At 36.8% G+C, this 109,117-nt stretch carries 96 protein-coding genes and 1 pseudogene; 42 read left to right on the top strand and 55 right to left on the bottom strand.

The features are described 5' to 3' along the window. From ACINWC743_RS19070 to tsaE, 5 genes are all read right to left on the bottom strand, one after another. On the bottom strand, window positions 1–488 hold a 488-nt coding region (locus tag ACINWC743_RS19070), incomplete at its 3' end, for a phage late control D family protein (RefSeq protein WP_009586568.1). A 560-nt stretch (window positions 489–1,048) separates the two neighbouring features. After that, window positions 1,049–1,564, bottom strand: a complete 516-nt coding sequence (hfq, locus tag ACINWC743_RS19065) for an RNA chaperone Hfq (protein ID WP_009586608.1) — start codon at window positions 1,562–1,564, stop codon at window positions 1,049–1,051. A gap of 91 nt (window positions 1,565–1,655) precedes the next feature. Continuing rightward, window positions 1,656–2,600, bottom strand: coding sequence for a tRNA (adenosine(37)-N6)-dimethylallyltransferase MiaA (gene miaA, locus ACINWC743_RS19060; RefSeq protein WP_004831018.1), 945 nt, complete (start codon window positions 2,598–2,600; stop codon window positions 1,656–1,658). Between the two features lie 6 nt (window positions 2,601–2,606). Beyond that, entirely contained in the window at window positions 2,607–4,643 is a 2,037-nt protein-coding gene (mutL, locus tag ACINWC743_RS19055; RefSeq protein ID WP_009586599.1) for a DNA mismatch repair endonuclease MutL, read from the bottom strand. Between the two features lie 65 nt (window positions 4,644–4,708). Next, window positions 4,709–5,173, bottom strand: a complete 465-nt coding sequence (gene tsaE / locus ACINWC743_RS19050) for a tRNA (adenosine(37)-N6)-threonylcarbamoyltransferase complex ATPase subunit type 1 TsaE (RefSeq protein WP_009586546.1) — start codon at window positions 5,171–5,173, stop codon at window positions 4,709–4,711. A 144-nt stretch (window positions 5,174–5,317) separates the two neighbouring features. Between tsaE and ACINWC743_RS19045 the strand changes: the two genes are divergently transcribed. The 3 genes from ACINWC743_RS19045 (at window position 5,318) to ACINWC743_RS19035 (ending at window position 7,194) form a co-directional block, all read left to right on the top strand. After that, window positions 5,318–6,235 carry a pseudouridine synthase gene (locus ACINWC743_RS19045; RefSeq protein ID WP_035301452.1) on the top strand — a complete coding sequence of 306 codons (918 nt, stop codon included), beginning with the start codon at window positions 5,318–5,320 and terminating at the stop codon, window positions 6,233–6,235. A 107-nt stretch (window positions 6,236–6,342) separates the two neighbouring features. After that, window positions 6,343–6,654: a type II toxin-antitoxin system RelB/DinJ family antitoxin gene (locus ACINWC743_RS19040; protein WP_004831022.1), complete on the top strand. Its 312-nt coding sequence runs from the start codon at window positions 6,343–6,345 to the stop codon at window positions 6,652–6,654. A 96-nt stretch (window positions 6,655–6,750) separates the two neighbouring features. Then, window positions 6,751–7,194, top strand: coding sequence for a GNAT family N-acetyltransferase (locus tag ACINWC743_RS19035; RefSeq protein WP_004831023.1), 444 nt, complete (start codon window positions 6,751–6,753; stop codon window positions 7,192–7,194). Between the two features lie 395 nt (window positions 7,195–7,589). Here ACINWC743_RS19035 and ACINWC743_RS19030 read toward each other — a convergent pair whose 3' ends face one another. Together ACINWC743_RS19030 and ACINWC743_RS19025 are read right to left on the bottom strand one after the other, a co-directional pair. After that, window positions 7,590–8,312, bottom strand: a complete 723-nt coding sequence (locus ACINWC743_RS19030; RefSeq protein WP_009586590.1) for a pseudouridine synthase — start codon at window positions 8,310–8,312, stop codon at window positions 7,590–7,592. A gap of 104 nt (window positions 8,313–8,416) precedes the next feature. Beyond that, window positions 8,417–9,325 (bottom strand): NAD(P)/FAD-dependent oxidoreductase, encoded by a 909-nt coding sequence (locus tag ACINWC743_RS19025; protein WP_009586598.1) that lies wholly within the window; start codon window positions 9,323–9,325, stop codon window positions 8,417–8,419. A 103-nt stretch (window positions 9,326–9,428) separates the two neighbouring features. On the opposite strand from ACINWC743_RS19025, the gene ACINWC743_RS19020 reads away from it, so the two are divergent. The 3 genes from ACINWC743_RS19020 to ACINWC743_RS19010 all read left to right on the top strand — a co-directional run bounded on the left by ACINWC743_RS19020 (window position 9,429) and on the right by ACINWC743_RS19010 (window position 11,842). Continuing rightward, window positions 9,429–9,887: an Rrf2 family transcriptional regulator gene (locus tag ACINWC743_RS19020; RefSeq protein WP_009586557.1), complete on the top strand. Its 459-nt coding sequence runs from the start codon at window positions 9,429–9,431 to the stop codon at window positions 9,885–9,887. A 109-nt stretch (window positions 9,888–9,996) separates the two neighbouring features. Next, the gene (locus ACINWC743_RS19015) at window positions 9,997–10,455 is read left to right on the top strand and encodes a DUF441 domain-containing protein (protein ID WP_009586554.1); all 459 of its coding nucleotides are present in this window, start codon (window positions 9,997–9,999) and stop codon (window positions 10,453–10,455) included. A 478-nt stretch (window positions 10,456–10,933) separates the two neighbouring features. After that, window positions 10,934–11,842, top strand: a complete 909-nt coding sequence (locus ACINWC743_RS19010) for an alpha/beta hydrolase (RefSeq protein WP_009586545.1) — start codon at window positions 10,934–10,936, stop codon at window positions 11,840–11,842. 40 nt (window positions 11,843–11,882) lie between these two features. Here ACINWC743_RS19010 and ACINWC743_RS19005 read toward each other — a convergent pair whose 3' ends face one another. The 4 genes from ACINWC743_RS19005 to ACINWC743_RS18990 form a co-directional block, all read right to left on the bottom strand. Then, window positions 11,883–12,896, bottom strand: a complete 1,014-nt coding sequence (locus tag ACINWC743_RS19005) for a sensor domain-containing diguanylate cyclase (protein ID WP_009586550.1) — start codon at window positions 12,894–12,896, stop codon at window positions 11,883–11,885. A 462-nt stretch (window positions 12,897–13,358) separates the two neighbouring features. Next, window positions 13,359–14,045 (bottom strand): tetratricopeptide repeat protein, encoded by a 687-nt coding sequence (locus tag ACINWC743_RS19000; protein ID WP_227561080.1) that lies wholly within the window; start codon window positions 14,043–14,045, stop codon window positions 13,359–13,361. A 535-nt stretch (window positions 14,046–14,580) separates the two neighbouring features. Then, the gene (locus ACINWC743_RS18995) at window positions 14,581–15,612 is read right to left on the bottom strand and encodes a hypothetical protein (RefSeq protein WP_009586547.1); all 1,032 of its coding nucleotides are present in this window, start codon (window positions 15,610–15,612) and stop codon (window positions 14,581–14,583) included. Between the two features lie 74 nt (window positions 15,613–15,686). Beyond that, entirely contained in the window at window positions 15,687–16,670 is a 984-nt protein-coding gene (locus tag ACINWC743_RS18990) for an ion transporter (protein WP_004831032.1), read from the bottom strand. A gap of 461 nt (window positions 16,671–17,131) precedes the next feature. Between ACINWC743_RS18990 and ACINWC743_RS18985 the strand changes: the two genes are divergently transcribed. After that, window positions 17,132–17,617 carry an Lrp/AsnC family transcriptional regulator gene (locus ACINWC743_RS18985; protein WP_004831033.1) on the top strand — a complete coding sequence of 162 codons (486 nt, stop codon included), beginning with the start codon at window positions 17,132–17,134 and terminating at the stop codon, window positions 17,615–17,617. 320 nt (window positions 17,618–17,937) lie between these two features. Then, entirely contained in the window at window positions 17,938–19,581 is a 1,644-nt protein-coding gene (gene mqo, locus ACINWC743_RS18980; RefSeq protein ID WP_005029317.1) for a malate dehydrogenase (quinone), read from the top strand. Between the two features lie 338 nt (window positions 19,582–19,919). Here the strand turns inward: mqo and ACINWC743_RS18975 are convergent, their stop codons facing one another. Beyond that, the gene (locus ACINWC743_RS18975) at window positions 19,920–20,255 is read right to left on the bottom strand and encodes a helix-turn-helix domain-containing protein (RefSeq protein WP_004831035.1); all 336 of its coding nucleotides are present in this window, start codon (window positions 20,253–20,255) and stop codon (window positions 19,920–19,922) included. 41 nt (window positions 20,256–20,296) lie between these two features. Between ACINWC743_RS18975 and ACINWC743_RS18970 the strand changes: the two genes are divergently transcribed. Continuing rightward, a complete protein-coding gene (locus ACINWC743_RS18970; RefSeq protein ID WP_227510913.1) occupies window positions 20,297–20,812 on the top strand; it encodes a hypothetical protein in 516 nt (171 codons plus the stop codon). 122 nt (window positions 20,813–20,934) lie between these two features. Here the strand turns inward: ACINWC743_RS18970 and ACINWC743_RS18965 are convergent, their stop codons facing one another. The 6 genes from ACINWC743_RS18965 to ACINWC743_RS18940 all read right to left on the bottom strand — a co-directional run bounded on the left by ACINWC743_RS18965 (window position 20,935) and on the right by ACINWC743_RS18940 (window position 27,531). Next, window positions 20,935–21,435 carry a hypothetical protein gene (locus tag ACINWC743_RS18965; protein ID WP_009586579.1) on the bottom strand — a complete coding sequence of 167 codons (501 nt, stop codon included), beginning with the start codon at window positions 21,433–21,435 and terminating at the stop codon, window positions 20,935–20,937. A gap of 163 nt (window positions 21,436–21,598) precedes the next feature. Next, complete coding sequence (locus ACINWC743_RS18960; protein ID WP_009586573.1) at window positions 21,599–24,238, bottom strand: bifunctional aconitate hydratase 2/2-methylisocitrate dehydratase; 2,640 nt, start codon at window positions 24,236–24,238, stop codon at window positions 21,599–21,601. A 357-nt stretch (window positions 24,239–24,595) separates the two neighbouring features. Further along, window positions 24,596–24,865 carry a hypothetical protein gene (locus ACINWC743_RS18955; RefSeq protein ID WP_004831040.1) on the bottom strand — a complete coding sequence of 90 codons (270 nt, stop codon included), beginning with the start codon at window positions 24,863–24,865 and terminating at the stop codon, window positions 24,596–24,598. Window positions 24,866–25,032: 167 nt separating this feature from the next. Then, entirely contained in the window at window positions 25,033–26,253 is a 1,221-nt protein-coding gene (locus tag ACINWC743_RS18950; RefSeq protein WP_227510914.1) for an SEL1-like repeat protein, read from the bottom strand. 69 nt (window positions 26,254–26,322) lie between these two features. Then, the gene (locus tag ACINWC743_RS18945) at window positions 26,323–26,697 is read right to left on the bottom strand and encodes a hypothetical protein (protein WP_004831043.1); all 375 of its coding nucleotides are present in this window, start codon (window positions 26,695–26,697) and stop codon (window positions 26,323–26,325) included. 69 nt (window positions 26,698–26,766) lie between these two features. Further along, complete coding sequence (locus ACINWC743_RS18940; protein ID WP_009586566.1) at window positions 26,767–27,531, bottom strand: glutathione S-transferase family protein; 765 nt, start codon at window positions 27,529–27,531, stop codon at window positions 26,767–26,769. Between the two features lie 397 nt (window positions 27,532–27,928). Between ACINWC743_RS18940 and ACINWC743_RS18935 the strand changes: the two genes are divergently transcribed. The 8 genes from ACINWC743_RS18935 to ychF all read left to right on the top strand — a co-directional run bounded on the left by ACINWC743_RS18935 (window position 27,929) and on the right by ychF (window position 36,690). Beyond that, entirely contained in the window at window positions 27,929–29,134 is a 1,206-nt protein-coding gene (locus ACINWC743_RS18935) for an SfnB family sulfur acquisition oxidoreductase (protein ID WP_009586596.1), read from the top strand. Window positions 29,135–29,168: 34 nt separating this feature from the next. Continuing rightward, window positions 29,169–30,401 carry an SfnB family sulfur acquisition oxidoreductase gene (locus tag ACINWC743_RS18930; protein WP_009586567.1) on the top strand — a complete coding sequence of 411 codons (1,233 nt, stop codon included), beginning with the start codon at window positions 29,169–29,171 and terminating at the stop codon, window positions 30,399–30,401. Then, window positions 30,401–31,834, top strand: a complete 1,434-nt coding sequence (locus ACINWC743_RS18925) for an LLM class flavin-dependent oxidoreductase (RefSeq protein ID WP_009586612.1) — start codon at window positions 30,401–30,403, stop codon at window positions 31,832–31,834. Before ACINWC743_RS18930 ends, ACINWC743_RS18925 begins: the two co-directional genes overlap by 1 nt. Before the next feature lie 39 nt (window positions 31,835–31,873). Next, a complete protein-coding gene (locus tag ACINWC743_RS18920; RefSeq protein WP_009586595.1) occupies window positions 31,874–32,755 on the top strand; it encodes a MetQ/NlpA family ABC transporter substrate-binding protein in 882 nt (293 codons plus the stop codon). 10 nt (window positions 32,756–32,765) lie between these two features. Further along, complete coding sequence (locus tag ACINWC743_RS18915) at window positions 32,766–33,602, top strand: MetQ/NlpA family ABC transporter substrate-binding protein (RefSeq protein WP_009586578.1); 837 nt, start codon at window positions 32,766–32,768, stop codon at window positions 33,600–33,602. Window positions 33,603–33,613: 11 nt separating this feature from the next. Then, the gene (locus ACINWC743_RS18910) at window positions 33,614–34,684 is read left to right on the top strand and encodes a methionine ABC transporter ATP-binding protein (RefSeq protein ID WP_009586614.1); all 1,071 of its coding nucleotides are present in this window, start codon (window positions 33,614–33,616) and stop codon (window positions 34,682–34,684) included. Further along, window positions 34,665–35,324 (top strand): methionine ABC transporter permease, encoded by a 660-nt coding sequence (locus ACINWC743_RS18905; protein ID WP_004831051.1) that lies wholly within the window; start codon window positions 34,665–34,667, stop codon window positions 35,322–35,324. Before ACINWC743_RS18910 ends, ACINWC743_RS18905 begins: the two co-directional genes overlap by 20 nt. A gap of 274 nt (window positions 35,325–35,598) precedes the next feature. Then, entirely contained in the window at window positions 35,599–36,690 is a 1,092-nt protein-coding gene (gene ychF, locus ACINWC743_RS18900) for a redox-regulated ATPase YchF (protein ID WP_004831052.1), read from the top strand. Window positions 36,691–37,392: 702 nt separating this feature from the next. On the opposite strand, the gene ACINWC743_RS18890 is transcribed toward ychF, so the two are convergent. The 6 genes from ACINWC743_RS18890 to ACINWC743_RS18865 all read right to left on the bottom strand — a co-directional run bounded on the left by ACINWC743_RS18890 (window position 37,393) and on the right by ACINWC743_RS18865 (window position 44,455). Continuing rightward, the gene (locus tag ACINWC743_RS18890; protein WP_009586604.1) at window positions 37,393–37,821 is read right to left on the bottom strand and encodes a hypothetical protein; all 429 of its coding nucleotides are present in this window, start codon (window positions 37,819–37,821) and stop codon (window positions 37,393–37,395) included. Then, window positions 37,818–38,153: a hypothetical protein gene (locus tag ACINWC743_RS18885; RefSeq protein ID WP_035301444.1), complete on the bottom strand. Its 336-nt coding sequence runs from the start codon at window positions 38,151–38,153 to the stop codon at window positions 37,818–37,820. The genes ACINWC743_RS18890 and ACINWC743_RS18885 overlap by 4 nt, the downstream gene beginning before the upstream one ends. A 137-nt stretch (window positions 38,154–38,290) precedes the next feature. Continuing rightward, entirely contained in the window at window positions 38,291–38,716 is a 426-nt protein-coding gene (locus ACINWC743_RS24375) for a hypothetical protein (protein ID WP_035301443.1), read from the bottom strand. Between the two features lie 8 nt (window positions 38,717–38,724). Next, window positions 38,725–40,122 (bottom strand): hypothetical protein, encoded by a 1,398-nt coding sequence (locus ACINWC743_RS18875; RefSeq protein ID WP_009586615.1) that lies wholly within the window; start codon window positions 40,120–40,122, stop codon window positions 38,725–38,727. A 9-nt stretch (window positions 40,123–40,131) separates the two neighbouring features. Further along, window positions 40,132–42,900, bottom strand: a complete 2,769-nt coding sequence (locus ACINWC743_RS18870) for a type VI secretion system Vgr family protein (protein ID WP_009586580.1) — start codon at window positions 42,898–42,900, stop codon at window positions 40,132–40,134. Window positions 42,901–43,216: 316 nt separating this feature from the next. After that, on the bottom strand, window positions 43,217–44,455 hold the full coding sequence (locus ACINWC743_RS18865) for a hypothetical protein (protein ID WP_009586584.1): 1,239 nt from the start codon (window positions 44,453–44,455) through the stop codon (window positions 43,217–43,219). Window positions 44,456–44,735: 280 nt separating this feature from the next. Between ACINWC743_RS18865 and ACINWC743_RS18860 the strand changes: the two genes are divergently transcribed. Further along, window positions 44,736–45,347 carry a superoxide dismutase gene (locus tag ACINWC743_RS18860; protein ID WP_009586589.1) on the top strand — a complete coding sequence of 204 codons (612 nt, stop codon included), beginning with the start codon at window positions 44,736–44,738 and terminating at the stop codon, window positions 45,345–45,347. Between the two features lie 198 nt (window positions 45,348–45,545). On the opposite strand, the gene ACINWC743_RS18855 is transcribed toward ACINWC743_RS18860, so the two are convergent. Beyond that, window positions 45,546–46,088, bottom strand: coding sequence for a DUF962 domain-containing protein (locus tag ACINWC743_RS18855; RefSeq protein WP_009586556.1), 543 nt, complete (start codon window positions 46,086–46,088; stop codon window positions 45,546–45,548). A 329-nt stretch (window positions 46,089–46,417) separates the two neighbouring features. On the opposite strand from ACINWC743_RS18855, the gene ACINWC743_RS18850 reads away from it, so the two are divergent. Together ACINWC743_RS18850 and ACINWC743_RS18845 are read left to right on the top strand one after the other, a co-directional pair. After that, window positions 46,418–47,125, top strand: a complete 708-nt coding sequence (locus tag ACINWC743_RS18850) for a Crp/Fnr family transcriptional regulator (RefSeq protein ID WP_009586577.1) — start codon at window positions 46,418–46,420, stop codon at window positions 47,123–47,125. A 163-nt stretch (window positions 47,126–47,288) separates the two neighbouring features. After that, entirely contained in the window at window positions 47,289–47,687 is a 399-nt protein-coding gene (locus tag ACINWC743_RS18845; RefSeq protein ID WP_009586610.1) for a hypothetical protein, read from the top strand. 67 nt (window positions 47,688–47,754) lie between these two features. On the opposite strand, the gene ACINWC743_RS18840 is transcribed toward ACINWC743_RS18845, so the two are convergent. Then, window positions 47,755–48,237, bottom strand: a complete 483-nt coding sequence (locus tag ACINWC743_RS18840; protein WP_009586564.1) for a hypothetical protein — start codon at window positions 48,235–48,237, stop codon at window positions 47,755–47,757. Between the two features lie 103 nt (window positions 48,238–48,340). Between ACINWC743_RS18840 and ACINWC743_RS18835 the strand changes: the two genes are divergently transcribed. The 6 genes from ACINWC743_RS18835 (at window position 48,341) to dapC (ending at window position 55,707) form a co-directional block, all read left to right on the top strand. Then, window positions 48,341–49,078, top strand: coding sequence for an AzlC family ABC transporter permease (locus ACINWC743_RS18835; RefSeq protein ID WP_009586563.1), 738 nt, complete (start codon window positions 48,341–48,343; stop codon window positions 49,076–49,078). Between the two features lies 1 nt (window position 49,079). Beyond that, window positions 49,080–49,415, top strand: a complete 336-nt coding sequence (gene ygaH, locus ACINWC743_RS18830; protein WP_009586591.1) for an L-valine transporter subunit YgaH — start codon at window positions 49,080–49,082, stop codon at window positions 49,413–49,415. Window positions 49,416–49,929: 514 nt separating this feature from the next. After that, complete coding sequence (locus ACINWC743_RS18825; protein ID WP_009586611.1) at window positions 49,930–50,445, top strand: metal-dependent hydrolase; 516 nt, start codon at window positions 49,930–49,932, stop codon at window positions 50,443–50,445. Window positions 50,446–50,607: 162 nt separating this feature from the next. Further along, window positions 50,608–51,816: a formate-dependent phosphoribosylglycinamide formyltransferase gene (purT, locus tag ACINWC743_RS18820; RefSeq protein WP_004831068.1), complete on the top strand. Its 1,209-nt coding sequence runs from the start codon at window positions 50,608–50,610 to the stop codon at window positions 51,814–51,816. Between the two features lie 26 nt (window positions 51,817–51,842). Next, a complete protein-coding gene (gene glnD / locus ACINWC743_RS18815) occupies window positions 51,843–54,509 on the top strand; it encodes a [protein-PII] uridylyltransferase (RefSeq protein WP_004831069.1) in 2,667 nt (888 codons plus the stop codon). Between the two features lie 28 nt (window positions 54,510–54,537). After that, window positions 54,538–55,707, top strand: a complete 1,170-nt coding sequence (dapC, locus tag ACINWC743_RS18810; protein WP_009586548.1) for a succinyldiaminopimelate transaminase — start codon at window positions 54,538–54,540, stop codon at window positions 55,705–55,707. A gap of 46 nt (window positions 55,708–55,753) precedes the next feature. On the opposite strand, the gene ACINWC743_RS18805 is transcribed toward dapC, so the two are convergent. Continuing rightward, window positions 55,754–57,973 carry a TonB-dependent receptor gene (locus tag ACINWC743_RS18805; RefSeq protein WP_009586562.1) on the bottom strand — a complete coding sequence of 740 codons (2,220 nt, stop codon included), beginning with the start codon at window positions 57,971–57,973 and terminating at the stop codon, window positions 55,754–55,756. 430 nt (window positions 57,974–58,403) lie between these two features. On the opposite strand from ACINWC743_RS18805, the gene ACINWC743_RS18800 reads away from it, so the two are divergent. Continuing rightward, complete coding sequence (locus tag ACINWC743_RS18800) at window positions 58,404–59,579, top strand: efflux RND transporter periplasmic adaptor subunit (protein WP_009586565.1); 1,176 nt, start codon at window positions 58,404–58,406, stop codon at window positions 59,577–59,579. Window position 59,580: 1 nt separating this feature from the next. Then, complete coding sequence (locus tag ACINWC743_RS18795; protein WP_005029386.1) at window positions 59,581–62,739, top strand: efflux RND transporter permease subunit; 3,159 nt, start codon at window positions 59,581–59,583, stop codon at window positions 62,737–62,739. A gap of 75 nt (window positions 62,740–62,814) precedes the next feature. Here the strand turns inward: ACINWC743_RS18795 and ACINWC743_RS18790 are convergent, their stop codons facing one another. The 4 genes from ACINWC743_RS18790 to msrB form a co-directional block, all read right to left on the bottom strand. Continuing rightward, the gene (locus ACINWC743_RS18790) at window positions 62,815–63,435 is read right to left on the bottom strand and encodes a LysE family translocator (RefSeq protein WP_009586585.1); all 621 of its coding nucleotides are present in this window, start codon (window positions 63,433–63,435) and stop codon (window positions 62,815–62,817) included. 73 nt (window positions 63,436–63,508) lie between these two features. Then, window positions 63,509–64,357 carry an AraC family transcriptional regulator gene (locus tag ACINWC743_RS18785; RefSeq protein ID WP_193786311.1) on the bottom strand — a complete coding sequence of 283 codons (849 nt, stop codon included), beginning with the start codon at window positions 64,355–64,357 and terminating at the stop codon, window positions 63,509–63,511. Window positions 64,358–64,389: 32 nt separating this feature from the next. Next, window positions 64,390–64,872, bottom strand: coding sequence for a glutathione peroxidase (locus ACINWC743_RS18780; protein WP_004831079.1), 483 nt, complete (start codon window positions 64,870–64,872; stop codon window positions 64,390–64,392). Continuing rightward, entirely contained in the window at window positions 64,869–65,288 is a 420-nt protein-coding gene (gene msrB / locus ACINWC743_RS18775) for a peptide-methionine (R)-S-oxide reductase MsrB (protein WP_004831080.1), read from the bottom strand. The genes ACINWC743_RS18780 and msrB overlap by 4 nt, the downstream gene beginning before the upstream one ends. Window positions 65,289–65,439: 151 nt before the next feature. Between msrB and ACINWC743_RS18770 the strand changes: the two genes are divergently transcribed. From ACINWC743_RS18770 to ACINWC743_RS18755, 4 genes are all read left to right on the top strand, one after another. Continuing rightward, complete coding sequence (locus ACINWC743_RS18770) at window positions 65,440–66,675, top strand: pyridoxal phosphate-dependent aminotransferase (RefSeq protein WP_004831081.1); 1,236 nt, start codon at window positions 65,440–65,442, stop codon at window positions 66,673–66,675. Between the two features lie 303 nt (window positions 66,676–66,978). After that, window positions 66,979–68,037, top strand: coding sequence for an asparaginase (locus tag ACINWC743_RS18765; RefSeq protein WP_009586593.1), 1,059 nt, complete (start codon window positions 66,979–66,981; stop codon window positions 68,035–68,037). Window positions 68,038–68,155: 118 nt separating this feature from the next. Further along, the gene (locus ACINWC743_RS18760) at window positions 68,156–68,695 is read left to right on the top strand and encodes a hypothetical protein (RefSeq protein ID WP_005029394.1); all 540 of its coding nucleotides are present in this window, start codon (window positions 68,156–68,158) and stop codon (window positions 68,693–68,695) included. 333 nt (window positions 68,696–69,028) lie between these two features. After that, on the top strand, window positions 69,029–70,129 hold the full coding sequence (locus ACINWC743_RS18755; RefSeq protein WP_009586569.1) for a DUF6670 family protein: 1,101 nt from the start codon (window positions 69,029–69,031) through the stop codon (window positions 70,127–70,129). Between the two features lie 571 nt (window positions 70,130–70,700). Here ACINWC743_RS18755 and tsaD read toward each other — a convergent pair. Beyond that, window positions 70,701–71,726 (bottom strand): tRNA (adenosine(37)-N6)-threonylcarbamoyltransferase complex transferase subunit TsaD, encoded by a 1,026-nt coding sequence (gene tsaD / locus ACINWC743_RS18750; protein ID WP_009586551.1) that lies wholly within the window; start codon window positions 71,724–71,726, stop codon window positions 70,701–70,703. A 145-nt stretch (window positions 71,727–71,871) separates the two neighbouring features. Between tsaD and rpsU the strand changes: the two genes are divergently transcribed. Together rpsU and ACINWC743_RS18740 are read left to right on the top strand one after the other, a co-directional pair. Beyond that, complete coding sequence (gene rpsU / locus ACINWC743_RS18745) at window positions 71,872–72,087, top strand: 30S ribosomal protein S21 (protein WP_001136722.1); 216 nt, start codon at window positions 71,872–71,874, stop codon at window positions 72,085–72,087. Window positions 72,088–72,126: 39 nt separating this feature from the next. Beyond that, window positions 72,127–72,573, top strand: coding sequence for a GatB/YqeY domain-containing protein (locus ACINWC743_RS18740; RefSeq protein WP_009586561.1), 447 nt, complete (start codon window positions 72,127–72,129; stop codon window positions 72,571–72,573). A 706-nt stretch (window positions 72,574–73,279) separates the two neighbouring features. Here ACINWC743_RS18740 and ACINWC743_RS18735 read toward each other — a convergent pair. The 5 genes from ACINWC743_RS18735 to ACINWC743_RS18715 all read right to left on the bottom strand — a co-directional run bounded on the left by ACINWC743_RS18735 (window position 73,280) and on the right by ACINWC743_RS18715 (window position 77,359). After that, window positions 73,280–73,639, bottom strand: a complete 360-nt coding sequence (locus ACINWC743_RS18735) for a hypothetical protein (protein ID WP_009586582.1) — start codon at window positions 73,637–73,639, stop codon at window positions 73,280–73,282. A 109-nt stretch (window positions 73,640–73,748) separates the two neighbouring features. Then, window positions 73,749–75,191: a M48 family metalloprotease gene (locus tag ACINWC743_RS18730; protein WP_009586575.1), complete on the bottom strand. Its 1,443-nt coding sequence runs from the start codon at window positions 75,189–75,191 to the stop codon at window positions 73,749–73,751. A 96-nt stretch (window positions 75,192–75,287) separates the two neighbouring features. Beyond that, on the bottom strand, window positions 75,288–76,256 hold the full coding sequence (locus tag ACINWC743_RS18725; RefSeq protein ID WP_009586587.1) for a 2-hydroxyacid dehydrogenase: 969 nt from the start codon (window positions 76,254–76,256) through the stop codon (window positions 75,288–75,290). A 48-nt stretch (window positions 76,257–76,304) separates the two neighbouring features. Beyond that, window positions 76,305–77,021: a hypothetical protein gene (locus ACINWC743_RS18720; protein ID WP_009586572.1), complete on the bottom strand. Its 717-nt coding sequence runs from the start codon at window positions 77,019–77,021 to the stop codon at window positions 76,305–76,307. A gap of 125 nt (window positions 77,022–77,146) precedes the next feature. Then, the gene (locus ACINWC743_RS18715; protein WP_004831094.1) at window positions 77,147–77,359 is read right to left on the bottom strand and encodes a hypothetical protein; all 213 of its coding nucleotides are present in this window, start codon (window positions 77,357–77,359) and stop codon (window positions 77,147–77,149) included. Between the two features lie 681 nt (window positions 77,360–78,040). Here ACINWC743_RS18715 and ACINWC743_RS18710 point away from each other — a divergent pair. Then, window positions 78,041–79,669, top strand: coding sequence for a long-chain-fatty-acid--CoA ligase (locus ACINWC743_RS18710; protein ID WP_009586601.1), 1,629 nt, complete (start codon window positions 78,041–78,043; stop codon window positions 79,667–79,669). Between the two features lie 107 nt (window positions 79,670–79,776). Here ACINWC743_RS18710 and ACINWC743_RS18705 read toward each other — a convergent pair whose 3' ends face one another. Continuing rightward, on the bottom strand, window positions 79,777–81,633 hold the full coding sequence (locus ACINWC743_RS18705; protein ID WP_009586600.1) for a M48 family metalloprotease: 1,857 nt from the start codon (window positions 81,631–81,633) through the stop codon (window positions 79,777–79,779). 462 nt (window positions 81,634–82,095) lie between these two features. Between ACINWC743_RS18705 and ACINWC743_RS18700 the strand changes: the two genes are divergently transcribed. After that, a complete protein-coding gene (locus ACINWC743_RS18700; protein WP_228129118.1) occupies window positions 82,096–82,665 on the top strand; it encodes a hypothetical protein in 570 nt (189 codons plus the stop codon). A gap of 182 nt (window positions 82,666–82,847) precedes the next feature. On the opposite strand, the gene ACINWC743_RS18695 is transcribed toward ACINWC743_RS18700, so the two are convergent. Both ACINWC743_RS18695 and ACINWC743_RS18690 read right to left on the bottom strand, forming a co-directional pair. Beyond that, entirely contained in the window at window positions 82,848–87,389 is a 4,542-nt protein-coding gene (locus ACINWC743_RS18695) for a translocation/assembly module TamB domain-containing protein (protein ID WP_009586605.1), read from the bottom strand. Between the two features lie 35 nt (window positions 87,390–87,424). Beyond that, a complete protein-coding gene (locus tag ACINWC743_RS18690; RefSeq protein WP_035301451.1) occupies window positions 87,425–90,151 on the bottom strand; it encodes an autotransporter assembly complex protein TamA in 2,727 nt (908 codons plus the stop codon). Between the two features lie 175 nt (window positions 90,152–90,326). On the opposite strand from ACINWC743_RS18690, the gene ACINWC743_RS18685 reads away from it, so the two are divergent. Both ACINWC743_RS18685 and coq7 read left to right on the top strand, forming a co-directional pair. Then, the gene (locus ACINWC743_RS18685) at window positions 90,327–91,646 is read left to right on the top strand and encodes an MFS transporter (protein WP_009586570.1); all 1,320 of its coding nucleotides are present in this window, start codon (window positions 90,327–90,329) and stop codon (window positions 91,644–91,646) included. Between the two features lies 1 nt (window position 91,647). Beyond that, entirely contained in the window at window positions 91,648–92,283 is a 636-nt protein-coding gene (gene coq7, locus ACINWC743_RS18680) for a 2-polyprenyl-3-methyl-6-methoxy-1,4-benzoquinone monooxygenase (RefSeq protein WP_004831102.1), read from the top strand. A gap of 122 nt (window positions 92,284–92,405) precedes the next feature. On the opposite strand, the gene ACINWC743_RS18675 is transcribed toward coq7, so the two are convergent. From ACINWC743_RS18675 to ACINWC743_RS18655, 5 genes are all read right to left on the bottom strand, one after another. Next, window positions 92,406–92,927, bottom strand: a complete 522-nt coding sequence (locus tag ACINWC743_RS18675; protein WP_004831103.1) for a hypothetical protein — start codon at window positions 92,925–92,927, stop codon at window positions 92,406–92,408. A gap of 11 nt (window positions 92,928–92,938) precedes the next feature. Continuing rightward, window positions 92,939–93,376 carry a 2-amino-4-hydroxy-6-hydroxymethyldihydropteridine diphosphokinase gene (locus tag ACINWC743_RS18670; protein WP_005029423.1) on the bottom strand — a complete coding sequence of 146 codons (438 nt, stop codon included), beginning with the start codon at window positions 93,374–93,376 and terminating at the stop codon, window positions 92,939–92,941. Further along, window positions 93,333–93,713, bottom strand: a complete 381-nt coding sequence (folB, locus tag ACINWC743_RS18665; RefSeq protein WP_009586560.1) for a dihydroneopterin aldolase — start codon at window positions 93,711–93,713, stop codon at window positions 93,333–93,335. The genes ACINWC743_RS18670 and folB overlap by 44 nt, the downstream gene beginning before the upstream one ends. Before the next feature lie 102 nt (window positions 93,714–93,815). Beyond that, window positions 93,816–95,114, bottom strand: a complete 1,299-nt coding sequence (locus ACINWC743_RS18660) for an ABC1 kinase family protein (protein WP_005029427.1) — start codon at window positions 95,112–95,114, stop codon at window positions 93,816–93,818. Between the two features lie 39 nt (window positions 95,115–95,153). Continuing rightward, window positions 95,154–95,936, bottom strand: a complete 783-nt coding sequence (locus ACINWC743_RS18655) for a HesA/MoeB/ThiF family protein (protein WP_009586594.1) — start codon at window positions 95,934–95,936, stop codon at window positions 95,154–95,156. A gap of 249 nt (window positions 95,937–96,185) precedes the next feature. Between ACINWC743_RS18655 and ACINWC743_RS18650 the strand changes: the two genes are divergently transcribed. Further along, window positions 96,186–96,659, top strand: a complete 474-nt coding sequence (locus ACINWC743_RS18650; RefSeq protein ID WP_004831109.1) for an Lrp/AsnC family transcriptional regulator — start codon at window positions 96,186–96,188, stop codon at window positions 96,657–96,659. 645 nt (window positions 96,660–97,304) lie between these two features. Here the strand turns inward: ACINWC743_RS18650 and ACINWC743_RS18640 are convergent. Next, a complete protein-coding gene (locus ACINWC743_RS18640) occupies window positions 97,305–98,054 on the bottom strand; it encodes a YebC/PmpR family DNA-binding transcriptional regulator (protein WP_004831110.1) in 750 nt (249 codons plus the stop codon). Between the two features lie 106 nt (window positions 98,055–98,160). Continuing rightward, a complete protein-coding gene (locus tag ACINWC743_RS18635; RefSeq protein ID WP_005029431.1) occupies window positions 98,161–98,724 on the bottom strand; it encodes a 1-acyl-sn-glycerol-3-phosphate acyltransferase in 564 nt (187 codons plus the stop codon). Window positions 98,725–99,593: 869 nt separating this feature from the next. On the opposite strand from ACINWC743_RS18635, the gene ACINWC743_RS18630 reads away from it, so the two are divergent. Both ACINWC743_RS18630 and ACINWC743_RS18625 read left to right on the top strand, forming a co-directional pair. Continuing rightward, window positions 99,594–100,700 carry an OmpW/AlkL family protein gene (locus tag ACINWC743_RS18630; RefSeq protein ID WP_009586574.1) on the top strand — a complete coding sequence of 369 codons (1,107 nt, stop codon included), beginning with the start codon at window positions 99,594–99,596 and terminating at the stop codon, window positions 100,698–100,700. Window positions 100,701–101,156: 456 nt separating this feature from the next. After that, window positions 101,157–101,687, top strand: a complete 531-nt coding sequence (locus ACINWC743_RS18625; RefSeq protein ID WP_004831114.1) for a porin family protein — start codon at window positions 101,157–101,159, stop codon at window positions 101,685–101,687. A 305-nt stretch (window positions 101,688–101,992) separates the two neighbouring features. Here ACINWC743_RS18625 and ACINWC743_RS18620 read toward each other — a convergent pair whose 3' ends face one another. Next, entirely contained in the window at window positions 101,993–102,577 is a 585-nt protein-coding gene (locus ACINWC743_RS18620) for a TetR/AcrR family transcriptional regulator (RefSeq protein ID WP_009586607.1), read from the bottom strand. Window positions 102,578–102,712: 135 nt separating this feature from the next. On the opposite strand from ACINWC743_RS18620, the gene ACINWC743_RS18615 reads away from it, so the two are divergent. Then, window positions 102,713–103,912, top strand: a complete 1,200-nt coding sequence (locus ACINWC743_RS18615) for an MFS transporter (RefSeq protein WP_009586581.1) — start codon at window positions 102,713–102,715, stop codon at window positions 103,910–103,912. 278 nt (window positions 103,913–104,190) lie between these two features. Here the strand turns inward: ACINWC743_RS18615 and ACINWC743_RS18610 are convergent, their stop codons facing one another. The 7 genes and pseudogenes from ACINWC743_RS18610 to ACINWC743_RS24950 all read right to left on the bottom strand — a co-directional run. Continuing rightward, window positions 104,191–104,781, bottom strand: coding sequence for a hypothetical protein (locus tag ACINWC743_RS18610; RefSeq protein WP_035301441.1), 591 nt, complete (start codon window positions 104,779–104,781; stop codon window positions 104,191–104,193). 648 nt (window positions 104,782–105,429) lie between these two features. Continuing rightward, window positions 105,430–105,630, bottom strand: coding sequence for a hypothetical protein (locus ACINWC743_RS18605; RefSeq protein ID WP_009586544.1), 201 nt, complete (start codon window positions 105,628–105,630; stop codon window positions 105,430–105,432). Between the two features lie 254 nt (window positions 105,631–105,884). Next, window positions 105,885–106,332 (bottom strand): annotated as a pseudogene (locus ACINWC743_RS24030) (RHS repeat domain-containing protein); the annotation flags it as partial. A 33-nt stretch (window positions 106,333–106,365) separates the two neighbouring features. Beyond that, complete coding sequence (locus tag ACINWC743_RS18595; RefSeq protein WP_009586541.1) at window positions 106,366–106,833, bottom strand: hypothetical protein; 468 nt, start codon at window positions 106,831–106,833, stop codon at window positions 106,366–106,368. Between the two features lie 146 nt (window positions 106,834–106,979). Next, window positions 106,980–107,546: a sel1 repeat family protein gene (locus ACINWC743_RS18590; protein WP_009586613.1), complete on the bottom strand. Its 567-nt coding sequence runs from the start codon at window positions 107,544–107,546 to the stop codon at window positions 106,980–106,982. A 469-nt stretch (window positions 107,547–108,015) separates the two neighbouring features. Next, window positions 108,016–108,285, bottom strand: coding sequence for a hypothetical protein (locus ACINWC743_RS18580; protein ID WP_009586549.1), 270 nt, complete (start codon window positions 108,283–108,285; stop codon window positions 108,016–108,018). 8 nt (window positions 108,286–108,293) lie between these two features. Further along, the coding region (locus ACINWC743_RS24950) for an RHS repeat domain-containing protein (protein ID WP_009586552.1) at window positions 108,294–109,117 on the bottom strand (824 nt) is incomplete at its 5' end.

Below are 109,117 nucleotides of genomic sequence, written 5' to 3'. Positions count from 1 at the left end.
TAGTCTTTGGTTAGACCACTTTTATCCAAAGTTAAACTTGAAGCAAACAGTGGAGATCTGTCTCGCCATTCATTAAATATAACTTCGACTGCCTGTAAAGCAGACATATTCATAAATACGCGTGAGTTTCTACGCTGTTTCCAAAGTGCGGTTGGGTCTTCTACTGTTAAGCGATAAATCGTCAACGCACCATCAGAGGCACCCACCTCAGCTTTGGTGACAATTCCTGAAATACGATTGATTTCGTAGCGATCATTGACCACATCAATGGCTACACGACAGCCAATAAAGCGTTTTAATGCAATATCGTTCAGCGTAGATAGACAAATCAGTTGTAAGTTAATCCCATCATTGATGGCATGTATCCCATCAACGCGTTGTAAAAATACCACTTGATTAAGTTCAGTATTTGAAAAAGACACATGGATAGCACGCTTTTGGGCAGTAAGACCCAATTTTTCCAAAGCAAAATAAATATTATTAAACATGAGTTATTGTGTAGTTGTTCTAAATTAAAAAATACTCTACAAAAAAGATCATATTTTGTCCATATTTAATTTAATCTAAATAATTTTCTATATCACCTTGTGTTTCAGGTTTTTTTATAAGTTTATAAGAATAGTACACTTGAAAGTAATTAAACTGCATTCTTTCACAGCAAACAAGGCAACGCTTTATTTTTACTCAGATATCTTCGCTCAACATGATGACTTTCATGCCGCTTCACGATAAAAAAGATGATCAATCATTTAAAAGTGCAAATAAATAAATGACCAAAATCTTCTAATACTTTATATAAAAAATATAAAGTTCATAGGCTATTAAGGATCAGAATATTTAACTATTTCTAAATTTATTATGATGAAATGATTATTAAAATCTACATTTTAGTACAATCATGAGCCAAAATTTAATTTACAGCCCCTAATAGTAATCGCTAAATAAAAAACCGCAAAATGATTAATATTCAATCATATTGCGGTTTTTTAATGCATCAAGAGACTGTTAAAACAGTCTCTTTTTCACAATCAATTTCTACATTTAGAAATTAACGATTGTTTTCATCTTCTTGTGAATCTTCAAATTTACCTTCGCCGCCAAAGTCAGAACCTTGACCACCAAAGCCACCTTGACCGCCGAAGCCACCTTGACCACCAAAGCCACCTTGTTGACCACCGAAGCCACCTTGACCGCCGAAGCCACCTTGACCGCCGAAGCCACCTTGACCACCGAAGCCACCTTGACCACCGAAGCCACCTTGGCTACCGAAACCACCAGCTTGACCACCGAAGCCACCAGCTTGACCACCGAAACCACCAGCAGCGCCTTGAGCACCAGCAGGAGCAGCACCAGCAGGACGTGGATTACGTGCAGGTACAACAGTAGAAATCGCATGCTTATAAACCATTTGGCTTACAGTGTTTTTCAACAAAACAACATACTGGTCAAAAGATTCAATGTGACCTTGTAATTTGATACCGTTTACAAGAAAGATAGAAACCGGAATACGTTCTTTACGGAGAGAATTTAAGAACGGATCTTGTAAAGTTTGACCTTTAGACATTTTATACTCCAAAAAAAATTTAAAATCAGCGCAAAAACTGCCTTTATTTTTCAATTAAAATTTATAAAAAAGGCAGTTGTTAAATTTTGCTTTATCCGTATAAGTTTCGCAAGTCTTCTTGAGCTTGCTTTATCGTGAAATAAGTTTGAAAAGAGTGTAATTCTTGCAAAGAACGTAACCAAGTGTATTGACGTTTGGCTAATTGTCGTGTCGCAAATAGCGCTTTATCCTTCATTTCTTGCATTTTTTCTTGACTCAAATCACTGTTTTTTAAAAAATCTATCGCTTGACGGTAACCAACCGAGCGTGCTGAGGGTAAATTTTCATCGAGATCGTATTTTTTCATAAGGTATTCGACTTCATTCAAAAAACCGATTTCCCACATTTTTTCCAATCGCAACTCGATCCGTTTATGTAATTCTACCCTGTCAGGGACTAAAGCATAATTATGAAAATTGTAACGATAAGGTTGCTTTTTAGGCTGTTCTGCCTGTAATTGTGTAATTGGACGACCTGTGATTTTGTAAACTTCTAAAGCACGAATAATTCGTTGTTTATCACTGACCTTAAACTTTTCACCTGCCAGCGTATCTACTGATTTTAATTCATCATAGACTGCCTGCCAGCCCTCAGTTTCGCCTTTTAACTCAATCGCAGCGCGAATCTCATAATCAGCACTCGGTAGGTTACTGGAAAGACCTTCAAGCAATGCCTTGAAGTAAAGCATTGTTCCACCCACCAAGATGGGTGTTTTCCCTTTTGCATGAATATCATCAATCAAACGACTTGCATCTTCAACAAACTCTGCCGCAGAATAAACTTCTAATGGTGTAATAATATCAATTAAATGATGCGGATAACGCTCCTGTTCCGCTTTTGTTGGCTTAGCTGTTCCAATGTCCATCTCTTGATAAACCAGTGCAGAATCCACAGAAATTAACTCATAATTCCCCTGTTCATATAATTCACATGCCAAAGCGGTTTTTCCACTTGCAGTTGGTCCCATTAAATTGATGACGGGCAATTGATTCGACATGTAAAACTACTCTCCTCGAGCAAATAATTTATCCAGTTGTGAAAGTGGAAATGCACGCCATGTTGGTCGACCATGATTACATTGGCTGGCAAATTCTGTTTGTTCCATCTGACGCAATAAAGCATTCATTTCTGACAGGCTTAGCATGCGGTGTGCTCTCACTGCACCATGACAAGCCATACCTGCCAAAATTTGATCTCGCTTTTGTTGAAGTGCTTGTGCTTCATCGTTCGGATCAAGATCATTCAGCAATTCAGGAACTAAAGCACCAAAGTCAGCTTTATGTAAAATTGCAGGTACGCCACGGACAATGACCTGATCATCCCCATACTGATCTATTTCCAAACCTAAACGCTCAAGTTGAGGTTTTAAATCATCAACGCGTGTGGCTTGCATACGTGTAATTGAGATAACTTTAGGAATAAGCAATTGTTGAGAAGTCCAAAACTCAGGTTTGTCCCATGCAGATTTCATCTGTTGTAAAAGAATACGTTCATGCGCAGCATGCATATCCACAATAATCAATCCTTCAGTATTTTGCGCAAGGATATAAATACCGTGCAATTGTGCAATAGCAATACCTAAAGGATATTCATCAACCTGTGGTTGATTAGACTTATTGACAATTTGCTGTACAGACTGATCATAAGAGGCTTGATCTGTGAGTGGTTGATCCAATTCGGCAATATCACTATTTTCACGGAGCGGTGCCAAATAGCTCTTTAAGGCATTATTGAGCTGCTGTGAGCCATGATACTGCTGTTGGGGCTGATTTGCAGCATAATGTACAGTTTGCGGTTGTGTATGACTAAAATCTGTTAAACCATCATTTTGTAAAATCCGAGAATCTGAATTACTTAGGCTATTTTCATACTCCTGCTGTTGATTGACATTCTCTGATACTGAGCGATCACGATGAAGTTGAAACTGCTCTTGATAACGCGGTTGAGGTTGTTGCCAATGATTTTGTTGAGATTCCTCTTGTTTCATTGCCGAAGCTAATTCTGCTGTCGCTGTTTGAAATTTTGACAGGGTTTCTTTAGCAAAATGGCGTACAAACTCGTGCACTTCACGCTGATTTAAAAAACGAATTTCATGTTTCGTAGGATGGACATTGACATCGATATTTTCAGGGTCAACTTCTAAAAAAAGCAAATATGCAGCATGTTGATGTCCGTGGAGAATACCATCGTATGCCATGCGTAACGCGTGTGAAATGGTTTTATCTTTAACAATGCGTCCATTCACATAAACATATTGCAAATCCGCTTGGGCACGAGCATCTGATGGATGTCCCAACCAACCTGATAAACGCATACTAATACTATCAGCATCAATCCAATAAGCATTTTCAGTAAATTGACGCCCTAATAATTGCTGTACACGTTGAAATCGTAACTCGCCACTGTCGGCAATAGGTAAATTCAAACGAATATTATCGTTATGTTCCAACACAAAACGTATATCAAAATGAGTCAATGCCATACGGCGGACAATTTCTTCGATATGTCCAAATTCAGTTCCTGGCTTTTTTAAGAATTTGCGGCGTGCCGGTACATTAAAAAATAAATCCTGAATACGAATATGTGTGCCTTGTTGCGCTGCAACTGCCTGTATATCCTGATGATCAAACGCCGTACCATTTACTTCAAGCTGATAGCCAACACCTGAATCATCTTGGCTGCTGGTTAAGGTTAACCGAGAAACAGCAGCAATCGATGCCAGTGCTTCACCACGAAAACCTAAACTTACTATTGCGTGTAAATCTTCAGCAGACTGAATTTTACTGGTTGCGTGTCGTGTTACGGAAAGCGCCAAATCCTCAGGATGAATGCCTCGCCCATTGTCAATAATTTCAATGAGCGTACTCCCCCCATTAGCAACACGAACAATCAATTCAGTCGCACCGGCATCAATTGAGTTTTCAACTAACTCTTTAACCACAGAAGATGGGCGTTCGATTACCTCGCCTGCTGCAATTTGGTTCGCCAATGCTGGATTTAAAGTTTGGATACGTCTTAAACTGATATCTTCATGTTGCATTCAATTCACCTGATCATTAAATGAATCTAAAAACGAAATTTTTTTATAGTTAGAATTTAACTGAATTAAAAGTGCATTAATTCTTGAACCAACTGAGAAGATGTACTTTCTATGCTCACTTCACGCACAGTTTCATCTGCTCCTTTTAAGATCGTAATGACATGATCAGCTTTTGGAATTTCATCTCCGCCTTTCGAAGGCCACTCAAATAAGAATAATGCATCTGTTTGGTCTAAATAATCACGTATTCCCATCAATTCTAATTCATAAGGATCATTTAAACGATACAAATCAAAATGAAATACATCCTTAGCTTGAATGCTATAAGGCTCCACCAATGTATAGGTTGGACTTTTAACTGCACCTTGATGCCCTAAGCTTTGCAACCAATAGCGCGTTAATGTTGTTTTACCCGCGCCAAGATCACCGATGAGATAAATTACGCCTTTTGCAATATGTTGCGCCAGTATTTGCGCTAACTTTTGAGTGTCTTGTTCATTGCTTAGACTTAATTTAGAGGAATACTGCATAACGCTCACAACATGATTCAAACCAGACAATATGATAGCATTGCACGACTTTAAAACCTATGTTGCATTGTTGAGAAATCATGTTTTGACCTGTTCTAGCTGACTTCAATAGCAATTGCAATCTTAATGACATCCAGTATCACCATGAAACAATATACTTCTCTTTCTGACTTTCAACCACCAATGAGGGATGGTGTAACAGCATCTAAAGTATATTTACCTCAATTAGAAAAATCCCCGCAAAGTCTATTTATATTTTTGTGCGAGCACTTTCCACATATTACTGCCAATGAATGGAGGCAGCGTTTTGATGATCAGTTAATTTTGGATATGCAAGGTCAAACCCTCAGTATAGAGCATCCTTATATCGAAAATACTCATATTTATTATTATCGTTTTCTCAACCATGAAATTCAGGTGCCATTTCAGGAAAAAATTCTTTATGAAAATGATGATCTACTGGTGGTTGATAAACCCCACTTTCTAACCATTAGCCCATCAGGACAATATATTCAAGAGACCCTTTTAGTTCGCTTAAAAAAAACCACCAATAATGCAGACTTGACACCTATACATCGTTTAGACCGTGAAACAGCTGGAGTCGTGTTATTCTCCAAGCGTCCACAAACTCGTGGTATTTACCAGCAAATGTTTGCTGATCGTCAGGTAAAAAAGACCTACCATGCCATTGCCGCTTATAACCCAAACCTCAGCTTCCCATGTCAGGTTGTATTAAGAATGGAGAAAGGTGAACCTTTCTATACCATGAAAGTAACCGAAGGCATAACCAACTCACAAACTGAAATTCATCTTATTGAACATGATCAGGTATGGGCTAAATATTTATTAAAACCAATTACAGGAAAGCAGCACCAACTACGTGTACATCTCAATTGGCTGAATTTGCCCATCAAAAATGATCCATTTTATCCAACTGTATTGCATAAAGATCCTCATGATTTCTCACAACCTTTACAACTTTTAGCCCAGAAAATTGAGTTTATTGATCCGATTACAATGCAAGCGTTATGTTTTTGTTCTGCCTATGAATTGACACTGTAATGTTGACGTAATGACAAATATAGGACTTTTTGATGATTAGAGATTGAAATTACGCAAGCTTTGATTAAAATAGGCATTCAAACTTAAATTTTGTTTGGTTAACATTCATGAGAAAAACCGAAGTTTATCAAGTACGCCTTGATTCACAAGAAAAAAAACTTGCTTTTGCCGTTTTTAAACAATTAGGCATCACCCCTGCTCAAGCAGTTCGACTTTTTTTTAAACAAGTCGTAATCACCAAATCTATTCCATTTGCAATTGAAAACCAAAATATCAATATGGACCAGATATTAAAATTAAGAAAACTCAAGCAAGAACAACAGAATGGACAAACAAGTACTGCTGTTGACTTAAGTGATGATGACGAAGATTTGTTTGCAGAGTTAAATGCGATCTTGGGGGAAAGTGACAAAAATTAACAGTGTCGCAATTTTAAACAATTCATTTACTTTAATTTTCTATTTTTTAGTTATGCTCTTTTGCAAAGATAAAAAATCATTGCAAGGAGTATATAAATGATCGTGAGACGCGCGACCAAAGAAGATTTAGATCAACTTGCTGTTTTATTTGATGAATATCGCCAATTTTATGGTGCATCTTCCAATCTTAAACAATCTCTTGATTTTCTTAAACAACGTTTTGAGAATAAGGAAAGTGTCATCTTTATTCATGTAAAAGATGATGTTTTTACAGGTTTTGTTCTACTTTATCAGGGTTTTACATCTGTATCCTGTTCTAAATACTATATTTTAGATGATGTATATGTCACTCCGGTTTATCGCAGACAAGGTTCTGCCAAACAGCTGATTGATACAGCCATTCTATTTGCAAGACATGAAGATGCTCAGCGTATTAGTTTAGAAACACAAAAAAACAATTACCATTCCCATCAGTTGTACGAACAAATGGGTTTTGTCAAAGATAACGAGTTTCAAACCTATCATTGTTTCTTGAAGTAATTCTGTTTCTTGCAAGCGTTTTAGTTTTAACACTAAAAGTGTAAATTTTGATTATTAACGGTGATAGATTGTCAAATGAAGTGCATTAAAGCTTTCATTGCCACAGTTTATATCTCAAAAGTTTAAATAGATTTGTGTATGCTATTGTACTCTCGAGATGTAAATAAAGCAGTGCTTTGTTTTTGCTCATATATCCCACTCAACATGGCGACATCCATGTCGCCTCACGCTACACCGAACATCGATGATTCAAAAGTCCAAAATAAATGAATCACCAATACGCTCATTAGGCATGAATGATTGAAATCAAATTGCTTGTATGAATAATCAGGTGGTTTGAGCATAGTCTATCTAAAACTAATCATCAGTGAAGCCTCAGACTTTGCTAACTATGATTAAACTTCAGATAAATCCTCTGATTTATTTTTTGCAGCCACCACTTGAGCTTCATTTAGATATAGCCATTCTCCTTCAGGCAAATCATTCAGTACCAATTGTCCTACTTGGGCACGATGTAAACGCTCAACTTTGTTGCCTACCGCAGCAAGCATTCGTTTCACTTGATGATAAACACCTTGATGTACAGTTATTTTTAACGCATGTTCAGCAAGGCGTTGTACATCTGTTGCTGCAAAAAGCCCTTTTTCATTACGCAGTTCAACGCCTTGTTCAAGTTGTTGAATTTGCTCATCCGTGATCGGATCAGCAGTTTGTATTTGATAAACTTTAGGCACATGCTTTTTAGGATGCGTCAAGGCTTGTAAAAACTGACCATCATCAGTGAATAGTAATAAACCTGTGGTATCCTGATCTAAGCGCCCTACACTTTGTAGACCACGATTCATCAATACATCATCAAACAGATCAAAAACACTGAAATGATGAGTAGATTGATGTGAACATTCATAATTCTGCGGTTTATTTAAAGCGATATAAACTTGTTCTCGATATTGAAATGTTTGCTGATACACCGAAAATTCTAAATGATCTAAATCAAGTTTAAACTTTGGATCAGTAATAACCTCGTTTTGAATTTGAATTGCACCATTCTTGATTAATTGCTGGCAATGCTTTCTAGAACCAAAACCTTGTGATTGCAACATTTTTTCCAAAAACATAAATTAATACCTTAAAAATTCACGACACAGTTTAAAGTATCGTGAATCGAAACCCAATCGAGATTCGTATTTTATCAGCATGATCACTTCATCATGCATAGACACTAGCCACCAAATACAAATGATTTATGTACTGCTACCCCAGCCATTGCACCATCAGCAACAGAGAATGCAACAGAACCACCTGAACGTGTGATGTCCCCACATGCGTAAATGTTTTTTAAATTGGTCTGCTTTGTAGCATTGGTTAAGATTGCTTCACTATATTCATTACGGTCTATATCCAAACCTAGATTTCTAATCCAAGGTGAATTAATTCTCATAAAAGTAGAGACAAATAATCCATTCAATTGAGTTTGGTCACCATTTTCAAATTTCAAATCACAGTGATTTTCGATCTTGGCGATTTTACGAGTATCTAACTTCACATGGCGTTGATTTAATTGCTCCAAAATTGCAGGCTCGATTGTATCAATTGAAACTGCAGCATTGAGGAATAATGTTGTATTGCCCCAATCAGGCAGCATTAAAGCCATATGAAGAGAATGCGAACCAGAATATAACATCCCGAGTTGACCAAGATTTAATTCATAGCCGTCACAGTATGGACAATGGAATACACTCTTTCCCCAACGCTCAGTCAAGCCTTCTATTTCAGGTAAATCATCTTTCACACCTGCTGCAATAATCAATTTTTCAGCTTGAATCAGGTCGCGCTTATTATTTTCATCTTCTGTAAAAACCTCATAATGATCATTCATTGCCTGTACGTCGATCACAGATGCATTCAACCAACTAATGCTTGAATATTTTCCTAACTGTTGCTTTGCTTCCGCAATGATTGCAGAAGGCTCCTGTCCATCTCGGGTCAGAAAATTATGCGAATGCGCCGCAAACCGATTTCTACGTAAACCCGCATCTACCACCAATACTTTTTTTCTAGCTCTTGCTAAAGGTAAAGCCGCAGATAAACCTGCAAAACTTCCACCAATGATCATCACGTCATATTTCATTTTAAATTCCTATATGTAACTTTTAAAGTTACTATATTGCCTTATTTTTAAAATTGCAACTTTTGATGTTACAATTAATACTAAATTAAGGAGTGTGCATATCATGCGCAAAGACAGTAAACTTTCCCGGATGTTGCATGTGCTATTACATATGGCACGTGAAAAAAAACCATTCACATCCGAACAGATTGCAGTAATGCTCGACACCAATCCTGTTGTGGTTAGACGTACTATGTCGGGTTTAAAAAAAGCGGGATTTGTACATGCAGATAAAGGACCCGGCGGTGGTTGGACATTAATCCAAAATTTAAATGAAATTTCGTTATATGATATTTATCAGGCTGTCGGTGAACCCACCATTTTTGCCATGGGGAATGAGCAAGAAACGCCCAACTGTCTTGTTGAACGTGTGGTAAACACTGCTTTAAATCAAGCAATGCTTGAAGCACAAAACATTTTAATACAGCAACTTAAATCGACAAATTTAGCAAAACTTGCGCAAGATTTTGAGCACGAATGGAACTTATTGGAGAATAAACCTTTCAATATTTCAGCGCACTGATTTGCTTTTGTTGAGAATTTTAATACGAATAAATAGATCTCTTCACGCCTTACCTGCGTTGTTTTTAGTATAATGCGCTGTTGGAATGAATTGTAAATGATGAATATTAATGAGCCTTTCTAGTCTAGATCTAAATTTAATCGTGCTTCTTGTTTTATTGGCTTGTGGTATTTTCAGTCACAATACAGCAGTGACTATCGCTGCTGGCGTATTAATTGTCTTTCGAATCACACCATTAAGTGAGTTTTTTCCTTTATTACAAACTCACGGTCTGGAGGTCGGAATTATCATTTTAACAATTGGTGTTCTTACCCCGATTGCCAGTGGGAAAATTCCAGGCGATGTCATCCTAAAATCATTTATGCACTGGAAATCGCTGATTGCAATTGCAATTGGATTATTGGTCGCATGGTTAGGTGGTCGCGGAGTTTCCTTAATGACCAGCCAACCCAATGTTGTAGCAGGTTTATTGATTGGTACAGTAGCTGGAGTAGCATTACTGAGAGGTGTTCCTGTGGGTCCACTGATTGCAGCTGGCATCTTATCGTTATTGATTGGTAAATCTTAAAAATCTTCAAACAAAAAATTCTGAAAAGTTTAAGCCGCCCATCATTGCCAGATATAGATTAAAAATCATGCTGATGGGTAACTGTGTAATGTAGAGTAATCAATAGAACTGATTTTTTGCTACAAAGCATGTTCAATTGGTCAAGTTTTAACTTTTACTTCATTAATAAAATAATGACCCTCTGATTTTACTTGGATAAATCATAAAATTAAAATCTGACAAACTGCAAAAAATAATAAAAATATCAAATAAAATTAACAATATAATCAAATATCACATATTATCAACAGTACAAAAATTCATTCTAATCGTTGAGTTTTCTTCCACCAAATCATGCATTTTATTCGGTAATATTAAAGAAATTATCGATCTCTCTAGCTAAACCTATTTAGAGCGGAAAAATTATTCTTAAATAACGAGATTCTTTTACCTTAAAAATTTTTAAGTAATTTAAACTCAAGGCAGGGCTATATTGAACATGACAAAAATTACAAAAGAAATCTTAGAACAACCTTCAAATACCCAAATTGTAAAAATACATAAATATTTAGAATCAAGTATCCTTGATTATCGTGGTGATACTTTATTTAGCCGTATCTATCCCCTACTTGGAAAAGAAAGCATTATCTTATTGCATGGCGGACCGGGTTTTCCAAGTGACCTTACAGAAGTTGTAGAATATTTTAAGCACCAGTTTCAAATCATTGTATTTCATCAAAGAGGTACAAGAAAATCCCCGTGTATAAGCGGAGATTACTCATTAGAGGCATATCTCAATGATATTGAAACAGTACGTAAATTTTATAAAATTGATAAGTTTCACTTATGGGGACATTCTTGGGGTGGACTTTACGCTCAAGTCTATACAGAAAAATATCCCGATCATTTACTCAGTCTGTTTTTATGTAACCCGGGATCTGGAACAAACACACAGTGGCAGCAAACTGAAAACGAAGTGATGCAATTCAATAAATCCAAGGTCAGTTCTTGGCAATGGACAAAAATGGGAATATATGGTTTTTTAGGAATGCTCGGTTTTGATAAAGCTTATCAACATCTCTTTAAACAAGTCATGAAAAACTATCATGCAGACTTTATCTCAACAGAAAATATTGAACAGACCGAAGATTTTTCCTTATTAAAAGCAAAACCCATCAATAAAACCAGAGCTGAAATTATCAAATACCCACAGCTCAAAGGTTTAACTCAAGCTGATTTTAAAATTACCATCCTATATGGTGATCAGGACATATACACCAACAGCAAACATTTTGTAATTGATCGTTACCCGACAGCAACTGTCTTTAATATTGTAAATTCTGGTCATTTACCTTGGTTACATCATTCCCAAGCCTATAAAGATATTTTGAGTAGTCACTATCAATAGTCTCATGGAAACTCTCAGAGATTAAAATAGAGATTCACACTTATACATTCAAATTGATCACTTTACGGGCACGTTTATGTTCGTACATTTTAAGATCAGCGAACTCGATCAACTTATTCAGTTCCAATGCATCTTCAGGAAAAAACGCCAATCCGACGCTTGCCCCCATATTCAGTCTAACATTTTCAAATACAAACGGTAGTCCACATGCCTCTACAATACGATTCATCACTTTCTTTGCTAAATCTTGATCACCTAAGCTACTTAAGATTACCGCAAATTCATCACCACCTAAACGTGCCACTAAATCATCTTGCCGAGTAATACTTACAATACGCTTCCCTATTTCCTTTAACGCTTCATCACCTAAACGATGACCATATTGATCATTGATTGGCTTTAATCCATCCATATCAATCATCAATATTCCCAAAAGTTTTTGAGTACGTTTTGCTTTTTCTACCCCTTGTCTTAAACAGTCCAGAAACAAAGCACGATTAGCCAACCCAGTTAAAGTATCTTGCGTTGCTAATTTATATAATTCTTGCGCACCAAATTTCGAAGCATGATACATTGCCGCGGCAATCAACTCCGACATCAGTGTCAATAAATTGATATCGGCGTCTTTAAATGCATTTACACGTTCTGAATAGATTTTTAAAACACCTATCGGTTCATCAGAATGAATCAATGGAACCACAGCCATTGAACGTAAACCAACTCGTCTACATGCCTCTCGATCAACACGCTCATCTACTTCACTGTCTTTACAATAAAGTGTGCGATTTTGAGCTATACACAACCCAGAAAGGCTAGAATCCATTTTTAAACGTAGACCCAGAAATGCAGTTGCACCATTCGATACAGCACGGTAAACCATATCCCCATGCTCAGCGAGTTCTACAATTGCCCCTTTGGCTTGAGTAATCAGTTGAACTTGTTCAGCCACCAATGTCATTACTGCATTGATGTCTAAACCCAATTTAGCAATTGCCGTCTGTGTTTGAATGACCGAAAGCAATTGCTTGGCTGTTGGTTGTTTCGTTTTAGACATACATCATCCTAGACGAGTTATACAATACAAGAAGAAATACACAGTGATCGCAATACTTCATCAATCATATTTTTCATTTTTGATTAACTGAAAAATATGAACGAAATACAATGAAGATGCATTAAAACTTTGAAACACATCTTATGATGATTCATATTTAAAGTATATTACTGTGCTCACTAAATTCATGATGAAATACTCAATTTAACCTGTGCTATTGAGCTGTGTCAGCGTTTGATTGGCAATCATCCGTTATATCAACGTATAATTTAAAATAATGTAATTTCCTTAATATTATCTGAATACTTTTTAATCAAAAGCACCAATAAATACTCAATCTGTGCCGGATCATTCAGGATAAACCGTCAAATTTCTTTTAAGATGAAATAAGTTTTAAATATTCAAAGAATAATAAACAAAATGATTGAGCATGAGGATGCCTTTATCATCCAAAGCATTGAGCTATTGCTTGTACATTAAATCGAGATATTCTGAGGCTTTAGTTTGACCTTGCTTTGCTGCCGCTTTAAGCCAGTAAATTGCTGTCTGTTTATCTTCGGAAATTCCGAAATTCCCCATAAGCATCATGCCAGTTAAATATTGTCCATCTCTATCACCATTCTCGGCACTTTTTTTAAACCATTTATAAGCTTCTGCATAATTGCGCTTATCACCATCACCTTTGAAGTAAATAGAACCCAGCCGATTGAAAACCTTTGTATTTCCTTTTTCTGCGAGTATTAAATAATAAGGTTCTGCAGAAGCAATATCTTCTCGTTCGAAATAATAATATTGCGCTAATGCATAAATATCTTCATCATTTCCCTTATTGGCAAGTTGCTTGAGTAACTGCTCGATATATTTTTCATCGCGCGGAATAAGATGACGATAATACAACTTGAGTAGATTTCTTTGAGCGTCAGTAACATCTCTTTCGGCAGCAATTTTGAACCATTTTGCGGATTCAAGATAATCTTGTTTGACACCTTTTCCATAAAAATAAATTAAACCTAAATTATGATTCGCCGAACGATGACCCAAGGCTGAAGCCTTTTTATATAGTTCTATTGCCTTTGGTAGGTCCTGTTCAACACCTTGACCAGTCTGCGTTAAATATCCCAAATCAAAAAGTGCTTGTTTTTGGTTCAATGCCGCTTTCTGTTGTATCTCTGTCACATTGATTTCAAGATCAGCTGAATATACAACATTGCTCAATAACATCAGTTTTAAAATTGAAATATATATAAATTTTCTTATTTCCACTCGTACAAACGCATCTCTATGTAAGAGTAAAATATGTTAAACAAAAATAAGCGATATTCAAATACTATGAATTGTCTTTTTCCCAAAGTGCAGTTTTACAAACGTTCATACTAAAAGCACAACGATAGATATCGCCACAATCCACTTCAATATGAACTGTCTCTGATCATTTTATAAAAAAGTCCATCAAAGCCGACATTTATCAATTCAATAAAACAAGTTAAAAACAAACTTTGAATCAAAAATTTGCATTGTATCTCGTCCGGTTGACCCCTTTATGTTTTTGGTTGAAATAGAGCAATGTAAGGTTGTTAAGTGTCTATCAAACTATTTTATGTTTCCCACACACCATTATTTGATTTTGCTTCTACAGCCCCAGAGGTTGAAGCGTTATATCGTCAATGAATAAGCTTGAATCCTATTACTCAGGACAGCTGTTCACCATTGTATTCTTTAAGGATTCAGGTATTTGTTCAATTCCAAATGCACTATATAGGCGGTTTATACGCGCTCGATTGCCCTTAAAAGAGCACATTAGCTCAGCAACCTGAGTGATTCGGCTAAATGAAGGATAACGTTCTAACGCAAGTATTGAACCACGTTCAACTCGATCCCAGTCAATGCTGTTACGCTCTAGATTAAATGGGTTTCCTCGATCAATAGCCGTAAAAACGATTAGATAATAATACATATCCTGATTTGGACCAGAATTTAAACGCTGGATGTCACCGATCACCTCATTAATCATTCCAGGATAGCCACCGAGCCATTTCTGATCATTAATCGCGATATAGGTATTATAAATCGGACGATATGAAGGAAATTTTGCAATACCTTCTTTATATGTTGCATAAGCCTCTTTGGCTGCATCAAAATTTTGGTATGATTTTAATAAAGCAACATAATAAAAAGGATCTTTGGAGGCAATCTCTTTATGTTCTTGTAAAAAAGAGATTCGTTGCATTTGTAATTTTATAAAAATTTCAAGGTCATCTTGAGAGACTTCATGGATATAATTTCCACCTCTATAGACCCATGATTTCGCACCCAATAGATAGGCTTTAAACAGATATGGTACTGGTGATTTAGGCGTTGCCTTTAGCCACTCATCAGCAAGTTGCTGTTGTTGTTCCCAAACTGACTCATCCCGTGTTCTATATCTTTCTGTTATTTCAGCAAGTTTCTCTAAATATATGGTATGTCTATTCTTACCATTTAAAAAAATTGCTTCCGACTTTAATTCTTTGGAAATAAGACGATCAAGCGCTTTAAAGTCTTTTTTCGCAAGCAACAACATTATTTCTTCTTTAATAGCCAATGCTTCACTATAACTATCACCACGAATAATGGTCATTTTTCCAAGTTTTTTATAATCTTGTTCAGTTACATCTGCATAAACAGAACTATTAAAATGGACCACAGCAAGTGCAGCTAATAAAATTTTTTTAATCATTGGTAAAATTAATAAGAATCAAGTATAAAAATTTTACCGATATAAATCATATTTTACAACAGCTTGACTCAACATTACTCAGGTAACTTATGTCCGCAATGTGGGCAAAAACAGTATTTATTCTTTTCTCTTTCCGCCTCTTCTTCTTTTCTTTCACGAATGAGTTGTAAAACAATGTCACGGGTTTGATCAATAGATAGACCAACTTCTCGGCGAATATTGTCTATTTTTTCTTCATCATGGATAATATCAATCTCACAACTTTGCAATAAATCTCTGAATTTTAATTCTAATTGCTGTTTTCTTAACTCAAGTTCATTGGCTAAACCATTTGCCAAAATACCTGCTGGTAAAGCCGCTAAACCAACGCCAAGAATCGTGATCATTGCGCCCAAAAAACGTCCCAGTGGCGTAATAGGTGTGACATCACCATAACCCACTGTTGTTAATGTTACGACTGCCCACCACATTGAGGCAGGAATAGAACTAAATACTTCTGGCTGTGCTCGTCCTTCCACAACATAGATGCCTGCTGCCGCCATCACGATCATGATCACTAAAATAAAAATGACGGCTTGAAAAGAGCCTTTTTCACGTTCAATTACACGCAACAGAATTTGTAGTGAAATAAAATAACGAGTGAGTTTTAACAAACGCAATAAACGTAAAATCCGCAGGAATCTCAAGTCGATATGTACAAAGAAATTGATATATGCAGGCAAGATTGCCAGCAAATCAATAATTGCGGCCCCACTTGTTACGTAATTCCAGCGAGCTTTCCATTCAGATTCAAAAGGTTCTTTTTCGGCAATACTCCAAAAACGTAAAACATATTCAACCGTAAAAACCACTATGGATATATCTTCAAAAGTATCAAAATAAAGTTGGTACGCTTTATACACATCGTTAATGGACTCTAAAAGTACAGCAATCACATTTCCAATAATCAGAAAAATGAGCGAAAAATTGATCGCACGACTAAACCATGTTTCATAATCTTCATTGTGTAGATTGTCATAAACAAATTTTCTGAGGGTGTACCAAGCTGTGAAGCGCATCAATTGTTCTTTATTTTAAAGATGACTCATTTTAATACGGATTGGCTGAATTGCACATCATCATGCCCTGAGCTTTACAAATTTACAGCTTGAACTCAGCAATAAAGCTTTATTAAAGACATAAATATATTTTCATTATTTCATAAATTTTTATTATATAATCACAGAAATTGACGCACTAGATTCAATATAGCGACATAAATATATAATCTTTGAGAAGTCTATAAAGTCTTTTTTAAGCTGACAAATAAGCGGCGGACAGTATCGTTAAAGGCACCCTTCCTCTAAAGATACTATCCGCCAAATCAAAGCCAGTCTCCCAAATGTCTTTGATTTAATAAGTTTATTTTAGCGCTATGTTGAATAGAATGTTTTCCGTATTTTATATAAATCTTTAATTTTTTCGGAATGATTTTTCAAATATCTTTATTTTTTCGAAAATATTTTCTGTGGTACAGCTTATGAATGATAGCCAATACACCTTAGACCGAATTGATCGCAAAATTTTATCGGCACTTCGTCAAGATGGGCGTTTAACTATCGCTCAACTGTCCGAACTTGTAGGACTTTCCTCTTCTCCATGTTGGACACGCGTTAAACGTCTTGAGTCTTTAAATGTGATTGAAGGCTATACTGCAACAATCAATGCCAAGGCAATTGGGATTAACGAACTCTTTTTTATCGAAATCACCTTAGAACGTCATGATGATGAAATTTTAGAACAATTTAGTGATGCGCTCAGTCAAATGCCAGAAGTGGTTGAAGCACATTTGGTGACAGGAGATTATGATTATTTGGTCAAAGTCGCGGTCAAGAATGCCGAACATTACGAACGTTTTTTACGTAAAAACTTATACTCAATGAAAGGCATTCGTCATACCCGATCTATTTTTGCTTTACGTCCATTAAAATTAGAAAATAAAGCAGACCTGATGCTGATTGAATAGCGAAATTTTAAAGAAGAGTTTTAAAAAATGAGCGATCAAAAACTCTTCTTTGTTCGTTTATTTTTCACACTATTTTAATAAATAAAAAGACTAACACCTACAAAAAATAATACTTTAGTCTAAGGATTTTTCGTATAAATATCACACAAATTTACTATTCAAAATTTAATCTGTTTATTTTTTACTCACATCTTTACAAATTTAAAAACAAATTATTTCATATATTTAAATCGTTTACGCAAAAAAACATTACACAAACTAACATTTATGTAACTTTTCTACATTACAATATTATTAAAACTTGATGAAACAGGAAATATATGAAGAGATTTTTTAAATACCTACTGATTGTCATCGGAGTTGTATTTGTTATTGGACTGATCTTTTTATTCAGACCAATTAGCTCTAAAAAAGTGACTACAGCAGCTGATGAACCTGTTGTTGATGTGGTACTTGTCGGTGGCGGTATTATGAGTGCGACATTGGGGACATACCTCAATGAAGTTGAACCTGATTGGACAGTCCAAATGTATGAAAGATTGGATCAAGTGGGTCAAGAAAGTTCTGCAGGATTTAATAATGCAGGTACTGGACACTCAGGCTTTATGGAAATGAACTATACCCCTGAAAAAGACGGTAAAGTTGACATTAAAAAAGCCATTGATACTGCATCACAATTTGAAGTAAGTAAGCAATTCTGGTCATATCAAGTCAAAAATGGTGTCTTGGGTCAACCATCTAGCTTCATTAATCCTGTTCCTCATATTGCCTTTGTTTGGGGCGATAGCGTGAACTACATGAAGAAGCGCTACGATGCAATGCGTCAAAGTCCAATGTTTGAAGGATTAAAATATACTGAGAATCCTGATGAAATCAAACAATGGGCGCCTTTAGTCATGCAAGGTCGTGATGCAAATCAAAAAGTTGCAGCGACACGTATGGATGTGGGTTCAGATGTCAACTATGGTTCAATCACCACACAATTAGTTGATCATTTGAAGAAGCAACCAAACTTCAAGCTTGAAACATCAACTGAAGTAACTGGCATCAGTCAAAATGAAGATAAGACTTGGACTGTATCGTTTAAGAACTTAAAAACTAATCAAGCAAGCCACGTTAAAACTCGCCATGTATTTATTGGTGCGGGTGGTGCTGCAATCAGATTATTGCAGATGACAGGTCTTGAAGAAACCAAGCAATATGCTGGCTTCCCGATCGGTGGTATCTTCTTAATGACAGATAATCCTGCTGTTACTGCGCAACATACTGCAAAAGTATATGGTAAGCCTGAGTTAGGTGCGCCGCCAATGTCTGTTCCACACATTGATACTCGTTATGTTGATGGTAAAAAGTATGTGTTGTTTGGTCCATTTGCCACATATTCAAACAAGTTCCTTAAAAATGGTTCTCAGTTTGATTTGATTGATGCGACCAACAAAAACAATGTCATTCCAATGGCAACCATTGGTGTTGAAAATCTAGACTTAGTGAAGTACTTGGTGAGTCAAGTTGCGATGTCTAAGCAAGATCAGTTCAATGAATTGAAAAAGTATTATCCTGATGCAAAAATTGAAGATTGGAACCTAAGCCAAGCAGGTCAACGTGTTCAAATCATCAAAAAAGCACCGGGCAAACCAGCTACCCTTCAGTTTGGTACTGAAATCTTTAGCTCTAAAGACGGTTCAATCACTGCGTTACTTGGTGCTTCTCCAGGTGCATCAACTTCACCATATATTATGTTGAGTTTGATGGAAAAAGCTTTCCCTGAGCAAGTAAAAGGTAAATGGAATCCTAAGTTGCATGAGATTGTAAAATCTTATCAACAGGATTTAAACAGCAACCCTGCTCTACTGGATCAAGTACGTACTTATACCAGCGCTACTTTGGGTTTAAATTATACACCTACGCGTAAAGCTGCTAATGATGCGACCACAGCAACTCCTGCAGTTGCAAATGCACATTAATTTGCGTTGATTAAAAAGATGAGCTTAGGCTCATCTTTTTTTATGGCTGAATGATTCATTTTGTGTTTTAATATATACAGTATGAGATGAGCCTTATATGAGTATAGCGCGAGCTATACGACTAGCCCCTGAAAAATGGGGCTTTTTAATGCCTACTCAAAAACTTTCTGATTAAGCAAATGGTTATTAAAGAAAATTAAACTATACCCGATTGATTAATTTATAAAAAATGAGCAAAAACTTTATTTATTTTCACTGAATCAAATTGATTTAAAACAGATCATTATAATTTTAGAATAATAAAAATTTGAATGTAATAATTTACTTATAAAAATAGACTACGAGGATTTATTTTGAATCAAACTATATATCAGTTGTTTTAAGTTATCTTGAATATCTTTGGGTAATTGTATAAATAAAGCATCGATAGGCATCTTATCCCAATTTTCTGAGACATTCTCTTGCTCATCTAAACTCTCAGCCAATAAGAATAGCTGTGCGACAGAACAATTAAAAGCTTCCGCAAGGTACTGGAGTATTGCAGGACTGTACCCTTGATTGCCATTCTCAAGATTGGAAATGTTACTTTTTGAAGTATTGGAAAAATCGGCTAATTGCTGTTGAGTCCAGCCCTTCCGTTTTCGCAAATAACGTATTGCATGACCTATATCCATTCCTTGATATTAGCTTAACAAAGTATCCTAAGCGTATTGCAATGCAATATATTGTGCATCAAAAGTATTGTTTTACAAAACAAGAGTTTTGCAATACAATACACACTCATTCACTAAAATTTAGAAAAATGATGAAGCATTCAAATATTGTTAAAAATATTTCTACAGATTTAGCCGATGTTATTATTATCATTCGAACAGCACTTGAAAATTATTTATTTGATTTAAATATAAAAGTAGTGAATAAAGAAGAGTTTTATTATTTTTGCACAGCATTATTATTTACCATTTGTTCAAATAGTATCAGTGATACGAATAAGCAATTTGTATTAACTCAATTTGAAAATCCAGAATATGCAGATATTAAGATTGATTATTATTCTCAATATTTCAATCCAAATGCAACCTTATTTATAGATGATCAACAGATCTACCCTATGCTATTGGCATTTTTTGACTCTATCAATACTGATTTTGACCCACTGAATATTAATTCGATTATTGTTATTTTGAATTTTAAAAAGATGATGATGAATATTATAAAAAAGTATAGTTAACGATTTTCATTCGAATCGATGAAACTGATTATTTCATATTTGAAATAGAATATTTGATATCTCAAATAGTTATAGATTAATTATAATAAGGTACATTTTACACTTAATATTTTAAAAAAATTTTATACCCCAAAATGTAAAACATATAATTGTCCATTTGAATCAATGACTTTTTTAAAACATTCAGCTATTTTTTTAAATTGATCGATAATATCATCTCGTTGATAGGTTAATTTTTCTTGTTTTAAACTATTTCTGACAATTCGACATTCCTTACTTTCACTAAACGGATCTTCATCATCTGCAAGTTGATAAGAATAACCACCATTTAGTTTTAAAGTTTCTGGTGAGAGTTTAAGAATATCCACGATATGTACAAATAAATCATATGCTTGTTGAGCCCCATCAATGTCAATAATAGTTACACCATAAAGATTTAATCCCATATGTCTTATTTCCATCGATGGATTATAAGCAGGTATCCATTGTAAAAAATCATAAAAATACAGAATAAGATCATCATGAATTGAAACATCATAAGGTACTTTATTTATTACATTCATATAATCTTGATATGTATATATTTCTTTATTTGAAACAACAAAATCGTGAACTAGAGCCATTTTTCACCTTTTTATACAAGATTTATGCAATTTTTTTAATCTCATTGTCTAAACTGTTCTTCTCATTCTATTTAAGTCAATCATATCTATAAGCGCTTATATAAACTAAGGGCTGATTAATCAGCCCTTAGTTTTAACTCAATTTAATTTATTTTTCAATAGATTAGCTTAATTGAGCAGCAGCAATTTTCTTAGTATCAATGTCTTTAGCAGCATCTGTATACTCGCCCATCTTATCGAAGTTCAAGTATTGATAGATGTCAGCAGACATGCTGTCGATTTGAGCAGCATATTGTTGATACTCTTCTGGAGAAGGTAATTTACCAAGCACCGCAGCAACAGATGCAAGCTCAGCAGAAGCTAAGTAAACATTTGCGCCTTGACCTAAACGGTTCGGGAAGTTACGTGTAGAAGTCGATACACAAGTCGTGTTCGGAGCTACACGTGCTTGGTTACCCATACATAATGAACAACCAGGCATTTCAGTACGCGCACCAGCTTTACCATAGATGTTATAGAAACCTTCTTCCATCAATTGATGCTCGTCCATACGTGTTGGTGGAGCCAACCATAAACGAGTAGACAATGAACCGCCAGGTACTTTATCAAGTAATTTACCAGCAGCACGGAAGTGACCAATGTTAGTCATACACGAACCAACGAATACTTCGTCAATCTTAACACCTTGAACGTCAGAAAGAAGTTTAGCGTCATCTGGATCGTTCGGACAGCAAAGAACTGGTTCTTTAATGTCAGCAAGATCAATTTCATACACTTTCGTATATTCAGCATCAGCATCAGCTTTAAGAAGTGATGGATTCGCTAACCATTTTTCCATGTTCTCAACACGGCGCGCCATAGTACGTGCATCGCCATAACCTTGAGAAATCATCCACTTCAACATCGTGATGTTAGAGTTCAAGTATTCAGCAACTTTCGCTTCAGAAAGCGTGATTGAACAACCAGCAGCAGAACGTTCAGCAGAAGCATCAGAAAGTTCGAATGCTTGTTCTACGGTTAAGTCAGTTTCCATTTCTGTTAAGTCGATTTCTAAGATACGACCAGAGAAAATGTTTTTCTTACCTTTTTTCTCTACAGTTAAGTCACCAGCTTGGATTGCATAGTAAGGAATCGCATGTACAAGGTCACGTAGCGTGATACCAGGTTGCATTTTACCTTTGAACTTAACAAGCACTGATTCAGGCATATCAAGTGGCATAACACCCGTTGCAGCAGCAAAAGCGACTAGACCAGAACCTGCAGGGAAAGAAATACCGATTGGGAAACGAGTATGTGAGTCACCACCAGTACCAACAGTATCTGGAAGAAGCATACGGTTTAACCAAGAGTGAATAATACCGTCACCTGGGCGTAAAGAAACACCACCACGGTTCATGATGAAATCAGGAAGCGTGTGTTGCATTTGAACGTCAACTGGTTTTGGATATGCCGCAGTGTGACAGAAAGATTGCATGACGAGGTCAGCAGAGAAACCTAGGCAAGCCAAGTCTTTCAATTCGTCACGTGTCATCGGACCTGTTGTATCTTGAGAACCAACAGTAGTCATCTTAGGTTCACAGTAAGTACCTGGGCGAACACCTTGACCTTCAGGAAGACCACAAGCGCGACCAACCATTTTTTGAGCTTGAGTAAAGCCTTTACCTGTATTCTCAGGTTGAACTGGAGTACGGAATAAAGTTGAAGGAGCAAGACCGAGAGCTTCACGTGCTTTCGCAGTCAAACCACGCCCCACGATCAAGTTGATACGACCACCAGCACGTACTTCGTCTAGAAGAACTGGCGTTTTCAACTCAGATTCAGCAATTTGCTCACCCGCTTTGAACGCAGTAACTTTTGCAGCAGAATGATCAATCTTAAGAACGATTTCATCGCCCATGTTCATGTTAGCAACATCAATTTCTACAGGTAATGCACCAGCATCTTCCATAGTGTTGAAGAAAATTGGTGCAATTTTAGAACCTAAGCAGTAACCACCGTCTTTTTTGTTCGGGATGTGAGCAATGTCATCACCAAAGAACCAAAGCACAGAGTTTGTAGCAGACTTACGAGAAGAACCTGTACCGACAACATCACCAACATAAGCAACTTGATTGCCTTTCGCAATAAGTTCTTTAATTTGGTTGAGTGGACCAACTTCACCCGGAACTTCTGGGTTAATACCATCACGAACGTTTTTCAACATTGCATTGGCATGTAATGGAATATCTGGACGGCTCCAAGCATCTTGCGCTGGAGACAAATCATCAGTATTTGTTTCGCCAGTAACTTTGAAAACAGTCAGTTTGATTTCTTCAGGAACATCTTTACGGCTAGTAAACCACTCAGCATCAGCCCAAGATTGCATCACTGCTTTCGCATTTACGTTACCCGCTTTCGCTTTATCAGCAACGTCATGGAATGCATCAAATACAAGAAGTGTTTTCTTCAATGCTTCTGCAGCTAATTCAGCAAGTGCTGCATCATCAAGCAATTCAACCAAAGGAGCTACGTTGTAACCACCAAGCATAGTACCTAGTAAGTAAACCGCGCGTTCTTTAGAAACTAATGGAGAAGTCGTTTCACCTTTAGCCACAGCAGTTAAGAATGCTGCTTTTACATAGGCTGCTTGGTCAACACCTGCTGGAACACGGTTTTCAAGCAAATCTACTAAAAATGCTTCTTCGCCTGCTGGTGGATTTTTTAATAATTCAACCAAGTCAGCAGTTTGAGCATCGTCAAGTGGCTTCGGTGGGACTCCGAGTGCGGCACGTTCTGCAACGTGTTGGCGGTAAGCTTCTAGCACGGTGTTATTCCTCTTTTTAAAAATTTACCTGTGAATTCCTGCTTATAAAAGCTTCACAGGCAATATGGACTGTCAAATTTTACTAAAAATCAAGCCAAAAGTTAATGCAAAGAGCGTATTAATTCGTGATGCCCATTATTTTATAAATAAATACTCATCACTTTTCTGCGCAGTTGAGTCTGTATTCGCATCGATTTTGCATTTAACGCTATTTTTTAGAACAGGCACAAAAAATTATAAAAAAATAATTTTGTAAAATACTGACTTGAAAAAGTCTTTTACATTCACTTGAGCTTGTTTCATACATAAAAAAGGCAACTGATGTTGCCTTTTTTTGCAGCTTAAGTACATTCCACCTTAGTGGACTGTTGTACTGTTTGTATATTTTTGAAATTCTGTTCGACAGCCTTCGAATTTCATCTGAACCTCATCCTCATGCAACATGACATGATCAGCACAAGCAAAAGAAATTTTGACTTGATATAATTTTGCTTGTTCATCGATAAGGTCTTGGAAAAAAACTTGATCGCCTAAACTCAGTACATAATGGCTTCCACTAATCACAGCCACACCTTGTTCATCTTCTAAGAGCAAATCGGCATTATGCAAATATGCAACAACTTCCATGGCACACTCCTCGACTTTTTTTGTTTTCTATTTCTATATTTTATATATGCTTTTCAATTTTTATGCTAATCATTTTTTGTGACGAGCTGTGTGAAATACAACCATATTTCTGATAACTCAAGCTAAAAAAGACCGTCATTAGACGGTCTATATAAAGTCTGGCTAAATTAAGATATAGGACACTCAAAAGCATGCATATATTGACCATTCACCATCCGTGATTCTAATTTACACAAGTCATATTCTTTCATGGTATCTAGATCCAGCATATAACCCGCTTTTTGAGCTTTGAGCATCGCTTCTAATGCTTTGTTTTCATCTCTTTTTACACCTTTACCACGATAGTAAGCATCGCCCAAAAATAAATTAGCGCTCATATCTCCAGCTTGTTCAGCTTTGGAAAAATAATCAAAGGCTTTTTTAGCATCTTTTTTGACATATTCGCCTTTAGCATAAATCAGTCCCAAATTAATCGCCGACTGCACGCTACCACGTTCACTTGCTTGATCCAACATTTGGATACCCTTTTGAACGTCTCTTTTAGTACCTACAGCTTGATAATACATCCAACCAAGATTACCCAATGCGTCCACATCGTTACGTTGTGCAGCTCGCTCATTCCATTTAAAAGCCAATTCAGGGTTTTGTTCAACATATTCATTCTCAGAGCCATATAAACCACCAAGAATAGCTTGTGCTTTAACATCGCCCTGTTCTGCGGAAAGTGTCAGAAAATTAATACCTGCTTTAATATTTTGTGGAACAACATCTCCCTTATATAGCATTTCCCCGTACATTTGTTGGGCAATCGCCAATCCACCTTCCGCAGATTTTTTTAAATACACAATTGCTTTATCTGTATCTTGTTGTACCCCTATACCTTGTGCATAGGCTGAAGCTAAATTAAAAGCACCAGTAGTGTCACCATGGTCAGCAGCATAAGTCAATAATTCTGCAGCTTTCTTCTCATCTTTAGCAACAGCATCACCACGCGCATATAATGTAGCAAGATTGACATAAGCAAATATTTCACCTTTATCCTTGGCTTTATTTAAAAACGCTACTGCTTTTTGGTTGTCTTGAGTTACACCATCACCTTTGTAATATAACCAGCCCATCGCATTCAAAGCCAAAGGATAATCCTGTTGAACAGCTTGATTGAGATAGCGTAGTGCTAGGGCTGGATCTTGTTTTTTATAAAACAAAAAAAGTTGGTATTGCGCCTTGGCTTGCCCCTTGTCTGCTTGCGTTTTTAGTTGTGCAATATCAGGCTTGATTGCTTGAACTTGTTTTGTCACGGTTTTGCTTTCTTCAGCTTGACTCATGACTGAAAAAGCCAAGAAAAATGAAAGTAAAGAAATTTTTGATATAGATCGTTTATTAGACATGATTAAACTCAGTGTTCATTGACTATAATTATTAGAAAGGATGTAATTTAAATGATAAAAAACCGTTCCTTAGAACGGTTTATAATCTGGCATTTTTTTCGGGTCATGTGGTGTATTGACACATTGTTCATACGCTTCATTTTTAAATTTTGCTTGGATTGCATCTTTATCTGCTTTTAATTCAGCATCAGGCAATGCATAAACTTTTTCCAAATACTCTAGTACAAAACCTTTCGTGGTTGGATCAGTCACTTTATTGGCATATTCAAGTGCTTCTTTCTTGGTAATACCATTTTGACGATCTAAAGTAATTGAACGTGCTGCATTACCAATACTGGTGCAATAACCTTTCCAAATTTCTTCAGGCGTTGCAGGTTTTTTTTCAGCACAACCGACCATCAATAAAACAGTGCTTAGCGCACCCAAAATTATGAATTTCTGCATTAAAAAATCTCCAATTCATGACTATGATACTGAATTTTTCAATAAATTGGAGGCTTTATTCATTTGAAATTACATTCCACGCCAATCTACACGTGCATTGCGTTCAGTGGCATAAATTCTTTTCACATACTGACCAAGCGGTAATTCAAGTAAATATTGGCTAAATTCTACAAACTCTTGAGAAATATGCTCAGCATACTCCTTTTCCCATGGTGTTGAATCGAGCTCTAATAAAGGCGCTAACATGGCACATACTGAAATATCAGCCAAACTAAAACGATCGCCAACAAAATAGCGACAACCATTTTCAATCAAAGTTTTATTTAAACTGGCTATGGTCAAGTCAAGATTATATTTAGACTCTTCAACCTTTTCTTGATCAAGTTGATAACTTTTAGAAACCAAGGTTTTGAGTATAGGTTTTGAAATCTTTTCAAACTGACGTAAATAGCCTTTTTCTCCAATCATAATTTCTAAAGGCTCATCACCTTCTGCCAATGCATGAGCCAATCCCCAACGGCGCACGTGTATACCCAATTCATTGGCAATTTGATCAATTTCCAGCGTTTCAGCCCGCCATTTAGGGTCAATACGAATTAAGCGATGTTCAGGGTACATTTCATCAAGATACAAGGCGATTTGCGTAGAGCCAGCAATAAACTGTTCACCATCTTTTAAAATGGGTAATTTATTTTGTCCGGTTTTTAACTGTGCAAAAGCACGATGTACGCCTGGTATTAAATTCTGCGCAACAAAATCCAATTCTTTATGATCGAGCAACCAACGTGCTTTTTCACAGTAATGTGAGAGTGGGAATTGGTACAACGTACGCATGTAATCTCCAAATTATTTTTTTAATTAAAGGCTTAGCCAATCTAAAACGATAGGATTCAATCCTGAGCAATTCTCTGTACTTTAGACACTCATTGCTTGAATTACAATGTACTTTTTACATCAATCGCTCGTCATATGACCCAATGCTTATTCAACGGTTATATCTGTTTCTTTAGTCTTTATTCAGCTTTTGAATAAAGACACAGGAATAGATTAAAAAACAATCTTACAAATCACAGATTAAATCTTCTATTTCAATGACTTATATTATCTTATTTTTTAAAATACTATGCTATTTTTCTATTTAAGATAATTTTTCATAAATTAAGCAGAATACTTCGTTTAATTTTTCTCACAATATTGCTTAGCGTTTTGGTATCTATAGAAAGGTGCCGATATGTCTAGTTTGAATTCTTCTACCTCAGCCACAGTGATCCAAAATGATCAACAGGCGATTAATGCAGCTTACCAAGTTGCTGATTTTGCTTTGGTAGAACGAAATATACGTGATCAACAACGAATTTTACCTGTTGATGTCATCCAAGAATTAAGCCACAAAGGATTAGGTGGTATCCGTATTGCAAAAAAATACGGTGGTGCTCAAGTTTCTAATAAAACGCTGGCACATGTTTTCCGCATTTTATCTAAGGCAGATGCCAGTGTTGGTCAGATCCCCCAGAACCAATTTGGTTTGTTAAATGCTATCGAAAACATTGCCAGTGAATCACAAAAACAATTTATTTATGCTGAGATTTTAAAAGGTAAACGTCTTGCCAACGGTGGTCCTGAACGCAACAGCAAAGATACCAAAACGATAGAAACGCGCTTAGATCAGGTAAATGGTCAATATATTTTGAATGGCGAGAAATTTTATTCAACAGGTTCATCATTTGCAGATTGGCTCGCAATACGTGCAATCCATCCATTGGGACATACTGTTCTCACCATTATCAATGCCCAAGCTCAAGGTGTCGAAATAGCAAATGATTGGGATGGTTTTGGTCAACGCACCACTGCAAGTGGTACTGTCCGTTTAAAAAATGTGGTGGTCAGCCCTGAACTAATCATGGATGAAAAGCCACTTGCGGATGCCTCAAAGTATCGTGGTGCTTACTCTCAACTGATTCAAGTCGCCATAGATGTGGGAATTGCTGAAGCAGCTTTTGCCGATACATTGTCTGCAATCCATAAAGCTCGTCCAATCGTAGATGCAAATGTCGAAAAAGCCAGTTTTGAAGCTTATACATTACAAGAAGTCGGCAAACTCAATATTTTACTGGATGCAGCCATTTTACTCTTAGACGAAGCTGCCGAATATTTAGATCAGTTAGATGCCCAAGACATCGTCACACCAGAACAAGCCAGTAAAGCATCCATTGTTGTGGCTGAGGCAAAAGTATATGCCAATGATGCTGCATTACAGATTTCTGAAAAACTTCTTGAATTGGGCGGTAGCCGTTCTAGTTTATCTATTCATAACCTTGATCAACATTGGCGAAATGCTCGTGTACATACCTTACATGACCCTGTTCGTTGGAAATTACATGCCATCGGCAACTACTACTTAAATGGCACACAAGATCAACGGCATGCTTGGATTTAAGTGGTAATTCAAAACATTCATTCAGGGGAAATATATGAGCACTTATCAAAATATCAGTAAAACATTAGATCATCCAAATCACGCATTCGCCAAAGCACATATCATTAAAAATGATGCAGAAGCCTTAGAGATTGCAGAAAAACTAAGCCAACAATTTAAGCAAGATGCGATTATACGTGACGCTGAACGCCTCTTACCTTTTGAAGAAATTGAGGCTTTCAGTCAGTCAGGATTGTGGGCAATCACTGTGCCAAAACAATATGGGGGAGCTGAGGTATCCAGCCATACTGTTGCCAAAGTCATTGCTTTGTTCAGTGGTGTGGATGGCTCTATCGGTCAAATTCCACAAAACCATTTTTATGCTTTAGAAGTATTACGCAATACAGGTACAGCACAACAACAACAAAAGCTTTATCAGGAAGTGCTTGAAGGTGCTCGCTTTGGTAATGCTTTGGCAGAATTTAAAACCAAAACGGCAGCACAAAAACATACCCAAATCAGTCAAACTGAACATGGCTATGTGGTCAATGGTGAAAAATTTTATTGCACTGGTAGCCTTTTTGCACATCGTATCCCGACATTGGTAAGAGATGCTGAGGATCGAGAATATCTGGCTTTTATTTCAGCTGATGCTCAAGGTTTACAACGAATCAATGATTGGTCTGGTTTTGGGCAAAAAACAACGGGCAGTGGCACGGTCAAATTTAATCAAGTTTTTGTTGAATCTGAAAATGTTATTCGTTTTGACACTGCCTTCTCAGAACCAACCTTAGTTGGTCCATTTGCGCAAATCATGCATGCAGCGATAGAGACTGGGATTGCTCGTGCAGCATTTGAAGAAACCATTGAGCGTATAAAAAAAGCACGTGCGTGGATTGATGCCAATGTAGAACGTGCCGATCAAGATCCTCTAACGATTTTCGAATTAGGACGTATAGCTGCTGATGTACGTGCAAGTGAAGTTTTATTGAAACAAGCGGCTCAATCGATTGACCAAGCCAAGCCTCATCCCACAGAAGAAAACATTGCCAAAGCATCGATTGATGTTGCAAAAGTCCGAGCACATAGTAGTGAAACCGCTTTAAAGGCATCCTCAAAATTAATTGAACTTGCAGGAAGTCGTGGAAGCCAACGTGCAGATGGTTTAGATCGATATTGGCGCAACGCACGTGTACATACTTTACATGATGCATCACGTTGGAAATATTTCTTTATTGGAAACTATGTACTCAACAACATCCTTCCACCACGTAGAGGGACATTGTAATGACAAATGCATCTCAAAAAGTAGCCAATAAAAAGAAAATCTTACTGAATGCCTTCGATATGAACAGTGTTGGTCATATTAATCATGGTTTGTGGACGCATCCTCGTGATGAATCACATCGTTTTAATGAGCTGAATTACTGGACAGACCTTGCCAAAATATTGGAACAAGGATTATTCGATGGCTTATTTATTGCTGATATTACAGGGGTCTATGATGTGTATCAGAATGGAATAGATTTAACCTTAAAAGAATCTATTCAATTGCCAAGTCATGATCCTTCTACCCTGATTTCTGCAATGGCAGCAGTGACTCAAAATCTAGGTTTTGGCGTCACCGTGAATTTAAGTTATGAAACGCCTTACCAATTTGCACGGCGTTTCGCTAGTTTAGATCATCTCACACAAGGTCGTATTGGCTGGAATATTGTGACCGGTTATTTAGACAGTGCTGAGCGTTTAATTGGGCAAAAAGGTCTAAAAGATCATGACTTACGTTATGAACAAGCTGAAGAGTTTTTAGAGCTGTGCTATAAGTTTTGGGAAGGCTCTTGGGAAAATGATGCCATACAGAAAGACAAGCAAAAGCGTATTTTTACCGATCCCAAAAAAGTACATCAGATCAATCATCATGGTCGCTTTTATCAAAGTCAGGGCGTATTTCAAGTTTCACCTTCTCCACAACGTACTCCTGTCCTGTTCCAAGCGGGTGCTTCTCCGCGTGGGCTAGCGTTCTCGACTAGACATGCTGAATGTGTATTTATTGGTGGTGATCAACCTGCAAAGATCAAACAGCAAGTGGATAAAATTCGTGAATTGGCAATACAACAAGGGCGTGATCCGCAAGACATTAAAATCTTTGTCGGCATTACTGTTGTCACTGCGGAGACAGATCAACTGGCACAACAAAAGTTAGCTGAATATGCCAGTTATGCAAGCCCCGAAGCAGGTCTAGCACATTACTCCAGCTCAGTCGGCATTGACCTTTCACAATATGCAGATGATGAAGCCATTCCTTATCGTCAAACCAACAGTATTGCTTCAGTCAACAATAAGTTTAAAGAAAATAAGATCACACCAAATGATCTTAAAGCACAACACCAATTGGGTGGGCGTTATCCATTGATTGTCGGAAGTGGCGAAACCATTGCAAAAAAACTGATTCAACTCCTAGATGAAACAGGAGTTGATGGATTTAACCTCACCCGTACTGTTGCACCAGAATCCCATCAAGACTTTATCAAATGGGTCATTCCACAACTGCAACAACGTGGTCGGTTTAAAACACAATATGAGAATGGCACTTTACGCGACAAAATCTTTAAACAGGGTGATTATTTAAATCAACAACATCCTGCTTCTGCTTTTCGATGTCAAAACTCAAAACATAACAACAGCATCGAAATAGACAACCTACATCCACAAACTGTCTAAACATCATTGATTTAAATTATTGACTTTAAGGGGTGTCACATGACACAAACAAACTTGCCAACCAATGGCAATCCATCTCCAAGAAACACGACCAAGAATAAATTTATTTTACTCGGCGTGATTGTTATTGCGGTGATTGCAGGACTTTTTTATTGGAACCAACATAAAAAAACAGGTTCAGCAGAAATCACGATCGGTATTAGTCCACCATTCGCTAAGCCCTTGCTCGTTGCAGCAGAAGAAGCAAAGAAACAAGGTATTCGCATTAAGCTGGTTGAATTTTCCGACTGGAATACACCCAATATCACCTTGAATCATGGCGATATAGATGCGAACTACTTCCAGCATCAGCCATTTCTAAGCAATGCGTTAAAAGAAACGGGCTTTAAACTCAAGCCGATTGCAACAGGTGTGGCAACGCATGTTGGTTTATATTCTAAAAAATATGATTCCTTGGCGGCAGTACCTAACAATGCAAGTGTGGTTATCCCCAATGACCCTGTAAACCAAGGTCGTGCCCTATTACTTTTACAGCAAGCCAAGCTGATTAGCTTAAAAGATCCAAATAATCATTTATCCAACTTACAAGACATTACGGCGAATCCAAAGAATTTTAAATTTATTGAAGTTGAAGGACCGCAGACTGCACGTGCGGTAGATGATGCAGATTTGGTATTTAGTTATCCGCTCTATTTACGTTTGGCAAAAACCATCGATCCCAATAAAGCATTATTACTTGATGATAATACCAATACTCGTTATGCAATTTTGTTTGTGGTCAAAGATGACTATGAACAACAACATCCTGACAAGGCAAAACAACTCAAAGAATTCATTAAGATTTATCAAACTTCTGACAAAGTCAAACAAGCTTTAAACGATGATATTGGTGAAAACTTATGGTTCGCAGGTTGGAAATAAGGAAACGTTCATGTCTCAAATTTCCAAACTTAGTCATAAAAATCTATGGATTGGTCTTGCTGTTGTGGTCATTATATTCGGACTATTTGGCTATCGATATGTACAAAATCAGCAAAAAGAAAATGTTTTAACTATTGGTATCAGTCCTCCCTATGCAGAACTACTCCAAACAGTTGCCAATGAGGTCGAGAAAGATGGCATTCATGTCAAACTGGTTGAATTCTCAGATTGGCAAGCGCCCAATGTTGCGGTTCAAAACCGTGACATTGATGCTAACTTTTTTCAGCAAAGCGTCTTTTTAAAAAATGCGATTAAACAAACCAACTATGACTTACATGCTTTTGGTACTGGAAGCGGGAGTCATGTTGGTCTGTACTCGAAACAGTACAAGTCTTTAGATGCCTTGCCACAGCATGCGCGTGTAGTGATTCCTAGTGATCCCGTAAATTCTGCACGTGCCTTAATTCTGCTCCATCGTGCTGGGCTGATTCAGATCAAAGATATCAATAACGAACTTTCAACTTTACAGGATATTGTTTCAAACCCTAAGCAATTGAAGTTTATAGAAGTTGAAGGTCCTCAAACAGCATTAGCATACGATGATGCGGACCTCATCTTTGGTTTTCCCCATTACCTCAATATGGCAAAAAAAGCAGACCCACATAGCGCACTGTTTTTAGATCCGATTGATAAAAAATACGCCATCCTTTTTGTAACACGTCGTGACTATCAAGATAAAAACCAAAAGTTAGAGAAATTTATTCAAGCTTTCCAAAACTCACAGCAAGTTCGAGATATTTTAGATAAAGATTTCGGCAAAGATATGTGGTTTGCAGGCTGGAAATAAGGAGCATAAAAATGGTGAGTTTCGGTTCACAGGTTGACTTTTCAGTCCCTCATATCAAAATCCGTGATTTAAATAAGTTTTATGCAGGGCAAGACCAAAAAATTCATGCACTGAAAAATATCAATCTAGATATTCCTCAAGGCAAAATTTTCGGCATCATCGGCAAAAGTGGTGCAGGTAAGTCTTCTTTACTTCGAACATTGAATGGTCTGGAAAGTATTTCTGAAGGAAGCATCCATATCCATCAACAGAATTTGGCTGAATTGAGCCATGCAGAATTGATTCAAACACGTCAAAGAATTGGCATGATCTTTCAACATTTTAATTTAATGTCCGCGAAGACTGTTTGGGACAATGTGGCATTGCCCTTGAAAATCGCCCAAGTCGATAAAGCCGAAATCGAAACACGCGTCAACGAAGTTTTAGCGCTGGTTGGATTAAGCAATAAAGCCTATAACTACCCTTCACAATTATCTGGTGGTCAAAAACAACGTGTTGGCATCGCCCGTGCATTGGTGCATCATCCTGAAATTTTACTTTGTGATGAAGCAACATCCGCACTTGATCCTGAAAGCACTTCAGTTGTGCTGTCTTTATTGAAAAAAATCAATCATGAATTGGGGATCACCATTGTTTTAATTACCCATGAAATGCAAGTGATTCGTGAAATTTGCGATCAAGTGGTGGTGATTGAACATGGAGAAATCGTTGAATCAGGTCAAGTCTGGTCTGTGTTCTCTAAGCCTGAGCAAAAAATTACCCAAGAATTGTTAAACTTAGAGCAACTTGATTTACCTTTTGGTCTTGTTGATGAACCTCAATCCGATTCAACACATAGTATTTTAAAACTACGCTACGAAACAGATCCTAAAAACTCTCCTGATCTGCTGCAAGTTTTTCAAGCATTTGAAGCATCTGTTCATTTATATCAAAGCCATATCGACAGTATCCAAAATCACTTGATTGGTACATTGATTGTAGGTACTACGCAAATCGATCTAGACCTTGCCGCATTGCAAGAAAAACTAAAACTTCATATTGCACAAATAGAGGTACTGGGCTATGCAAGACCAACTCATTGATTTATTGATCACAGGGACAATTGACACGCTACTAATGGTGGGTGTTTCTGCTTTTATTGCCTTTTTAATTGGATTGCCTCTCGCAGTTGTGTTAGTGAATACATCGGAGCAAGGGATTTATCCCTCTAAAAAGATCAACCATGCTTTAGGCACAGTGATCAATATTACTCGCTCTGTTCCCTTTCTTATTTTGATGGTTGCACTTATTCCTTTAACCCGTTGGATTGTTGGAACAAGTTATGGGGTATGGGCTGCTGTTGTTCCATTGACGTTGGCGGCAACTCCATTTTTTGCTCGTATCGCTGAAGTAAGTTTGCGTGAGGTTGATCAAGGCTTAATTGAAGCAGCACAAGCGATGGGCTGTAACCGTAAACAGATCGTTTGGCATGTGCTTTTACCTGAAGCATTACCTGGAATCGTAGCAGGCTTTACGGTTACGATTGTCACCATGATTAACTCGTCAGCCATTGCAGGTGCAATTGGTGCAGGTGGTTTGGGTGATATTGCATACCGCTATGGTTATCAGCGTTTTGATATGCAAATGATGTTTGCTGTGATCGTGGTTTTAGTTGCCTTGGTGATGCTTGTTCAGGCATTTGGTGACAGTCTGGCAAATCAATTGGATAAACGGAAAATTTAAACGAATGATTGATCATTTTTGAAACTATGCTGGTTGTATATGGCGTGTAGAGGTACAACTGTACCTCTGATTCGATTGAACATAAATTCATTGCATCTATACGTTGATAAGCTGATTGTTTTGCTCAATAAAAACTCGATTTATAATTAAAAAACGACCACAGCTATAAATAGACATGATCTGTTTAAAAACTTATAGCGCGTAGACCTGACTTTGTCATGGCTTTCATGTAAAATCACTGGCAATTTTTATACTACACTTTGTGAGTCTTTTCATGGGTTTTAATTGCGGTATTGTCGGCTTGCCGAACGTGGGTAAATCTACTCTTTTCAATGCATTGACTAAAGCTGCTATTGCTGCGGAAAACTTCCCATTTTGTACGATTGAACCGAATACAGGTATTGTTCCAGTACCAGATCCACGTTTAGACAAATTAACTGCCATTGTAAAACCGCAACGTGTCATTCCAACAACAATGGAATTCGTTGATATTGCAGGCTTGGTTGCAGGTGCGTCTAAAGGTGAAGGTTTAGGTAACCAATTTCTTGCAAACATCCGTGAAACTGATGCGATTGCACACGTTGTTCGTTGTTTTGAAGATGAAAACGTCATCCATGTAAATGGTAAAATTGATCCATTAGATGATATTGCAACCATCAATACTGAACTTGCTCTTGCTGACTTGGAAACCGTCACTAAAGCAGTTACCCGTTTAGCAAAATCAGCAAAAGGTGGCGACAAAGAAGCTGTTGCAACTAAAGCGGTGCTCGACAAAATCTTACCATTGCTTGATGAAGGTAAACCTGCACGTGCTGCTGATTTAGATGATGATGAGCGTAAGCTTGTTCGTGGTTTTGGTTTAATGACTTTAAAACCAACCATGTATATTGCAAACGTTGCAGAAGATGGGTTTGAAAACAATCCACATCTTGAAGCTGTGAAAAAGTTAGCTGCTGAAGAAAATGCAATTGTTGTTCCACTTTGCAACCAAATCGAAGCTGAAATTTCACTTTTAGATGATGAAGATCGTGCAGAATTTCTTGAAGCCTTAGGCATGGAAGAACCAGGTCTTAACGTGGTGATCCGTGCGGGTTATAGCTTATTGGGCTTACAAACTTACTTCACCGCTGGTGTACAAGAAGTTCGTGCTTGGACTGTAAAAGTGGGTGCAACTGCTCCTCAAGCGGCTGGTGTAATTCACACTGACTTTGAAAAAGGCTTCATCCGTGCAGAATGTATTGCTTATGATGACTTCATTCAATTCAATGGTGAAAATGGTGCAAAAGAAGCAGGTAAATGGCGTCTAGAAGGTAAAACATACATCGTTCAAGATGGCGATGTATTGCACTTCCGTTTTAATGTTTAAAACACTTTAGTACCTTGATTAAACAGGTTGAAGCTATCTTCAACCTGTTTTTTATTGATTCAAATTTGATCATATCATGCAATAACCATAGTCAAATCGACTAAATTTTCATAATTCTTTCAAAAAAAACTTAAAACCATATAATTCAAGGTTAAATTACTCCTGATTTTAATTAAAAAAATTTATCCAATGAATATGCTATACCTAAAAAAATTATTGAAATAAAAACTGAAAAATAAATAATATATTGAATATAGAAAAATTTAGGATATTTCAGCAACATTTCATTTAATTGATTTTTATCAACTGGATAATAAAATTCTTTTCCATAAAGTTTTTTGAATTTAACATTCTTTTTTATATTTAATGTTTCCCTCCAAAAAACAATTGGAAACAAACTAATAAAAAAACAATTAAATGGCTTCAATGGTAGTCTAAAATATTTTTCATCATAAAAAATAATTCTACAAATTCCTTTTAAGTTATAAGAAATATAAATATATTGTATTATATAAAAAAGAAAAAAGAGAAATAGAAAGAAAAAATAAAGTACAGAATAAGTGAACACCCTGTTTTCAATAAACAAATTTATGAATTGACTCATTTATTATTACTCAATATGTCATAGATAAATCCTGAAAATTTTCCTGAGCCTTCGCTACCTCCCCAACTAAGTAAAACTACAACAATTTTAAAATTTCCTTAATAAACAAAAAAGAATTTATTCAAAAAAACACCTACAAACATAAAAATAAAAGCAAAAAAAATAAAAATGAATATTAAGTATTGGATTTGAAAAAATCTTGGATATTTTTCAAGAAGTTGAATAAGTTGATTTTTTTCAATTTTAAAATAATACTCTTTTCCATAAAGCTTACTAAATATTATTCCTTTCTTTATACTTAAAGTTTCACACCAAAAAACTAAAGGTAAGCAACTTAAAAAATAAAAATCAAATGGTTCCAATGGAACTTTATACGCTTTACTATCATTAAATATGATTTCACAAAGCCCCTTTAAATTCTTACTTATATAGAAATATTGGATAATAAATAGAATAAAAAAAATGGCAAGAAAAATAAATCCACTAAAGATAAGTAAAATATCTATTCTCGATATTAGATTTTTCATTCTTTTTTTCTCTCATTTAAGTAGTCATATCCTACTTCTGCACCCATTCCAAATACCTCACCACCTGCCCATCCAAGTAAAGCAGAAGCCCCTGCTGCTACACCGAGTACAATTAGTGACGTACCACCAGATGCAACGGTTATCACAATAAAACCACCTAATGCAGCACCTCCCATACTCCCAACAATTTTAGACGTTTCAACCACTGTCGTTCTGGTTTTTTCTTCTGGTTTGGCATTGGCAATCGTATTACTGGCATTATAAACATCCAATGCCAGGAATAAATAACCTCCACCCTTTGCAGCTTTACTCATTTTTCCAAATTCACTCATTTTTTTAACATATTCTCTCACTCCTCCCTATTATTCCTCGTGAATTGAAAAATCTGAGTTAATTTAAGTTCATTTCATAAAAAATTTATATATAACACACCTTAAAATCAATATTAACAAATCAGAATAATCTATATTCAACTAAAAAATTTTTCTTGCACATAGGCTATTCCACCAAATAAAATAAAAAATATGCTTGAAAAATAAATAATATATTGAATATAGAAAAATTTAGGGTATCTCAGCAACATTTCATTTAATTGATTTTCATCAACTGGATAGTAAAATTCTTTTCCATAAAGTTTTTTAAATTTAACATTTTTTTTTATATTTAATATTTCCCTCCAAAAAACAATTGGAAATAAACTAATAAAAAAACAATTAAATGGTTCCAACGGTAATCTAAAATACTCTTCATCATAAAAAATAATTCTGCATATTCCTTTGATATTATAAGATATATATATATATTGAAATATTGAAAATATTAAAAACATAGCCATTGAAAGAGCACTAAAAAATATCAGTGGCATAGTCTCTATAAATAATAAAAATTTATTCATTTGCTTAATTAATCATCAAAAAAATCATAAATCTTTCCGCTAATCCATCCACTGACTTCGCCACCTCCCCAACCAAGTAAAGCTGATGCTCCAGCAGCTACACCGAGCACAATCAGAGATGTTCCTCCTGATGCTACAGTTATAACAATAAAAGCTCCTGCGGCTCCTCCCGTTAAGCCTCCAACGATTTTAGATGTTTCAACCACTGTCGTTCTGGTTTTTTCTTCTGGCTTGGCATTGGCAATCGTATTACTGGCATTATAAACATCCAAAGCCAAGAATAAATGACCTCCCCCCTTTACAACTTTACTCATTTTTCCAAGTTCACTCATTTTTTTAACATATTCTCTCATTCCTCCCTTATAGGTGGTTCCTCGTGCCAGACTAGATTGATTGATCATTCGTCGCATATTGTTGGTCTGAATAGATTGATCCCATTTAAATATTCTTTTTGCCGACTCTCTATTTAACTCCTCATAGAGATAAGCATACTTCTGTCTAAAGGCTTTAAAATTTTTAGGGTTGGCTAAACTCGAACCTTTGGCTCTTTCTTCCGCCATTTTTAATGCCAATTCTCCATGTATTTTATTCATTCTTTGAGCAACGCCATCTGAAAAACTTAATGCACCATCAATTCCTCCTTTTGCGATTGCCCCCCACGCCACTCCACTGTCATTTGAAGTATTTTCAAATTTTTGCACTAAAGGATGATCGTTGTTTTTAAAAATATCTTGCTGAGTGATCTCAGTTCGACTGTCATTGAACGCATCATAAAAAAACTCATAGTTTTGTGCGAAGAACGTCGCATCAAAATCTTTATCTTTTTTCATTTGTTCTAAGTTATTTTGAGCTTCTTGCGCATCTTTTTTGTACTGCGTAAGCTCCTTTGCTGTCGTCGAGTTGGATAAAATAATCACTTGTCCTGGGTTTAACAATACAATCGCAGCCATATTCGCGATATGCGGATTATTGGCTCTTAACGTATCCCAGTCTGATGCAATTAATGGTTTTTTAAAAACTCTTTTTGACCAATCCAGCATCGTTTCTGTTTTTTTAATCAGGTACCATGCAACTTCACCATCATTCAGATAAATTTCCTTTATATTTTCTTTAACATTCTTGGTGATCTCTGATGTGATTTTGATGGTATATGTACTGTGTGTTTCTTGGTTAGGATAAGCTTTTGCTGCAATTTTCTGAAGAATTTCCCCACGTAAATACACCTCATAAATCAGCGTAGTATTTGAATTATATATTTCAGTCCATCCTGTTAATCCTTGTTCATCAAAGCGCCCTTCAAAGATGGTTTTGTTCTTGGTATGGTTATTTGTGACAACAAATTTATACGTCAAATCTTTTAACTTTAAAGGTTCTTGTACGGTTAATTTCAAACGACTATAAAACATCTTCTTATCCTAATCCTTACTGATTTCTTCTTGTGCATCTTCTATGTCTTTCACCATAACTCTCGCAACAATTGTTTGCGAAGTTGGTGCTGTTTTTAGCTTCATCAATCCTTTTTGATCAGTAACACCACTGTAAACATTGCCATCCTCATCAATAACAATATATTTCTTATCTGAAAGCGCTTGATCGTCTTTATTTTTCACTTGGTATTGAAGAATGTATGGATTATTAAGATCTGGCAGAGCAAATTGCGTATTCTCAATTTTCGTCCCATCCTTAAATTTATGCTGACCAGCATTGACCTCAAATAAACGATCTGTTTCGCCTAAAATTCCTGCACCATTGAGTGTAAGCTTTGAAGATCCTCCCTTAATTTGAACCTCTTTCGGACTACTGATTTCAATTTTGTCGTCAGTCGATGCGATTGTAATCCCCAGTTTGGCAAATATATCAAGCGCATTGGATTGTGCATGAATGTTGAATTTACCTTGTGCAGCGATGAAATTAATCCCATTCATGACAGCAAATAAACTAATTCTATTTTGTGCATGTGCGATTAAGTTTTTTTGAGTGCTGAGGTGGATATTATCTTGTGCAAGACTATTGATTTGACCATCAGCAGATAAATAAATATCTTGTGCAGTCGATAAACCAATTCCTGTAGGTGAAGTCAACAACATCACATTTTGATTAAATTGAGCAATATCTGTTCGAATTTGCTTAGCAAACTGCTTGAGATTGTTTAATAGTTCAACTTCATCTGTTTTTTGATTTTTGGCTAAATTATTCAGTGTTTGAACAGACTGTTCGGCACTATTCAATTGATTTTTAGCTTCATCTGCATGCAAATGCTGACCAGAAGCTTGTGATTGAGGATAGGTGGAAAGTAATAAGCCATCTCCTGCTCTAATCGCACCCCACTGATCAGTCCTTAACTCAAAACCCTCTCCACGACCTTCACTTTCTGCGCTTTCTTTAGGGTGACTTAAATTGCCTAAATTCAGTTGACTCGCGCCATGACTCGATTGTAATTGTGTGCTTATTTGAGTAGTCGTATCATCAAACCTGAGTTGCCCAAAGCCCTCCCCAGCGACCTCTTTTGAGCGGATACCACTGAGCTTTTTGGTGTCAGGTAGTTTGCCTTTAATATCGAACTGGGTTGGATTTCGATGTCCTTCATGAATCCGTCCAGTAATAAACGGTCGATCAAGGTTTCCCTCAAAGAAATCTACCGCGACAATCTCTCCGACACGCGGGAGAAATCTTGCGCCATAACCTTCACCCGCCCAAGGGGTAAGCACATCCACCCATGCAGAGTCCGTGTCATTATCATTAGCTCCTGCACCGCCATCATGGGCATGGTCTTCTATTCGGGTAAACAAGAAACGAATTTTTATTCGTCCCCATTCATCGACATAGATTTCTTCACCATCCCCCACCACAATGGCACGTAGAACATATGCAGTGGGGCGATGTGTTAATGGATGATATTCAGGCACAACTGCAATATGCCGTCGTACCAAAGTTAATTCGTTGCCTTGACGCTCTTGTTGACGGTCTTTAGTCGTTTGCCAGTGACTCAGGGTGAGGAGTTTTTCAATTTGATCTTGAATGTCTTTGGGAAAATTGTTCTGATTATAAAAATGCTTACTTAATATCAGCATCTCATTGTTTTCGCTATGATTTCTATCCAGCTCTGGATGACCTATTAACTTAAACCAATAGCCGACCTGTATATCACGCACACTACTCTGTGCCTTAAAATATTTGGCTTGCAAAGCTTGGTATTGATTTAGTTGGGTACTCAACTTCTCTAGTTGATGATTGCCTGATGTTGTGGCTTGATCTTCACCTTTAAGATCACGAATCCAAGCAGGAGAAATACTCCACGCTTGTTCTAAACTTAAACTTTCATTGTCTCTATTTGCACTGTGTTTATGTGCACTCAGAATAGAACCACTGCCATCTTCCTGCACTAAACTGTCTGCTTGCCAACGTTGTACATGGATTGCTGTTGACTGTAAATTGCGTTCAGCAATCAAACTGGTAATACTGTCATAAGCTTCAGTCGCATTTGATCGATGATAGCGAATGTTGCGACGTTCAAGTGCCTTAAACTGATCATTGTGGTCAATTAATCTAAGTTTTTGTGGTTCAATACTTTGATTGTTGTTTAAAGCAATAAAATCAGATTCATCAATCAGCCAATTGATTGATTCCTCACGTAAAATCCGAGTCAAATATGTGTGATCAGATTCGTTAAGTTGCATAGAAAACGGTCGTACATCATAGCTCTTGCTGAGACCACTCAGGTCCAGCTTTAAACTGGATGCAAATAAAGCACTTTTGGCTCTCCATTCATTGAAAATTATTTCAAAAATTTCAGGAACACTTTTATCTAAAAACACCCGACTATTATGACGCTTATGCCATAAGCTTGTTGCGTCTTGCAGGGTCAAACGATAAAGCGTAAAAGCCCCATCTGATTGTCCCTGACTCGCCCCAGTAATCATCCCTGTAGTTCTAAATAACTTGCCTGAATCTGTGACTTGATCTACAGAGACTTGGCAACCGATAAACTGTTTAAGTTCAATAAACGGATTGAGAGACAGACAAATCAGTTCTGCTGACAATCCTTCATTGATGGCATGAAAACCATCAATTCGTTGTAACATCACTTGTGCACTGAGTTCCAAGTTTGAAAATTGAACACTAATTGCGCGTTTTTGTGTCCCATATCCCATTTTATCAAGAATAGTAAAAATATTATTCAACATTATTATGACCTTATTTTTAATGTAGAAAAACTTAACACAAAATTTAAATATACTCAAATAATAATGATAGTTATTATTGATTATCGTTGTTGGTGCACAAAAACACCCATTTAAACTATTGATTTAAATAATAAAAAAACTAAAAAAACAAAATTTTATGTTTTAAACATATGTACTTAATTATTATAATTAAGTACATAGTGGTCGCTGCTTTGCAGCCACTTTAGAGAATATAAAAACGATATATCAAAAATTGGAAATCATTTGTGGTACAAGCCCTAGCGTTGTTTGATTAAGCCCCTAATTGTCTCTCATTTTATTTTAGTTCGATTAAAAGTTTTCGATACTTTTGAATTCTATGTTTCCCAATGCCATATTTTTTTTGAAGTTGATCCACCGTTAAATTTTCTAAATCATTTTGGTGCTCTAGCACCCATGCTTTTATTTGATCCTTGAGTGAAATATTGAGACATTTTCGAAGAATCTCTCTATTTCTGACAATATATCCTTCTTTCCGATTCAGTATTTTAGCAATTTCAGAAATCGACAAATGCAAAGAAAGTAATACCTCTTGATTCTCTAAACGCCAAGCCTGAACTAGATCGTTATGATGTGGGATATTGAGCAGTTTTTTCAGCTTTCCTCTTCTTCTATAAACCTGACTAGTTTCGATGCTTAATCTTTTTGCAGTTTCTTCTTTGCTTAGTTTTGAATGAAATAAAATCTCTTGATTTGCCAGCAACCATTCGCGATTTTGATCTTGTACTTTTTGTATTTTTAAAATTTCTCTTAGTCTGGCTTTCGCTCTTAAAATTTGCCCATTGGTCTTTTGAAATTGCTCAGCCAGTTCTGCAACTGTTTTGCCCGAATTTAATAATTCGTCTTGGTGATCTAACAACCATTGATATTTATCCTGCTTGTTTTGCTGGAATTGTGCTGAAAAAGTTAACTCTCCAAGTTCTTGACGAATACGATTATAGGTTTTTGTTGCGATAAAAGGACTAACATTAAACTTTAAAGTTATCTCTTCTATATCCATTTCTGTCATTTGCGCTTTATTCTTTTGGAACCATTGTTCTTGCAGATCATCTGCTGAAGTTTTTCTCATTTTTTTGTTTTTAGGTATATCAATTAACTCTGACAACCATTCTTTATGTTGGTAAACTTGATTCCGATTTAAACCATACTTCTCTTTGAGTGTTTGATGACTGTCATATAAAAGCTCATCTTTATGCTCAAGGATCCATTGATCATTTCGATATATAAACTTGTTTTGAATAGCAAGCTTTCTTCTGAATTTAGCAACAATACCGTTATTTAAACCAAGTTGCTGTTCACTCTCCGTAATCGAATGTACTTTAAGAAATTCTGCAATTTCAGGGCTTAGAATATGTGAAAACACACCACCAATGCCATCTCTAGGTGTCAACGAGTATGGCCAGCCTCGATAAATCATAATACCAGAAATAGACTTCCGCTCTTCATACACATCCCAATCTTCATTTTCCCAATCTTTAATGGTTTTTATTGGATAAAGTTTATACTTTTTAGTCATCTCTACTATCGTTACAATATGGATTTAACCACTCTTTTTATCAATATTTACTTAACAATAAAAGACTTTTATTTAAAAAATTTTAAACTTTTAGCAACTTTCACATTTTTCATGATTGTAACTTCCCATTCCACTTTTTGAATTTTTTGCCTATTGCTTTGTTCGTATTTTGAAAATAAGCCCGCAATAATCGAGTATTGTTGGTTGCACTTTTTTAAATCCTATATAATAATGATAATTATTAACATTCGCATTATATTTAACCAAACAGGATTGTTTCATGGCTTATTCTCTTCCACAATTGCCTTATGCTTATGATGCACTTGAACCCAATATTGATACTCAAACAATGGAAATCCACCATACCAAGCATCATCAAACCTATATCAATAATATTAATGCAGCGATCGAAGGCACAGAATGGGAAAAGTTATCTGTAGAAGCATTGGTTTCAAAAGTAAAAGAAGTCCCTGCTGAGTTAAAAAACAATGTCATTAATAATGCAGGTGGTCATGCCAATCATTCATTATTCTGGACAGTGATGAGCCCACAAGGTGGTGGTGAACCGATCAAAGAAATTGCTGAGGCGATTGAAAAAGATATTGGTGGTTTTGAAAAATTCAAAGAAGCATTTACCAAAGCAGCGTTAACACGATTTGGTAGTGGTTGGGCATGGTTAAGCGTCACGCCTGAAAAAAAAGTGATTGTTGAAAGCAGTGCGAACCAAGACTCTCCACTGATGAATGGCAATATTCCAGTGTTAGGGCTTGATGTGTGGGAGCATGCCTACTATTTAAAATACCAGAATCGTCGTCCTGAATATATTGCAGCATTTTTCAATGTCGTCAATTGGGAAGAAGTGAATCGTCGTTATTTAGAAGCGATTAAATGAAATACTATATAGATCCAATGCTCATGCCAATGCCTCATAATTCAGTAATTAAAAAAATAAAATTCTATATTGGCTGCGCCATACTTTTTTTTGGTTTGGTGATCTTAATCAAAGATTATCTTGTATAAAAATTTATCTACTTCCCTCTTTCAGTGAATCACTCACTCAAAGAGGGTTGATTTAACTCACATGCTGAGTTTATTTTGCATGGAGTGTCTGTAATGATTTTTGATCCATTGCACTCCGTTGTTTTCTCGCTTCTGCCAACATTTTGGTTTGCAGGTCTTTACGAAAACCAAGCAAAAACACAAATTCAGCAAGTACAAATAATGGACCAATCGCTAAACCTACAAGATCATCCACAAAAGCTGGTTTTTTCTTTTCATAAAAATGCCCAATGAACTGGAACACCCATCCCACCACAAAGCTACCAATACTAATCACAAGCCATGTACTCATATTCAATTGAGCAATTTTATAGGCAAATGGATAGGCAATCGCGTAAATCAGTAACATCAAAAAGCCCAAAGACTTATCAAGCCTTAAATAATAGATCACACTTAAGATCAACAGCACTAAAGCCAATGTGATTTCAAAACCAGATAACATCACGCCTGCTCTTGCAGTTAAACACATGATGGAAAATACGATCATTGGAATACCAATAAAATGAGTTAACACATTTTTTTGATCCAAATGATAAGCTGCGTATTGGCTAAGCAATTGTTCTAATCGAGTCATTTTCAGCGTCCTTGTTTATTACTTTTATCCACTATATAAAATCTTGCAAATAAAAGTTGTCGGCTAGCTGACAAATGAATAGTTTTTAGTATGATGGCAAAACAACGATGCGTAAGCGTTGTGATTTAATATCTCCATCTAGAACAGAGCAAATGGATTGGAATTTTTACGATGCTGATATATGCAAAATCATGTGATTGAGTCATAGCAATGACCATGATGCACGATATGACTGACTTGATCACTAAAACTGTGATGATTGGTCCAATATGGTGTGATACAACTGAAATATCATATAAACGCGCAGCAGAATCAAAAAAGGAACTTTTGTGCTGAACTTAACAGATCTTGAATTATTAAATAAAAACATCTGGTACGCTCAATTACCTACACCATTCCAGCAATTTATCCAACAACATGCGAATTATCAAACATTTGAACGAGATCAAGCAATTTTTAGATCTGGAGATACGTTTAATGGCATTTATGCTGTTTTAGATGGTCGGGTGCGTTTAGGTTATATCGACATTGAAGGTAATGAATCTGTTGCTGCAATCGTAGAACCAATCATGTGGTTTGGAGAAATATCTTTAGTAGACCAGCAGCCACGTTCACATGATGCAATTGCTGTTGGAAAATGTCTGATTTTGCATATCCCTAGCTTGATTATGAACGACTTTCTAGTTCAACATCCCCAATACTGGTTCCATATCGCACAACTCACCTGCCAAAAACTTCGCTTCGCATTTTTAGAACTGATTTCGATTCAAACACAGCATATACAACAACGTTTGGCGCAACGTTTAATGTTTATTTTGAATGGTTATGGAAACCATGCATACATTGAAAAGAACACCATCCATTTGTCTCAAGATCAATTGGCTCTCATGTTGAAATGTTCAAGACAAACCATCAATCAAGAATTACACTTACTGGAACAACAAGGTATTCTAAAAATTGCTTTTAAAAAAATAGAAATTTTAGATATCAATCAGTTACACGCTATTGCCCATTCAATGAATGAATCTTCACATTAAAATAACTGCGCGGTATTTTTCAGTTAAGATTAAAACAAGCTTAAATAGCTGGAATATATAATCATTTTATAAATAAAATATACAATTTGTGTATTCTACTTATGAAAAAATAGATTTATATTTTATTCAGGCGCTAATGCCATCTCAATAAAAGTTGAAATAAATGAAAAAAATCACAACTCTTCTCACGGCGGGTCTATTCACAGTGCTTAGCGCTTCTGCTTTTGCATGTCCTAAAGGTACAACACTAGTCGGTGGGACTGGTCCGAATCATAAAGGCGGAAAATGTGTAGCTGCCAACCCTGCAGCACAAACTGCATCTAAAGCATCGTCTACTGCAACGAAAGCAAAAGCAGATACCACCAAAGCAGTTGAAGCAAAACCCAAAGATACCAAAGCTGCGGTAAAAACTGAAACTGCTGCAACCAAGGCAAAAGCAGAAACTGCTACAAAAGTGAAGACTGATGCAGCAGCGAAGGCAAAAGCTGATACAGCTGCAAAAGCGGCAGCGACTAAAGACAAAGCCGTTAAAACCGCGTCAACCAATCCTTTAAAACCTTAATTGTCCCAAAGCAATTCAGTTAATCAATAATAATGGCGCTTCATCTGCGCCATTTTTACATACTTGATTAAAAAATATTATTATTCGCTTTGGTATTTCCTAAACTAGGATTATCAATTGCATCTTTACACTGTGCTTTATCGCGCTCATATTGCACCTGATTTTTCTGCATTTCACCATCTTTCTCAAGCGTCGAACGTGCCCAATTGTCTAAGCTGGTCATGGCTTTACGACATAAAGCATATTTTCCTTCAGTCACAGAATCAGTCATTTTGACATTGATTCGCCAATCCGTACTCAACTTACGAATCGGTTTTCGCACATTGTCCTCTATTAGATTTAATTGTTTTCGATAAACATAAGGTTCAACTTGGTTAATTAACGCCCAAGCTGCATGAGCATATGTGGTTGCGTCATTGGTAAGTTTTGGCGCAGCTTTGATTTCGACCTTTTGCTGAGGTTCAGAAGATGAATTACCACATGCTTGTAAACCTAAAACACCTAAAATCAAGGTCATACTCAATAATAATTTCGACTGATTTGCGAACATAAAGTCACGCCTAAATAAACATTTCACTCCTATGCTAGTAAATTCAGGTAGAATACTCAATCTTGATTTTACCTTTTGTTTTACTCTGGTTTTTAGGTGTCCTGTGTCCGAGCACAATCATCCAGTCCAAATCGCTGGCTTTTGGCAAGGCGCGAAAGATAGCCAAGCCATTATTTTTACCTACCTTCCTGTTTCTTTTGCCTTTGGCGTATCGGCAACTCAATTCGGGTTTAGTGCGTGGGAAGCACTCTTTTTGTCATGCTCCATGTATGCTGGTGCAAGTCAGTTTCTGGTGGTGGCATTATTAGGGAGTGGTACATCCATATGGATGACCGCACTCACCGTAATTGCCTTAGATATTCGTCATGTGCTTTATGGTCCAGCCTTACAAAACCTCATTCAAGATCGTTTAAACTTAAAAAAGACCGCAGTTTGGGCTTGGGGACTAACGGATGAAGTATTTGCCGCAGGTATGATCAAACTGTCGCAACGTCGTCAAGAGTGGTCAGAATCATGGATGTTAGGACTCAGCCTATTTAGCTGGATGTCATGGGCACTTGGTTCATTTTTAGGTGGATTATTTGCTGATCAAGTCACGCATTTGCCTCAGTTCTTACAAGCGGCATTAGACTTCCTACTGCCTGCTTTGTTCTTGAGCTTTTTATTGGCCGCTTTTGAAAGAAAGCATACTTTTGTGGTTTTTGTCTCTTTAGTCGTTTCGGCTATGGCGTGTTATTTTATCAATATGTCAGCAGCAATTTTTATCGGTATTGCATCAGGTATTTTGGCGGGATTATTTAAATATTACATTTTAAAACAAAAAGATGAAGTGAGCATTTAACATGGACTTACATATTATTCTGGTCGGTATTTTGGTGGGTATTGCAAACTTTGCCTCTCGCTTTGGTCCCTTTTATTTATTGCAAAAAAGCCAGCAACACCAACAGTCACGTGGCTCAACATGGCTAAAAATAGCATTGGGCAGTATTGGTATTGCAGCGATCAGCTCAATGTTGATTGTTGCAACTCTTCCCCCGTTAATTGAAACGCCCAATAAGAGTTTTGCGATGTTCATCGGTTTTGTGGTACTGACAGGGTTGTACTTTAAATTTAAACGAATCGTTTTAGCGACGCTTATTGCAGCACTCGCCTATGGTTTGGTCTATACCTATGTTTAACATTCATCATGCTAAACCTCCTTCAAAAATCACCATTTAAATGATGAAATCATTTCATTGAATGGAGAGGTGTTTTTAAAATAAAGAATCTTTTTGACCAACAATTTGGGAATTCTTAATTTTCATCACATTGTTTAAAGCACATTATAAAAACACATTAGGCTTCCTGCTGTAGTCAAAAAATGAGCATTCAATACTTTTAAATATTGATAAAATATAAATGTGGTCTTTATACGGTAACACGAGATGGATGTTGCGATTGTCGAATGGAGGATATAAAAAAAAACAAGGCACTACTTTGTTTGCAGTGCAAGAATACGGTTAAAAAATGAGGTGAGCAAAGTGAAGCATCGCCTAAGTAAAACAAATAATTTAAACTTAAGATGTTAAGCGTGGCATTACAAACTTGATCTTTTTACATATCATTTCTATGTTATGGTAAATGTTTCATGATTGATAAAACTTAACCACATTTAAAAAATCATCCTAAAGCTTATTTCGCAAGATTTTTATTATGTTCATTGCACACTTACCTTCGGGTTATATTCTTGCCCGACTTCTTCATCAAAAATTCAAACAAACTAAAATCAGCCACAAAGCATTCTTTAGCATCATTATGCTTGGCGCTATCTTCCCAGATATAGATCTATTTTATTTTTATTTGTTTGACCACCGTTCTGTGCATCACCACAAATATTTTTTACATTGGTTTTCTTTTTGGATTCCAATTTTTGTTATTGCTTTAATTTATTTAGTGAAAACAAAATACAACTCTAAAATCGCATGGATGTTCAGCCTTTTTGCATCTGCCGCACTATTACATATTTTCTTAGATACTTTTGTCGGTGATGTTTGGCTATTTGCCCCTTTTATTGACCAGCCCTACGTCTTCTTTGAAGTTAGCGCACGTTATCAACCGTGGTGGCTCAACTTTATTTTTCATTGGTCTTTTTTTGTTGAAATTCTCATTTGTATCATTGCATTGATACTTTTTATTCAAAAAAGGAAAAAATTAAAAAAATCAATTTAGCCATTTTTTTTATGCGAAGCCTTGGAACACTTAAAAAAGTAGCGGCTTAACTTATATAAAAAAATCTGTTAGACAATATCATTATTTTATGTGAATCAACCCTGAACAGATGCCTGACTTCTGCTATGCTAACAATCCATAAGACAAGCATGGAAGAATCGCATGAGCGTGACTATTGGTACCCCACTTCAATCATCTGCGTATAAAGTTTTATTGTTGGGTTCAGGTGAACTGGGTAAAGAAGTGGTGATTTCATTACAACGACTTGGTGTAGAAGTCCATGCGGCAGACCGCTACGAAAATGCACCTGCCATGCAAGTTGCTCATTTTTCTTATGCCTTAAATATGGCAGATGCAAATGAACTTAAAGCTTTAATCGAAAGAGTTAAGCCTCATCTGATTGTTCCAGAAATTGAAGCGATTGCCACACAAGTCTTGGTGGAAATTGAACAACAAAATATTGCCACTGTCATTCCTTCTGCTCAAGCAGTAAATCTGACCATGAATCGTGAAGGAATTCGACGTTTGGCAGCGGAAGAATTAGGCTTACCTACTTCTGCTTATCGTTTTGCAAATACTTTAGAAAGTTTCCGTTCTGCTTGTGATGATATTGGTTATCCAAACTTTGTAAAACCAGTGATGTCTTCTTCTGGTAAAGGACAATCTCGAGTAAAAGAATATGCTGAAGTCGATGCTGCTTGGGAATATGCACAAACAGGTGGTCGTGTAAACCAGGGCACAGTGATTGTCGAATCTCAAATTGACTTTGATTTTGAAATTACTTTACTTACTGTACGTGCGAAAAACCCTGAAACGGGCGAAATTGAGACCTCCTTTTGCGACCCGATTGGGCATCGTCAAGATGCAGGAGACTATGTAGAAAGCTGGCAACCTCAAATCATGACTGAAGCCGCTTTAAATGAAGCAAAACGTATTGCCAATAAAGTCACTGTAGCCTTAGGCGGTTGTGGTATTTTTGGGGTAGAACTGTTTGTAAAAGGCGATAAAGTATGGTTTAGTGAGGTGTCACCTCGCCCACACGATACTGGTTTAGTTACACTTGCATCTCAATTCCAAAGTGAATTTGAATTGCATGCTCGTGCTATTTTAGGTTTGCCTGTCAATACCGAACGCCATAGTGTTGCCGCAAGTGCTGTCATCTATGCAGGTACCGATGCGAATAATCTTTCATTCTCTGGCTTAAATCTTGCTTTGCAAAACCCTGCTACAGATCTACGTCTTTTTGGTAAACCTGAAGGATTTAAACGTCGTCGTATGGGCGTTGCAACTGCCCGTGCCGAAACGACAGACCAAGCACGTGAACTTGCACAAGAAGCAGCATCAAAAGTGACTGTTCATTTAAACAAATAGCCTATAAATTTGCGGACAAAATATCCATGATCAACACCTCTCCTCTGTTGGAATATGTAAGCGACAACAACGACATTAAAGCAATCAATCAATGGCGTAGTGATGTCGAACAACAGTTAAATGAGGCTTATGATCATGGAACAACCATACGTGAAATCGTTCGTGCTCGTTCAAATGTCGTAGATGAAGCCCTGATGTTTTTATGGAAACATTCGGGTTTAGATCAAACAGATTTAGGTTTGTTTGCTGTAGGTGGGTATGGTCGACGTGAGATGTTGCCCTACTCTGATGTAGACATCATGATTTTGTCGGAGGAAGACCTTTCCCCTGAACAAGAGCAGATCGTCACACAGTTTATTTCAACATTATGGGATGTGGGCAATTTCAAACCAGGTATCAGTGTACGTACCATACGCAGTTGCTTTGAACAAGCCACGACTGATCTGACTGTAGCCACTTCTCTTATTGAAGCGCGCTTAATTATTGGTAATCAGCATTTAGCAAGATGGCCACGTCGAGTTGTTTCTCAGACTTGGACTGACAAAACGTTCTTTGATGCAAAAATGGCTGAACAAGCGCACCGCTATGCACAGCACAACAACACAGAAAGTAACTTAGAACCCGATATCAAAAATGCGCCGGGTGGTATTCGAGACATCAATCAAATTGGGTGGATTGCAAAACGCCATTTTCGCGTAAATCGTATTTACGATTTGGTTCATTTAGGTTTTATTTCTGAATTTGAGTTAGGCGTACTTGAAGAGGCTGAAAATTTTCTATGGGAAATTCGCCACCACTTGCACCGTTTAACCAAGCGTGATGAAAACCGTTTATTATTTGATTATCAGCGTGATATTGCGGCTAAATTTGGCTATACACGAGAGGATGCCCATCACCCAAACTATCCGATTGAACAGTTCATGAAACGTTACTATCGGACAGCTCAACAGGTTTCCACTTTAAATGAAATGTTATTGGCCTATTTCAATGAGTCAGTAATTACACCACGCTTACCAGACTATGAGCGTAAAATTGAAAATATTAACGAACACTTCAAGCTGGTGGATGGCAAACTTGCGGTCCAACAACATAAAACATTCTCAGAAAATCCAAGTGCTATTTTAGAAATTTTCTATATCTTGGCAAATCGTCCTGAAATTGAAGGCATTCGTGCACGTACTTTACGTCTGTTGACTTTAGCCGCAAAACGAATTGATCAGGCTTTCCGAGATAATCCAAATCATCAAGCTTTGTTTATGGCAATTATTCGCTCACCCTATCGCTTATATGAAACGATGGTGGCGATGAAACGTTATGGTGTATTGGGCAATTATATTCCTGCATTTGGGCAAATTATGGGGCTAATGCAATATGATTTATTCCATATTTATACCGTCGATGCACATACGTTACTGTTAATCCGTAATTTAAATCGCTTTAAAGAGCCAGAGTTTGCCAAAGATTACCCTGTTGTAAGTTCAGTTTTTCAGCGTTTAGTCCGCCGTGATATCGTTTTCCTTGCTGCAATATTCCATGATATTGCCAAAGGACGTGGCGGTGACCACAGTGAACTGGGTGCTGAAGATGCGATTGAATTCTGTTTGGCACATGGATTTACCGAGCGTGAATGTAATTTGGTGGCTTGGCTGATCCAAAATCATTTATTGATGTCGATGACTGCACAGAAAAAAGATATTTCTGACCCCGATGTAGTTAAAGAGTTTGCCGAGAAACTCGGGGATATGGAGCATTTAGATTATCTATACACACTGACTGTTGCCGATATCAATGCAACCAATCCAAAACTTTGGAACACTTGGCGCTCTTCTTTAATGCGTCAACTGTATACACATGCGCGTGATGTGATTCGTTCAGGCTTAGGTCGTCCAGTGGACTACCAAATGCTGATTGAGGATACTAAATTTTCAGCAAGTGAAGTATTGGTGGATGAATTCCCACTCGATCAAGTGGAAAAAGTTTGGCAAGAGTTGGGAGACGAGTACTTTCTCAAAGAATCAGCAGATGAAATTGCATGGCATACCCGCGCCATTTTGCAGCACGGCGACAACCCTGCACCATTAGTGCTCATGCGTGCGCATCGAAAAGCAGCACAAGATGCTGTTCAAATCTTTATTTATACTCAAGATCAACCTAACTTGTTTGCAACCACTGTTGCTATTTTAGATCGTATGAATCTTGATGTTCAAGATGCGCGTATTATCACTGCAACCAAAGCGTTTAGTTTAGATACATATGTGGTTCTAGATCGTTTTGGTACTTTATTAACTGATCCAGAACGTGAAAACACGGTCAAACAGGCTTTAATTAAAGCCTTATCTGAATCAGATAAATACCCCGGTCTAATGCAGCGTCGCATTCCACGCCAACTTCGTCATTTTGATATTGAAAATACGGTTGATGTAACACTCAATGAAGCGTTACAGCAAAACATGGTTGAAATTTCAACTCTCGACCAACCCGGTTTACTTGCACGTGTTGGTGGTTTATTTATGATGCAAGGTTTAGATATCCATTCAGCTCGAATTGCTACACTTGGCGAAAAAGCAGAAGATATTTTCTTCGTCACTAAAAAAGATGGCACTCCTCTTACAGAAACAGAAGCAGAAGTCTTTACCGCAAAATTAAAAGCGGCACTGGATGAAGCATCAAATCAAATCTGTGGGCAACATTAATCTTTAATTCTATTGTGGTAATTGTTTCATGAACGCTAGTTTGTCTTTATTACATCCCTATCCATTTGAAAAGTTAGCGCAACTTTTTCAGGATGTAAAACCCGCAGATTTACCTTTGATTCCACTTTCTATTGGTGAGCCGAAGCATCCTGCACCTGAGTTTGTGAAGCAAGCAATCATTGATAATTTTCAGCATCTTTCAACTTATCCCAATAGTAAAGGTTTAGTTGAACTACGTGAAAGTATTGCACAATGGTTGAGTCGTCGCTTTCATCTCAACAGTATCAGTGCTGAAGATCATGTAATTCCTGTAACAGGCACCCGTGAAGGGATTTTTTCCTTTGTCCAAGCGTTGATTAATCGTGATGATGCACCTTATGTGGTGATGCCGAATCCGTTTTATCAAATTTATGAAGGTGCAACACTTTTAGCAGGTGCTCAGCCCTACTTTATCAACTGTACCGAAGAAAATGGTTATCTCGGTGATTTCGATGCTGTCCCTGCTGAAGTTTGGGAAAAAACCGCACTCTTGTTTGTTTGCACACCTGGCAATCCTACTGGTGCAGTCCTTTCAAAAGAGCAATTTAAAAAGCTGATTGCGCTTTCTGATCAATATGGTTTTGTGATTGCCTCTGATGAATGTTATTCAGAGTTGTGGTTTGATGAAGCACCTACTGGCTTACTGGAAGTTTGTGCTGAGTTAGGACGCGATGATTATAAAAACTGCATTGTATTCCATTCGCTATCTAAGCGTTCTAATTTACCGGGTATGCGTTCAGGCTTTGTGGCTGGCGATGCGGCATTACTCAAACCTTATTTAAAATTCCGTACTTATCACGGCGCTGCAATGCCTGTTCAACATCAATTGGCTTCGATTGTTGCTTGGAACGATGAGTCACATGTTGAAGAAAACCGTCAGTTATATCGGGCAAAATTTGAGTTGTTCCAAAATGAATTAGGTCATCTTTTACCTTTACAAAAACCAGACGCTGGTTTTTATTACTGGTTAAAGGTCGATCATGATGAAAACTTTGCCAAGATGCTCATGGAAAAAGCCAATATTAAAGTTTTACCTGGTCGTTATCTATCACGTGATACTGCACAAGGTAATCCGGGTGAAGGTCATGTCCGTATGGCGCTGGTTGCAGATATCGCACAATGCGAACAAGTAATACAACGTTTAAAAGCAATTTTGTAGAGCACAATAAAAATGCCCCAATCATGGGGCATTTTTATGATTGTTATTAAAAATCAAAAGCAGCACTTAGCATGAATGTTCGAGGTTGCCCGGCAACCAAATACCCATTGTTGGTATTTGACGTACTGTTGATGTTGTCATATAAGCCAACAGATGACCAATAATTTTTATCAAACACATTATTCACACGGAAGTTAAACGTAGTCGGAGTTTGACCCAGTTTAGTTTTATATGTTGCACCAAGATCAAGCGTTGTCCAATCACCTACTTTCAATTTATTGTCTAGACTCGCATAAGTAGACCCTGTATAAGTTACTTGAGCATTCAAAGACACATCTTGGACTGTTGGCAACTTCCAATCAGCACCAACATTTGCCTGAAATTCAGCAACACCTACCTCTTTTTTATTGTCATAGTTTGCGTTGCCTGTATTCTTTTGTTTTGCATCAATCCACGTTGCACCACCCAATACTTTTAAAGCCTCAGTTAATTGACCATATGTATTAAGCTCTACACCACGGTGTACATATTTACCCGAATCACTGAAAACACCATTTTCAATTACAGCACGTTGTTTATCAATATCAAATAAACTTAAGCTAGCTCCAAACTGATCATTTTCGTATTTTGCACCAATCTCTTTTTGTTTAGCAACAAATGGTTTAAGTGTTGTCGTTTCTTGAGTTGTGGTATTGGTATTACTTAAACCTTTGGATAGTGATTCAATATAGTTCCCATATATAGACACTTCAGGAAGAATTTTATAACTCAAGCCTAAAGCAGGGGTAAATTTGCTTTCATCATACTCACCCGACTTAGTTGAAGTGCCATAGTTATAATTCTCTTGCATAATGGTTTGATAACGCCCGCCAAGCATTACGGTTAATTTATCATCCAATGCTTTTAAATTATCACCCACTGCAATACTTCTTAGGCGAGTACGTGTCGTAAGATTAGGACGATCTAAGTTATTTCCAACCAATGCGCCAGATGAGTAATTAGGTTGATCATATTGAATAGGTTGATAAATATTATTCGCAAGCGTGTTCAAATAGTCCATTACATATGCATTTCGTGTATTTTGTTGAAATGCAGAAGCTGACAGCACTAAATTATGTTCAATTGCATCTGTGTTTACTTGGCTACGAAGACCGACTTCACCCGTGTTCACCATATCAACTCGTGCATTGTCAAATCGATAAATAGTACCTTGTCCAGTAGATTGATTGGTTAAGGTCATATTTGCCAGACTGTTTTGCTCTTCTCCATGGCGAAAACCATATGCAGCATATGCTGTCAAATGATCAGCCAAATCATATTCAGCACGATAACTTCCAAACACATCTTCTTCATTCGAATAAGTCCATTTTTGTGCAAAATTATCTGTACCATCTATAGCTTTTGGTATTTCTGTAATCGCACTTCCTAAAGTAAGGTTTGGACGAGTAGCTTTTAAACGGTTATTCACATAGCCCATATCACCAGAAAGACGTAAACGATCACCGCGATAATCCAGACCAATTGAGGCTAAACCTAAAGATGCTTCTTCATTATCTACAGCTGTATCACCGCCATGATATGCTGTATTTAAACGTACACCGAACTGTTGATCTTCACCAAAACGACGTGAAATATCGTTCGCAATATAACCACCATTAAAGTCTGTACCCACAGTGACACGATTAAGTGGCTCATTACTTGCACGTTTTGGTAGTAAATTGATTGCACCACCAATTCCGCCATTACTTGGCATCGCACCATTTAAAAATGATGAAGCGCCTTTTAACACTTCAACACGTTCAAAAAGTTCAGAAGGAATGTATTGTCGTGGTAAAATCGAATACAAACCATTATACGCAGTATCATCAGAACCTAGATTAAAGCCACGAATGTAATAATTCTCTTGAAAATTACCAAAACCTCGACCAACACGCACGCTCGGATCTGCTTTTAAAACGTCTCCAACACTTTTAGCTTGACGTTCTTGGATATATTGGTTGGTATAACTAGTGAGATTAAAAGGAGTATCTATATTCTTTTGATTACCAAAAATTCCCAGTTTACCACCAGATGCAACCTGTCCACCTGCAAACTCAGGCATTAAACCCTCTGCCGATGCATCTGCACTCGCCACCACAGTAATCGTACTCAACTGACGAGCATTCTGCCCAGTTTGTTGAGCGGCTGCTTCTTGTTGTTCAGCATGAGCCATGGCAGTACTTGTGACGATAGCCATCATCACGATTAAGGGTTTAACTTTTTGCATAAGATACTCAAGAATGATCAGTCTAAATAATGCCGCAATATTAAATGATAATGACTATTACTTAAACTCACTTTCTCATTTCATTCGCTAGTTTTTTTAATTAAAACTCTATTTATCATGGTATTTATTTATTAAAAAAAATGATAAATCAAACACCTTCATGTAGTATTTGTAAAAAATTATGCAATATTTGATTATTTTCATATTAAAAACATAGAAATAATTTCAACATAGTAAAATGCAGCTTCACGTTCTTTTATCAAACTTTAAATATCCTAATCCCGAGTATGTTCAAGATAAAAAAATACACATTTAAATTTGAAAAATATCACAGATACAACCCACTCAAAGCTTGACCAAACCTAGATCGTTTAGAGATACTGCACTATCTTTACCTATTTAAAAAACTAAAATGAAATCGCATGACCCAATGCAAATAAAACGCATAAATTCAAAAATCTGGATCGTTGTTGCAGTGAGTGTTATTGTTTTAGTGGTGATTTTCTTTGCATGGAAATCTTCAAGTAAAAAACAAGTTTCTTCACAAAATATTGATACACCCTCGTCGAATACCAAACCCTCTCTCACCGTTACAGTGGTACAGCCTGAGCTTCAAAATTGGAAACAAAACTTTACCGCCAATGGAAATATTGCTGCTTGGCAAGAAGTCGTCATCGGTAGTGAACTGTCTGGACAGCGCATAACCAAAGTCAATGTCAATGTTGGTGATTCAGTTCAACGTGGGCAAGTACTTGCTGAAATCAATAGCGAAAGTATTCGTGCTGAACTAGCTACAGCAAAAGCCAATTATGCTGAAGCAAAAGCCGTACTTGCAGATGCAATTCTCAATAATCAACGTATCCAACAACTTAAAAATACTGGCGCAATTTCTCAACAGGAAGCTACTCAATATCTGACTTCACGGAATACAGCTCAAGCTCGTCTAGATGCTGCGAAGGCACAAATTGATAGCAATCAACTCCGCTTAACACAAACCCAAGTCATTGCTCCTGATCACGGCGTAATCTCTGCACGTACTGCGACTGTGGGTTCTTTAGCACAAACTGGTCAAGAGTTGTTTCGCTTAATTCGTGATAATCGTTTGGAATGGCGCGCTGAAGTTACCTCCACTGATTTATATAAACTAGCGAAAGGTATGACAGCCCAAATTACCTCGCCTGATCCTTCTCGATCTGCTGTTCAAGGGACAGTAAGAATGATTGCACCTGTGATCGACCCACAAACACGCTATGGTTTGGTCTATGTCGATATTCCAACCACTGACGCAGTTCGTATGGGCATGTTTGTAAAGGGCGAATTTGATTTAGGTCAAAAACCCGCTTTAACTGTACCGCAAACCGCTGTTTTGTTACGTGATGGTTTCTCTTATGTATTCATAGTGAATAAAGATAATCGTGTCTCTCAACAAAAAGTCAGCATTGGTAGACGTTTGAATGATCGAGTAGAAATTCTTGATTTACCTGCCAATACTCGAATTGTAGCCTCAGGAACAGGTTTCTTGGCAGATGGGGATTTGGTCAAACTGGGTCAAACCATTCCAGATACCCCGTTAACAAAACAACTTGTGGCTCCACAGGAGAAATAATATGAATTTCTCCGCTTGGTCAATTAAAAATCCAATTCCTGGCATTTTACTTTTCATTATGCTCGGACTAGCGGGTTTAATGTGTTTTCATTGGATGAAAATACAACAATTCCCTGATATTGAGTTGCCGATGGTCACTGTTACGGCGGCTTTACCTGGTGCTGCTCCACCTCAACTTGAAACAGAAGTGGCACGTAAAATTGAAAATTCAATTGCTACTCTACAAGGGCTTAAAAATCAATATACCAATATTCAAGATGGTGTGGTGGTCATTACAGCCGAGTTTCAACTAGAAAAACCGTTGCAAGAAGCTGTCGATGATGTCCGTAATGCAGTGTCACAAGTACGTTCAGATTTACCAGCGGATTTACGTGACCCCATTGTCAGTAAAATCAATTTATCTGGCTCACCGATCCTGACCTATACCATTCAATCTCCTCGAATGGATGAAGAAACACTGTCTTGGTTTGTCGATTACGACATTGCCCGTGCCATGTTAAAAGTCAAAGGGGTTGGCGCTGTTTCTCGGGTTGGAGGTGTTACCCGTCAAGTTGAAGTTGAACTCGACCCTGAAAAACTTTTAGCACTTAACGCGACAGCAACAGACATTACCCGTCAATTAAGACTGATTCAGCAAGAAGCTTCAGGTGGTCAAACCAAAATCGGAGGCAGTGAACAGTCCATTCGTACCATTGCAACCGTTAAAACAGCTGCTGAAATTGGTACTATGGATATCGCACTGAGCGATGGCAGACATATCCGTCTTGATCAGGTTGCTACTGTACGTGATGGCATTGCTGAACGACGTTCTGCAGCTTTATTAAATGGTCATCCTGTTATTGGATTCGAAATTACACGGAGTAAAGGTGCAAGTGAGGTTGAGGTTGAAACAGGCGTCAAAGTAGCGTTGGATCAATTAAAAAAAGCTCATCCAGATATCAAAATCACCGAAGCATTTAACTTTGTAAATCCTGTGGTCGATAACTATAAAGGCTCGATGTCGCTCTTGTATGAGGGTGCAATTCTCGCCATTTTAGTGGTCTGGCTGTTTTTACGGGATTGGCGAGCAACCATCATTGCCGCAACAGCACTGCCCTTGTCGATCTTACCTGCTTTGATCGGGATGTACTATCTCGGTTTCACCTTAAATACTGTCACGCTTTTAGCAATGTCATTGGTCGTCGGTATTTTAGTCGATGATGCTATTGTTGAAATTGAAAATATCATCCGGCATCTCAGGATGGGTAAAACACCCTATGAAGCCGCAATGGAAGCCGCAGATGAAATTGGTTTAGCCGTCATTGCCACAACATTTACTCTGATTGCAGTATTTTTACCGACAGCATTTATGAGTGGTATTGCAGGTAAATTCTTTGTTCAATTTGGTTGGACTGCTTCATTGGCAATTTTTGCCTCACTTTTAGTGGCGCGTTTGCTCACGCCGATGATGTCAGCGTATATTCTCAAACCGTGGATCGGTAAAATAGAAACGCCACAGGTACAAGAAAATCAAATACAACATCCCAATGATCATGGGGATCTTGAGTTAGCACATGATCGTGCAAAAGATGGTCGTGTCATGCGAGCGTATATGCGAATGGTCACATGGTGTTTAAACCACCGTTGGATCACATTGGGCAGCGCTATTTTATTTTTTGTCGGCTCAATAATGCTGATTCCACTCTTACCAACGGGTTTTGTGCCACCGCCAGATACTGGACAAACCCAAGTACGAGTAGAGTTACCACCTGGCTCTCAGTTTCCTGATAGTTTGAAAGCAGCTGAATATGCACGCAATTTAATCAAAGATCATCCTGAAATTAAAAGTGTATACACCACAATTGGTGGTGGATCTTCAGGAACCGATCCATTTGCTGGTGGCGCTTCCAGTGAACCGAGAAAAGCCACCTTAACCATTCAAGTCACCGACCGCTCAGACCGCTCTGTCAGCTTACAAAAAATTGAAAATGATATACGCCAACGCTTGGCACCACTTCCAGGCGCACGTATTCAAGTCGGTATTGCAGGTAATAACAGTCAATATCAAATTGCACTTTCAGGGGATGATCCTGATGTTCTCATCAGCACAGCACGTCAAGTCGAACGTGAGATTCGCACCATACCTAATATTGGCAGTATTACATCAAGTGCTGCACTAATTCGTCCAGAATTAGTGATTCGTCCTGATTTTGCAAAAGCAGCGGATTTAGGCGTCACCACTCAAAATATTGCTGAAACTGTTCGTATTGCCACTGCGGGTGATTTTGATCAGAACTTGGCAAAATTAAATCTGTCACAACGGCAAATTCCCATTGTGATCAAACTGCCTTTATCTGCACGCCAAGATCAAGACTTGATTAAGCGCTTGATGATTACAGGCAGTAAAGGTCCTGTGATGTTAGGGACGATTGCTCAGGTTAATATTGAAAGTGGACCTTCACAAATCGACCGCTTTAATCGATTGCGCAATATCAATTTTAATATCGAACTCAATGATCAACCTTTAGGTGATGTTGCCAATGCAGTAGATCAACTTCCAACCATTAAAAACTTGCCACCTTCAGTAAAGCGTACCAACCTTGGTGATGCGGATGTGATGCAACAGCTATTTGAGAGCTTTGGTCTCGCCATGTTGACGGGTGTACTCTGTATCTACGTGGTGTTGGTATTATTGTTTAAAGACTTCTTACAACCCATCACCATTTTGGTTGCTTTACCTTTATCTCTGGGGGGTGCATTTGTATTGCTGCTTTTGGCAAAGAGCAGTTTTTCCATGCCAAGTCTGATCGGCTTGATTATGTTGATGGGTATTGCCAGTAAGAACTCAATCTTGTTGGTGGATTATGCCATTATCGCACGGAGTGAACGACAATATTCCCGTATCAATGCACTGCTCGATGCCTGTCATAAACGTGCGCGACCTATTATTATGACGACTTTAGCCATGGGTGCAGGAATGTTGCCAATTGCATTGGGTATTGGTACTGATCCAAGCTTTAGAGCGCCAATGGCAATTTCTGTGATTGGAGGGCTGATCACCAGTACTTTCCTCTCCTTACTGGTTATTCCTGTGGTATATACCTTTATTGATGACATTCACAATATATTGTTTAGACGCAATAAAACCACTAAACCATCAGAAGCTCCACTTTCACAGTGAAGGCTAAATATTAGGAAAAACGGGTAAATCAAAAAATAATGCCGATCTAAAGCAAAATTTAGATCGGCATTTCAATCAGCTAAACAACAACATCCCAGCAAATACGGCAAAACTTAACCCCGACAAATAATATATCGCTTTTATTTTCGATTGAAACCAATGCAACGCCTTTTTTTGGCTCATCAGATGAATCAACCATAAATTCCAAAATAATACGACACAGACCATCCATAAACTCACCAAGCATAATTGCCATGTTGTATAGGGTCGATAGATCACTAAAATGATTGTGCCGTAAAATAGAATATTTTTAGGATTTAAAACACTGGAGTGAATGCCATAAAACAAAGATTTTAGTTTTTTAGGGACTTTCTGCACACTACTACTTACTTGAGTATCATGAGTAAAATCAGCATGCCATGCATATGTAAAGCAGCGATAGGATAAATAGCTTAAATAAATTATCCCACCCCATTTCACCACATCTAAAATAGCATGATGAAGTTGTCCCAGTATAAACAGTGAAATAAACACAAAGCCGATCACCATGATATTACCAACGACAATACCAAGACATACACATTTTGCCGCGTGTCGCCCTTCTCTAAATAAAGTGGTTAAAATCAGAAAAAAATCAGGTCCGGGAGAAAGTAAAGCAATAAAATGTGTGACTGCAACAATTAAAAACAGGTCCATTAGCCGATTCCAAAAAATATTTAAATCAGCTTAGATATTTTTGGACCCGCTAATCTTGTAAAAAATTGCGCAATTATGCACTCAAAAATTGGGTCTGAAACTGTTTAGGTGTTATACCTGTATGGGATTTAAAGACATGGTGAAAATGGCTTTGATCGTTAAAGCCCAAGGCATGTGCAGTCTGAACGATTGTTTGACCCGACTTTAAAAGATGTCTGGCAGTATTTATTTTCTGATTAAGTTGGTAAGCATGTGGTGTAAGACCAAAATTATTTTTAAATAAGCGAATAATCGCATAACGGCTAATTCCCACAGCTTGACTTAATTCATCCAAAGAAAGAATGTGCTGACTTCGTTCAATTAAAGCAATCATTCTACTCAAATACTTTTGAAAATAATCGGATTGCTTTAAAAGATCCAACTCAAAATGTGACAGTAAAATTTCAGACAAGACTTCAACTAACTTTTGTTGCTTGAATGAAATGGATGAAGATGAATCAAACAATACCTCATTGAGTTGAGTGAACGACTGATAGGCATCTGAATGATGGATAATCTGAGGTTTTAATACCGGAACATGCTGAGGATAAAGTTGCTCAATATCCTCAACCAATTCTGAAAAGAGTTGAACAACCCAATGTGCATCCAAATGCATCATTTGATAACTCCAAACCTCATTTTCCAGTGGGTTACAGGAGTGCTCAATTTCTGCAGGAATAATGACCAAGCTACCTGCTTGTATTTGTTGATCCTGAGCAAAGTAACTGCTAAATCGACTGATACCACAATCCACAGCACCAATTGAAAATGTCGGATGACTATGGGATTTATAACAAATTCGACTCTGACATGCCCTACGTGTTTCAACATAGGGCATTTGTGGATCACTCCAAAATTCAACAGTTGTATCTGAGTACTTCATCTTAGCAATTTGACTGAGATACAGATGTTTGATTATTCAGCCAAGGCTTTTTCAATGTCTTGCTCAATATCTTCAGGTTTGGTTGTAGGCGCGTAACGGTTGATCACTTCTCCTTTTTTGTTGATCAAGAATTTCGTAAAATTCCATTTAATGCCATTCCCCAAAATACCTTTACTGTTATTGGTTAAATAACGGAAAATCACATGTGCTTCTGGTCCTTTGACATTGACTTTGGCAAACATAGGAAATGAAACACCGTAGTTACGCTGGCAGTAGCTGCCAATTTGTTCATTGGTACCCGGATCTTGTCCACCAAATTGGTTGCAAGGAAACCCTAGAACCTCAAGTCCTTGATCTTTATATTTTTCATAAAGTTTTTCTAATCCTGCAAACTGTGGAGTGAAACCACATTTACTCGCAGTATTGACAATCAATAAAACTTTTCCTTGGTAATCTGAAAAAGATTTATTTTCACCCTCTAACAACTCAGCCTCGAACTGATAAATGTTGGTCATGGATACGTTTCCTCGTCGCCTTTTTCTTGTGATTTTAGTTCTAAAGAAGCGGAATTCACGCAATAGCGTAAGCCCGTCGGTTGTGGTCCATCTTCAAACACATGTCCCAAATGTGCGTCGCAATGATGGCATATAATTTCGACACGATCCATCCCATGAGAGTGATCATCTTGTTCTTCTATAACACTATTATTAATCGGTTTAAAAAAACTCGGCCATCCGCAACCACTGTCATATTTTGTGTCAGAGGTGAATAATTCTGTACCACAGCATCGACAAACATAGGTTCCATGCTGTTTAGTATTCCAATATTTACCTGTAAAAGGAGCCTCTGTGCCCTTTTGTCGGGTAATTTTAAATTCCTCTGGTGATAACTCTCTTTGCCATTCTCGGTCTGTTTTATTGAGTTTTCCCATCATTAAACTCCTTTAAATCTTTGACATTCAATGTCATGCTTCAGTACTTCCATATTTACGCTAGAGCTTGGAAAATTTCTAGCTAAATTTCAACATAGATTGTGATATTTCAGTAATCTATATTTTTAACTCAAAATAATTGGATAAGATTATGTCCGTTTTAGGTAACACAACCCCACGCGAAATCAAAAAATCGTCAAAGTTAGAGCATGTTTGCTACGACATTCGTGGACCAGTGTTACGAGCGGCCAATGAGATGGAAGAAGCCGGTCATAAAATTATTAAGCTCAATATTGGGAATCCCGCCCCGTTTGGCTTTGAAGCCCCTCAAGAAATTATCAATGATGTGGCTTTAAATTTACCGAATGCAGTCGGCTATACAGATTCCAAAGGTATTTTCCCGGCACGTAAGGCAATTTGTCAGTATTACCAGCAAAAAGGAATTTTGGATTTACATGTCAAAGATGTGTATATCGGAAATGGCGTATCTGAACTGATTGTTATGGCAATGCAAGGCTTATTGGATGATGGCGACGAAATGCTGGTTCCTATGCCTGATTATCCATTATGGACTGCTGCGGTAAATCTTTCGGGCGGTACTGCAATTCATTATAAGTGTGATGATCAAAACTATTGGTACCCAGACATTGCCGACATGGAAAGTAAAATCACACCAAATACTCGTGGTATTGTGGTCATTAACCCTAATAATCCAACAGGCTCGGTGTATCCACGTCATGTTTTAGAACAGATTGTTGCACTGGCTAAAAAATATGATCTGATTTTATTTGCAGACGAGATTTACGACAAAATCGTCTATGACGGTATCGAACACGTTTCTGTAGCTGCACTTGCAGGTAATCAGTTATGTATTTCTTTCAATGGTCTGTCTAAAGCATACCGTATCGCAGGTTACCGTTCAGGTTGGATGGCGATTACCGGTGATAAATCACGTGCTGCAGATTATATTGAAGGTTTAGACATGCTTGCGTCAATGCGTTTGTGTGCCAACCATCAAGCACAATATGCGATTCAAACAGCGTTAGGAGGTTATCAGTCGATTAATGACTTGATTCGTCCAGGTGGTCGTTTGTACGAACAACGTAATATCGCATGGGAAATGTTGAACGACATTCCAGGGGTATCTTGTGTTAAACCTGAAGGCGCAATGTACTGCTTCCCTAAACTTGATCCAGAAATTTATCCTATCGAAGATGATGAAAAATTCATGTTAGATTTCTTAAAAGCTGAAAAAGTTTTATTGGTACAAGGCACAGGTTTTAACTGGCCTACGCCTGATCATTTCCGCGTAGTTTTCCTCCCAGCTGAAAATGAGCTTCGTGAAGCAATGAACCGTTTAAGCCGTTTCTTGGCAAAAATGCGTTAATTTTCACCGATCCCAAGCATACCGAAAGGCATTCATTTTTGAATGCCTTTTTTACTTCTCAACCTTCAGTATGCCCTCAAACAACACTATTGACGGTATATTGCACAATATATTCATCGAATGCTGAAAAATCATCCTGATCGTGACTTTATCTCATTTTAAGAGTATGTAACTATAAATTTGAATGATTATTTAGAAACTTGCATTTTTAAATAAGTATGGGCAACACTCCAGTATTTATATAGATTTAAAACTGGCATAAAAAATGCTTAAGACCAGAACAAAGACTGAAAAGGAAGACTTATGAAAAAGACGGTTACTGCGCTTGCGCTTGCAATTGGCATGATTTTGCCCTTTAGTAGCTATGCAAAAAACAATGTCGTTGTTGTTGCAACAGGTGGAACAATCGCTGGAGCAGGTGCAAGCTCGACCAACAGTGCAACCTATACTGCGGCAAAGGTTCCTGTGGATGATTTACTCAATGCTGTTCCACAGATCCAAAACCTTGCCAATGTGACTGGTGTACAAGCTTTGCAGGTCGCTTCTGAAAGTATAACCGACAAAGAGCTGTTAACTATTGCGCGTAAAGTCAATGAATTGGTTAAAAAACCTGATGTGAATGGTGTGGTCATTACACATGGTACAGATACATTAGAAGAAACAGCTTATTTTCTTAGTCTCACAGTTCATACAGATAAGCCGATTGTCGTGGTTGGCTCTATGCGTCCACCTTCAGCACTTTCTGCTGATGGACCTTTGAACCTTTATAGTGCTGTCGCATTGGCTGCTTCAGACACTGCCAAAGGAAAAGGCGTCTTTGTGCTGATGAATGATGATATTTTTGCAGCACGCGATGTCACTAAAGCCATCAATATCCATACTGATGCATTTGCAAGCCAATGGGGTGCTTTAGGCACACTGGTTGAAGGAAAGCCATATTGGTTCAGAAATGTTGCTAAGCGTTTTAACAATAGTTCTGAATTTAATATTGAAAGTATTCAAGGTGATACACTCCCACTTGTACAGATCGTTTATGGTTCTGGCAATATGCTTCCAGACGCATATTTGGCTTATGCAAAAGCTGGCGCTAAAGCAATTATTCATGCGGGAACAGGAAATGGTTCTGTTGCGAATTATATTGTGCCGACATTGAATCAACTTCAACAACAAGGCGTGCAAATCATTCGTTCTTCACGTGTTCCACAAGGCTTTATCTTGCGTAATGCTGAGCAACCAGATGATAAATACGGTTGGGTTGTAGCACATGATTTAAACCCACAAAAAGCCAAACTTCTAGCGGCATTAGCACTCACAAAAACCAAAGATCCTAAAGAAATCCAGCGTATGTTCTGGGAATATTAATGCTTTAGGGTAAATACTTGCCACATATTGAACTGTATCGATAATATGTGGCATTTTTTATGATGGTCGTTAAAAATAAATATTGAGCAAAAACCACAACATCATTTTGGTGCAAATAATGAAAATACAGCTGATAACACTTCTCATACTTTCAGGTTGTTGCCTTTCTAGCGCTTCTGCCAATGTCCCTTTTAAAAAAGTATCTGAGTGTGATAGTGATTATTTTAATGGCGATTATTGCGCTAAAGCCAATATCGCAAAATATAAAACAGCACTTAAAAACATGAAGGCTAATTTTGATAAAAAATATATCCTATTAAATACTGGAACTTCTGACTCATTAGAAATGATTGCATTAGATACCCAAACTGGTATTGCCTACCCACTCAATTATCAATTTACGGGTTGGGAAGATAACCAAGGCAATGTTAAAAAGAAACCATCCTATACATTTTCCTTAAATGATCCAAAATTATGTTTGATGGGCTCGCAGTTTGATGGTGATCATCCTGGTACGCATGAAACCTATAGTAATATTCGAAACTGTTTTAGCATCAAAAAAGAACGCTCATTTACATCTTTTGATTCTACCTATACCGACAAAGTTCAATATCAATATGATGATAAAAAAAAGACATGGATTCCTTATCCAGATTAATCCGCTCTGCTGAGTAATTTAACACGCGCTATACGTTGCTTTGTCCAATTCATACAATTCGCCAAGATCAAGTATTTCTATTACAAGTTCTTGGCTTTTTTGACTCAATCGCTCCACATTATATGTTCCTAATTAAGCGTTAGTTTTGATTAATTTGGTTTTTATCAACTTTTTATATTGTCTTTGTTCTTTTTTGCTTTTGTTGTCATTTTAAATTGTCAGACAAAATAAATCCGTGATGTCCTGTAAAGCATAGAACTTGTCCTAAACTCCAATTCTGAGCCTATGTTATTCCTCCTAGGATAAAAAATGACAGAATTTTAGTGAAATACAATGAACAAAATACTCCCTAAATTTTCATTTTTGAGCAAGTTTTCTGGAAGGAGTTTACTTTTAGGACAAGCTTTGCTTGATCAAGCTGTTAAATATTCAACTTTGCCATTTTCAGCTGCAGACATCATTCACCCACGAGTGGATGATAAATTTTATTCGTGGACGCATTATGGAATTTTCTTTCCGCTATTGCCTGAGCCACATCGCTACTTAAATATTATGATTTTTATTGGTACTCCAGGTGTCTTGGCTTTTGATCATGACACAATTACCCACGGAGATCCTCGACAATCTGCTACATTCTTTTCCAGTACCGCAGCCTTAGAAGATCATTTACTCAAAGCCTATATGATTCCACAAGAAACACATATTTCGGATTCAGATCATCTGATAACGTTAGGTGAAGAAGTCTCAATTTCTGGTCAATTGCCTTACATTCATTTGAAAGGACATTATTGTGGATTAGATTTTGAATTTGATTTAAATGTTTCCGATCATGCATCATGGTTTGTAAAATCACCGATTTATGATCATTTTAGTCTGTTAAGCCACTTTAAAGGAAAATTAGAATATCAAGGTGAATATACGCTTGCCGAAGGCTTATGTACGTATGAATATGCACGTGCAGTTGGTCCCTATAACCTTTCAAAGGCATTACTTGAGGAGCACAATAAAATTCCTTTAACATTCTTTACCTACCAAATCATTAATTTGGATAGTGCAACGCAATTATTGTTGACCAAAGTTGATGTGCTTGGAAAACCTGCTGCGTACACCTTACATATACGACATACTAATCGTCCTGCGGAAGTCTATACACAAGTAGAATTCAAAGTAATCGCACATGATGTTGATGATTATGTTGCACCAGACGGACATAAAATGCGTTTACCACGTTTATTTAGTTGGACAGTTCATAATGATACCCATGAACTTATATTAGATATTACCGCTGAAATTGATAGCCCTTATCGCTATGGGCATGGTCGTGGTTATGCCAGTGCCTATAATTTTGCAGGGCAATATTTAGAAACTGCGGTTGAAGGACGTGGCTATATTGAATATGTTGATATGGTCGACCAAAACAGTTTTAATGATTGATCTATTAACTTTATATAACCTGAGTTCGATAAAAATCCTTGATGAAAGATGATACAGTCAAACTGCCTGATTATTCATATAAGTGATTTAGATGCTTCATTTATTTTGTACTTTTTGAATCATTGATGTTGTTGCTATCGTGAGGCGACATGGATGTCGCCATGTTGAGCGGGGGTAAAGGATGTACCCTTCGCTCAACGAAAGATTTTTGTCACTTTTCATCTCTGAAAAGTGAGGCATCGCCTACGCAAAAGAATTTAAACTTTAGAAGTAAAGCGTGGCAGTGCAAGCTTTAGATCATCAAACAATCTATTGATCGCTTTCATTTTATTGATCAAGAGAAATGAAACGCTATTGATGGTTGCGCTTACGGAGCTCCGCTCCTCATCCTTAAATTGGATGAAAATCCAGCAAATATCTGCATAGATTTATTATTTTTCAATGAGTTGAATATTTAATTGCATCGAACTCATGTTATATATTAAGTCTCAATGCTCAAAACAACAGCAATATTGTCACCATAAAAAAGAGGCTTCTGCCTCTTTTCATTAGATCAAATCATTCAATTTAATTAAGCAGGTTGTGTTAATTCTGTCATTGGCCACCGCGGCGTTGTGGTCACAGCTAATCCATCCTGCTGCCCCGCTTTTAGACGCTGATAACCAGCAAATGCAATCATTGCACCATTATCGGTACATAAAGCAGGTTCAGCATAATAAACTGTTGCTTTAATTTTAGCTAAGTCTAACTCTAAACGTTCTCTTAATCGTTTATTTGCACTTACTCCACCTGCGATCACTAAACTTTTTAGACCCGTTTGTTTTAGTGCTTTTACTGATTTCTTTACTAAAGTATCCACCAAAGCTTCTTGGAATGAAGCTGCAATGTCAGCATGATAGTTTTCAGTATTGGCATGTTCAGTTTCAAGTTTTTTCAGTTGTACTGAAACCGCAGTTTTTAAACCACTAAATGAAAAATCCAAGCCTTGATGCAACATAGGACGCGGAAATTCAAATACTTCTTTACTGCCTTGTTCAGCTAATTTTGAAATATTTGGTCCGCCGGGATAAGGTAATTTCAACATTTTCGCAACTTTATCAAATGCCTCACCTGCAGCGTCGTCAATCGACTCACCTAGAATTTCATACTGACCTATTCCATGCGCAGCCATCAATTGGGTGTGTCCACCTGAGACCAATAAAGCAACAAATGGAAATTTTGGAGGAGTTTCTGATAATAATGGTGCCAACATATGTCCTTCCATATGATGCACACCAATCGCTGGTTTATTTAAAGCAAAAGCCAAAGTTCGACCAAACAAAGCGCCTGTCATCAATGCACCCATTAAGCCTGGTCCACGTGTATATGCTACTGCATCAATTTCAGACTTGTTAACACCACTCTGCTCAAGCAATTGATTAATCAAAGGAATTAGCTTTCTTACATGATCTCGTGAGGCTAACTCTGGAACCACACCACCATACTCTGCATGCAATTTAATTTGACTATATAGCACTTGTCCTCTTAAGCCGACTTCACTGTCATAAAGTGCCAAACCTGTTTCATCACACGAAGTTTCTAAGCCAAGAACGATCATTAAATTGCCTTTTACCTATTTCAAAATATTGCCAAAGCTATTATAGACTTGTGATATGAGATGTAAATGAGTAAAATACTGACCTTCACTTGTGATCTAGGGTAATTCGACCCTGATCTTATCCATAACTTAATGAGGATTCTTCATGCCACAAGTTAAATTGAAAGAAGGCGAACCAGTTGACGTAGCTATTCGTCGTTTCAAACGTTCATGCGAAAAAGCGGGTGTTTTAGCTGACGTTCGTAAACGTGAATTCTACGAGAAACCAACTCAAGAACGTAAACGTAAAAAAGCTGCTGCTGTTAAACGCTACCAAAAGAAATTGGCGCGTGAATCAGTACGTACAACTCGCCTTTACTAAGATTAATTTGTGATTGATTGACTCAACCTGGACAACATAATGACGACTTTAAAAAACCAAATAACTGATGTTTTGAAAGCAACAATGCGTGCTAAAGAAATCGATAAGTTAACGGTAATACGTGGTCTACAGGCAGCAATCAAGCAAATCGAAGTCGATGAGCGCATAGAGCTTGACGATAATCAAGTTCTTGCGGTCATTGAAAAGCAAATCAAACAACGTAAAGAATCGGTCAAAGCCTTTGAAGGCGCAGGCCGTGAAGATTTAGCTAGTAAAGAACAAGCCGAAATTGAAGTTTTATCTCAATTTCTACCTGAAGCTATGTCAGAGGACGAGCTTGATTCTCTCATTGCGCAAACAATCGAAGCGCAAGGTGCAACTAGCATGAAAGATATGGGTAAGGTGATGAATTCTCTACGTCCGATCATAGCCGGACGTGCCGATCCTGCACAAGTTTCTGCCAAAATTAAAGCAAAACTTGGCTAAGCCCCAGTCATTAATCTACATTTCTGTTTGATTTGGTCTATTTAATCCATTTATTTTGCAATGAAATAATACACCGTTAAATAGTCCAAACAATCATATCAAAAAGCATTTCAATTCTACATTTAATCTGATAATGACAAATGTCTCTCAAACTACCATCAACTGAATCTTTACAGATTGATATTCAAGATTTTCATTAAAAAACCGTCCTTTTCAGACAACTTTCGTGCCAGTACATTTTCAACATCAGCGTTTAAAACAACAAAGTTCCATTTAGAAAATAAGGTATAGATAAATAACTTTGATGCTTAAGTTATATCGCCTTTTTGCTTGAATTTTGCATTTCCCCCAAAAACTAATCGATACAGTATTGAGCTGCCCATCAATATTGTGATTATCCATAACACCTGAAAACCCATTTGAAGTATTTAAACAAATAATTAAATACAAAGTTTTCTTGGTTTTACAATGCGATCAAACGTGATTGACAAAAGCCATTAACACCTACAAATTTGGTTCATCCAATGCCTATGCAAGGTTTTCAAGAAACTCCTCAACACAGTTAGCGTATCTTGTATTGTAGAAAATAAACCATGTGCATCAGAGGGTTGAATAATTTTTAGAGCATGTTTGATTATTTTCAATTTTAAATTGTATCATATCCATAACTCAATGTTCCCTAGATACCCTCTGATCAAGGCAAAGACTATTTCAAATCACATTGAATATTATATTTATGAAGTAACTGCATTTCAGGAGAAGACATTACTTTATCAATCACATTTTGCTTAGTCATCGACTGAACTGACAAAGGTAAATACTGGCGACTTTCATCAGTTGTTTTATACATATCATTCACATATTTCTGAACAATTGAACAAAATTGTGCTTTTTGTTGTTCATTAAATTGAGTCAATTTAGGGTCTAAACTACGCAAAAAAAACTTCATATCAGCATTATATTGAGCAGAAATACGCTCTACTTCACGAACATATTGTTCTGGCACCGCAGCAAATAAACTATGTGTAAATAGTAAAATGCTTAAAAAAATTAGAATTTTCTTCATGTGAATCAAATACTTTATTATACATTCTCAGTCTTTTAAGATTAACCTGTTCATAGCAGAATAGAAAGTAAATTTTCTTTAATCTGTTTATTTAAAACAAAGAATACGATTAAATTTTCATTTTTCGTTCGTCTTGCATTACTTTAAGCCTTGTTTCGATTCGCGCGCTCATTGCATTATTTTCTTTAGCAAGACGCTTGGCATGTAAAAGTGATTTAATGGCATTTTCTTCATCACCTGTCCAATACTGAGCTTCCGCTCTATTTCTTAGAACATTTACAGTACGCATCGGATTTTGTTTGTCTAAATTCGCAGCCTGTTGCAACAATTGCCAACCAATAATATCTTTATTGTTTTTACTGACAAATCGATTAACCAATTGTTCAGCTTCTTTCGGCTTATTTTGTCTTAAATACACTTCAGCCAATTTATAGCTTAATGCCCGATTTTCAGGCGTAATGCGCTGTTTTGTGATAATGGTTTGGTAAGCATCATCGATTTTGTTTCTACCCAAAAAAATATTGGTTTGAATTAGGCTCACCAAAGTATGATCTGGATTGATTTGTTTAGCTAAATTAAGCTGAGATTGAGCATTGTCATAATCTCCTTGGAGTAAATAAAACTCACTTAATGCCAACAAACCGGGAAAATTATTTTTTCGCGCAAAAGCCATTAACTGACGATCATTGGCTTGCCCTGAAACCACCAAAGTATACCATTTGATGATATCAAATTCTTGCTGTGAGCTATGTGTGGTAACTTTTGGAAATTGATTTGCTCTTAACCTCGCCTCACTCATCCGCTCTGTTGTTAGCGGGTGCGTAAGCCAAAAATCAGGTAAAAAACTAAGCTGACTGGTTGCTCGATGCATAATTTCAAAGAAGTCAGCCATACTTTCTGGATCATAACCCGCACCATACATAAATTGCATACCGATACGATCAGCTTCGCGCTCTTGGTTACGGCTATAACTCAGTTGTTTGTCCATGAGAGCAGCTTGTGTACCCATCATCACAGCACCGCCAACATCACCATCTGCCTTGGAAGCCAATGCAGCACCGACAATAATACCTGCGAGTGCCAATAAGCCTTGCCCTTTAAATGCTTCTTGCGAGCGACTGTAATGACGCTGGGTAACATGTGCGATTTCATGCCCCATCACACTGGCAACTTCATCGATATTGTTTGATGCTGTGACCATCCCTGTATTGAGCGCAAATAAACCACCTGGAACAGCAAAAGCATTAATTTGTGAATCCTTGATGAGCACCAAGCCGACAGGTTGTCCAAGTTGGGTCTGGCTTAGGATTCTGGAGAAAACCATCATAAACTGGTCTTCTAACCATGGGTCATGGAGTACAGGCATCTGCTGTTGAACTTGACGATAGACTTTTTCACCAATGGTTTTTTCTTTTTGTTGATCAATAAACCCTACCCCACCACCAATTTCAGGAACATCAAATTGTCCCCCATTTTGATGCTGGGTAAATGTCGCTGCTGAGCTGATTGAAATGCTCAAACATAAACATAAGCTGAGTAAGGTCTTGTTCAATAGATCGGCTCAATAATCTTTGTGTTTTCAATATAACATTGAATTTAGAACAAATTTGCAATGAAGTGTTATATTGTTTTAACTTTACTTTACATCTTAATTAAAGTGTTGATTCACCAAATATCTTGGCATATGACCTGCTAACGCATCAATCAAATTTTGATAAGCCAATTCCGCCATTTTTTTACGGGTTTCTGCAGTTGCTGAACCAATATGTGGCAATGTCACCACATTTTCGAGCTGAAATAGTGGTGATTCAGCCAAAGGTTCTTTTTGATAAACATCCAATCCTGCAGCAAAAATCTGTTGATTGGTCAAAGCGTCGATCAGTGCTTGTTCATCAACCACAGATCCCCGAGAAATATTGATAAATATCGCATGCTTCTGCATAAGTTTTAGTTCAGCTGCACCGATTAGCGCTTGAGATTGCTGATTTAAATCCACTGCAGTCACTACAAAATCAGATTGCTCAAGTAAATCTTCAAGACTTTTGTACTGTGCATTGAACTGCTGAGCGACTTCTATTTTCTCACGGCGGTTATGATATAAAATATTCATATTAAAACCGTAAAAACCTCGACGGGCAATGGCGGCACCAATATGACCTAAGCCAATGATCCCTAGAGTCTTACCAAAAATGTCTTGACCAAATTGAGCTGGACTGATGGTACGTTTCCATTCACCTTGCTTGGTCCAGTGGTCTAAACTTGGGACCTTTCGTGCTGCGCTCATTAATAATGTGAAAGCTAAATCTGCGGTTGTTTCTGTCAGTACATGAGGGGTATTTGCCAGCCATATTTTCTTTTGATTTAAGTAGGCAAGATCATAATTATCATAACCGACACTGACAGAAGATATAATTTTTAACTGCTGTGCCGTTGCTAAATTTGTTTCGTTCAGTAGACGACCTGCACCAATCATTGCATCAGCATCAACCACCGCAGTACGAATCTGTTGATTAATATCACCTTGTTTCGGATCTAAAACCACCACCTTAAATTGATGATTTAAACGTGACAGAATTTCTGAATCGATTTGGCTAAAAACAACAACTTTTTGTTTCATTTAGATCAAACTCCCTTCCAACACGATCATTCAATAAGTTTTCGATATTTATTTTTGCATCATTTGCCACAATCTACGCTTTAGCAGTGGTTCTTTCAGCATTTCATCTAAACTCGGCAACTCCAAAATATCCTGTTGCCCAAGATGAGTGATTTGCCCAAGACTAATTACCTTACGTTCTACGCTCAATGCATCAATAAAACCTTGAATATAAAGGTTTGCTCCTCGACCATCTTGATACTGTGGCAAGGGAAACGGCCATTTCAATTCATGAGTATGTCCGTTGACTGCACGTTGAATATTGCTCCATAAAGTCAATTGTTCAGCATTCAAGTCAGTTGTTTCAACCAATAATAGGCAATGTTCAATCGCATAGGCTTGAATTTCAAATGCAGACAACTCTAGTGCGGATTCTGTCCCAAAATGGGTATGTTGCTGAATATGTTGTGATGTTGAAACTTCTTCAGTCAGCTGTGTTTCTGGATTACGTTCAAGTAATGTGACTTCGGCAACTTGAGTCTTTTCAGCTGTTATATTCGATGGCTTTTGAGTGCGCTCAGCATCGATTTGCGTAGATAAATTTTTAGGCTCAAACGGTTGATGTATTACAGGATGTGATTGTTCAATATCTCGATATAAAGCACTTTGATAATGGCGTGTTTGTACATCGACCTTATTAATCCACAGGTCTACTCCCATCGTAGCCAAAATGCTACGTTGATGTTCTGATACAATCACATTCATTACAGATTCAATAATTTCCATACAGGCTATATTCTAGCGATGTTTGATTTTTTTGTCGCAACAATCGACACAAAATAGCGGATAAATTAGACTTCAAGAACAGAAACACTACACGTCCAGCTAAAACACTCAATCACATCCATCCACTACAGTGAAGTGACGAGAATGCCGTATTTTGCTGTCAGGTACATCCCTTGACGGATGATGTCAGTGCCATTGGCGTGATGAACTTTTAGCTCCTGAGTAACAACATCAAATTGAAAAGCATCATAACAATCTTGATGCTGACAAAGCCAATATAAGGTATCTGCAAGATGCTCATCAACAATATAGCTTTCAGCCAAGAAATCTTTAGACATAATCAAATTGAAATTAGGGAGTTGATCCTATTGTAACGCATATAACATAAATATAATCAATGGAGGAAATCAGAGACAGCGCTTCTTTGCACATGACAAGAAAATGTATGAATTGTTGGTACTATCGTTACACTTATTTTTTAATATCACCATACTGATTCCATAAAATCATCATATGGTGATATTTTGCTAAAGTTTAAAGAAAACTAATGATGAGCACCGCATTTACGACACTCTTTAACCACAATATTATGACCAATTTCATATTCAAAACTGTGGATACACAATAATTTTCTGATTTTTTGCAACATCATCAAACTCCTTTTAGAAATCTCACATCATTTAAAGTTTCATCCTGAAACATCACTGTCTTAGAAAGACATGTGATATGTTTATCATATTTAAAAGTCTATGCGTAATAATTTTTTATTCGCCTTTAGTCGAAGACCATTATTTTTCTGTTTAAATTTTCAAATCATGATAATTTATCTAAATCATTGTTTTATATTGCTTTAAAAAATAAAAAATAGTTTAAAAAAAGATGATTTTTAAGCTTGATTTAATCTGACTTTTATATAGGATGAAATCATAGCTTCTTCTATTTGTCTTTACTTTTAATTTAGAAAGCTTTTGAGAAAATCAAAATTTAAGCCGATCAACAAGACTATAAAGGAATTTTTCATGCAAGGACGTATGATGCAACAACCATTGTTAATCAGCAGCTTGATCGAGCATGCTACACGTTATCATGGTGATACCGCAATAATTTCTAAAAATACCGATGGCACAATCACAAAAACAGATTGGACCCATGTCACTGAAAACGCAAAACGATTTGCCAATGCACTTAAAAATCTTGGGCTTCATTCAGGAGATCGAGTGGCGACAATTGCATGGAACAATCATCGCCATCTAGAATCATGGTACGCAATTTCAGGCAGCGGATTAGTCTGCCATACCATCAACCCTCGACTTTTTCCTGAGCAACTGATTTTTATTATCAATGATGCCCAAGATAAAGTGGTGTTATTTGATAAAACCTTTCTTCCCCTTATAATAGCTGTTAAAGCACACACGCCAAATGTTGAACACTTTGTTTATCTTGGTGCTTTTGATCAAGATGTAGTAGATGCGCTTCCTGATGCTAAATTTTATGATGTACTCATCGCAGAAAATGCGGGAGATTATGAATGGCCAAGCTTGGAGGAAAATACTGCAAGTTCATTATGCTATACCTCTGGTACGACAGGTAATCCTAAAGGTGCGTTGTATAGCCATCGTTCAACGATTTTGCATACTTATGCAATCTCGCTACCTGATTCTTTGAATTTATCAGCCAAAGACATTATGTTACCTGTCGTACCGATGTTCCATGTCAATGCTTGGGGAACACCGTATGCAGCAGCAATGGTCGGTTGTACCTTGATTTTGCCGGGTCCTGGTTTAGATGGTGCAAGTTTGGTCCAGATGATAGATGATTATAAAGTGAGCATTGCATTGGGTGTGCCTACCATTTGGCAAGGTTTACTTGCTGCTGCAAAACAATCAGGAAGCACACTGGAAAGCCTTAAACGAAATGTCGTAGGCGGTTCAGCATGTCCTCCTGCCATGATGAAAGCTTTTAGAGATAATTATCAGTGTGAAACAATTCATGCTTGGGGGATGACAGAAATGAGCCCTCTTGGCACTGGCAATCAGCTCAAAGCCAAACACCAAAATCTAAGTGCTGAAGAGCAATTTAAAATCCGCTTGTCTCAAGGTCGCCCACCTTTCGGTGTAGATTTACGGATTACCAATGAGGAAAATGGTACTCATGAAGTTGCTCGTGATGGGCATACGACGGGCAACTTGCAAGTGAAGGGACATTGGATCATTGAATCTTATTATGGAAAATCCGAAAATGCATTGAGTGCAGATGGCTGGTTCGACACAGGAGATATTGCGACAATTAATGAGGATGGCTATCTCATCTTGAGTGACCGCGCCAAAGACTTAATCAAATCTGGAGGTGAATGGATTTCTTCGGTTGAACTTGAAAATATTGCCATGAACCATCCTGAGATTGCGATGGCTGCGGTAATTGCTGCCAATCACCCAAAATGGGATGAGCGTCCAGTAGTGATTGCGATCAAACATCAAGGTGCACAAATCTCAGAGCAAGATTTGCTTGATTATTACTCAGATAAAATCGCCAAATGGCAAATCCCAGACAAAGTGGTATTCGTAGAATCTATTCCATTAACTGGCACGGGTAAAATGTTGAAACGTGATTTACGTGAACAATATGGCGATGTGTTATTAACAGATTAACTAAAACATCATGCCGATTTAAAGCATTAACTCAACTTAAAGCAGCCCATCATTAGATGGGCTGTTTATTTTTATCGAAATTTTGAAAACTTTTTAGATCAATAAAGTTAAATGATTTGAGCGGATTGTACTTGTTTAATGTTCTTTTTTATCTTTTGATTTTCATCAATATCAAAACAAAGTAGAAATGTCTCACCAGGAAAGATCACATTTTCATGTAATGTTTTTGTGGTTTGTATGATTGCCTCAATATCCACTTTGCCGAAGCCTTTCTGCAGACTAAAACCTAAAATATAGCAAGGTATATGTTTAAGATGTTGCACCTGCTTTTGTACCAACCAAACCTGTTGAATACCCGTATACTTTCTAAGTTGTTGTAATAAATCTTCTAATGCTTCTTGGGTCAATCCATGAGGCATGAAATGATCTCTGAAATTCACCTCTTCTCGTTCGCGCATTGCCAACTGTTCAAGTGCGATACGATCTGACATAAGTTGTTGATACTTTTCAGCTTCAGCAGCTATGCCTTGCTCTTGATAAAATTGGTAAAGCATTTCATAAACTGTTACTTGATAAAACTCATTCAATTGAGCTGATCTTTCTAAAATAGCACAACCATTTTGATCTTTGCGCTCCAACAAAAGACGACCATAGATATAATTAGCCAAAGCATTTTCTAGATCTTCCTCATATAGTTTTTTCATCAAATCAAATGCAATATCTGGTTGATGCAAAACTGTATCAGTAAGTTCTACTTGTGCAAATTTTTCATCCGTAGAGAGTGCTTCACCTTGCTCTAACTTTTCATTCAATTGTTTTAAATATTCTTTTTGTTGTTGAATATGCTGATGGTGTTGTTGCCAAACATCCAAAACGTTATTTTGCCATTGATGATCAAAAGTGGTGGTGATTTTTGACAGTTGGTCACCTAAAAGTAAATCGGCTGTATGCCCTTTTTCAGCAAATACCAACTGTGCTGTTTGCCCAATTGATTCTAAACGATCCATTAAGGATGGATGAGTATCCTCCAAATTGGTTTGTAATTTTAAAGACTGATCCAACCATTTCTTGGTTTTATGTGGTTCAGAAAATTCACTCAACTGATTAACGTATCCAAGGTATGGAGAAATTGTGGGTTTGGGCATATTTTCGGCATGCTTAAAGATGGTTGGCCAAAATTCCTCGCTTAAATAACATCCTACTACATTTACCGTAGTTAAGGTCTGTGCCACAGTTTCAGCAGATGTCAATTCTACGGAAATTTTATCAGCTTCATATTCATTTGCCCGTGCAACAGGGAAAGAAAAAGAAGCAAAATATGGCACAAACTTTTTAAAGAAGGGTCTAAAAATAATATCTATTCGACTGGCATTTTGCTCTACAAGTTGATAAAGCTGAGCCCAACGAATCCTTTGGCGATAAATCCAATTCGCTGTTTTAGCATGATTTTTAGACAAATGCCCAAACTCATGTGCGAGTACTGAAGTTAATTGCTGCACCGATAAAGATTGCATTAATGGTAAACCAATAATCAAATAATTTTCATACCATCCAAAAATCCCAAGTCGAGGTGTTTGAACGACGGCAGCATTAAAATCATCTGTAATGAGCACATGATGAAATGAAGGTGAATTTAATTTTAGACTTAAATTATTAATGATTTTAAATAACTCAGGCGCATCTTTTTCTTGAATAGCGATCCCTTGAGGTTTTTCTACACTAATCCAAAGTGATTTAACAATGACATATAGAAATATCGCAACTGGAATAATGATCTTAATGGCAAAAGCCTTTAAAACCAAAATAGATAGACAGGCTAAAATCAATAAAATCACCAAAACCACGACACCAAATGCTATATATAAATTTCCCAGCCATGCCAGTATTTTTACTTTACGGTGATACGTTTTGGGATTTTCTCGTAATTCTTGCTCAAGCCGAGCAACCGTTTCTTGGCTGTACATTGTTATTGTCCATATATTCTTTTCATGATTAGATTCTTTTATATCAATGACCCAATTTTGTTTCAATTGATTTAATCGAAAACTCAGACATTAAATTCTAATACTTACTTGCTCTTGTAATGGCAAGTATAAGTAAAAAATTTCAACACTCAAACCTCAACACGATTGAGATACTTCATTTCTCTAGACTTTAATCTCCCCTATAGGCTCTATTTATACAAATGTTAGATTGGCATGATTGTAGTTTGTTATTTTGAAATATCATCATTATTTTGAATCCTATAAACCCAATTCACATCAAGGAGTTTATGTAAACCTAGACATGATCGGAAAAATATGAAATCTTGCATCAGGACTCATATCACCTACACATTTTAAACATAAACTTTTAGCCATCCACAACAAAGCTGCTAATGTTATTTTTTATCATTTCCACTGTTAAAATAGAGAATAAAAACTGCAATGACAGATAAGCCAAACAACTCATCAGAATACTGTATAATTAAAGGACAAAAAAAAGAGGTGGGTAAAATGATAATCAGAAAAAGTATCTTTATAGCCGTCTCCACACTCGTTATGACTCAATATACAAATGCACAATCAGAAAAAGCAGCCAATGTTCAACTTTCAAAAATACAGCATGGAAGTAATCAATGGACCTCGCAAGTTGACTGTCAGGATGAACAAGACGCGATAAGAAATTTTCGTCATGCGAGCAGCGCAATCCGATGTTTTGATGAAAAAGGAAATAATACTGAGCAATCTATTGCGTTGGCAATTGCACGCCCATGGGAGGAAAGATACAGCAACAACAAACAAGGTACGTTAGTTACTACTGGTGAACTAAATCAAATCGCTTTGCATTATAATCGACTTGCCGATGAGCTAAATACAAGCAAATTCCACACTTATCCGTTTAGTCTAAGTAATCAATGTACAATTGCATTATACAGACTAAGGGCTTGTGCCTACAAAACAGCGGCTACAAGAAAAGAAGGTATTGCACGAGAGACAGCCAAACCTACTCCATAAAAACCAGCATCGGCTTATCCTCCTCAATCCATAGTAAAAATACATAAAATAATCATCGCTTTGACACAGTTGATCAATTTATTCCAAGAAAAAGCCCAAATATCGGATATTTGGGCTTTTAAAGTTATCAGATTAAATTTCTAAAAAATCCGAGTCCTTTTAAAACAACAGCTACGATTAAATTAGAAACGCCAGTGGTAGAACAAGTCGATGGCTTTTTCCAAAGACTGACTTGCTTCTAAGTACAAACGTTTATTCATTTGATAACGTAAAGTCAATTTATTGACTGGGGTAAATACACCAACACCATAACGAATATATAAGTCAGGTGTAATATAGCCCGTTAAACTCACTTGAGTATCATCACCTGTCCCTTGCGCATCAAAAGATAAACCACTTAGACCAAATGTTCGCCCAATCTGATTGGTAAACGCGCGCGTCCCGCCTAAGCCTAAACTGATCCCTGCTGCGGCAATGGTATTGTTCACATCAGACTTAAATCCTTCAGCATTGCTTAATCCGCTTGAACCTTCATTGATACGACCTGTAATCAACGCATTCATGGCTTCTTGGTCTGATAATCCTGCATCGTTATAAACCTGAATATTTGGACTCGAAGCTGTTCCAGTCACACGTAATCCGACTGTACTTCCCGAAATACTCTTATTGGTATCCACATCTAATGTCGGATTTGACAAAGGTCCGTTAAAACGTGCAATCGCTCGGTTTAGATCCAAACGTTGACCATAAGCTTCCACAGTCACTTTTTGACTGACGCCAATCGCACCATTGGCACGCATTGCTGTTTCCAAACCACGTTGTGAAAGATATAAACGTCCGACTAAAGGAATACGACTGTTAAAACCTTGGAAAATAACCTTATTACCCAAGTTTACTGAAACATCTGCACGAATCGACCATGGCTGTGCAGCCTTAAGTAAAGCAAGCTGATTTTGTCCTTCTTTCACAATACGTACATCTGGTGAAACATTGACCACTGTCGCACTTGATTCAGGCATTGAAATAAGTGCCTGAGGGACATCAACCTTGCCTTTCACCGTTAACTTCTTACTTAATGGTAATGCATCAAGCTCCATATCCGTATCAACAATTGCAGTGATTAAAGGTGCTTGGCGAATCAATAATTTATCACCTGTCAAACGCATTTGTACATGTGGATCATTTTTCCAGTCGACACTTCCACTAATTTTACCTACACCACGACCACTGTTGAAAGCTCCATTGATTGTGGCAACATCTTGGCGAATTGAAGTATAAAGCTGAATATTGTTTAAGTTTACTGGCAGTGAAATCATACTGATTTCACCATTTTTCAAACGCATTTCGCCATCAAATAACGGCTTTGTCAGCGTTCCATTGATCTTACCTGCCAATGACAAAGTTCCATCTAATTTACGCACATCCGCAATAAATGGTTTTAATATTTTCAGTTGAACTTCATTAAAAGCAACCTCTCCACGCATCGGTTTAGCATCGACATAAGGGTTGATTACAACGCTTGCATATCCCGTTCCCACATTCGGCGCTTTCAAATCAGTACGCAATAACAAACCATCTTTGATACTTTTCGCAATAATACTTGCTTCATCATAATTCATGGATGTTGACGGATCATTTGGATCTTCTGCTGCAATACCAATTTGCCCATTGCGTGTCACCAATTTGGCATCCAATTTAGGCTGTTGCCCTTGCGCCCATGATGCTTTTGCATAACCATTTAGCTTACCTGTAAGCGCTAAACCTTCTGGCATAAATGCAGCGAAGTCATTTAAGTCTAAATTTTTAGTGACAAATGAAACATTACCATGCTTCTGACTCGCACGAACTGGCTGGTCAAAACATAATTGGCTTTGTTGACTTAACCAACAATGTTGTCCGACATACAGTTCTGATTTAGCTGAACTGAAAATAATAGGTGCATGTTGTTGTTGCAATAAATGTGCACGCACAGAGTCAAATTCGCCTTTTTGCACTTGACCCAGCCAATCATTTTGGGCATTAAACCCACCCGCAAATTGCACATAGAACTTTGAATAATAGTTCCATGCTTGTAATTGTAGTAGATGAGCTTTGCGTGTTCCTGAAAGTGTAATACCTGCGTGTTGAATCTCACGGTTGCCACTACGCAAGGTTTCCATTTGCGCAACCATTTTAGAAGGCACAGTTTCTGAAGTCGGTAACTCACCTTTTAAGCTTAACTTCTTGATGCTTAAACTGTCATTGAGTCTAAAATCATCCACCGCGAGATTGGCTGTCGCACTTAAGCGAGGCTGTGCCTGTAAGTTTAAATAACCATGTGCTGTACCACGCAACCCTGGGTAAAGCTCATATAATGCAGGGGCATTTAATTTTAATCTTAAATTCTGTGCATTACCTGATGCTTGAACCTGATTGCTTGCATAAGACAAAAAGAGATTATTTGCTTCAAACTGTTGAGGCATCAAACCCTTAAGGTCAGAGTTCAACACGACTGCTAAATTACCACGCCCTCGCAGCGGTTTGTTGTTAATCATCCCTGCAATATTCAATTGTTGAATATTAATTTTCTTTAAACGATCTGACCAATTACCTTGTGTTTTGACATTGCCTGAAACTTCTCCACGCACTGACGAGACAAAGTATTGTGGTTTAAAACGAACTAAAGAAGCATTGATGTCCCAACCAATACCATTGCTGATATGCACCAAACCATTGGCTAAAATTTTTCCTGCAACACCATCATGTTGAAGTTCAGAAATTTTGATCAGCTCAGGTGTTCCTGCAACACGAATTTTGAGTAAACCACTGCCTTGCTTCATTTGCGCTGCATTTAAAGCACCATCATAATTCACAGCAAAACCTTTAAAGGCGCCTCCAGCTTTAGCATCATTGAAAATAATTGCAGCTGTGCTTTTACCCGTCAATTGAATGGTTTCAGCTTTAGCCTGATCAGCAATACGTCCCGTTAAGTTAATCGCATCCAAATTAATCAACTGTTGGTTTGGTTTCGCATAGCCATTGGCTTTGATTTGCCCATTTAACAAATCCACTGGTGCAGTTGCAACCACGCTCTGTGGATTAAAATCTTTTGCATTCAACAATGCATTCCACTTCAATTGACGTTTTTCAGTCGGTAATTCAACCACAGCATTTCCAGACAAGCTGCCTTTTGTTGCCATATATTCAAAGGCTGGAATATGTAAATCATTGCCTTTTAGGTCGACCTGAGCATTATATTTACCTGCTGGCAAACTGCCTTTTTCATGCTGACGTACTACAGTTGCAACATGAATATTCTGTTGCCCCTCTACAAGTGCAACATTGACTTGTCCCTGTTCACTACTCAACCAACCTACATAAGGCACAGCGCGATCGATGTTACTCCAATTTACACCCAGCAACATCGGTTCAGGTTTTTTACCCTTTTGTTCTGCTTGATCAAGTTTAACTTTCCACGATTCGTATTTATCAAAGTCCAAATTGGCTGTTAAATGCATACCTTGCTTTAACTCACCAACTGAAGCAATTTTTGCATCCAATGAAACTGGCAGAAAATCCTGAATCGCCTGAGATATCACTTTATCTTTTGGATTGAGTCGATCTAAACGCCCTTGTATATCCCAATGTACAACATCATGCCAGCCGACTAAACCAGTAAGGTTGACCGCCCCCCCCATGAGCTGACCATTTAAGTTATTGATATTGAGCTGATTGACCAAATCAGTATGTGCCAAAGCCGTATATTGACCTTGTGGAATATTTTTACCACTAATATCTGTGTTGAGTTCGAGATTTAGACCTTTTACATCCCCTTGAAATTTAGCTAAACCATTTTTAGATAAAAGTTCTTGGTCTAGCATCAATGGCCAATGATAATCTTTAAATATCAAAGCACCATTCATAGGTACATCATGTTGCATTGGATGAATAACTGCCCACCCCGTCAACAAATCTGGGGTTTTAGTCGCAACACCGGCTTTAATAGTGGCTAATGAACCACGGGCATGGACGTAAATATCTTCAACATTTAAACTTTTTAACGAAGGTAGACGAAGAATAGCTTTGGCATTGAGTGGGTAATCCCCTTGCTTAAAATCCATGTTTCCTGTGGCATCTTTGACCGACAAATAGCCCATGTCCATTTTTGAATTTTCAAACTTCAGAGCAGTCCCTGACCACAATGCATTTTCCAAATGAATATCATTGATATCTACTTTTGAAGAACTGGTCTGAAATTGCATATGATCCACATCTGCTTTGTCTAAACGCAAAACAAATGGCAATTTGATTTCACTGAATTTAAAAGGTTCATCACTTGGCGGACTTTTGCTGATAATTCTTAAATTATTGACATCCGCATGACTCAGATGAATTTCTTTTTCTAAAATTGCGCGCCATCCCAAAGAAATATCTGCACGATCAATTTTAACATCCACGGCAGTCAAGGTAACCAAGACATTTTTAAGAATGATTCCTTGCAGCAAATTTCCACTTTCATATTGATAAGTAATGATTTTTTGACTTGCAGCAACGCGATCTAATAAAAACTTACTGCCTTTATCAGTACTGAACATTACAGCCAAAGCAGCAATTAATAAAATAATGACCAAAAGTAAAGACATCAGAATATTACGTAATAAATTACGCTTCTTCGGGGTCATTTCTTGCTTGGGTTGATCATTTTGCTGTTCATTTTGAACATCTTGATGTTCTTCATCAGCCATAATATTTCCAGTAATTCTCTTATATTTTTAGTTAATTAAAGTTGCGAACCAATAAAGAAGTGCAAACGAATTGGTTTTGCTGGATCGGATATTCCAGATGCAACATCAATTCGAATCGGACCAATTGGTGACTTCCAACGTAGACCCACACCTACGCTATATTCAGTATCATTACTAAATGACTTGTCATAAGCATTACCAAAGTCACTAAATACTGCACCACGCCAACCATCTTTAAATTGATAATTGTATTCTAACGAGCCTACTGCTAAACCTTGTCCACCTACTTTATACCCATACTCAACAGGTGATAAACTTTTATAATCAAAACCTCTAAGACTTTGATCGCCACCAGCAAAGTATCTTAAGTTATAAGGTACTTTTTCGAAGTCTTTGGCAAAAATATAGCCCACATTCAGACCACCCACAATTTGATGGTTGTCATTTTCGCCAAAAGAATACAAACCTTTCCATTCAGCACTGGTAATTGCCATATCCGTATCAGAGAGTAATGACTGACTACCCAATTGGATTTTATAACTTTGTTTATAGCCACGTGTTGGATTGACACGATTATCACTGATCGTTTTGGTTGCTTCATAACCTAACAATAGTGATTCTTGCTCTTGATCGGAGCCTGGAATCAAAAATGCGTCAGGAATATTGGCTATATCGACAGGTCCATTTTGAGTGACTCGATCTAAACGATAACGCACACCCAGAATATGTTGCCACTCTTTACGTGATCCTTTAATGATGCGGTCAACCCCAGCTACAGCAGATTCAATGACCAAGTCCATGTCATTACCAATACCATCGCGAGTTTCGCGTTCATAACCAGCAACTAAACTGAAATAATCATTTAAAGGATGTTTATAAGGAATGTTATAACGCGCATCAATTGATTGACGAATCTGTGACAGCTCCATGTTTGCATCAAAGGAATGACCTAAATGATTGACAATGGCGCGTCTATACTGACCACGCAAACGGACGCCTGTATCTGTTCCATAACCAATACCTGTTTCTAGACTATTTAAACGATCAGCATTTAAAGTCACAATCACTGGGATTTTTTTGGTTTCGCGCGCTTTATCCTTGAGCTGATCCTCATCAGACTCTTTTTCTTTTTGCTGTGCTTGCAGCTGTTTTAAATTTGGGTTGGCTTCTTCGCCCTGAGTCCCGGCAAATTGATTTTCATTAACTACATTCTGGGTAACTTCTTTATCTGACAGATGTGCCTTATCAGCATCTGTTTGTGCTGCAAAAGTTGATTCAGCAACATGCTCCTGATCGACCAAAGCTTGTAAATCTGCTGGCAACTCCAGTGGTTTTACAATCGCATCAGGTTTAATCGCATCTACAAGCGTGTAATTAAAATAACGTGAGTTGGTGAGATTATTTGCCAGACCGTTGACACGCCAAGCCGTATAATCTGCACCATCTTTCCACGGTGCTAAAGTTTTTAAGATTTTTAAATCAATCGGTAACGGTTTAGAAGGGTCACTCATTCTAAACTCGACATCTTCTAATTTATAACGCTCGCCTGTTTCATACTTTAAATTAATCTGCGCTTTATTTTGTGGTTGCTCCACTTTGACATCATGCAAACGCCAATAACTATCAAAAAATCCATTATTGGAAGCTGCATCTGCTATTCTGGTTTTGGTGGTTTCATATAAACCATGATTCAGAATATCACCTTCATCCAAGTCAGGTAATACACCAATCACTTGGAACTGAGCAAGATTTGCACCAGGACCTGTGAACTCGATGTTTTGTTCAGTAACTTTTACAGGATCATTTGGAGTAACTTTTACACCTAAATGACTCTCATCAATTTTATTAAATCTAAATTGGGCATTGTAATAACCCACAGCTTGTGCAGCCTGAACTGCAAGTGTTCGCAATTGTGGCACTGAACCATTAAAATCAGAATAAGCTTCTTGAGTAAAAGTTCCGAGTTTGGCTTTTAAGTTGTTTGCCAAAACAGGAGGTGCGCCTGAGACAGAGACACTGATTTTTGCAATCGGTGCGCCGTTGTCCTGTGGTCCGCGAATTTTATTGACAAGATTTCTAAAGAAACCTTTTTTAGGTTGCTCTTCCTCTGGAAGATTCGCGTTATGATCAACCAGGGTTTTCCCAGCTTCATTTTCCTGAACAGAAATTTGGTTATCTGCACGAATCGTTTGTATCAATTGATCAACATTGACTGGGGCTTGAGTGATCTCGGTTAACTCTTGTTGTGTGGCGTTACTGACTTCAACCTCAGGCGTTTTGCTCATGCCATTACGAAAATTTTGTGCTTCGGTTTTAGCCTGCTCTGCCACACTGTAAATTTCGTTTGCCATAGACTGGTCAACACTGACCGCGGGTAAATCTTCCAAGTCCTCAAATTCAATCGGTTTGAAATAATCCTGAACACCAATATTCTGCTGTTGCTGTTCAAGCATCTTTGCACTATCAAATTGTTCGGGCTGCTGTTGAGCCTGTTTTACTTTCTCATCGAGTTGATCAATTTTCTCGTTCGATAAGCCTTCTTGTCTTGCTGCCGACTCTAATTGTTCTTGATCATGTGTAATATTTACAGTACTTGAGTTTATGTTCTGACTATTCTGTGCTTGCTCTGCGTAACTCACGGGTACTGCAAAAATACTTAAAAAAACACTTGAACATATCAGTTTATTGATATGATAACGATCAAAGTGTAAATGAACACTATGTGAAAGCACAGATTTTTTAAAATTAATTTTTGCTGGCATACCACGCTCGAATGACCTAAATTTATTTGTAGAAAGATCCATGATTAAAAATCTTTCAAATACTCAAACCAATTGGTTTTACACATGATTTAAGGTAAAAACATGATACATGATTTTGAGAGATAGTTACCATTTCAACACATTTCTTATATATAACTAAATGAAGTCTTCTACAATGGAAAAAAATGAGCATATTTTAGGGACCCGACGTTTTTTACCGATGTTCCTCACCCAATTTTTTGGCGCTTTAAACGACAATGTGTATAAACAGTCCTTATTGCTCGTCATTACCTATGGATGGATTCAGCAACAATCAGCAAGTGTAAGTACCTTAAATAATCTTGCCGCACTTCTATTTATTTTACCCTATTTCATCTTTTCTGCGACAGCGGGTCAAATTGCGGATAAGTATGAACGTTCATTTTTAGTCAGAAATATTAAAATTCTTGAAATCATTATTATGCTGATTGCTTCGGCAGGTTTTTTATTGGGTAATTTGTGGATTTTACTGTTTGCTTTGTTTTTAATGGGTACTCACAGCACCTTCTTTGGTCCAATCAAATATGCAATTTTGCCTGAAATTTTAAAACCAAACGAGTTAATGTCGGGAAATGCTTTATTTCAGTCAGGAACATCCATTGCTATTTTGATCGGGATGATTTTGGGTGGCGCGGTTATATCACTCTCTCAAGGACATATGATTTGGATTTGTCTAACCATTGTCTCAATCGCTGTAGTGGGCTATATATCGAGCCGCTTTATTCTCAAACAATCAACCACCAACACTGATTTAAAAATTGACTGGAACTTCTTTAGAACCAGTTTCGAAACCATTCGCTATGCAAAAAGTTTGCCTTTAATCTTTATGGTTCTTTTAGGTAATTCTTGGTATTGGTTCTACGGCGCAACCTACCTGACGCAAATTCCTCAATTGACCCAACAAAACCTGCATGGCAATGAAAACGTGGTGAGTTTACTCCTGACGTTTTTCTCTGTGGGAATCGGTGTTGGTTCATTATTATGCCGCAAAATTGGTGGTACTGAAGTGAATATCAAAATGGTGCCATTGGGTGCGATTGGTTTAACTTTATTTGCAATTTACCTTGCAGGCAGTCTGGCTTTTGTTCCTGAACGTACAGGTGATTTGATTTCCGTTACAGATATGTTTAGTTCTGGTGCCCCTTACTATCACGTGATGTTGGCAGTGACTTTACTGGGGATTAGTGGGGGTTTTTATATCGTTCCCCTATATGCCATGATGCAAGCATATGCACCAAAATCACATCGAGCACGCGTTGTTGCTGCAAATAATATCTTTAATGCGATATTCATGGTTTCATCGGCGATTTTTTCTATTATCATCTTAAGTATCTTAAAAATAGATATTAAAATTCTATTTTGTATTACTGCTGTGTTAAGCGCATTGTTTAGCACATGGTTATTAATTCGTTTAAAGCCATTAATCGCAACCACTCAAGTTTCTTTGGAGGACTAATATGCGTCAATATACGGGCATTGATAAATTGATTCATTCTTTTGATCAAGCGTTAAGAAGCTTAGTTCCTGGAGCGACATCTGCACAAAGAGCCAATCCATCCACTGAGACTGAAACTCAACTCGCTGTTAGTGAAGCACGCCATGTAGCAGGTTTAATGCGGGTCAACCACAGTGGTGAAGTCTGCGCACAAGCCCTTTATCATGGACAAGCACTGACTGCAAAACTTCCCAATGTGCGTCGTGAAATGGAGTTTGCTGCCATTGAAGAACAAGATCATTTGGCATGGTGTGAGGATCGTTTAAAAGAGTTGGACAGTCATACCAGTTTACTCAATCCCGTATGGTATGGACTTTCATTTGGTATGGGGGCACTTGCTGGTATCGCGGGCGATAAATACAGTTTAGGCTTTGTGGCTGAAACTGAACGCCAAGTGAGCCTTCACTTGCAACACCATATCAGTCAGCTCCCTGCTCAAGATGAACGCTCGCGTAAGATCTTGGTACAAATGAATGAAGATGAATTACATCATCGTGATACAGCATTAACTGCTGGTGGTGTAGAACTTCCAATCCCTGTTAAAATTACCATGACTGCCATTTCAAAACTGATGACCAAAACCAGTTATTATATTTAATGGCAGTATCTAAAAAAATAAGCCCTTGAATTGGGCTTATTTTTTAACTTTATTTTTGAAAATTTTAACTGTTCTAAATATTTAGCTGCTAAACAAAACCACATCTTTATTCTGATTAAATATCACTCTTGACCAAATATCAACTGGGCACTATCAGGCGCCAATTTTGCTGTTTGTACTGGTAATAAAGATGGATTTAAGGGATATTTTTTCCCATCAAATTTTAACATCACTTGCCCATGCTGATGTGTATATATAAACAGTTGCTTCCAGCCGTTGTGCATATAACTGGTCACATATACAGGTGTGTCTACCAAAGTGGTTTTGCTTAAAAACTCAAACTGCTGATTTGCTCCACCTTTAAAGACCAACATAGTACAGCCCCCAGAGCCACACCAATCCTGTCCGCTTAGAAGGACAATCGCATCCTCCACTCCATCTTGATTCAGGTCATTAAATGCAACATTAAATGTAGGCTGACCCTGAGTATAACTTTCTACTTGCTGTTTTAAGTGTATCTCACGCTGTTGCAATGATAACGAACTTGTCGATTTAGCAGGTTGCTTTTGTGGTTTTTCATGACTTGTTGTACAAGCACTTAACAAAAATGCAGCACTCATTAAAATCATAGATCGAATATTCATATGTACTCACCTTATGCGGGTAGATCAATCACAGGAAATTGATGAAGTGGATAGCTGAATCGTACATCTTGCCAAAGATCAAACATTGGGATTTTAACGTCCAAAGCCAGTGGAAGTTTTTTGGGATTAAAATGCATTGTATTTAACTCCGCTCCCCAAGCAATTAAATCAATATCCAAAGAAATATGATGAGATGGTCGGGTACGTCCTGACTCTGCTTCCATCTGTTTTAATTGACAGATCATCTGATCGACTGATAAATGGCTTTTTAATAAACAGGCAGCATTCCAATAATCTGCACCAATTCCATCACGACAAGGAATTAAATAAATTGGAGAAAAAACAGCTTCCCCCAGTTTTTTAATTTGAGTCCATGATTTTTGAAAATGATGTTGTGGTTGATTATTACTGGCTAGCGCTAGAGCGAATATCGTTTCGGTGGCGTTCAAGACGAATTCCTACAGAATTTGCTTGCGGGATAATAGCAGGCTTACGGATGGTAATCATAATCGATTCAATCGCAGGAAAGGTAGAGAAAAGCGCATTTAACACCAATTTCGCCGCATGTTCGATCAATTTTGGGGCAGCATCTTGAATCACTTTGGCTGAAATTTCACAAATCTCAGCATAATTTAACGTATGTTCAAGTTCATCAGAATTTGAAGCTTGCTCTAAACTGGTTTGAATATGCAAATCAAGCATTAAAGGCTGGATAATTTGACGTTCCCAGTTAAAACAGCCAACAATAGTATCGACTTTCAAACCTTCAATAATAATTGCATCCATGATTTTAAAATTTCTCTTATTCAATGAAAAACCCTTGCGAAAATGTATTTATCAAGACTTGTCGTCAATCTTTCAAATACTTTTCACAAGGGGCGCTTCATATTAATGCTTTAATAATGATGCTGGGTCGATATTTTGAATCATCTGCAAACGTTGGTCAGCATAGATATCTGTATAGGGTGCAAGTACTCGCATAAAACGATCAAAATACAGCATTTGCTTAAACAATAAAGCAAAATCACGTGGGAAACGTATACCATGACGCTCCCCGACAGCAACCATATCCATCATGATATCGTTAAGATCAGATGGATTTGAAGTCATGATTTGCTGAGGATCAGCAAGCAATACACCACTAAATAAACGTTCCAAATCGTCTGCTAAAACGTGAGTGTCAATTTGAGTACTGGTCATACCCATTTGCAACATATTTTCAGCCATCAGTTTGTAATCGGTCTTTTGCAATGCATCCATAAATGCCATACATGCTTGCCAAACTTCAGGTTTTAACTGCCCCACGATCCCAAAGTCGATAAAGCCAATTCGTCCATCTTCTAACAACATTAGGTTGCCTGCATGTAAATCTGCATGGAAAGATTGGCACAGCATTAAACTACCAAACCAAGTATTCATTGCTGTAATCAGTACCTGCGAAGGGTCTTTAGCAACTTTTTTGACTACTTCAAAATCTGTCAGTGGTACACCATATAAACGTTGCATTGTAAGAACACGACGAGTAGAAAATTGATGATAAACCTTAGGAGCTGTTGCAGCAGTATTTCGAGAGACATTCAAATAATTGACAAAATCATCTAAATTTTTAGCTTCTTCAATAAAATCAACTTCACGAACCATACGTGTTTTGATTTCTTCAACAATGTCAGCCAAAGAAGCAAACTTAACTTTAGGTATTGCTTTTTCCAAAACCTTGGTTGCCCAATGTAAAACGTTTAAATCAGTATAAAGAATGGTTTCTACACCAGGCTTTTGAACTTTGATTACAACATCTTCGCCAGTGACTAAACGTGCAGCATGCACTTGTGCAATGGATGCTGAAGCTAATGGCTTTTCATCAATAGAAGCAAATATTTCTGACAAATCACGCCCTGCAAACTCTTGTTGCAACACACCTTGTACATAACTAAATGGTAAATAAGGGGTCTGATCCAAACAACCTTGAAACTCTTCAACATATTCACGAGGAAATAATGAGGGTGTACTGGCAATAAATTGACCTAATTTAATATACGTTGAACCTAATGATTCAAAGGTTTCACGCATCAACTTGGCATTACTGGGTTTTTCTGTGGCATATTTAATGCCTGCTTTCGCTGCAATTACAGCCGTTTCCCCAACGCGGGCGACTGAACGCAGACCATCGAGAAAGATATTATTTTTCATAATGTCAACATTAAATTGAGTTTGTAGGAGTTTAACAAATTAATCAGCGTTTGCAGTATGGCTAAGCTGACAGTTTGTACAATCTTGATCTTTTTCAAAGGATAAAATTCGTTGTTTCATTGTTAAACCATCCCACAGCAATAGTTTTTGCTTGAGCGGTATTCTTCCCAGACCAAGGTATAAAAGTGCATGATGTGCCTGTAAACTGGCGATGACATTTGGAGTTGTCGCTAATACGCCAGAGTCCGCACAACGTAAGCTTTCATTGTGCTGCTGCCCTTTGGGAAATAGGCACTCATAACAAGCTGAATCCCCTTCAACCATAAAGAGCTGACCTTGAAAACCAATTGCGGAAGCACTAATCAAAGGAGTTTGAGCATGTGTACAGGTTTGATTGACAAGATAACGTGTAGCAAAGTTATCACAACCATCAAGCACCAAGTCTTGTTGTGAGATCAGCATTTGTGCATTCTGTTGATCAAGCCGGTTGGTATAATGCTCTACTTGAATAAAGGGATTAATCTGTTGCAATCGTTTGGCTAATATTTCTGCTTTATAGAAACCAATATCTGGCTCAACATAGGCAATCTGTCTTTGTAAGTTACTTATTTCTATAATATCTGCATCAATCAGGCTAATTTTACCTACACCTGCGCGTGCCAATAGCTCAGCTGTAGTACAGCCAATCCCACCGCAGCCTACGATCAGGATATTGGCAAGCTTTAATTTTTCCTGTGCCTCTAAATCCCAACCATCTAATAAAATCTGGCGCGAATAAAGGTGCATTTCAGATTCGTTCAGTTCTAAATCCATATCCATCATGTACTAAAAATAATTCCGCTGTTCCCATCTGCAATATAACATTTTCAAGGTTTATCACGTAGAACATTGTAAAAATGAATCTGAAATAAGTGCTTGAACAATAGTATTTGCTCAATGAACTATCCAAAGTAGAAAGTTGCTAAATTATTTTATTTATCGCAAATATTTTTCAAGTATTATTTCAATATTGAAAATTTATAAATTTCATTCTACATTAGCTTAGAAAAAAATTTCACACTGAGTATGGCTATGGAACTTGACCGTTACGACAAACAAATATTAGAAATATTAACCCATGAAGATATCAACTTAAATGAATTGTCAGAACGCATTAATCTATCTGTGAGTTCAGTACACCGTCGCATCAAGCATTTGATTGAAACAGATATCATGACCAATCTAAAACGTGATATTAACTTCGAAAAATTAGGCTTTAAGCTACATGTGATTTTACAGATTTCACTCAGTAAACACGACACTGATACTTTTGCAAAATTTTTAGAAGAACTGGAAAATATTCCAGAAGTGATTAATGCCTTTTTAGTCACGGGGCAAACCGCAGATTTCTTGGTTGAAGTCATTGCTAAAGATATGGAAAACTACAGTGAAATTTTACTTAAACGTATTGGTAAAATTGATCATGTGGTCGCGCTACATTCAAGCTTTGTGATCAAAGAATATAATCGAGTATTTAACTGTACTGGCTTACTCAATCGTATTTAGTTGCTGATTCGTGTGCTGACGTTCTATAAGACAAATAAGGGACCTCTCCTTCCCTTATTTAGACAAAAATCAATTTTTTTAATTGAAATGATCTTAATTGTTGTTAGTTAATTTGAGTAGAAATGAATCAAACTGCACTTTATCAAGAAACTTTAAATCAATATTGCTACCGTCGATAAAAAAAATTTTTGCTTGATGAATGTTTCCTTGTATCGTCTCAACTTCCATAAACTTGATGTTTGCTGAATTAATGTATTTATCTCTATATTTTACAAACACTTTTTATCCTTAAGAATGAACCAATTTTACTGATCAACCGATCATTTAAAATTAATCAAAAACGAGACACAAGTCAAATATTTTTAAGTAAATGTTAAATATATAAAATAATAAGCTAAATTTATCTGCCTTTAAAAAGACAATTGATCAGTTGTTTAAACATGATGATTTACTCCGTAAAACGATATTTTAGCTATTTACTGTTCTCATTATTACCATGTGCTTGATCTTTTAAACAACTTCAAACGTGGCGAAAAGCGATTGATTTTATAGAGTGGTGATAACTCAATTACGGCAGCATTTAACAAATAAAAACCAGCATAAAAAAACGCACTCGAGAGTGCGCTTCTTTTACACAAATTAGAATTAATTTTCTAATTCAGCTAAAACTTCGTCGGTAAACTCAACATTGGTATATACGTTTTGAACATCGTCCAAATCTTCAAACATATCAATCATCTTCACGATGAGTTTTGCTTGATCCACATCAGAAATGAGTGCTTTGGTTGATGGACTCATCACCACTTCAGCATTGTCAGATTTCAAGCCTGCTGCAGTTAAAGCATCTTGTACATCACCAAACGTTTCTGGTGTAGTAATTACCAAGATTTCGTCTTCATCGACTTCGATATCTTCAGCACCTGCCTCTAAAGCAATGTCCATAATCTTGTCTTCTAAAGAAACATCTTCGAAAGTAATTTCACCACGCTTGGTAAATAAGTAAGCAACCGAACCTGCTGTACCCAAGTTACCATTGGTTTTAGAGAAACAATGACGAACGTCTGGTACTGTACGATTGAGGTTATCAGTCATCGTTTCAACAATAACTGCTACACCACCAACACCATAACCTTCATAAGTGACTTCTTTTAAATCATCGTTATCTTCACCACCAGCACCACGCTGAATAGCACGATTAATGGTGTCACGTGTCATATTCACTGAAAGTGCTTTTTCAACAACAGCTCGTAGACGAGGGTTACTTCCCACATCAGGACCGCCAAGTCTTGCTGCTGTGGTTAATTCACGAATATATTTGGTAAATACTTTACCGCGACTTGCATCTTGTTTTGCTTTACGATGCTTAATATTGGCCCACTTGGAATGACCCGCCATGCGAAATATGCTCCTGTAGATTGGCCTTATGCCATATCAAATTGCAGCAATTCTACCATAAGCACTTTTTTATGAGAAAGTGCTTATTTTTTAGTTTTGATGCAAATTAAGAGTTTTTTGGCTCAGGAATTACAATATCCAATCCTGTGTGCTCTTTATATAACCGTTTAATTTCTGCGAGATCCTGATCTAAATCATTTGGATAAATTTTTCCAAAAATTCCACCTTGCTTGGTTTTTGAGTTGGCATACATTAAAACAATCGGCACACCTGCAGCTTTGGCTATATGCCAAAAACCTGTACGAATCGGTTTACGTGCTTCTCCGCGTTCAGCACGAGTAGCTTCAGGTGCGATCACCAAATTGAATTCATCCTGACTTTGAAACAATTCAACCATCTGTGAAACAATATCTTTATTTGATTTACGATCCACAGGAATTCCACCAATTTTTTCTAAAATTGGTTTCATGGGTCCTTTAAATAATTCTTTCTTGATTAAAGTATGAATTTTAATGTTATGAATTTGAAATATAGCAAGTGAAAGCACAGCATCCATCATAGACGTATGCTCAAAGCCAATAATCACTTGTTTTTTTTCAAGTACACTTTGATCCACGTCATAAGACCAACCCGAGAGCTTAAAGGTAAGTTCTCCCAAAAACTTTTTCATATAACATGTATGCCTTAAAAATTTGATTCGAGGATTGTCTGAGCAAAAGCAAAAAAAAACAATCACTATTACGCTTATTTTTCTACACTTGTATATTTTATCTTAGAACAATCGTCTTTTCTTAAAGCAACCAAAACATCAATGATTTATTTATACAAATTTGAAAAGTATCAGACTTATATCCTGATCATAAGCCGATACACGACATCACAACGCAATAAATTTAAAAATGCAGTAAATTTTAAATAAATATAAACCATTGATCGACCTAAAAAATTCAAATAAAACTGATCGCTTATAAAATATAAATCTAAAGTTAAAAAAACAAATACTTATATCCATATTCTTCATAATATATTGCTCCACATACCAATCATTTTAAAAATAGAGAAAGGAGTATCAATTATAAAATAAATCATGACATATCATCACTTTTTTCTTTTTAAGGAACGCTTATATTTAATCCACCCTCTTTGTATTTTAGCATTTTTGAATATTGTGTTAACCCACTCAATTAATTATAAAATTCACCTAAAAAATAATATAACTTAAAAATTAATTTAGAGATACTAATTTGTTTTATGCTTTTTTAACACAATTAAAAAATAATTCAATTTATCAAAAAGTAAAACTATGTCACTATTTTGCAATATTTTATTTGTATAAAAAATAAACTAAAAAGTATAATTTTTTTAAATAAATTTCTGATTTTCATTTAGATATAATATTAATACTTTATTTTTCATTACTTTTTTAGTCTTAATTACACTTATAAATTAGAGTTTTTACTCTACTTGTTGATTATTTTGTGTAATTTTAAATAACTCATTGTCAAGAAGACAATGATGATCTTTAAAAGGATGAATCTAATGAAAACAAAAAAGATGTTTCAAAAAGCCATCGTTACAACTTCTCTATTGTGTCTTACAGGGGTTAGCCAAGCTGAAGATTTTAAACGCTTTTCAGTTTCTACAGGCTGGCTACATATGACGTCCATGGGAAAAGCGCAGCCATTTAGAATCAATACTTCGGTTGGTGCGAATACAAAAGCAGCGGTGGGTGTAATTTCAGGGCAAACAATTTTGGATAATGTGGATCAATCTCGTATTGATGCGATGGACCCAACACTCATCGAGTTACTTAATACGCCCAGTAGTACAGAAGGTCGATATTTATTTGATGATTTACTCGAAGTTATCATGGCTGATGACCCCACTTTGATTGATCAATTAACAGGAATTGCTGAAATCAATGGCATTGCCAATTGGACATCAAATGCAGGTTTAGAAGTTGAAGATGTTGATACACTCGGTTTGATGTTTACCTATAATGTTACAGACAATGTTGCTGTTCAGCTGATTGGCGGTGTCCCACCTAAAGTTGATTTAAAAGGCAAAGGTGCTGTTTATGCACCCTTCAACGCAACATCTCAACCTCTTCAAGGCTTGGTTGGCGATCTATACTTAAAGAACAATCTTTTGATTACAGATTTAGATCGCTATAACACTGCTGCTTCTGCCAGAGCTTGGACACCCGCAATTCAAGCACAGTATTATTTTGGAAAATCTGGTGTCAATAAATTTAGACCTTTTGTTGGCGCAGGTGTTATGTATGCCTATTTCAATGATATTAAAATCAATTCAGGAATTAAAAATGATTTGGTCAATGCGGGGCATATGATCCAAAATATTCATGATGGTCAGGCAGGTGCTTCACTTGAAGGCAAACCATCAAGTGGCAATATGAAAGTTAAGGTCGATGCTACAGATGCCCTTGCACCTATCGTCACGGCTGGATTTACCTATGACTTTAAACCAAACTGGTTTGCTATGGCATCTATTTCATATGCTAAATTAGATAATACAGCGACAATCAGTGTGGTGAATACCAATAACAATGCAAAATTAATCCAAGCGAAAACTAAAATCGAGATTGATCCACTGATCTCATATGTTGGTGTTGGTTATCGTTTCTAATTTTTAACCTATAAAGCAATAAAGATTGAAGTCATTTTTTATATTCGATAAAGGAATGACTTCAATTAGGATTTAAAAAATTGGACTCGAAAATGAATTTGCATTTATTCGCTAAAAACCTGTAGGTCAAACGCATTGGCTATCGTATTCATCTTCATACAGCGTAAATAAAGCAAAATTGCGCATAACAAATAATTTTTAGGTTTTATTAAAATACTTGAATAGTAAAATTAAATAGAACAACAAAAAACAAGATAATAGGTGAAATTCGGCTTAAAAAAAACTATTTAAACCAATAAAACTCGACTACTTATCAAGCAAATAAAAATACTAAGAACAATCATTTTTCTAAATTTGTTGCAATTTCGTGACAATACTCTCATTATATGCAAAATTTTTAAACAGATATTGATCATTAAAAATTTTAACTATACTTAACTAAACTTTGGAAAAAAGATGAAAAAATTACTTTTAGTATCAATTTTGGGTGCTCTATCAGTAACTAGCCATGCAGCGAATACTGAAATTCAACCTTATGTGGGTGCAGGTTATACATATTTAGATAATGATGTTGATATTCACTTTTTGGGACTTAATGCTGGTGTTCAATTCAACCAATATATTGGTGCTGAAGCATTTTGGAACAAATCAGTAAATGACATCAAATTTGATGAAGACTTTGAAGAGCTAGGCGTAAGAACTGATGCAGATGTTCAATATTATGGTGTTGCTTTAACGGGTAAATATCCTTTAGAAAACAATTTTTATGCTAAAGGTATGATTGGATATACACGTGTTGATCTTGATGTAGATGCTCAATTTTTAGGTTATAAAGTATCTGAAAGTGAAGATGATTCAGGTGTGATTATTCAAGCTGGTGGCGGTTATAACTTTACCAAGAATATTGCAGCTGAATTAGCATACACATACATTAGCGCTTTTGATGGCTTTAATGGTGTGAATCTTCAATTAAAATATAACTTCTAAGTTAACAATAAGAAAGAAGGATAAATATCCTTCTTTCTTAAATCACAAAGTAAAATAAAAACGCTATACATCATTCATCATACTGATCGTTTGATATGAGTTAGCGATTCAAAACATCAATAATTACTTAAATAAAATTTTAGGTAAATTTCGCTCAGTCAATTTATTTTATTCATCTTATAAATAATGACGAATTTAAAAGTAGCGATAGCAAGCATAATAGACATGCTGCTTCAGTATCAAATCTAAACTCGTGTTTTATAAAAAACTAAGATATTGCACAAGATTTAAAACACACCATAATTTTACTTGATCAACAATCCCCGTAATAATAAATCTAAAGCTGCTCGTGCATGTATTAATCTTTGTACATTATCTCCCCCTTCAGCAATCCAAAATGCAGCTTCTGTTAGACTGCCATAAATTAAAGAAGCAATTGCTTGTGGGTCAACGGGTTCAATCACATTCTCTTGGAGAAGTTTTTCAATGAGTTCTTGCATCGAATCAATACAGTCTTTTTGTGACTCCAATGAGCTTCCTCCTAAAACAGCGCGGGCATCACGAAGAACAATACGTTGGAACTCTGGCTCTAAAGCCATATCTAAATAACGATGACAACGTTGACTAAAACCAAGCCAAGCATTTTCAGCATGATCAGAAATAAACTGTAGTTGATGATCCATCTCACTATCAATTTGCTTCACAACCGCTGCTAATAGTCCTTTCTTATCTCCGAAATGATGATAGAGCGCTCCACGGGTAAAGCCTGCTTGAGCAGTCAGGTCATCCATTGAGGTCTCTGCATACCCCTTTTCACTAAATACTATACGTGCCATTGCGATCAAAGCGGCACGGGTTTCTTCCATTTCAGCACGGGTGCGACGAACCATCAAAAAAACTCCTTACATACATTTCGTATGAATATTTACATACGCCTCGTATGATTGTATGCTTTATTCATACGCAGCGTATGTATTTTACAAAATCCTTGTATCTTTACAAGAAATCATTTTTAGGAAGACCGAATGATTGATGCATATCGAGAATTATTTTTAAAACCCCATACGACCACATTCACGATGGCTGGTTTAATTGCACGTATCGCTTTGCCGATGAGTAGTATTGGAATCATCCTTATGGTTTCGCAGTTGTATGATAGTTATGCCCTTGCAGGTTTAGTGTCGGCTACATTTGTCCTCACTTATGCGCTTATTTCACCACAAGTATCAAGGCTCGTTGATCGCTATGGACAAAGAGATATACTTCCAATCGTAACGATCATCTGCACAGTAGGCTTTGTTATCCTAATTTATAGCGCTTGGAAGCAAACTGGCAATTGGTACTTATTTATTGGAGCATTTTTGGCAGGTTTTATGCCAAGCATATCGGCAATGGTGAGAGCCCGTTGGACAGAACTTTATCGTGATCACCCCAGATTACAGTCGGCTTATTCCTTAGAAACAGTACTTGATGAAGTGTCATTTATTATTGGACCTCCCTTATCTGTAGGCTTATCTATCATTTTATTCCCTCAAGCCAGCTTAATCGTTGCAATCTTATTACTGATTATTGGCGTTATTATATTGGTTCTTCAACGTGCAACTGAACCCCAATTGGACGATTTAAATACCCATCTGCCGAATTCTGGCTCGATTATCCAACTTGCAAATATACGTTTACTGACTTTACTTATGCTGAGCATGGGCGTTATTGTCGGTACAGTGGACATCGTGAGTGTCGCCTTTGCTGAAGCAGTTTCTCAACCCGCTGCTGCAAGTCTAGTCCTCTCTGCTTATGCTCTAGGATCATGTATATCGGGTCTGTGGTTTGGTGCACTTAAGCTGTCAATGCCCTTACATCGACTTTTATTATGTGGCGGTGTAGCTACAGCCATCGCAACCATTCCCTTAGCTTGGATTAACAGTATCGCTATTCTGGCTTGTGTTGTATTTGTGGCTGGAATATTTTTTGCACCGACGATGATCGTGGCAATGTCACTGGTTGAACGTCTTGTCCCGAAACACCGCTTAACTGAAGCAATGACATGGTTATTGGCTGGTTTAAATATTGGTGTAGCATTAGGCGCAGCAAGTGCGGGGCAAATGCTCGATCGCTATGGTTTAGAATATGGATTCTTGATCGCCTTGGGTGCGGGTGCAATCGTATTCATCCTTGCACTATTTGGAAATTATCGTTTAAGACATCATGAACAATCGTCAGCTTAAAATCATTCAAAATAGCTTGTTCACAACTCATTAAAATAGGTCATCAGACGTGAATCATATTGATATCAAAAATTCATTGTTCCTTAGGGCGATAGTTAAGATAAAGCTTTTTGCATTGAATGATGTTTTTTAAAGAGCTTTTCGACAGCTAATATTCCATTTTACAAAAACTGGTGAACTTCAAAATCATTTAAATTGAAGTTCATTTCTCAGTATTACTATTTAAGAAATCTATAGATTCAAATATTTAAAATAAACCACGCTCAAGTTTTTCTTGGTCATTTTTTTGCTTTTAAACAATCCGTCGCCTGATCCAACTTAAACAGCTCATAGATCAGTTCATTTTTTTCTGGCATTGTAAAATCAATTTTAACTTTTTCTGGAGAATCAAACTGATGGTAACTTATTGTAAATCTTTTAGAATGGATTAACTCTCCCATCAGTCCACAGGATTCCTGCGGATCAGTCGCAACAAATAAAATTTGTATTGCTTTTAATCCCTCATCCGCAAAGTCTGTTGATTGCAGTTTTTGATTGATACCACTATCCATGCTGATATATATCGGCTTATTGGAATCAATAAATTGAGTAGTTTTATTTACTCCTGAATCATCAGTCAATGCGACGGAAAGAGTTAAAAAAACTGCTTTTTCTGGATAACCCAGTGCTTTCGCAAAATTACCTTCTTTTTGGTATAGTCGAATTGCTTCATGACCAGAGTCACTGTAAAGCCTCAAACTATCAATCGCTTTAAAGTTATCCGAGATAATTTGCTTCTGCCAATCATTTGCATAACAAAAAGTTACTGCCATTGAAAGTTGGAGAAAACAAACTAATTTAACAAGTGTGGTTATTTTTGTTGGCATCATTTATTGCAAGTACTCTTTTCTAGATTTGGAAATAATCAGCTAAACTCAAGGTCTACTTATTGATTTAAAACAATGAATAAAATGATGTGCTTATGGAAATTTAAATTTTAGTTCAAACCAATGATGTTTATAAATACATCAAACTTAAAAAACCGTAAAATTTTTAAAGTATGCTTGCGTTCTCACTATCTAAAATTCAATAATTTATTCTCAGGTTCAGTTATTCTGGAAAGATCATGATCATAGTGCAAACCTGTTTTTATCCTTGAACTTCAGAACGAGCAATGCTCGAACATCCATTTAAAAAAATGCTAAAAATAAACGAATACTCATAAAAATCCTTAATTAAAAATACAGAAGATTAACATAAAATATGTAATTATCAACATTAAAAACCTAGCATAATAATCGTAATCACTACTATTTAAGTTAATCTTTCTAACAAACAAACAACTTCCATTAAATATTATATAAACACTAAAAATATATATAAAAATACTCCCAAATATATTTACCTTACTAATACCTCCATAATATATTGCTTTCAACAAAATTAACAATACAACTACTATAAACGAAATTATTATAGTAGATGTACGTCTTTCATTCATAATTATTTTCATTAAATTATTCAATTATGCCTCCACATTACTTTTTTTCCTCCATGACCTTATCAATTTCACTACCTGAATATTTATCAATACTATAACCAATAGCTTCAACCGTTGCCCGTTTAACAGAGTCAGGAGCTGCATCAGCTCCTGCACCAAATACAGCACCTACACTTAATGATATTGCAGTACTTATAATTTTATGTTTTGTAGATTTATCTGGATCAGTCCAATTCAAGAACTCATCAACCCTTGTACCGATTGTTCCTAAAATGCCTCCAACTGGTGCGCCGACTCCTGTTGCCGTACAAGCTATAGCACTAACATCTAATGCAGTACCAATTTAGCATTTTTAAGTGATTCTTCTTTTAACGATCTATCAATACGTTCTTTCTTTGCTTTGGCTTCCTCTATAATTCTTAAATTAGCCTTTAATGCTCTTTCTTCAGATGCAATCATAAGACCTTCAGCTTTAGTATAGTCTTCAGCTTTCTTATTCTTTTGCAACCCCATCGGATCAATCCACTGATTTGGATCACTTACATAAACCGAGTTATTTAACCCACCAAACAACCCAATCGGGTCTTTACTCACATACCTTGCACTATACGGCTCGTAATAACGATAACGGTTATAGTGTAAACCTGTTTCTTGATCCTTGCGCATCAGACCGAGCAATGCTCGATCTTTGCTCATGCCCCTGAAAACGAATATTACTATAGCCGAATGGATTGTCGTGTTCGGTTGTCTTAATTTCTAAAGTCGTACCCCATGTGTCCTTTTAAATTTCCCAAATACACTCACCTAACTCGTTGCTTAATGTTTGCGGTGTTCCTACTTGGTCGCAGTGATAAAACGCCACACGTTCTAATTCAACTTTGTTTTTTCTTTTAGTTCTCCATATTGAGCCTTTATAGATAAAATTGCATTTCTGGATATATGACAATCAGACTAACTATAAATATGCTACTAATTACTCTTTATTTTTTAAAAATTTAATTTCTTCATATATTGCATTCTTTTCAGATAAATATAAAAATTTATCATAGATTGGTTCTACAGCATCTGGATATTGATCTGTTATTAAAAAAAATGTATAAAAAGGTGAAAATACTTTAATTAAAACATTTTTATTAATAATTATTTTTTTCCAAAATAAAATTTTATTCACCTTGACTTCACTTACTTTAAACTCATTATTTTCATAAAGCAGATAAAGTACATTATTTTTATAAAATAATATTGCTTTTTTTCTATTTTTACTCCAATCATAAAATTCGTAATAAAAACCTCTAAGTCCGTGTACTTCCATCTCACCTAAAGCAATTTTAGTTCTTGACAAAATAGATCCCGTCTCCAAATCATATTCTATAATTTCAGAATATTTGTCATAAGCCTTTCTTGACTCTTTTATAAGCAATAAAACGTTGTTATTAATCACACATGACTCCTTTAGCAACAGCTAAACCTGTGCCCCCACCTACAATTCCTACAGTATAATCAATATTTTTTCCGCCAGATCTTTTTTAATTTATTCAGGCGTTTTCTGAAGCATAGTCACTAATAAGAATAAAATTAAAAAATAATTTAATTATTATTTTTCATCTCCTTTCTGTACGGATATAAATCTTCATAATCAAATCTCTTCCAATACTCTTTCCAATTAGGATCTATATTCAGTTTATTTAATTTAACAAATTCTTCGCTTTTAATTTTCTCAATGGCATCACGATTTCCTAGTTCAGCTGATTTTTGTAAAAACTCTGAAGCCATTCCGTAATCTTTTATTTTCAAAAAAACCATAGCCTGACTATATTCAATGCCCCCTCCATCTCTCCCCATATTTTCACTTTTTTGATACCATATTTTTGCCTTTATTAGATCTCTTTTAACGCCATACTCCTCATGGTATGCATCCCCTATTAATTTCATAGCTTTAGGATCATTTTTTAAAACAAGAGGATACAAGTTTTTGTATGCCTCTAAGTAATCTCCTGATTTAACTAAGGATACAAAATCAGTGTAAGATTTTTCTTCTATCTTTCTATGCTTATACTGATAATCCTTAATTAAAAAAAACACTACTATTGATATAATAAATAACATAAAGATAAAAAATATCGCCCTATACTTTACATTCATTTCATCACTCACTTTTCAATTATCATTTTAGGGCTTGTACCATCAAATAATCGTTTCAATTTAAAGAACTTAGATGTACCTGAGTCATTTATTTTATTCACTGTAATACACCCATGTGAGATACTTCCCTCATGTAAATAAAACTCTCCTCTATTTCTTAACCTTCGGTTTATTACCCCTTCATCTAAGCACCAAGACCCACCATATTTATCGACTCTTTTCATATCATAAGTACCTGGTAACGGAGGCTCAATAACTTTAGTGTTTAAGCATCAGTTGAATAAAACGGGTATAGCCTGTTTATAATAACGGTACAAAGCTATCTGGTTCATATACATAGTGTTTTGTGTAGTCTTGTGTATTGAGTTGATTTTGTATGACTTCTAGATAATGAATCCTTGCCACCAAGACTTTTTATAAAAAATATATTTGACTATGAGTTTCTTCACAGTCAAATACCTTATAATTTTATTTTCATAAACTACAACTCTTGAAAATAATGTTCGTGCTCTAAATATGCACTACTAAATCTAGCTCTAAATTTACTATTTCTCTGTAAATCATTTTTTGGTTGCCAAAATTCTTTTTGAATTACCCAATCATAAACTGTAATATTCACAGGGTATTTAGTAAGGATACATTTTAGTTTATTTTCAAAAATATATTTTTCAGCTTCATTCTTTTGAATAAAACATCCGATAATATTTAAATTTTCACTACTTTGTATAACCCAAATATAATCATCATTCATGTCTTCACCTAATATATGGTTTCCAAACCATATGGATCACAATATTGTTCATAGCTTACCCCTAAAGTTTCTGCCTCCATAGCACAAAGACATTTACTTGATAAAGAGCTATCCTTACATTGAGGAATTGTAAAAATATGCACAGCACTTTGAACAAAACTCATTATACCTACAGCTTTTAAGGTTGTTCCAGTAGATTTAGCTGAAGTGCTATTAGGTTTACACGCTGTACAACCATAATTTTGAAATTTCAAATATTTATTAATTTTATTAATATCTCTTCTAATTACTGACAAATTCTCATTTACAACTTGCTGCTGTTTTGATGACAAAGCAGGCTCTCCTTTTAAGGGTTTACCATTTGCACCTATTTTAACAGTTTTTCCACCACCATTGACATGCGCATGCGCTGGTAAATGATCATTACCATAATAATAATGTTCTATTGTAATACCACTTTGTTGAACTATTTTACTATTTGGAAGAGTTGGCTCCCCATTTAACCCCAATGCATCAATCCATTGTAGAGGATTATTCACATAAGCTAATTGATGTAAACCACCATTCAACCCAATTGGGTCTTTACTCACATACCTTGCACTATACGGCTCGTAATAACGATAACGGTTATAGTGTAAACCTGTTTCTTTATCGTAATACTGCCCTTGGAATCTTAGGTTACTTTGTTCAAGTGGATTGGATTCATTTGCAGTTTTAATTTCTTGTGTTGTTCCCCATGTGTCCTGTTTGATTTCCCAAATACACTCACCTAACTCATTGCTTAAGGTTTGTGGTGTGCCCACTTGATCACAGTGATAAAACGCAACACGTT

It is taken from the genome of Acinetobacter sp. WC-743 (assembly GCF_000335555.1).
In the GTDB taxonomy this organism is placed as follows: Bacteria; Pseudomonadota; Gammaproteobacteria; order Pseudomonadales; family Moraxellaceae; genus Acinetobacter; species Acinetobacter bereziniae.
This window is presented reverse-complemented; position numbering and strand designations above follow the sequence as displayed.

What these genes read in the sequence shown, in the direction of transcription:
- ACINWC743_RS18700 (WP_228129118.1), top strand. Translation starts at nt 82,096, where the DNA reads ATGACAGATAAGCCAAACAACTCATCAGAATACTGTATAATTAAAGGA.
- ACINWC743_RS18710 (WP_009586601.1), top strand. Translation starts at nt 78,041, where the DNA reads ATGCAAGGACGTATGATGCAACAACCATTGTTAATCAGCAGCTTGATC.
- ACINWC743_RS18920 (WP_009586595.1), top strand. Translation starts at nt 31,874, where the DNA reads ATGACACAAACAAACTTGCCAACCAATGGCAATCCATCTCCAAGAAAC.
- ACINWC743_RS18855 (WP_009586556.1), bottom strand. Translation starts at nt 46,088, where the DNA reads ATGACTCGATTAGAACAATTGCTTAGCCAATACGCAGCTTATCATTTG.
- ACINWC743_RS18845 (WP_009586610.1), top strand. Translation starts at nt 47,289, where the DNA reads ATGAAAAAAATCACAACTCTTCTCACGGCGGGTCTATTCACAGTGCTT.
- ACINWC743_RS18940 (WP_009586566.1), bottom strand. Translation starts at nt 27,531, where the DNA reads ATGCGTACGTTGTACCAATTCCCACTCTCACATTACTGTGAAAAAGCA.
- ACINWC743_RS18915 (WP_009586578.1), top strand. Translation starts at nt 32,766, where the DNA reads ATGTCTCAAATTTCCAAACTTAGTCATAAAAATCTATGGATTGGTCTT.
- ACINWC743_RS18860 (WP_009586589.1), top strand. Translation starts at nt 44,736, where the DNA reads ATGGCTTATTCTCTTCCACAATTGCCTTATGCTTATGATGCACTTGAA.
- ACINWC743_RS18805 (WP_009586562.1), bottom strand. Translation starts at nt 57,973, where the DNA reads ATGCAAAAAGTTAAACCCTTAATCGTGATGATGGCTATCGTCACAAGT.
- glnD (WP_004831069.1), top strand. Translation starts at nt 51,843, where the DNA reads ATGATCAACACCTCTCCTCTGTTGGAATATGTAAGCGACAACAACGAC.
- ACINWC743_RS18655 (WP_009586594.1), bottom strand. Translation starts at nt 95,936, where the DNA reads ATGATGGATATGGATTTAGAACTGAACGAATCTGAAATGCACCTTTAT.
- ACINWC743_RS19030 (WP_009586590.1), bottom strand. Translation starts at nt 8,312, where the DNA reads ATGTTTTTGGAAAAAATGTTGCAATCACAAGGTTTTGGTTCTAGAAAG.
- ACINWC743_RS18930 (WP_009586567.1), top strand. Translation starts at nt 29,169, where the DNA reads ATGAGCACTTATCAAAATATCAGTAAAACATTAGATCATCCAAATCAC.
- ACINWC743_RS18695 (WP_009586605.1), bottom strand. Translation starts at nt 87,389, where the DNA reads ATGGCTGATGAAGAACATCAAGATGTTCAAAATGAACAGCAAAATGAT.
- ACINWC743_RS18785 (WP_193786311.1), bottom strand. Translation starts at nt 64,357, where the DNA reads ATGAAGTACTCAGATACAACTGTTGAATTTTGGAGTGATCCACAAATG.
- ACINWC743_RS19025 (WP_009586598.1), bottom strand. Translation starts at nt 9,325, where the DNA reads ATGAAATATGACGTGATGATCATTGGTGGAAGTTTTGCAGGTTTATCT.
- ACINWC743_RS18955 (WP_004831040.1), bottom strand. Translation starts at nt 24,865, where the DNA reads ATGGAAGTTGTTGCATATTTGCATAATGCCGATTTGCTCTTAGAAGAT.
- ACINWC743_RS18995 (WP_009586547.1), bottom strand. Translation starts at nt 15,612, where the DNA reads ATGATTAAAAAAATTTTATTAGCTGCACTTGCTGTGGTCCATTTTAAT.
- ACINWC743_RS18625 (WP_004831114.1), top strand. Translation starts at nt 101,157, where the DNA reads ATGAAAAAATTACTTTTAGTATCAATTTTGGGTGCTCTATCAGTAACT.
- ACINWC743_RS18870 (WP_009586580.1), bottom strand. Translation starts at nt 42,900, where the DNA reads ATGTTGAATAATATTTTTACTATTCTTGATAAAATGGGATATGGGACA.
- ACINWC743_RS18715 (WP_004831094.1), bottom strand. Translation starts at nt 77,359, where the DNA reads ATGTCTAAAGATTTCTTGGCTGAAAGCTATATTGTTGATGAGCATCTT.
- ACINWC743_RS18725 (WP_009586587.1), bottom strand. Translation starts at nt 76,256, where the DNA reads ATGAAACAAAAAGTTGTTGTTTTTAGCCAAATCGATTCAGAAATTCTG.
- msrB (WP_004831080.1), bottom strand. Translation starts at nt 65,288, where the DNA reads ATGGGAAAACTCAATAAAACAGACCGAGAATGGCAAAGAGAGTTATCA.
- ACINWC743_RS18875 (WP_009586615.1), bottom strand. Translation starts at nt 40,122, where the DNA reads ATGTTTTATAGTCGTTTGAAATTAACCGTACAAGAACCTTTAAAGTTA.
- ACINWC743_RS18675 (WP_004831103.1), bottom strand. Translation starts at nt 92,927, where the DNA reads ATGAATATTCGATCTATGATTTTAATGAGTGCTGCATTTTTGTTAAGT.
- ACINWC743_RS18795 (WP_005029386.1), top strand. Translation starts at nt 59,581, where the DNA reads ATGAATTTCTCCGCTTGGTCAATTAAAAATCCAATTCCTGGCATTTTA.
- ACINWC743_RS18885 (WP_035301444.1), bottom strand. Translation starts at nt 38,153, where the DNA reads ATGAGTGAATTTGGAAAAATGAGTAAAGCTGCAAAGGGTGGAGGTTAT.
- folB (WP_009586560.1), bottom strand. Translation starts at nt 93,713, where the DNA reads ATGGATGCAATTATTATTGAAGGTTTGAAAGTCGATACTATTGTTGGC.
- purT (WP_004831068.1), top strand. Translation starts at nt 50,608, where the DNA reads ATGAGCGTGACTATTGGTACCCCACTTCAATCATCTGCGTATAAAGTT.
- hfq (WP_009586608.1), bottom strand. Translation starts at nt 1,564, where the DNA reads ATGTCTAAAGGTCAAACTTTACAAGATCCGTTCTTAAATTCTCTCCGT.
- ACINWC743_RS18580 (WP_009586549.1), bottom strand. Translation starts at nt 108,285, where the DNA reads ATGAATGATGATTATATTTGGGTTATACAAAGTAGTGAAAATTTAAAT.
- ACINWC743_RS18690 (WP_035301451.1), bottom strand. Translation starts at nt 90,151, where the DNA reads ATGCCAGCAAAAATTAATTTTAAAAAATCTGTGCTTTCACATAGTGTT.
- tsaE (WP_009586546.1), bottom strand. Translation starts at nt 5,173, where the DNA reads ATGCAGTATTCCTCTAAATTAAGTCTAAGCAATGAACAAGACACTCAA.
- ACINWC743_RS18790 (WP_009586585.1), bottom strand. Translation starts at nt 63,435, where the DNA reads ATGGACCTGTTTTTAATTGTTGCAGTCACACATTTTATTGCTTTACTT.
- ygaH (WP_009586591.1), top strand. Translation starts at nt 49,080, where the DNA reads ATGGACTTACATATTATTCTGGTCGGTATTTTGGTGGGTATTGCAAAC.
- ACINWC743_RS18890 (WP_009586604.1), bottom strand. Translation starts at nt 37,821, where the DNA reads ATGAAAAATCTAATATCGAGAATAGATATTTTACTTATCTTTAGTGGA.
- ACINWC743_RS18840 (WP_009586564.1), bottom strand. Translation starts at nt 48,237, where the DNA reads ATGTTCGCAAATCAGTCGAAATTATTATTGAGTATGACCTTGATTTTA.
- ACINWC743_RS18780 (WP_004831079.1), bottom strand. Translation starts at nt 64,872, where the DNA reads ATGACCAACATTTATCAGTTCGAGGCTGAGTTGTTAGAGGGTGAAAAT.
- ACINWC743_RS18760 (WP_005029394.1), top strand. Translation starts at nt 68,156, where the DNA reads ATGAAAATACAGCTGATAACACTTCTCATACTTTCAGGTTGTTGCCTT.
- dapC (WP_009586548.1), top strand. Translation starts at nt 54,538, where the DNA reads ATGAACGCTAGTTTGTCTTTATTACATCCCTATCCATTTGAAAAGTTA.
- rpsU (WP_001136722.1), top strand. Translation starts at nt 71,872, where the DNA reads ATGCCACAAGTTAAATTGAAAGAAGGCGAACCAGTTGACGTAGCTATT.
- ACINWC743_RS18640 (WP_004831110.1), bottom strand. Translation starts at nt 98,054, where the DNA reads ATGGCGGGTCATTCCAAGTGGGCCAATATTAAGCATCGTAAAGCAAAA.
- ACINWC743_RS18970 (WP_227510913.1), top strand. Translation starts at nt 20,297, where the DNA reads ATGCAATATATTGTGCATCAAAAGTATTGTTTTACAAAACAAGAGTTT.
- ACINWC743_RS19045 (WP_035301452.1), top strand. Translation starts at nt 5,318, where the DNA reads ATGAAACAATATACTTCTCTTTCTGACTTTCAACCACCAATGAGGGAT.
- ACINWC743_RS19035 (WP_004831023.1), top strand. Translation starts at nt 6,751, where the DNA reads ATGATCGTGAGACGCGCGACCAAAGAAGATTTAGATCAACTTGCTGTT.
- ACINWC743_RS18965 (WP_009586579.1), bottom strand. Translation starts at nt 21,435, where the DNA reads ATGGCTCTAGTTCACGATTTTGTTGTTTCAAATAAAGAAATATATACA.
- ACINWC743_RS18990 (WP_004831032.1), bottom strand. Translation starts at nt 16,670, where the DNA reads ATGCGCTTCACAGCTTGGTACACCCTCAGAAAATTTGTTTATGACAAT.
- ACINWC743_RS18635 (WP_005029431.1), bottom strand. Translation starts at nt 98,724, where the DNA reads ATGAAAAAGTTTTTGGGAGAACTTACCTTTAAGCTCTCGGGTTGGTCT.
- ychF (WP_004831052.1), top strand. Translation starts at nt 35,599, where the DNA reads ATGGGTTTTAATTGCGGTATTGTCGGCTTGCCGAACGTGGGTAAATCT.
- ACINWC743_RS18975 (WP_004831035.1), bottom strand. Translation starts at nt 20,255, where the DNA reads ATGGATATAGGTCATGCAATACGTTATTTGCGAAAACGGAAGGGCTGG.
- ACINWC743_RS18685 (WP_009586570.1), top strand. Translation starts at nt 90,327, where the DNA reads ATGGAAAAAAATGAGCATATTTTAGGGACCCGACGTTTTTTACCGATG.
- ACINWC743_RS19010 (WP_009586545.1), top strand. Translation starts at nt 10,934, where the DNA reads ATGACAAAAATTACAAAAGAAATCTTAGAACAACCTTCAAATACCCAA.
- ACINWC743_RS19015 (WP_009586554.1), top strand. Translation starts at nt 9,997, where the DNA reads ATGAGCCTTTCTAGTCTAGATCTAAATTTAATCGTGCTTCTTGTTTTA.
- ACINWC743_RS18610 (WP_035301441.1), bottom strand. Translation starts at nt 104,781, where the DNA reads ATGATGCCAACAAAAATAACCACACTTGTTAAATTAGTTTGTTTTCTC.
- ACINWC743_RS18735 (WP_009586582.1), bottom strand. Translation starts at nt 73,639, where the DNA reads ATGAAGAAAATTCTAATTTTTTTAAGCATTTTACTATTTACACATAGT.
- ACINWC743_RS18950 (WP_227510914.1), bottom strand. Translation starts at nt 26,253, where the DNA reads ATGTCTAATAAACGATCTATATCAAAAATTTCTTTACTTTCATTTTTC.
- ACINWC743_RS18925 (WP_009586612.1), top strand. Translation starts at nt 30,401, where the DNA reads ATGACAAATGCATCTCAAAAAGTAGCCAATAAAAAGAAAATCTTACTG.
- ACINWC743_RS18720 (WP_009586572.1), bottom strand. Translation starts at nt 77,021, where the DNA reads ATGGAAATTATTGAATCTGTAATGAATGTGATTGTATCAGAACATCAA.
- ACINWC743_RS24375 (WP_035301443.1), bottom strand. Translation starts at nt 38,716, where the DNA reads ATGAATAAATTTTTATTATTTATAGAGACTATGCCACTGATATTTTTT.
- tsaD (WP_009586551.1), bottom strand. Translation starts at nt 71,726, where the DNA reads ATGATCGTTCTTGGCTTAGAAACTTCGTGTGATGAAACAGGTTTGGCA.
- ACINWC743_RS18935 (WP_009586596.1), top strand. Translation starts at nt 27,929, where the DNA reads ATGTCTAGTTTGAATTCTTCTACCTCAGCCACAGTGATCCAAAATGAT.
- ACINWC743_RS18910 (WP_009586614.1), top strand. Translation starts at nt 33,614, where the DNA reads ATGGTGAGTTTCGGTTCACAGGTTGACTTTTCAGTCCCTCATATCAAA.
- mqo (WP_005029317.1), top strand. Translation starts at nt 17,938, where the DNA reads ATGAAGAGATTTTTTAAATACCTACTGATTGTCATCGGAGTTGTATTT.
- ACINWC743_RS18755 (WP_009586569.1), top strand. Translation starts at nt 69,029, where the DNA reads ATGAACAAAATACTCCCTAAATTTTCATTTTTGAGCAAGTTTTCTGGA.
- miaA (WP_004831018.1), bottom strand. Translation starts at nt 2,600, where the DNA reads ATGTCGAATCAATTGCCCGTCATCAATTTAATGGGACCAACTGCAAGT.
- ACINWC743_RS19040 (WP_004831022.1), top strand. Translation starts at nt 6,343, where the DNA reads ATGAGAAAAACCGAAGTTTATCAAGTACGCCTTGATTCACAAGAAAAA.
- ACINWC743_RS18825 (WP_009586611.1), top strand. Translation starts at nt 49,930, where the DNA reads ATGTTCATTGCACACTTACCTTCGGGTTATATTCTTGCCCGACTTCTT.
- ACINWC743_RS18740 (WP_009586561.1), top strand. Translation starts at nt 72,127, where the DNA reads ATGACGACTTTAAAAAACCAAATAACTGATGTTTTGAAAGCAACAATG.
- ACINWC743_RS18985 (WP_004831033.1), top strand. Translation starts at nt 17,132, where the DNA reads ATGAATGATAGCCAATACACCTTAGACCGAATTGATCGCAAAATTTTA.
- ACINWC743_RS18765 (WP_009586593.1), top strand. Translation starts at nt 66,979, where the DNA reads ATGAAAAAGACGGTTACTGCGCTTGCGCTTGCAATTGGCATGATTTTG.
- ACINWC743_RS19005 (WP_009586550.1), bottom strand. Translation starts at nt 12,896, where the DNA reads ATGTCTAAAACGAAACAACCAACAGCCAAGCAATTGCTTTCGGTCATT.
- coq7 (WP_004831102.1), top strand. Translation starts at nt 91,648, where the DNA reads ATGCGTCAATATACGGGCATTGATAAATTGATTCATTCTTTTGATCAA.
- ACINWC743_RS19020 (WP_009586557.1), top strand. Translation starts at nt 9,429, where the DNA reads ATGCGCAAAGACAGTAAACTTTCCCGGATGTTGCATGTGCTATTACAT.
- ACINWC743_RS18630 (WP_009586574.1), top strand. Translation starts at nt 99,594, where the DNA reads ATGAAAACAAAAAAGATGTTTCAAAAAGCCATCGTTACAACTTCTCTA.
- ACINWC743_RS18620 (WP_009586607.1), bottom strand. Translation starts at nt 102,577, where the DNA reads ATGGTTCGTCGCACCCGTGCTGAAATGGAAGAAACCCGTGCCGCTTTG.
- ACINWC743_RS18650 (WP_004831109.1), top strand. Translation starts at nt 96,186, where the DNA reads ATGGAACTTGACCGTTACGACAAACAAATATTAGAAATATTAACCCAT.
- ACINWC743_RS18800 (WP_009586565.1), top strand. Translation starts at nt 58,404, where the DNA reads ATGCAAATAAAACGCATAAATTCAAAAATCTGGATCGTTGTTGCAGTG.
- ACINWC743_RS18865 (WP_009586584.1), bottom strand. Translation starts at nt 44,455, where the DNA reads ATGACTAAAAAGTATAAACTTTATCCAATAAAAACCATTAAAGATTGG.
- ACINWC743_RS18770 (WP_004831081.1), top strand. Translation starts at nt 65,440, where the DNA reads ATGTCCGTTTTAGGTAACACAACCCCACGCGAAATCAAAAAATCGTCA.
- ACINWC743_RS18905 (WP_004831051.1), top strand. Translation starts at nt 34,665, where the DNA reads ATGCAAGACCAACTCATTGATTTATTGATCACAGGGACAATTGACACG.
- ACINWC743_RS18615 (WP_009586581.1), top strand. Translation starts at nt 102,713, where the DNA reads ATGATTGATGCATATCGAGAATTATTTTTAAAACCCCATACGACCACA.
- mutL (WP_009586599.1), bottom strand. Translation starts at nt 4,643, where the DNA reads ATGCAACATGAAGATATCAGTTTAAGACGTATCCAAACTTTAAATCCA.
- ACINWC743_RS18945 (WP_004831043.1), bottom strand. Translation starts at nt 26,697, where the DNA reads ATGCAGAAATTCATAATTTTGGGTGCGCTAAGCACTGTTTTATTGATG.
- ACINWC743_RS18705 (WP_009586600.1), bottom strand. Translation starts at nt 81,633, where the DNA reads ATGTACAGCCAAGAAACGGTTGCTCGGCTTGAGCAAGAATTACGAGAA.
- ACINWC743_RS18660 (WP_005029427.1), bottom strand. Translation starts at nt 95,114, where the DNA reads ATGAAAAATAATATCTTTCTCGATGGTCTGCGTTCAGTCGCCCGCGTT.